This window comes from Vibrio rumoiensis, assembly GCF_002218045.2.
Taxonomy (GTDB): Bacteria; Pseudomonadota; Gammaproteobacteria; order Enterobacterales; family Vibrionaceae; genus Vibrio; species Vibrio rumoiensis.
Genome location: NZ_AP018688.1, coordinates 1 through 109,617, shown reverse-complemented (window position 1 = coordinate 109,617; position 109,617 = coordinate 1). Strand labels below are relative to the sequence as shown.

Annotated in this window: 79 protein-coding genes and 10 pseudogenes; 46 read left to right on the top strand and 43 right to left on the bottom strand. The window is 42.6% G+C overall.

All coding sequences use genetic code 11. The features are described 5' to 3' along the window. The 3 genes from VRUMOI_RS19190 (at position 1) to VRUMOI_RS19180 (ending at position 3,339) form a co-directional block, all read left to right on the top strand. Entirely contained in the window at positions 1-1,200 is a 1,200-nt protein-coding gene (locus VRUMOI_RS19190; protein ID WP_089138965.1) for a ParA family protein, read from the top strand. Beyond that, positions 1,200-2,279 carry a ParB family protein gene (locus VRUMOI_RS19185; RefSeq protein ID WP_089138964.1) on the top strand — a complete coding sequence of 360 codons (1,080 nt, stop codon included), beginning with the start codon at positions 1,200-1,202 and terminating at the stop codon, positions 2,277-2,279. Before VRUMOI_RS19190 ends, VRUMOI_RS19185 begins: the two co-directional genes overlap by 1 nt. Positions 2,280-2,391: 112 nt before the next feature. Further along, positions 2,392-3,339 carry an IS30 family transposase gene (locus VRUMOI_RS19180; RefSeq protein WP_041155238.1) on the top strand — a complete coding sequence of 316 codons (948 nt, stop codon included), beginning with the start codon at positions 2,392-2,394 and terminating at the stop codon, positions 3,337-3,339. Positions 3,340-3,453: 114 nt separating this feature from the next. Here VRUMOI_RS19180 and VRUMOI_RS19175 read toward each other — a convergent pair whose 3' ends face one another. The 4 genes from VRUMOI_RS19175 to tnpA form a co-directional block, all read right to left on the bottom strand. Next, positions 3,454-3,630: a hypothetical protein gene (locus VRUMOI_RS19175; RefSeq protein ID WP_162598470.1), complete on the bottom strand. Its 177-nt coding sequence runs from the start codon at positions 3,628-3,630 to the stop codon at positions 3,454-3,456. 88 nt (positions 3,631-3,718) lie between these two features. Continuing rightward, complete coding sequence (locus VRUMOI_RS19170) at positions 3,719-4,369, bottom strand: IS1595 family transposase (RefSeq protein WP_089138962.1); 651 nt, start codon at positions 4,367-4,369, stop codon at positions 3,719-3,721. Then, positions 4,341-4,652 (bottom strand): helix-turn-helix domain-containing protein, encoded by a 312-nt coding sequence (locus VRUMOI_RS19165; protein ID WP_089138961.1) that lies wholly within the window; start codon positions 4,650-4,652, stop codon positions 4,341-4,343. The genes VRUMOI_RS19170 and VRUMOI_RS19165 overlap by 29 nt, the downstream gene beginning before the upstream one ends. Positions 4,653-4,718: 66 nt before the next feature. Further along, positions 4,719-5,135: an IS200/IS605 family transposase gene (tnpA, locus tag VRUMOI_RS19160; protein ID WP_089138960.1), complete on the bottom strand. Its 417-nt coding sequence runs from the start codon at positions 5,133-5,135 to the stop codon at positions 4,719-4,721. A gap of 58 nt (positions 5,136-5,193) precedes the next feature. Between tnpA and VRUMOI_RS19155 the strand changes: the two genes are divergently transcribed. Continuing rightward, positions 5,194-6,372, top strand: a complete 1,179-nt coding sequence (locus VRUMOI_RS19155) for an RNA-guided endonuclease InsQ/TnpB family protein (protein ID WP_089138959.1) — start codon at positions 5,194-5,196, stop codon at positions 6,370-6,372. A 949-nt stretch (positions 6,373-7,321) separates the two neighbouring features. After that, complete coding sequence (locus VRUMOI_RS19145; RefSeq protein ID WP_089138958.1) at positions 7,322-8,389, top strand: replication initiation protein; 1,068 nt, start codon at positions 7,322-7,324, stop codon at positions 8,387-8,389. 589 nt (positions 8,390-8,978) lie between these two features. On the opposite strand, the gene VRUMOI_RS19140 is transcribed toward VRUMOI_RS19145, so the two are convergent. Next, positions 8,979-9,347, bottom strand: a complete 369-nt coding sequence (locus VRUMOI_RS19140) for a hypothetical protein (protein WP_089138957.1) — start codon at positions 9,345-9,347, stop codon at positions 8,979-8,981. A gap of 158 nt (positions 9,348-9,505) precedes the next feature. Between VRUMOI_RS19140 and VRUMOI_RS19135 the strand changes: the two genes are divergently transcribed. The 14 genes and pseudogenes from VRUMOI_RS19135 (at position 9,506) to VRUMOI_RS19075 (ending at position 28,136) form a co-directional block, all read left to right on the top strand. After that, the gene (locus VRUMOI_RS19135; RefSeq protein WP_027695145.1) at positions 9,506-9,904 is read left to right on the top strand and encodes a LexA family protein; all 399 of its coding nucleotides are present in this window, start codon (positions 9,506-9,508) and stop codon (positions 9,902-9,904) included. Then, the gene (locus VRUMOI_RS19130; RefSeq protein WP_089138956.1) at positions 9,905-11,161 is read left to right on the top strand and encodes a Y-family DNA polymerase; all 1,257 of its coding nucleotides are present in this window, start codon (positions 9,905-9,907) and stop codon (positions 11,159-11,161) included. Between the two features lie 66 nt (positions 11,162-11,227). Beyond that, positions 11,228-11,365: a hypothetical protein gene (locus VRUMOI_RS19350; protein ID WP_156888664.1), complete on the top strand. Its 138-nt coding sequence runs from the start codon at positions 11,228-11,230 to the stop codon at positions 11,363-11,365. 763 nt (positions 11,366-12,128) lie between these two features. Beyond that, entirely contained in the window at positions 12,129-13,199 is a 1,071-nt protein-coding gene (locus VRUMOI_RS19125; RefSeq protein WP_174208835.1) for a replication initiation protein, read from the top strand. 558 nt (positions 13,200-13,757) lie between these two features. Then, the gene (locus VRUMOI_RS19115) at positions 13,758-14,249 is read left to right on the top strand and encodes a hypothetical protein (protein WP_162598469.1); all 492 of its coding nucleotides are present in this window, start codon (positions 13,758-13,760) and stop codon (positions 14,247-14,249) included. A gap of 96 nt (positions 14,250-14,345) precedes the next feature. Further along, positions 14,346-14,588, top strand: a pseudogene (locus VRUMOI_RS19110) (type I restriction enzyme endonuclease domain-containing protein); the annotation flags it as partial. Between the two features lie 3,397 nt (positions 14,589-17,985). After that, positions 17,986-18,114, top strand: coding sequence for a hypothetical protein (locus tag VRUMOI_RS19660; RefSeq protein ID WP_264298504.1), 129 nt, complete (start codon positions 17,986-17,988; stop codon positions 18,112-18,114). 294 nt (positions 18,115-18,408) lie between these two features. Then, complete coding sequence (locus VRUMOI_RS19105) at positions 18,409-20,187, top strand: type I restriction-modification system subunit M (RefSeq protein WP_089138951.1); 1,779 nt, start codon at positions 18,409-18,411, stop codon at positions 20,185-20,187. After that, positions 20,180-21,430: a restriction endonuclease subunit S gene (locus VRUMOI_RS19100; RefSeq protein WP_089138950.1), complete on the top strand. Its 1,251-nt coding sequence runs from the start codon at positions 20,180-20,182 to the stop codon at positions 21,428-21,430. The genes VRUMOI_RS19105 and VRUMOI_RS19100 overlap by 8 nt, the downstream gene beginning before the upstream one ends. 1 nt (position 21,431) lies before the next feature. After that, positions 21,432-22,487 (top strand): Fic family protein, encoded by a 1,056-nt coding sequence (locus VRUMOI_RS19095; protein WP_089138949.1) that lies wholly within the window; start codon positions 21,432-21,434, stop codon positions 22,485-22,487. A 12-nt stretch (positions 22,488-22,499) separates the two neighbouring features. Next, complete coding sequence (locus tag VRUMOI_RS19090) at positions 22,500-23,366, top strand: hypothetical protein (protein ID WP_089138948.1); 867 nt, start codon at positions 22,500-22,502, stop codon at positions 23,364-23,366. After that, a complete protein-coding gene (locus VRUMOI_RS19085) occupies positions 23,353-24,012 on the top strand; it encodes a hypothetical protein (RefSeq protein WP_089138947.1) in 660 nt (219 codons plus the stop codon). The genes VRUMOI_RS19090 and VRUMOI_RS19085 overlap by 14 nt, the downstream gene beginning before the upstream one ends. A gap of 145 nt (positions 24,013-24,157) precedes the next feature. Further along, positions 24,158-27,370 carry a type I restriction endonuclease subunit R gene (locus tag VRUMOI_RS19080; RefSeq protein ID WP_089138946.1) on the top strand — a complete coding sequence of 1,071 codons (3,213 nt, stop codon included), beginning with the start codon at positions 24,158-24,160 and terminating at the stop codon, positions 27,368-27,370. A gap of 22 nt (positions 27,371-27,392) precedes the next feature. Beyond that, positions 27,393-28,136, top strand: coding sequence for a M48 family metallopeptidase (locus VRUMOI_RS19075; protein ID WP_089138945.1), 744 nt, complete (start codon positions 27,393-27,395; stop codon positions 28,134-28,136). Here the strand turns inward: VRUMOI_RS19075 and VRUMOI_RS19070 are convergent. Then, positions 28,133-28,708: a DUF2913 family protein gene (locus VRUMOI_RS19070; RefSeq protein ID WP_162598468.1), complete on the bottom strand. Its 576-nt coding sequence runs from the start codon at positions 28,706-28,708 to the stop codon at positions 28,133-28,135. The genes VRUMOI_RS19075 and VRUMOI_RS19070 overlap by 4 nt on opposite strands. Positions 28,709-28,944: 236 nt before the next feature. Between VRUMOI_RS19070 and VRUMOI_RS19065 the strand changes: the two genes are divergently transcribed. Continuing rightward, a complete protein-coding gene (locus tag VRUMOI_RS19065; protein ID WP_089138943.1) occupies positions 28,945-29,412 on the top strand; it encodes an Sbal_3080 family lipoprotein in 468 nt (155 codons plus the stop codon). A gap of 169 nt (positions 29,413-29,581) precedes the next feature. On the opposite strand, the gene VRUMOI_RS19060 is transcribed toward VRUMOI_RS19065, so the two are convergent. From VRUMOI_RS19060 to VRUMOI_RS19050, 3 genes are all read right to left on the bottom strand, one after another. Continuing rightward, entirely contained in the window at positions 29,582-30,211 is a 630-nt protein-coding gene (locus tag VRUMOI_RS19060) for a bifunctional 4-hydroxy-2-oxoglutarate aldolase/2-dehydro-3-deoxy-phosphogluconate aldolase (RefSeq protein WP_089138979.1), read from the bottom strand. 90 nt (positions 30,212-30,301) lie between these two features. Then, a complete protein-coding gene (edd, locus tag VRUMOI_RS19055; protein WP_162598471.1) occupies positions 30,302-32,092 on the bottom strand; it encodes a phosphogluconate dehydratase in 1,791 nt (596 codons plus the stop codon). A 13-nt stretch (positions 32,093-32,105) separates the two neighbouring features. Further along, positions 32,106-32,663 carry a gluconokinase gene (locus VRUMOI_RS19050; protein WP_038149440.1) on the bottom strand — a complete coding sequence of 186 codons (558 nt, stop codon included), beginning with the start codon at positions 32,661-32,663 and terminating at the stop codon, positions 32,106-32,108. Positions 32,664-32,802: 139 nt separating this feature from the next. Here VRUMOI_RS19050 and VRUMOI_RS19045 point away from each other — a divergent pair. From VRUMOI_RS19045 to VRUMOI_RS19035, 3 genes and pseudogenes are all read left to right on the top strand, one after another. After that, positions 32,803-33,390, top strand: a pseudogene (locus tag VRUMOI_RS19045) (GntT/GntP/DsdX family permease); the annotation flags it as partial. A gap of 92 nt (positions 33,391-33,482) precedes the next feature. Next, positions 33,483-34,892, top strand: coding sequence for an IS4-like element ISPrst1 family transposase (locus tag VRUMOI_RS19040; protein WP_110410729.1), 1,410 nt, complete (start codon positions 33,483-33,485; stop codon positions 34,890-34,892). A 10-nt stretch (positions 34,893-34,902) separates the two neighbouring features. Then, positions 34,903-35,667, top strand: a pseudogene (locus VRUMOI_RS19035) (GntT/GntP/DsdX family permease); the annotation flags it as partial. Between the two features lie 89 nt (positions 35,668-35,756). On the opposite strand, the gene VRUMOI_RS19030 reads toward VRUMOI_RS19035, so the two are convergent. Beyond that, the gene (locus VRUMOI_RS19030) at positions 35,757-36,752 is read right to left on the bottom strand and encodes a substrate-binding domain-containing protein (RefSeq protein WP_089139922.1); all 996 of its coding nucleotides are present in this window, start codon (positions 36,750-36,752) and stop codon (positions 35,757-35,759) included. A 356-nt stretch (positions 36,753-37,108) separates the two neighbouring features. Here VRUMOI_RS19030 and tnpC (VRUMOI_RS19025) point away from each other — a divergent pair, with 356 nt between their 5' ends. Together tnpC (VRUMOI_RS19025) and VRUMOI_RS19020 are read left to right on the top strand one after the other, a co-directional pair. Beyond that, complete coding sequence (tnpC, locus tag VRUMOI_RS19025) at positions 37,109-38,554, top strand: IS66 family transposase (protein ID WP_089139921.1); 1,446 nt, start codon at positions 37,109-37,111, stop codon at positions 38,552-38,554. Positions 38,555-39,159: 605 nt separating this feature from the next. Further along, a complete protein-coding gene (locus VRUMOI_RS19020; RefSeq protein WP_089139920.1) occupies positions 39,160-40,041 on the top strand; it encodes a MurR/RpiR family transcriptional regulator in 882 nt (293 codons plus the stop codon). Between the two features lie 87 nt (positions 40,042-40,128). On the opposite strand, the gene VRUMOI_RS19015 is transcribed toward VRUMOI_RS19020, so the two are convergent. From VRUMOI_RS19015 to VRUMOI_RS19000, 4 genes and pseudogenes are all read right to left on the bottom strand, one after another. Then, positions 40,129-41,814: an NAD-dependent malic enzyme gene (locus tag VRUMOI_RS19015; protein ID WP_089139919.1), complete on the bottom strand. Its 1,686-nt coding sequence runs from the start codon at positions 41,812-41,814 to the stop codon at positions 40,129-40,131. Next, entirely contained in the window at positions 41,814-43,172 is a 1,359-nt protein-coding gene (locus VRUMOI_RS19010; protein ID WP_089139918.1) for a class-II fumarase/aspartase family protein, read from the bottom strand. Before VRUMOI_RS19010 ends, VRUMOI_RS19015 begins: the two co-directional genes overlap by 1 nt. Positions 43,173-43,199: 27 nt before the next feature. Beyond that, entirely contained in the window at positions 43,200-44,561 is a 1,362-nt protein-coding gene (gene dcuC, locus VRUMOI_RS19005; RefSeq protein WP_027695125.1) for a C4-dicarboxylate transporter DcuC, read from the bottom strand. A 1,186-nt stretch (positions 44,562-45,747) separates the two neighbouring features. Further along, positions 45,748-46,899, bottom strand: a pseudogene (locus VRUMOI_RS19000) (IS3 family transposase). Between the two features lie 88 nt (positions 46,900-46,987). Here VRUMOI_RS19000 and VRUMOI_RS18995 point away from each other — a divergent pair. Further along, positions 46,988-47,932 (top strand): hypothetical protein, encoded by a 945-nt coding sequence (locus VRUMOI_RS18995; protein ID WP_089139194.1) that lies wholly within the window; start codon positions 46,988-46,990, stop codon positions 47,930-47,932. 153 nt (positions 47,933-48,085) lie between these two features. Here VRUMOI_RS18995 and VRUMOI_RS18990 read toward each other — a convergent pair whose 3' ends face one another. Then, entirely contained in the window at positions 48,086-48,349 is a 264-nt protein-coding gene (locus VRUMOI_RS18990) for a hypothetical protein (protein WP_089139193.1), read from the bottom strand. A 588-nt stretch (positions 48,350-48,937) separates the two neighbouring features. On the opposite strand from VRUMOI_RS18990, the gene VRUMOI_RS18985 reads away from it, so the two are divergent. The 3 genes and pseudogenes from VRUMOI_RS18985 to VRUMOI_RS18980 form a co-directional block, all read left to right on the top strand. After that, complete coding sequence (locus VRUMOI_RS18985) at positions 48,938-49,171, top strand: hypothetical protein (RefSeq protein WP_089139192.1); 234 nt, start codon at positions 48,938-48,940, stop codon at positions 49,169-49,171. A gap of 92 nt (positions 49,172-49,263) precedes the next feature. After that, a pseudogene (locus tag VRUMOI_RS19345) lies at positions 49,264-50,157 on the top strand (IS1634 family transposase); the annotation flags it as partial. Positions 50,158-50,170: 13 nt separating this feature from the next. Continuing rightward, positions 50,171-51,343 (top strand): annotated as a pseudogene (locus VRUMOI_RS18980) (heavy metal sensor histidine kinase); the annotation flags it as partial. Between the two features lie 50 nt (positions 51,344-51,393). On the opposite strand, the gene VRUMOI_RS18975 reads toward VRUMOI_RS18980, so the two are convergent. Then, positions 51,394-52,476, bottom strand: a complete 1,083-nt coding sequence (locus VRUMOI_RS18975) for a glycerol dehydrogenase (protein ID WP_006742744.1) — start codon at positions 52,474-52,476, stop codon at positions 51,394-51,396. Between the two features lie 353 nt (positions 52,477-52,829). On the opposite strand from VRUMOI_RS18975, the gene dhaK reads away from it, so the two are divergent. From dhaK to ptsP, 3 genes are read left to right on the top strand one after another with little or no spacing between them, the layout of a single operon-like run. Further along, positions 52,830-53,888, top strand: a complete 1,059-nt coding sequence (gene dhaK, locus VRUMOI_RS18970) for a dihydroxyacetone kinase subunit DhaK (protein WP_027695153.1) — start codon at positions 52,830-52,832, stop codon at positions 53,886-53,888. Positions 53,889-53,903: 15 nt separating this feature from the next. Beyond that, positions 53,904-54,539 carry a dihydroxyacetone kinase subunit DhaL gene (gene dhaL / locus VRUMOI_RS18965; protein ID WP_005379705.1) on the top strand — a complete coding sequence of 212 codons (636 nt, stop codon included), beginning with the start codon at positions 53,904-53,906 and terminating at the stop codon, positions 54,537-54,539. A 1-nt stretch (position 54,540) separates the two neighbouring features. Continuing rightward, the gene (ptsP, locus tag VRUMOI_RS18960; protein ID WP_089139191.1) at positions 54,541-56,940 is read left to right on the top strand and encodes a phosphoenolpyruvate--protein phosphotransferase; all 2,400 of its coding nucleotides are present in this window, start codon (positions 54,541-54,543) and stop codon (positions 56,938-56,940) included. Positions 56,941-57,018: 78 nt separating this feature from the next. Here the strand turns inward: ptsP and dhaR are convergent, their stop codons facing one another. Further along, a complete protein-coding gene (dhaR, locus tag VRUMOI_RS18955) occupies positions 57,019-58,944 on the bottom strand; it encodes a dihydroxyacetone kinase operon transcriptional regulator DhaR (RefSeq protein WP_089139190.1) in 1,926 nt (641 codons plus the stop codon). A gap of 214 nt (positions 58,945-59,158) precedes the next feature. Here dhaR and tnpC (VRUMOI_RS18950) point away from each other — a divergent pair, with 214 nt between their 5' ends. Next, a complete protein-coding gene (gene tnpC, locus VRUMOI_RS18950; protein WP_089139189.1) occupies positions 59,159-60,565 on the top strand; it encodes an IS66 family transposase in 1,407 nt (468 codons plus the stop codon). 185 nt (positions 60,566-60,750) lie between these two features. Then, positions 60,751-61,482 (top strand): annotated as a pseudogene (locus VRUMOI_RS18945) (IS1634 family transposase); the annotation flags it as partial. An 813-nt stretch (positions 61,483-62,295) separates the two neighbouring features. Here VRUMOI_RS18945 and VRUMOI_RS18935 read toward each other — a convergent pair. After that, on the bottom strand, positions 62,296-65,214 hold the full coding sequence (locus tag VRUMOI_RS18935) for a Tn3 family transposase (RefSeq protein WP_089139187.1): 2,919 nt from the start codon (positions 65,212-65,214) through the stop codon (positions 62,296-62,298). Positions 65,215-65,485: 271 nt separating this feature from the next. Next, positions 65,486-66,958, bottom strand: coding sequence for a group II intron reverse transcriptase/maturase (gene ltrA / locus VRUMOI_RS18930; protein ID WP_089139186.1), 1,473 nt, complete (start codon positions 66,956-66,958; stop codon positions 65,486-65,488). 311 nt (positions 66,959-67,269) lie between these two features. Here ltrA (VRUMOI_RS18930) and VRUMOI_RS18925 point away from each other — a divergent pair, with 311 nt between their 5' ends. From VRUMOI_RS18925 to VRUMOI_RS18900, 4 genes are all read left to right on the top strand, one after another. Next, entirely contained in the window at positions 67,270-68,310 is a 1,041-nt protein-coding gene (locus VRUMOI_RS18925) for an IS110 family RNA-guided transposase (RefSeq protein WP_089139185.1), read from the top strand. Positions 68,311-69,230: 920 nt separating this feature from the next. After that, positions 69,231-72,209, top strand: a complete 2,979-nt coding sequence (locus VRUMOI_RS18915) for a Tn3-like element ISShfr9 family transposase (protein WP_014979375.1) — start codon at positions 69,231-69,233, stop codon at positions 72,207-72,209. A 514-nt stretch (positions 72,210-72,723) separates the two neighbouring features. Then, a complete protein-coding gene (locus tag VRUMOI_RS18905) occupies positions 72,724-73,062 on the top strand; it encodes a hypothetical protein (protein ID WP_000040982.1) in 339 nt (112 codons plus the stop codon). A gap of 3 nt (positions 73,063-73,065) precedes the next feature. Continuing rightward, complete coding sequence (locus VRUMOI_RS18900; RefSeq protein WP_000733764.1) at positions 73,066-73,374, top strand: putative periplasmic lipoprotein; 309 nt, start codon at positions 73,066-73,068, stop codon at positions 73,372-73,374. Between the two features lie 367 nt (positions 73,375-73,741). On the opposite strand, the gene VRUMOI_RS18895 is transcribed toward VRUMOI_RS18900, so the two are convergent. From VRUMOI_RS18895 to VRUMOI_RS18860, 8 genes are all read right to left on the bottom strand, one after another. After that, positions 73,742-74,746 carry an IS110-like element IS5075 family transposase gene (locus VRUMOI_RS18895; RefSeq protein WP_032426534.1) on the bottom strand — a complete coding sequence of 335 codons (1,005 nt, stop codon included), beginning with the start codon at positions 74,744-74,746 and terminating at the stop codon, positions 73,742-73,744. A gap of 78 nt (positions 74,747-74,824) precedes the next feature. Continuing rightward, entirely contained in the window at positions 74,825-75,382 is a 558-nt protein-coding gene (locus tag VRUMOI_RS18890) for a recombinase family protein (RefSeq protein ID WP_003100847.1), read from the bottom strand. Further along, the gene (locus VRUMOI_RS18885) at positions 75,376-75,747 is read right to left on the bottom strand and encodes a hypothetical protein (RefSeq protein WP_003100853.1); all 372 of its coding nucleotides are present in this window, start codon (positions 75,745-75,747) and stop codon (positions 75,376-75,378) included. The genes VRUMOI_RS18890 and VRUMOI_RS18885 overlap by 7 nt, the downstream gene beginning before the upstream one ends. Beyond that, positions 75,744-76,244 carry a hypothetical protein gene (locus VRUMOI_RS18880; protein ID WP_003100856.1) on the bottom strand — a complete coding sequence of 167 codons (501 nt, stop codon included), beginning with the start codon at positions 76,242-76,244 and terminating at the stop codon, positions 75,744-75,746. The genes VRUMOI_RS18885 and VRUMOI_RS18880 overlap by 4 nt, the downstream gene beginning before the upstream one ends. Next, positions 76,241-76,567 carry a hypothetical protein gene (locus VRUMOI_RS18875; protein WP_003100858.1) on the bottom strand — a complete coding sequence of 109 codons (327 nt, stop codon included), beginning with the start codon at positions 76,565-76,567 and terminating at the stop codon, positions 76,241-76,243. The genes VRUMOI_RS18880 and VRUMOI_RS18875 overlap by 4 nt, the downstream gene beginning before the upstream one ends. A gap of 254 nt (positions 76,568-76,821) precedes the next feature. Continuing rightward, complete coding sequence (locus tag VRUMOI_RS18870) at positions 76,822-77,178, bottom strand: cupin domain-containing protein (protein ID WP_000215515.1); 357 nt, start codon at positions 77,176-77,178, stop codon at positions 76,822-76,824. After that, positions 77,168-77,569, bottom strand: coding sequence for a HepT-like ribonuclease domain-containing protein (locus tag VRUMOI_RS18865; protein WP_001293886.1), 402 nt, complete (start codon positions 77,567-77,569; stop codon positions 77,168-77,170). The genes VRUMOI_RS18870 and VRUMOI_RS18865 overlap by 11 nt, the downstream gene beginning before the upstream one ends. Further along, positions 77,566-77,856 carry a nucleotidyltransferase family protein gene (locus VRUMOI_RS18860; protein ID WP_001247892.1) on the bottom strand — a complete coding sequence of 97 codons (291 nt, stop codon included), beginning with the start codon at positions 77,854-77,856 and terminating at the stop codon, positions 77,566-77,568. The genes VRUMOI_RS18865 and VRUMOI_RS18860 overlap by 4 nt, the downstream gene beginning before the upstream one ends. Positions 77,857-78,014: 158 nt before the next feature. Here VRUMOI_RS18860 and VRUMOI_RS18855 point away from each other — a divergent pair. The 5 genes and pseudogenes from VRUMOI_RS18855 to VRUMOI_RS18835 form a co-directional block, all read left to right on the top strand. Next, positions 78,015-78,482 (top strand): annotated as a pseudogene (locus VRUMOI_RS18855) (DUF4158 domain-containing protein); the annotation flags it as partial. Positions 78,483-78,829: 347 nt separating this feature from the next. Further along, positions 78,830-79,390, top strand: a complete 561-nt coding sequence (locus tag VRUMOI_RS18850) for a chlorite dismutase family protein (protein WP_002718009.1) — start codon at positions 78,830-78,832, stop codon at positions 79,388-79,390. Between the two features lie 252 nt (positions 79,391-79,642). Beyond that, positions 79,643-81,151: pseudogene (locus VRUMOI_RS18845) on the top strand (Tn3-like element ISPa38 family transposase); the annotation flags it as partial. Positions 81,152-81,229: 78 nt separating this feature from the next. After that, positions 81,230-82,234, top strand: coding sequence for an IS110-like element IS5075 family transposase (locus tag VRUMOI_RS18840; RefSeq protein ID WP_000427614.1), 1,005 nt, complete (start codon positions 81,230-81,232; stop codon positions 82,232-82,234). A gap of 476 nt (positions 82,235-82,710) precedes the next feature. Beyond that, positions 82,711-82,896 carry a ribbon-helix-helix domain-containing protein gene (locus tag VRUMOI_RS18835; protein ID WP_024562121.1) on the top strand — a complete coding sequence of 62 codons (186 nt, stop codon included), beginning with the start codon at positions 82,711-82,713 and terminating at the stop codon, positions 82,894-82,896. On the opposite strand, the gene VRUMOI_RS18830 is transcribed toward VRUMOI_RS18835, so the two are convergent. Then, positions 82,893-83,501 carry a recombinase family protein gene (locus VRUMOI_RS18830; RefSeq protein WP_040223437.1) on the bottom strand — a complete coding sequence of 203 codons (609 nt, stop codon included), beginning with the start codon at positions 83,499-83,501 and terminating at the stop codon, positions 82,893-82,895. The two genes, VRUMOI_RS18835 and VRUMOI_RS18830, sit on opposite strands and share 4 nt — an antisense overlap. Positions 83,502-83,862: 361 nt before the next feature. Here VRUMOI_RS18830 and ltrA (VRUMOI_RS18825) point away from each other — a divergent pair, with 361 nt between their 5' ends. After that, a complete protein-coding gene (ltrA, locus tag VRUMOI_RS18825) occupies positions 83,863-85,032 on the top strand; it encodes a group II intron reverse transcriptase/maturase (protein ID WP_162598467.1) in 1,170 nt (389 codons plus the stop codon). A gap of 470 nt (positions 85,033-85,502) precedes the next feature. On the opposite strand, the gene VRUMOI_RS18820 is transcribed toward ltrA (VRUMOI_RS18825), so the two are convergent. The 3 genes from VRUMOI_RS18820 to VRUMOI_RS18810 all read right to left on the bottom strand — a co-directional run bounded on the left by VRUMOI_RS18820 (position 85,503) and on the right by VRUMOI_RS18810 (position 87,497). After that, positions 85,503-85,799 carry a type II toxin-antitoxin system RelE family toxin gene (locus VRUMOI_RS18820; protein ID WP_027695183.1) on the bottom strand — a complete coding sequence of 99 codons (297 nt, stop codon included), beginning with the start codon at positions 85,797-85,799 and terminating at the stop codon, positions 85,503-85,505. Next, positions 85,786-86,043 carry a type II toxin-antitoxin system Phd/YefM family antitoxin gene (locus VRUMOI_RS18815; RefSeq protein WP_027695182.1) on the bottom strand — a complete coding sequence of 86 codons (258 nt, stop codon included), beginning with the start codon at positions 86,041-86,043 and terminating at the stop codon, positions 85,786-85,788. Before VRUMOI_RS18815 ends, VRUMOI_RS18820 begins: the two co-directional genes overlap by 14 nt. Positions 86,044-86,435: 392 nt before the next feature. Continuing rightward, positions 86,436-87,497, bottom strand: a complete 1,062-nt coding sequence (locus VRUMOI_RS18810; RefSeq protein WP_089138977.1) for a tyrosine-type recombinase/integrase — start codon at positions 87,495-87,497, stop codon at positions 86,436-86,438. 1,274 nt (positions 87,498-88,771) lie between these two features. Between VRUMOI_RS18810 and VRUMOI_RS18805 the strand changes: the two genes are divergently transcribed. Next, the gene (locus VRUMOI_RS18805; protein WP_162598466.1) at positions 88,772-89,581 is read left to right on the top strand and encodes an RsiV family protein; all 810 of its coding nucleotides are present in this window, start codon (positions 88,772-88,774) and stop codon (positions 89,579-89,581) included. A gap of 40 nt (positions 89,582-89,621) precedes the next feature. Here VRUMOI_RS18805 and VRUMOI_RS19565 read toward each other — a convergent pair whose 3' ends face one another. The 7 genes from VRUMOI_RS19565 to VRUMOI_RS18770 form a co-directional block, all read right to left on the bottom strand. Beyond that, entirely contained in the window at positions 89,622-90,473 is an 852-nt protein-coding gene (locus VRUMOI_RS19565) for a peptidoglycan-binding domain-containing protein (protein WP_231897582.1), read from the bottom strand. A 10-nt stretch (positions 90,474-90,483) separates the two neighbouring features. Beyond that, on the bottom strand, positions 90,484-92,103 hold the full coding sequence (locus VRUMOI_RS18795; RefSeq protein ID WP_089138975.1) for a hypothetical protein: 1,620 nt from the start codon (positions 92,101-92,103) through the stop codon (positions 90,484-90,486). Position 92,104: 1 nt separating this feature from the next. Then, positions 92,105-93,457, bottom strand: a complete 1,353-nt coding sequence (locus VRUMOI_RS18790; RefSeq protein ID WP_089138974.1) for an ATP-binding protein — start codon at positions 93,455-93,457, stop codon at positions 92,105-92,107. Between the two features lie 3 nt (positions 93,458-93,460). Next, positions 93,461-95,959, bottom strand: coding sequence for an Hsp70 family protein (locus VRUMOI_RS18785; protein ID WP_089138973.1), 2,499 nt, complete (start codon positions 95,957-95,959; stop codon positions 93,461-93,463). A gap of 1 nt (position 95,960) precedes the next feature. Further along, positions 95,961-96,305 carry a hypothetical protein gene (locus VRUMOI_RS18780; protein ID WP_089138972.1) on the bottom strand — a complete coding sequence of 115 codons (345 nt, stop codon included), beginning with the start codon at positions 96,303-96,305 and terminating at the stop codon, positions 95,961-95,963. A gap of 651 nt (positions 96,306-96,956) precedes the next feature. After that, on the bottom strand, positions 96,957-97,118 hold the full coding sequence (locus VRUMOI_RS18775; RefSeq protein WP_331813027.1) for a hypothetical protein: 162 nt from the start codon (positions 97,116-97,118) through the stop codon (positions 96,957-96,959). 2 nt (positions 97,119-97,120) lie between these two features. Next, a complete protein-coding gene (locus VRUMOI_RS18770) occupies positions 97,121-99,964 on the bottom strand; it encodes a hypothetical protein (protein WP_089138971.1) in 2,844 nt (947 codons plus the stop codon). Between the two features lie 485 nt (positions 99,965-100,449). Here VRUMOI_RS18770 and VRUMOI_RS18760 point away from each other — a divergent pair. Next, a pseudogene (locus tag VRUMOI_RS18760) lies at positions 100,450-101,138 on the top strand (transposase); the annotation flags it as partial. A gap of 777 nt (positions 101,139-101,915) precedes the next feature. On the opposite strand, the gene VRUMOI_RS19340 reads toward VRUMOI_RS18760, so the two are convergent. The 5 genes from VRUMOI_RS19340 to VRUMOI_RS18740 all read right to left on the bottom strand — a co-directional run bounded on the left by VRUMOI_RS19340 (position 101,916) and on the right by VRUMOI_RS18740 (position 109,106). Continuing rightward, a complete protein-coding gene (locus VRUMOI_RS19340; RefSeq protein WP_162598465.1) occupies positions 101,916-102,065 on the bottom strand; it encodes a hypothetical protein in 150 nt (49 codons plus the stop codon). 212 nt (positions 102,066-102,277) lie between these two features. Beyond that, complete coding sequence (locus tag VRUMOI_RS18755) at positions 102,278-103,723, bottom strand: sigma-54-dependent transcriptional regulator (RefSeq protein ID WP_089138969.1); 1,446 nt, start codon at positions 103,721-103,723, stop codon at positions 102,278-102,280. Between the two features lie 2 nt (positions 103,724-103,725). Next, positions 103,726-105,258, bottom strand: a complete 1,533-nt coding sequence (locus VRUMOI_RS18750; RefSeq protein ID WP_089138968.1) for a phospholipase D-like domain-containing protein — start codon at positions 105,256-105,258, stop codon at positions 103,726-103,728. A gap of 12 nt (positions 105,259-105,270) precedes the next feature. After that, positions 105,271-106,380: a hypothetical protein gene (locus VRUMOI_RS18745; protein WP_089138967.1), complete on the bottom strand. Its 1,110-nt coding sequence runs from the start codon at positions 106,378-106,380 to the stop codon at positions 105,271-105,273. Then, positions 106,377-109,106, bottom strand: coding sequence for a DEAD/DEAH box helicase family protein (locus VRUMOI_RS18740; RefSeq protein WP_089138966.1), 2,730 nt, complete (start codon positions 109,104-109,106; stop codon positions 106,377-106,379). The genes VRUMOI_RS18745 and VRUMOI_RS18740 overlap by 4 nt, the downstream gene beginning before the upstream one ends. Between the last annotated feature and the right edge of the window lie 511 nt (positions 109,107-109,617).

Below are 109,617 nucleotides of genomic sequence, written 5' to 3'. Positions count from 1 at the left end.
ATGGATACCAATCACACCACACAAGATTTTCAGCAACTTAAAGAAGGTGCTGACCAATACATAAAGCGTCGTAATTTGCGCTTATTGGCCAACCACCGTAAAGAATTACGTAACTTCACTCGTGCTGAAGCATCAACCTACTTAGGCATCGATGCTAAAACACTCGATAAATACGTGGCCAGCGCTGAAATCGATCCACGTCGTCATGACGATTCACAATGGTCGATTGATATTGAAGAAATGTATCAAGTTCGCGCCCTGCTTCCTGAATCTTTACGTAAAGAAATTAAATTCGAACGTAGTAGTAAGCAAACGGCACAAGTGATTGTTATTCAGAACCAAAAAGGTGGTGTGGGTAAAACCGTATCTGCCGCAACTATTGCATCAGGTTTAGCGACGGAATTTCATCAAGAGTACCGTGTAGGTTTAATTGATATGGATGGACAAGCCACCCTATCGATGTATTACGCACCAGAAGCGGCCCAGGAAGGCTGTTTATCCGTTGGTGATTTAATGATGCGTAACTTTGATTTAGATGAAGGTGAAACCTACGAACAGGCTGTATCGGAGGCTTTTCTACCTACCACTATACCGAACCTACGAATTTTGCCGGCATCTCAAACGGATAGAGCTATCGAAGGCTGGTTCCATGAACAAGTATTCAGTCAACAACTACCCTCCCCTTACTCTATTTTAAGCACGATCATTGATACGGTTAAAGATGAGTTCGATATCATCATCATCGATACGCCACCATCACTTGGCTATGCTACTTACAATGCCTACTATGCCGCTACCAGTGTTGTCTTTCCGCTCTCCATTACAGAAAATGACATCGATGCAACCTGTTCATACTTTAGCTACATTCCACAGGTCTGGGCATTACTGAAAAATGCCGACCATGCCGGTTATGATTTTATGAAAATATTGCTAACCAATCATAAAGACAGCTCAACCACGACCGAGCTGATGAACAGCCTTTATGATCACTTTGCACCCTATTTGTACTCAAAAGAGTTCAAAAACAGTGAAGCGATCAGACAATCATCCTCACTACTCTCAACCGTGTTTGATATGTCAAAAAGTGAGTACCCGAAAAGTAAATCTACTTTTCAAACAGCACAACAAAATAGTTACGAGGTCACAAGTCAAATTCAGCGTGACATTCTCAGCGTATGGCGTGAACAGGAGCAAGCATAATGGCGAAGAAACGCGGAGCGATCAGCCCACTAGGAAACACAGTCGGCTCTCAAGAAGCACAGCAAGGTGCCACTCAAGTGAATATAGACTCACTATCTCGCCAGCTTTCTACTGAGATTGAAAAAAGTGGTCAATCGGTAGAAGCATTTCTCGCTAAGCAGTTTGGTATTGAAGCGGTTGGCAAAAGTGTTGACTGGGAATTAGCATCAGGCCAGAAAGCAACCTTCCATGAACTCACACTGAGTTATGAGCAAGTAAAGAACAATACCTTTGTCACCTTTGATGTAAATGGCCGTGATCAGTCATTACTCACCAAAGAATCTTTACAAGATCTCGATTCTATTCAGTTCCAACAGTTCTACCCTGCCGTAGGTTATGAAGTTGATGGAAAAATCGATGTACTGGATGGCTCTCGTCGTCGCGCACGTTTCCTACTTGAAGGTGGTAAGCTAAACCAGTTTAAAATCTTGGTTACAAAAGATGCCCTATCAACCAGTGACGCAAAAGCGTTGGCCAAACAGTTACAAACGGCCAAAGAACACAACTTGCGTGAAATTGGTATGCAGTGCCTTGCGCTAAAAAAAGCTAACGTTGATATTACTCAAGCTGAACTTGCCCAAGAACTAGGGTTAAGCCAAGCTGGCGTCAGTAAGGCAATGAAAGCTGCAAATATCGATTCAAAATTAGTGGCATTATTCCCTGTCACTAATGCCCTATCTCATCAGGATTATTCTATTCTTGATAAAGTCATAAAAGCCTTTAGTGATAAGGCTTCTTTAACATCATTTATCAAAACCATTGACAAAAAACTTGTCAATATTCAGGTTGAATATTCAGTAGAAGAGCAAAAAGACGCCCTACTTTCAGCGATCAAAGCTGAGCTAAAAATAGCCGAAGCTAAGCAAGAAAGAGACAAAGCTGAAGTCACCCCATTAGTAGAGTTCGAGACTAAAGGCGTGTTTGCACGTAAGCGCGTGAAAGGCCGTAACTTCTCGTATGAGTTTGGAAGATTGCCGAAGAAGGTTCAAGATGAGTTGGATCAGGCAATAACTAAAATAATAAGTAATCACAATAATTAAGTTTAGACCCGATTTCAGATAATAAGTGCGACATTCATGGAAAGGTGTAGAAGAGGAGGCCAACTGCTAAAAGTGGTACGCTCTTCTCGTCAAAGAAACAAGCAGTACTACCATGAATTATCAGCAGTTGACCGAGGGCAGAAGATATCAGATTTCGGCTCTTTTGGAACGGGGAATTTCGGTTTCTGAAATAGCTAAAACTGTTCAGTGCCATCGCTCTACGGTATATCGGGAGCTTAAACGCGGCCGCAAGGGCAGACATTATTGTCCTAACGAAGCCCAGATGTTATCAATCAAAAAACGCACATCAGCGCGTAAATACCGTATACCACAGGAGCGTGTTGATTTTATCCGCTTGCTTTTAGAAGCGGATTGGAGCCCAGAGCAAATTTCCAGTGTATTAACGAAAGTCGGTGCCGCTGTCAGCCATGAGTGGATCTACCGATTTGTTGCACAGGATAAACGCTTGGGTGGCAAGCTATATCGCCATTTGAGACAAGGACACAAGCGGTATCGTCGCGGTAAAAAAGAAAAAGCGCCCGCTATCAAGAATGCCGTTTCTATCGATGTTCGGCCAAGCATCGTTGACAGTAAGGAGCGATTTGGTGATTGGGAAATCGACACTGTCTTAGGCAAACACGGCACTGGGGCTATGGTGACTATTTTGGAGCGTAAAACACGATTTTACGTGGTAAAAAAAGTGCCATCTAAGTCAGCAGATGATGTCACCAAAGCAACCATAGAGCTACTCATGCCTTATAAGGAGCATGTGCATACCATCACGGCAGATAACGGGAGAGAGTTTGCAGGTCATGAAACCATCGCAAAGGAGTTGGAAGCTGATGTGTATTTTGCCCACCCTTATAGCTCTTGGGAGCGTGGAGCCAATGAGAATGCTAACGGCCTTTTAAGGCAATATGTGAAAAAAGGAACCGATCTAACAACAGTAACGGATAGCGATATTGAATTCGCTCTATCGCGAATAAATTATCGACCAAGAAAGTGTTTAGGCTTCAAGCAGCCAGCGATTGTATTTAAAGAAATGGCATTGGCTGCTTGATATTGGCGAGTGTCGCACTTCGCAGTTGAATTCGGGGATAATAAACTGAGACTTCATTAAAAAAGCCTCAGTTTTATTTCAATGCTCTCTCTATACTAATAATCATTACTTTTATTAAGACTTCCACAGCGCCCGACCACCTGATTGTTTTATTTCATCAGCCAATAACCTAATCATTTCATTTTGTTTTTCAGGACTTAGTTGCTGCATTTCCAAAAACATATGTTGATTAGTAATATCAACTAAATTTTTCGCCAAATCATAAGCTCGTTCTTCTATGGTTTGTTCCACTGTTTGTTTCGGTACAATGGCATAGAGCAACTCAGAATCTACGCCTGATGCTAACTGCTTTAATTGATTTAGGGGCTGTCCTAGATAACTAACCCATACTTACTTTAACCCATTGAGTTAATTCATTTAATTGGCTCTTTGGGTTACTGTTGTTAAATCGCCATTCGCATTCCTTTAAATACAGATAAAAATGCTCTTCTGGAACACCATTAAACTTCCTCATATGGCGCTTTGCTTGACTCCAAAAATTTTCAATTCCGTTGATATGATTTGTTTTATCTGCAAATAATTGACTGTGATTTATCCTGTAGTGCTTAAATTCTGACACATCGAGAGCGTTGTAACTACGCCATGTATCGGTATAAACAATGCTATCTGGCTTAACTTTTTCTCGTATTATGGGGATAAGAGTTTCAGCTTTGGCGTTGGGTATAATTACCGTAAAAACCTTACCATTGCGCTTTAAAAGCCCAAATACAGGCACTTTACCAGCAGCCCCTCGGCCTCGTTTACCTTTACGCTGACCACCAAAATAACTTTCATCGGCTTCTACTTCACCATCAAACATTTCCATATGTTCTTGATGTTCAAATATGATCATCCTAAGTCGATGAAAATAGAAGCTAGCAGTGGTTTTATTCACCCCCACGAGCGATGAAGCTGTTCTAGCTGTCGTTCCAGCAACAAACAGTTCGATCAATCTTTTTTGCTTATACCAACTTAATCGACTCTTTCTCATAAAACCATCCTAGATAATTTTCATTATCTAGGACAGCCCCTTGATTTATTGTTATGCTGCCGTCTGCTTCTTTTCGTTCAAGAATCGAAATTTTATTACGAGATATACCTAACCTAGCCCCTAGTTGAGCTCCTGACATATCTAGTGCTTCACGAATAGTGCGAACCCAACCTTGTTTGGGCATTGTCGGCAACCTTAAGCCAATTAAACTATTCACTTTTTCCTTTAACTGCTTAATTGCAATGGATTTTACGAAATACTGAGAATGTAGATGTTTAGCCATCCTAAATGGCTAGGGTACTCCCTGCGAAAGAGCAGGGAGGGGAATAGCCAAAGGTGCGATAGCACCTTAATGCGGTCTATCCTGTTGTTCGATGTACTGGCGAATAACTGTTAGTGGCGCACCTCCGCATGTTCCAGCAAAGTAAGAACGACTCCAAAGAACATTCTTACCAAACGCCCCTGCCACATCATTAAACTCTCTACGAATCCTGCGTGAACTGGTTGCTTTTAACGAGTTAACCAGTTTTGCAATGCTAGGTGTTTTCGGGGATGTTGATATTAATAAGTGAACATGATCAGGCTCTCCGTTAAATTCCTTTAACTCCGCATCAAAACCCAAGCAAAGCTCTCTAAAAGTTGCCTCAAGGCTTTGTAAGTGTAAATCTCCAAATACTTTTCTCCTGTATTTTGTTACGAAAACGAGGTGTAAATGTAGTGAATAACAACTGTGCCGACCTTTATTAAATTCTTCACTCACTGATATTGCCTTTTCGTTGCAAATACTTATAATAAATACATTATCATTCTACACACTGATTGTCATGTTGATACGTAAAGCATACAAGTTTCGACTAGAGCCTACTGCTGCTCAAGCGGCTAGGCTTGCTGTGCTTTGCGGTCATGCTCGATTTGTGTGGAACCAAGGCTTGCGTTACTGCGTAGATAAGCTGGAGTCTGGCGAGAAGATCCCAAGTGCTTTTGAGCTTAATAAACTGGTGACGCAGTGGAAAAAAGAAGAAGACCTTACTTGGCTCAAAGAGGCGTACACCGATAACCTACAGCAAAAACTTAAAGATTTGCATGGTGCTTGGATGCGATGCTTCGACAAGTCACTAGCGGCTGATAAGCCTAGATTTAAGAAAAAAGGCAAAAACCAAGACTCAATTCGCTTTGTTAACTTCAACAAATACTGCGAGCTAGACGGTAAGCGAGTGAAACTACCAAGCAAGCTCGGTTGGTTGAAGTTTCGCAAGTCTCAAGAAGTGCAAGGCAACATCAAGAACTGCACCGTGAGCTTTAAATCAGGTCACTGGTATATCTCGTTCCAAGTAGAGCAAGATATTGATGAGCCTAAGCATAACACTACATCTGCCGTTGGTATTGATATGGGCGTTGCCAAGTTCATCACGCTGTCTGACGGCTCGCACCTAAAACCGCTTAACGCATTTCGCAAGCATGAAAAACGCTTGGCTATCGAGCAGCGCAAGCTATCAAGAAAAGTTAAATTTTCCGCCAACTGGATGAAGCAGAAAGCCAAAATTCAAAAGCTACACACTCTCATTGCGAATTGCCGCAAGGACTACCTACACAAAGCCTCAAATCAAATCAGCAAGAATCACGCAATGATAGCGATTGAGGACTTACGTGTATCTAATATGTCTAAATCATCGAAAGGCAATGCAGAAGAACACGGCAAGAACGTGAAAGCCAAGTCAGGGCTGAACAAATCAATACTCGATCAAGGTTGGTATGAGTTCAGAAGACAACTTGAGTATAAGCAGTTATGGAATGGCGGCTTAGTTGTTGCTGTACCAGCTCAATACACAAGCCAAACCTGCCCTTGCTGTAGTCATGTATCGAGAGAAAACCGCAAGACACAAGCTCATTTTGAGTGTGTCGAGTGTGGTTACATCAACAATGCGGATATTGTTGGTGCATTAAATATTTTAGAGCGGGGACACCGCTTGTTAGCCTGTGGAGAGTCGGCGTTAGCCGCTTGATGAATCAGGAACTTGCACCTAAAGCAATTTAGCGTGCGCCCTAGTAATGGGAATCCCCCTGCGACTTAGCAGGGGGAGGATGTCAAAATTAATATCTAATCTAGAGGAACACAGTAATATCGTATCACTATACTGATACGCTTTCTTATTTAAGTATCGATTTTTGGATACTTTACGTTTAACTCTTGTCAATATTCAGCCTGAATAATGATAAATATTCACTCTCTTTTAGAATGAGAGATAAACATAGCTTTATGTGTCTAGCCCCCTACTTCAAGTAGAAGCTGAGCTTGTTCTCGGTGCTACGTGGAAAACCATGAGTATTGAGGAAGGAATATGTGGTGAAATAGGAAAACCAACCTGTTCCAACTATGTTAATCGACGAAGAAAAATTCTACTTTAATACCATGATTTCGCACGCATGAGTGTTGTAATACCTCAGGCTGAATTTGCCGCTTGTTAGTCCTTTATATTTGGACGTTGCTGTCTCGAATATTGAACGATAGTGATAACAAGATTGGACGCTTCACTAAGCAACTTATCAATACCTTTAATTATTTATCAATTAATAAAGCTACTGACTCAATTCTGTCAAAACCTAATTTGGTTCACTATGATTCTTTATACCTCTCAGGCAGTTGCTTCAAAGCTATTCAACGTTACTACTACCGGGTTCACAAATAATCATCGAATTAAAAATAGTATACAAATTTACTTAAGGAGTAGGGTAGGGACGATAGATTCCAATGAGTCTCCTTCTTCCTTTAAAACAGTAGCTAACCAAACACACACCACTTTAAAGGTTAACTCCTGTTTACATCGAATATTTTTTGTCAATATTCAGCCTGAATAATCCAGGTGATAGATATACCAACTAGATAACAAAATCTAGGTGTCACTACCTAAATTCTGTTATTATCACCTAAATTATGTCATTTGGATTATTAGAATGGAAGATCAGTCTTTATATTACCCAGTCGTAAGCGACAAGCTCCCAAAACACATAAAGAAAGGCCATCAACTTGTATTTAGCAGACAAGACCTGTCTGCACGAGAAGCCGACCTTTTTGCTCTTATGATTGCTAACATGAAAGTTACCGACTGGGATAAAAACACACCTCATTATGAGTTCACATCACACCAACTTTCTGAATGGCTCGGTATTAATTCTAAACACATAGGCAGTAACTTAAGCCCAGTGGCCAACCGACTTGCCAGCCATAAAGTTGGGATAAAAATAGAGACGAGTAGGGGAGAGGTAGAATTTGATTACCGCCCTTTATTCAAAAATATAAAATACAAAAACGGCGTGTTAACGATGGTGCCGAACGATATGCTTAAAGCCGAGTACATTGAGTATAATCAAGGGTTTGCGCTTATCAATACACATAACTTTCTTGATCTTAATAAAGAATACTCAAAGCGACTCTATGAATTATTAAGCCGCTTTAAAGACCAAGGTTTTGAAATGCACCCTCAAAAACTGAATGATTTGAAAGGTGTTTTTGGTTTACTTGATGAGGCTGGAAAACTTAAAAAAGATAAAAGCTCTTTTAAAAACAACAGTGTCTTCATGAAACGTTGTATTCGTAACAGTATTGAAGAACTTTCTAAGCACCCAACAATCAAAAAAGAACTCTTATTTTTAGAAAGTAGCAATGGCGATAAAGGCTTTGAACTTATCAAGAAGGGGAATCGTATCGTAGAGATAAAATTCTTATTCCGTTGGCTTAAACAAGGTAACGTTGAAGAGCTCAATCTACATGATGCTAAAAACACGATTCAAGTACTTGAACTAAAGCGCTTACAGCATAAAGAACGCCTATCTGATGAAGAACTTATCAAGCTGTCAATGGCATACCGATACTTAGGCAAAGATGAGTATGCAAATAAAGTGGACCAAAGCTTAGCAAAACGCCAAGCAATCATAGAGCCACAGCAAGAAGAAGTGGAAGTGGACTCCGTTTTAGAAAAAATTAATACTCTCATTGAGATAAACGACAACCCTGATTACTGAGATCTAGATAACACTTTTCAGGTGTATATACCTAAATTATGTTATCTACTCACTAAAAATGTTGCATTCATAACACTTTTTAGGTTGCCAAAACAGATCTTAGCTTTGGCAACTAAGATCCAAGCATGCAGATAACATAATTTAGGTAAAAGGTATCAAAAATGTGGTTTTGTCATTAGCAAAACCATTAATTACCTAAATTGTGTCATCAAAACACCTAATAAATGATCAAGAACACCTAAAAAGTGTTATCAAAACACCTAAATTAAGATCAAAGAAGCCTACAATGTGATCATTAATACCTAAAATATGTGATCAACCCACCTAAAAAGTGATCAAAAAATGCATTTAATTTAAATTAAAACAAAGACTTACAATGTCTATAGTTTTTATAGATCTCATAGATATTATAGTTTTAATAGTATTAAATAGATCTTATAGCTGATGTGGATAAGTGGACAATCTTCGATTGACACACTTCACCACATCATTTCAAATTTTCTTATCTTTCCTTTATTTAAGACAGGATGCTCGACTTTCTCTGAGGAGGGAACTATTCATAGATGAAGTTAACCACACTCCCACTCAATTAAGGAGAACGGTAATCATAGTTCTTGTTTTTCTCTCTCGGTATTTCTACCGATAGCAATTGATGTGATTTTTTATCTACTTTTAATAATAAACCTGTAGGGCAGCAATGCGGATCATCTGGAAAATAGGTCTGTCCTGGTAAGTAAATAAAATTATCATCTTCAGTAGCTTTCCAATGATAAAAATTAATTTGGCTTGTTACTGGGAAGAAGCGTTTAAAAAAGGAATCCTCATGGTAACTATTGAGTGTTTCTGCTGAAATCTCCATGATTGATTTTTTTGTGTCACTGATTCCAAATGTTATTGGCTCTGATGAGTAGGCAAAAAAGGTAACTAAGTATATTAGAGGAGTGACCGTACGTACCATATAGCTTCCTTACCCTGTTAATTTTATTAGTAAGTGTAGATCAAATAACAATCAAACTTCACTCCTTGTAATGAGAAATTAGTTTCTCCTTGCGTTTTCGAACAATATCCCTAAAAATAACACTGTGTATTTATACAGTATTATTTTTAGGTGTTTCCATGAAAGTCACTCCAATTTCTGTCAGTGCCGGTATAACCGGTTTTGAATCTCCAGCCTCGGAATACTCTCAACTAGGGTTAGATCTTGATGCGCTTTTGATTAAGCACCCCCATGCAACATTTTTTAGTCGCGTCTCTGGAGAATCTATGCGTGATGATGGCATTTTTGATGATGATATTTTAATCGTCGATAGGGCAGTGAATGTGGTTAATAACAGCATTATTGTAGCTAACTTTAATGGCGAGTTCGTGTGCAAGCGAATCAACACTCAACGAGGGTTACTGTTGTCATCCAATGATGATTATGCGCCTATTTCGATTCATGATTTAGATTCGTTTTCTGTTGAGGGGGTCGTTATTTGCTCTCTACGCTGTCACATACCTGTATCCTGGTGCTAAATGTTCGCTTTAGTCGATGCCAATGCGTTTTATTGCAGTGCAGAGCAAGTATTCCGGCCTGACTTGCGAGGCAAGCCTATCGTTGTGCTATCCAATAACGATGGTTGTATCGTTGCGGCTAACCGCCAGGCAAAAGATCTCGGCATCCCTAAGTTCAAACCCTTTTTTGAAGTGCAAAGATTATGTGAACGTAAGGGCGTCGTGGCTTTATCGTCCAATTATGAGTTATACGCCGACTTATCAGCCAAGATGATGACCGTGATTGGGCGCTTTGCACCTGAGCAGCATATCTACAGTATTGATGAATCATTCTTATCTTTGAGACACTGCCAACAAGCGATCCCAGATTTACGTGCGCATGGCGTATTGATCCGTAAATCCGTATGGAAAGAATGTCGTTTACCGGTGTGCGTAGGAATGGGACCAACGCTAACCTTAGCAAAACTTGCCAATCATGCGGCAAAGAAAATACAGGGCTACCAAGGCGTTTGTGTATTGGATTCAGACGCGGAACGTATCCATATTTTAAAGCATGTTCCTGTCTCTGAAGTGTGGGGGATTGGGCGACGATTAACGACAAAGCTCAATGTTATGGGCATTAAAAGCGCTTATGATTTAGCGTGCTTTGACCCCATGAAAGCACAGCGATTCTTTAATGTAGAGTTGGAACGCACAGTTCGAGAATTAAATGGCCAAGCTTGTAAACAGTGGGATGCCATACGTGCGGATAAGAAACAGATTTTTTCAACGCGCAGTGTCGGCACTCGTATCACGGATTTAGATACCTTACAGCAAGCCTTAAGTAAGCATGTTGGCATTGCCTCCGCTAAAGTCAGAAAGCAACAATCCTTATGTAAAGTAATTATGTGTTTTGCATCAAGTTCACCTTTTGATGCAATCCCAGTCAGCAGTAAGGCAGTACATCATTTTCCTTATCCTACCTCAGATACAACCGTCATTACCCAGGCGGTGAGACAGCTTGCAGAGCAGATGTTTAAGCCAGATGTGCGATATTACAAAGTCGGTGTTGGACTGGTTGATTTAATTGATGGCAAACATGCGCAAATCGATTGGCTGAATCCCAACCCTGACGACCCAAGATTGATGAAAGTATTAGATGGCTTGAACCAACGTTATGGTAGGGATTCGTTGTTTGTGGCAGCGCAAGGTACGGTTGAAAAGTGGGCAATGAGACGAGAAAGGTTAACGCCTCAGTACACGACAAAGTGGGGGGATATACCGGTGGTGAGGTGTTAGTGTTTTTCAAATTTGAAAGGTATAGTATCACTACTTATTGTGTCTTGATGGCGAAAGGTTATAACTATGAGCGTTATCTTTATTTTTTGGGGTATTTCATTGGTCATTGGCTTACTGACTTTATTCGCCTCTCCTTTAGAGAAGAAACTGGATAAGTTAGAAAAATGCTTGTTGGATTATGCAAATTCAAATAATGAAAAGTAATGAAATATCGTGTTAATAATCCGATGATGTAGCTATTCCTGCTTTATTTCGCGAACCTCTTCGCTCGTTCCTCCCTCAATCGGTGGCTCAACCAAGCCCCAATATTCACAAACAACGTTCATTCTGTCGTTTGATTATCTACATGAAGCGAAACTTGGAATCTAAAATAGGATCTATAGTAGTTAACAAAAAAGTTTGCTTTTATTGTTATAAGCAAACTTTTTTGTAAGTTTAGAGCCTGTTTTACATGTTTGTTTGCTTCTCTTGTTTTAAGCAAACAATTTTGTCGATTTAAACATTGTATGAAGGTTTGTTGGTTGAGGTTGCAGCATTTATTCACTTATCCACACACACTATAAAGATCTATTAATAACTAACAAATCTAAAGATCTAACTAGACTAAAAGACTAAGAGATCTATAGCAGTTTTATCTTGTTGATTTTAAATGCTTTTATCTGAATTGCTCGACAGGTTTGTTTGCTTTTAGATCAAAAAGGTTTGCAGTAAGATCATATCCGTTTGCTTTTGGATCAGATTTATTTGCTTTACCACCTAAATAGTTTGCTTTGATGACATGAAAGTTTGCTTATTGATCATTTACTTGTCTTAAAGTGTACAAAAAAGTTTGCTTTTTAATATTGAAGACAACTTTTAGGCTTTGATAGCCTTATTGAGCAAATAATTCTGTGATTTAACTTCATAATTTACACGTTTGTTTGCTTTACGTTTCATGTGTGAGTATATTTTGAGCATAAGTACAAGAATGTTTGCTTGTAGCAAACAAACGTGTGAGTTAACGATGAATTCTAAAAAACTACCAACCCATATAAAGAAAGGGCATCAGCTCGTATTCTCACAACAAGATTTGACGGCTAGGGAAGCAAACTTGTTTGGTTTAATGATAGCTAACATGCGCCCTGAAGACTGGGAAGGTAATACTCCCGAGTATACTTTCACTGCAGCGCAGCTTTCTGATTGGCTTGGTTTGAATAATCGAGCGATTGGTTCACAACTTAATGATGTGGTTAGCCGTCTCTCCTCTAGAAAGATTGGTATCATCCAAGAATCAAAGGGGGATACAGAATTTGAGTTCACCCCTCTATTTAAAAAAGCCAAATACAAAGATCGTGTTTTGACGTTAGTGCCTAACGATGCTCTAGCGAAGGAGTACGTGGAATACAACAAAGGCTTTTCACTGATTAATACCAAAAGCTACTTAGGATTGAAGCGAGAGTACACCAAACGCCTCTATGAGATACTTTCTCGCTTTAAAGGCGATAAGAAGCTCAACCTAATGGAAGTTGAAGCGCTAAAGGCTTATATGGGCATTCTGGACGAGAAAGGGGATATTAAAAAGAATAAGAGCTCATTCTCAAACAATGGCGTGTTTATTACTCGCTGCATTCGAGAAAGCATCATCGAGCTTAGTAACGATCCTAAAACTCAAAAAGAGATCATGTTTCATGAATCTCCTGATGGCCTGGGTATCAAGCTGCATAAACATGGCCGTAATGTACACTCTGTTGAGTTTCTTTATACGTGGATAAACGTTAAAGACCCTGTTGAAGTTCTGAATTTTGAAGATGCTAAAAAAATCATTACTAAGCTTGAAACAAAGCGTCTAACTGGGGATGAGCCTTTAACAATCAATGAGCTTAAATCATTAGCTGCTGCATATCGCGTTTTTGAAGAAGATGAACAAGCAGAGAAAGTTGAAAGAGCGATTATTAAGCGTCAATCAGCTGGGGAAGCAGATGAAAGTGAGGTGGCTGATAAGGCATTTTTAGACAAAATTAAAGAGCTCCAACAAATGAATAATGATGTTGAGTATTAATCAGTTGTTTGTACCTTCTTAACAAAGGAAGGCCATATTGTAAAAATTGAAATTGCAGAATCTCTTTTGCGTTCCTGGTTAATACATGTCCGTGGTTGTGAATTTGCAGAGTTAAATTGGAAACCATCTCCCGAATGGTTGCCTAAATGTGATGATATAGAGAACCTTTTTGATTCAGGGAATCCTTCGGTAAAAATAGCTATGGGACAATTGTCGAAGTTGATTTCGGGGTCGAACCAAAAGTATGTAGATACTAAAATGGCTGCGATCACAGTTGATACGCTGCCATTCCTAAATCGAAAATGTAGAGTAGACGACACCTGTTACCAAGTGTCGTCGCTTTAAGAACCCAGCGTGCAACTTTCACGGCACTAGGCTCAAGCCTTCACTAAGTCACCGATTGGCATCCAGTAACTTATAATGTTGATAACGCACGTAACTATGATGAGATTTATTTATGCAATTAGCTGTTGGCCAATTGTGAAACTACTTGTTTCGTGAATTATCTCAGCCACATTTAGTGGTGTAATATACTCATCATACTGCTCTGCACCACACATGAACATTGATACAAGGAGAAACCAAATTAAATTAATGAGTTACACAGATACTGATGCTGAAATGCTGTTGTCTGAGCTGGTATCGATCGGGCAGCGAGCTTCGGATATGTTTGATCAAATAAAAGAGATAAATAATGAGCCGTCTGCTCAAAGGGTCTACAAACAAATTGGTTTAGCACAGCACCCACTGTTAGACCTCTACACACATGCACGAACAGATACGTATGACCTTTATATCCGTGTTGCTGAGGCGCTTAATTACTGTACTCACATTGGCGAATTAGTAACCTTTCTAGAGGAGAAGCTAATAGATCCTGACGAAGAAGTATTTCATTCTGCTTTCGCTTACATTGAGCAGAGTGGTGATGGGGGGAGTTTTCGAGATATGCTACACCTTTTTGGTGATGTAATTAAAATGTATCGTACTACGCACAGGTTGTTGAAGGAATTACCAGCTACTGTGGCAGCAAAAATGGAGTTGATCCCTTAACTAAAATTAACTACAAATCCATCTGAATCAAAAATGCCTCGAAGTGTGTTACTCAATAACCCTACAAGTGCCACAATGATTATCTTTTTCCATATATTTTATCGTGCCTTGGTAGAAAACGAGTCATCCGTTCGTGAATTAGGTAATGAAAATTTGCGTCAACTCGTCATTGAATGGGCTCAACAATTACGTAAATCTGCGACGGTAGATTGGCAGAAACGGGAAAGCGTTTGAGCTCGTATGCGTAACCTTGAACGCTGATTATTACGCAAATGGAAATACCCACCAGATGCTGCTGAAGAAGCGATTAAGCTTGTGTTAGAGGAAGCAGAAGTGTTGGTTGGTATGCGGCTTAAATTATTTGTAGAAAAACACAAAGGCAAGGTGAATTCACCTTGCTTTTTTTGTTGGTACGTTGTGCTTAATCTCCCCCCTTCTTTGTCGCAAAATAAAACGGTGAATACAATTATTTTTAAGTCGATGAAAGTAACAATAGTTTCAAAATTTAGCTCTGTATGGCTGAAATTTAAGGGAGAGTGTAAACAGTTTTTTTAGTCTTCGGCCTCTTAACGTTTTCAACATTCTTGAGCGAAAGTTGATGTGTAAACTTTGGCTATTGTCACGAGGATTTATGTACTTGATAAGGGAGTATTTTCTAAAAAGTTGTTGAGAGCCTTCATGTTCTTGGTAGTAGTAGTTAATGCCTGCTTTTACGGTAAAGAATGCTCAGAAATATTTTGAAGGCATTAGATGGGTTCTATCGATGAAATGCTAGTTTGTCATCTTTGTTGGACGATGAGTTTGGAGTGTTTGTACGAAAAAATGACGTGATAGTGTTTAAAATAATATAGAAAAATATCTTCTTTTATGGCTTCTACTTTTGTAAATGGTGAGAGGATATTATGGTATTTCTTCCTACTATTCACATGCGAAAAAATTGTATGCTTCGAACGAATTAAGGCAAGCAACGACGTGCATTTCTGTATTTATTGTTTGTGATTCTATGAAAATATCATGACGAAAAATTATTCAAATTATGACTGTTTTCTTGTGATTATACGGTGATGTTTTTTGCAAAAAAAAACGGAATAAAGTTATCCAATATGATGTGTTCATTGGCTATGAAGTTGTGAAAAAATAATGGGTTTAAGTTATTTTTATCTATGGTGTAACTGCAAAATTTAGTCCTTGCCGATCTTGTTTTATCGTATGGTTAGTTCTGTTTTATAGACGAATATCGTACTTGGTTAATTTGGCTATATTTTTTTAGTACGTCGTAAGTGATGGTTTTTTTGAGCGTCGATTGGTTGTCAAAATGTTCAAATTAAAGTGTCAAAACACTCAAGTTAACTATCAAGAGGTTATCAAAATAGGGTGTCAAAATGCTCACATTGACTATCAATAGGTTATCAAAACACGAGTGTCAAAATGCTCAAATCGAAGTGTCAAATTGCTCAAATCAAAGTGTCAAAATGCTCAAATCGAAGTGTCAAAATGCTCAAATCAAAGTGTCAAATTGTTCAAATCGACCCTATTTAAATTTAATTATTTAAATAAAAGTTAAATAGGCATGCATCGATATGCTCTGTTTAGAAGGTTTTTTGCGATAAAAGGGCGTGAGAAAAAAAGAAAATTTTTAAGCATTATTCTACAAGAGAAAGTTGTAATCGAATTGATGTGATTTACAACATGTCCCATGCATCTATAAAATCATCAGAACAGTTCCCGTCAATCAGCAGTCAGATATAAAAACAGCAGTCAGATATAAAAAATGAACACGAAGCATATTAATATTTTGAACGTGTTTAGTAGTAACACTTCGGTGAAGTAATGTGGTTTGAGTTTTATTGCAAAATTAAGATAGCTTCCGTTTGATTTTCTCAATCTTGATGCTTCATTTTTTATGCATGGTTCAGTGCATTTAATTTTTGTGATGATGGATAGAGTTTATCAATTCCTATGTTCGATTTTATTGTTTGATGATTGCAAAATAGAATGTGCTCTTTAGGTGTTTGAAGTTACCCCAGAATTCAAATCTGGATAAGAACGAATGGCTAGGTGCAAACAAAGAAGTTAAAGTTAAGCATTTTTTTCTTCCATCCCATTTTGAAAAACGTTAGCTCAACAATCTGTAATTTAATTTGCAATGGTTCAAAGTAGATCCGTAACGCCAAAGGTTTTTTGATGCATGTGTATGCAGACTAAGTGAAGAAGATGTGAGTGAAATTGTTTTTGTTATAAGCAAATACATATCATGCAACCAAGGCATTAGTTTGCGTTTCAATAATCATTTTTCTTTTAAAAAATCAAAAGTAGATTCATTGCAAAGTTCCTTATCAAGTTATTGCGCGAATAAGTTAATGAAACATGTGCGGGGATTAGTGGTGATTCATAACTGCACCAGTTAATGGTTTTGGTTATGTGTTTGTCATTTTTAAGTTGATACTTTTAACCTAATTGTTCGTGTGACATGAGCATCGATGTTTTGGTTTTTTTTGATTGTGAAAATTTAACTTGAGAATGGAGATTGCCTCCTGGTTTTTTGTTCTAGTTTCGATACTTTTTATGCAGCTAAGAGAGATATTAGAGTGTTTTGGTATTGGATATGGATTGACTACGTCAAGATAAAACTCATTTGATCTAAACGGTGAATTTTAACTGGGCTTAAAGGGAGTGAATGTTTTGTCATTGGTAGAGTGGTGTGAATTGTGACTACAGTGATCTGAAATTTAAAATACTAGGATGTATTCAATAGTTAAATTTCTGTGGGTAGAGCAAGAATGCAATTTACATTGTTACGGACATTAGTTGATTTATCGAATTGCTTTCACCTGAATCTATTGAAATGTTTACTCCAGGACTATGAATGGTTATCACAAACAACGTTGTGCACATTTTTAAGCAAATCAAAAGTAGAGCCACGCAATGAACAAGAGTTAATTCGTTGCTTACGGAACGCATAGTACTTACTTGGTTAGCGTTGGTCATGGGAAGTCATGTTCAAGTTAAGTCATCGCAATTGAAAACTAAGACTCGAACATACAAGGACATGTAGCTGAGTTAAAACTGAAACCATCGGAAGTGATGGATTGCGATTGTAAGAAACAGAAAATCAAATACGACGTTGGAGGGGAAGTATAGTGTGCTGTTCGCTTGCTGTGTTGGTTTCCCGTTTTGAATTTCGCACTAGTGATGGATGGTCAGAAAAACGAGACTGAATTTCTTTTTGGGATGAGCAAAAATAGGGTTGCAGATTGATGCTTTGTATTCTCTCGTTATGGTGAGAAATCTCACAAAGTGATCGATGCTAGAAAAGCATTTCAGACCGAGTGTTTTTTAGGGAACGAAACAAAATTATTTAAATCACCCCGTATTAATGCCATTTTAACGCCCCAAAATGGCGATTTGAGAGCGTTTGGTTGAAATGTTGTGGCATCGCGACCGTAAAGGTAAATAGCGTGCTTACATGGCCATTTAGAGCGAAAATAAAAGCAAGTAAGTTGATGTTAAACGAACTCTGGAAACTGGGGGGAATTAAATGACTAAACTTGGTCGCTTATCCTAAACGTTGATCGCGTTTTATTTTTGTCGAACATTGTGAATAAATCCGCTATTTTCAAACGTAAACATGGAAACACAGTCATATCCTGATCAGACTTTAAGTGACAGTGTAGCTTTGGTTGCGTGGCTTTTCCTGAGGATACCACAGCAAAATGATTCTCTTTCGGAGGAATGTATGATTACGATAAACCTAGCCAATGGATTTGTACCACTTCTTATTGCTTTAGGTGGGCTCATGATAGGAGCCGCTTTGATGCTTTACTATGCTTACAAATGGGATCAGCGCCATTCTGATGATGATTAATAAACTATTGAAAATAAATTATTTACTTCAAATGGTTATTGGCTTTTCAATGGCCATGCTTAAAGCCAATCGAACACTTATCATTTCGATAAATTGATATAAATCCTTGTTTCATCATATCTCTATTGTCACCCTCCTGGCATCGCCGTAGAATCACCAACAATTAAAAGGTTTTACTGCGACGCCAACTGTCGCACTCCACCCTAATATCGATGTTATACCCAAACAAAAGGGTATAGATGTTTATTTTGGCTTTTTATCACCAAGCCTTTCAGCTTTGAAATGGACAACCACATGACCACCAGCGCGAAAATCACCCTGCAACAGCTTGAATCTTTCCTATGGCAAACCGCCGATATTCTTCGTGGCAATATGGATGCCTCTGAATATAAAGATTACATCTTTGGCATGTTATTCCTAAAACGCCTGTCGGATGCCTTTGAAGAATCTAAGCAAGGCGTGGTGCAATATTATCTAGACAAAGGTAAAACCCAAGAACAAGCAGAAGAACTGGCCAATGATGAAGATGAATACGACACCACCTTTTATGTGCCAGAAAATGCCCGTTGGTCAGCGTTGAAAGATTTAAAACACAATATCGGTGAAACCCTCAACAAAGCTACTGAATCGATTGAAGAATTTAACCCGTCATTAGAAGGCGTGTTAGTCACCATCGACTTCAACATCAAGAACAAGCTATCGGATGCCAAGTTACGCGATTTGTTATCCCACTTTAGCCAATATCGTCTACGCAATGAAGATTTCGAACGCCCAGATATGTTAGGTGCGGCTTATGAATACTTAATCAAAATGTTTGCTGACAGTGCTGGTAAAAAAGGTGGGGAATTTTATACGCCATCAGAAGTGGTAAAACTGCTGGTGACGTTATTAAAGCCTCGTGCTGGAATGCGTATTTACGATCCAACCATAGGTTCGGGCGGTATGTTAATCCAAACCCGTGGCTATCTTGAATCGCAAGGTGAAAATGCTGCCAACCTTTCTTTATACGGCCAGGAGATGAACCTAAACACTTGGGCGATTTGTAAGATGAACATGTTCTTGCATGGGGTGCAAAGTGCCGATATTCGTAAGGGCGATACCTTGCGCGAGCCTAAGCATACCCAAGGCGGCGAGTTAATGACCTTTGATCGTGTGATCGCCAATCCGCCGTTCTCACTGAAAAAGTGGGGCAAGGAAGAATGTGATAGCGATGGTTTTGCACGTTTCCCTTATGGTACACCGCCGAAAGATGCCGGTGATTTAGCTTTTGTGCAACACATGATCGCCAGCACCAATGCAGAAGGCATGGTTGGCGTGGTGATGCCACATGGGGTGTTGTTCCGTGGTTCAAGTGAAAAAGCCATTCGCCAGGGCATTTTACAAGATGATTTATTAGAAGCCGTGATTGGTTTGCCGTCGGGCTTGTTCTATGGCACTGGCATTCCGGCTTGTTTGCTTGTCATCAATAAGAACAAATCAGCCGAGCGTAAAGGTAAGGTATTGTTTATTAATGCTGAGCTGGATTATCAAGAAGGCAAAAACCAAAACGTTCTACGCCAACAAGATTTAGACAAAATTGTTGCCGCTTTTGATGCCTATCAAGACATTAAGCGTTACGCCAAAGTGGTGGAACTGGCGGAAATCGAAGCCAATGATTTTAACTTGAACATTCGTCGTTACGCCGATACCTCACCACCGGCAGAAATCTTTGATGTGCGCGCGATCCTTCACGGCGGCGTGCCAGTGCGTGAAGTGGAAGAAGATTACATCCGCGAAGAGATCTTAGGGGATTTTGATGTGTCTTTGGTCTTTGATATAAAAAGCGATATGAAAGGCATGACCAACACTGACGAGCGCTATTACGCCTTTAAACCGCAAATTGAATCAAAAGAAGCGCTTCGTGAGTCTATCTTACAACACGCCCCCGCCGATACGGAAGTGGACAGCAAGGTGATTGCCCAACTGGAACGCTGGTGGGATAAATACCAAGTGTCGCTGCATGAGTTAGACCAACAAGTACAAGATGCCGAGCAAGTGATGCAAGGTTACTTGAAGGAGTTGGGTTATGAGTAATGTAGTGCCTGAGGGATGGGCTATCAAAACAGTTGGTGAGTTATCATCAGTAAAAAGAGGAGCGTCACCTCGCCCTATTAAAGACGCTAGATGGTGGGGAGGAAATGTTGGTTGGGTTCGCATTTCTGATGTGACTTCATCTAATAAATACTTAAAAAAAACAACTCAATATTTATCTGCGGAAGGTGTAAGTAAAAGCGTTAAAATAAATAAAGGCGAAGTTGTTTTATCAATATGTGCAACTATTGGTAGGCCAATTATTGTAAGTGTTGATGCTTGTATTCACGATGGATTTGTTTGGTTTGATAAATTAAGCCAGTCTATTGATCGAGAGTTTTGGTATTACTTTTTAACAAATAAAGAAGAATACTTTTCTAGTCAACGACAATCAGGGACACAAGGGAATCTAAATACGGCTATTGTTTCAGACTTAAATTGTTTACTTCCACCACTCCCCGAACAAAAGAAAATCGCGGCGATCCTCACCTCCGTCGATGAAGTGATTGAAAAAACACAGGCGCAAATCGATAAGCTTAAAGATCTCAAAACCGCCATGATGCAAGAACTGTTGACTTGCGGTGTCGGCGTAGATGGCAAGCCTCATACCGAGTTTAAGGATTCCCCTGTGGGTAGGATTCCGAAAGGGTGGGAGGTTAAGAGCTTAGACACCGTAGTTAAGTGTGTTGTTGACTGCGAACATAAAACGGCACCATATGTTGAACAATCGGAATTTATGGTAGTGCGGACAAGCAACGTCAGAGATGGGGAGTTAGTATTTGATGATATGAAGTTTACTCACTCTGACGGATTTAATGAGTGGACGAAAAGGACTATTCCAACAAAGGGTGATGTGTTGTTTACTCGTGAAGCCCCAGCAGGTGAATCTTGTTTAGTACCAGATAACCTAAAAGTGTGTATGGGACAAAGGATGGTATTACTACGTCCTGATAATGATGTTGTTGAATCTGATTTTTTTTCAATGTTTTTGACTTCAGAAGCAGCTAAGAAAAGTATATTTGAAATGTCGATAGGAACAACGGTTAGTCGTATTAATATTGAGGATATAAAGAAAATACCGTGTGTGGTTCCTCCAAAGATAGAACAAATAAAAATTGCTAACACTATAAGTTGTGTCCAAAAGTTGTTATCTACAAAACAAGGTAAATTAGAGTCGTTAAATCTTACCAAAAAAGCCCTAATGCAAGATCTCCTCACCGGCAAAGTCCGAGTTAAGGTGGATTAACATGCACTACGCACCGCCTTTCACGCTTAATAACCAAATCCTGTCGCGGGTGGCCAACATCAGCGAACAACTTGGGCGATTGACCGCCACGCAAAATAGGGCGCAATCGTTATTGCTACGAAAGGTCAACCGAGTGCGTACCATCCAAGGCTCGCTGGCGATTGAAGGCAATCAACTCACCGAAGACCAAATCACTGCCATACTAGAAGGTAAGCGAGTGATTGCCCCGGCGCGTGAGGTACAAGAAGCCAGCAACGCCCTCACCGTATACGAGCAACTCGACAGCTTTGCATACCAAAAAGAATCAAGCTTATTGCAAGCGCATAAAACCTTAATGTTGGGTTTAATCGATAGCGCAGGACAATACCGTAATACTGGCGTGGGCGTAATCAAAAATCAGCAAGTCATTCACATGGCACCACCAGCCGATCGCGTACCCAAATTAATGGGAGAATTGTTTACCTGGCTCGCTAACAGTGATGATCATCCGCTGATCAAAAGCTGCGTATTTCACTATGAGTTTGAGTTCATTCATCCGTTCGCCGATGGTAATGGCCGCATGGGGCGCTTGTGGCAAACACTGATCTTAAAGCAATACCATGAAGTGTTTACCTACTTGCCGGTCGAGAGCTTAATCGCTGCCCATCAAACCGAGTATTATCAAGCCATTGCCGATAGCACCAAGGCCGCCGACAGCGCACCTTTTATCGCTTTTATGTTGTCGATGATAGAGCAGGCTCTACAGCAGTTGCATCATACTTCTGAGAGTGTCGAAACAGGTGTTAGCCCCCAAGTCGCCCCCCAAGTCACCCCCCAAGTCAAAACGCTAATCAAGGTGATGAAAGTGGCCGGCGAAACCGAGCAAGCACAAACCAGCTTTAACCGAACGGATTTACAGCGGTTGCTTGGCTTAAAAGACAAAAAATCCTTTAATCAACGTTATTTACAGCCTGCATTAAGCAATGGATTGATTGAAATGACGATTCCAGATAAACCCACCAGTCGCTTACAACAATACCGACTGACGGCGTTAGGCAAATCAATACAGGTTGGATAGGGAAGGTTAGTCATGTTAAAAGCTATTCTAAACGGCAAAGCAGGACGAATAGACAACCAACAAGGTGAATCCGTGAGTTGGTCGAGCGTATTCAAAGCCCGTGAAGACTTATTGACATCCACAGTATTTGAACGCTTTGCTTATCTGTCTGATGAGATTCAAGCCTATTTAATTGCGCAGTGGTTCGTTCATTGTAGTGGACATGCCCCCAGCAACATTGGTGAACTGATAGATATCAGCTATTGGCCTAGATTTAGCCATGAACACAATAACGGTAGCAACCAAGTTGAACCTGATTTAATTCTGCATTTTGAATATGCCAATATTCTAGTGGAAGTGAAACCTCCCGAGGGTGGTGATCAATACAAATGGCAATGGCAAAAGGAAATCGAATCCTTCTTGCAAAACTCAGAAGATGAATGTGATAAACCACTGTATTTTTTGGCCATCGGACGTATTGAGCAAGTTGATGCTATACGCTGGGCCCAATCACTACTCGAACAGAATGAACCACTGAAAGGCCTTGGCGCTTTGAAATGGCAAGTCGTGACCGATCAGTTGATTGAATTAGTGAGTGATAAAGGCGCGAATTTTTCAGTCTCCAAACAAGATAAGCGCATCATCGACGATATTTTAGAAGGGTTAAGTTTATACGGCCTGAAGATATCGCCGTTTCAGTGGAGCCAATTCTTTGATACTCGTCTTCCTACGTTATCACTTACCCATTCACAATTAAATAAAGGTATGCCAGCCTCTACTGGTAAATCACCAAAGCTTTTAGCGGATAGTGGTATCACGCAATTGAATCAGCATAATTTTCCTAGGCTGGATCTCGAAGTATTTTCTAATTTATTAAGGCCTCATCATGCAAACTCATGACACTGACCAATTGTTTTTACAGATACGCACTGCTCATCGACTGTTAGCCGCTTATTATCAACGTTTGTTGCCAACCATTGAGCAAATAGCTAAAGGGTTGGAGTTGGATTATTGTCTATGGCAACCAAAGGACTTTGCGAGACCAGGTCATCGTTCAACAAATCAATTTGACCGTTGGCATTGGGATTTGCTACCGGCTTTATCTACTTATTACGTTTTCGGTCACTTTGAGCATTCTAACAAGGTAATCGTTGGTGAATATCTGGTAGATTTTTTAGTGAACTCAGATACGGGTGTAACGAAAACAAATAGTCATGGAGAGCCCGATGCTTTGAGTTTAATGACCAGTGTCGAAAATGCTGAAAGTACTCTTACTATCAACGTGTATGCACCTTATCAAGCTATGACTGGGAATTGGGCTAATGGTGTCTGGGATGGTTGTGCAAAAGCCAATATAAGTGAATCTCCAAATCCACAATTAGACTCTAAGAAAGCAGTAGTATCGAATGGTTTTACTATTCCTCTGACAGATCTATTTAATGACAACGCGGTGGAGTGTCTGATTGAACGTACTCAAACCTTTATTGGAGCTGCGGTAGATAAAGCCAAATCTTTAGTTGAAGAAAATCAACAAGAGAATAGTTAGGGATTGGTATTGAATATAGAGTTGGTTTATTTTTTCATGCTTTTTAACACCTAGGGTATGAAAACCTCTTAAATTTTAAACCAAAGTGTCGATTAACCAGTAATCAAGCCAGCAATAATATGACGTATAGATAAGGCCGTTTAGGATGAACAACGAATTCGATAAGGTAGAAGCTCCCGCCATTGCACAGTTGGTATCACAAGGCTGGCAATATGTGAGAGGTCAAGATCTCGCGCCAGATCACCTGGATACCGATGGTAAGGCCGAACGTGCCTACTACCGTGATGTGGTGTTGGTGAAGCGTTTGGAGTCGGCCATTAAGCGCTTAAACCCTTGGATTAGCGACGAGAACTTGCGCAAAGTGAGCCGTGAAGTGACTCACCCACATCATGCAGGCTTGATGGAATATAACCACGCCTTTTATCAAACCATGGTGCAATATCTGTCTGTTGAGCAAGATCTAGGTAAAGGTCGCAAAGGGCAGACGGTCAAACTGATCGATTTCGATAATCCTGACAATAACGAATTTCTATGCTGTAACCAGTTTAAAGTCGAAGGGCTGAATCAAAACATCATTCCCGATATTGTGTGTTTTGTGAATGGTATTCCTTTGGCGGTGATTGAGTGTAAATCGCCATACATTGCCAGCCCGATGAGCGAAGGGATTAATCAACTAAGACGTTATGCCAATCTTCGTCAGCCAGAAGTCGATGAAGGGGCGGAAAAACTGTTTTGGTATAACCAATTGATGATCTCGACTTGTCGCGATAAAGCCAAAGTGGGTACCATCAGCTCAAGTAGCCAGCATTATGGTGATTGGAAAGATGCTTATCCTTATACCGCAGAGCATATCACTCAACAAACGCTCAGCAATAAACTGGATAATCTCCAAGCCAAGCTAGAAATCGAACTTCCGGAACACGCGTTATTAGAGGATACAACGCCTCAAACCGAATTATTGCAAGCGGCAGAAGCGCCAGCCTTATACGAAGTCAACGCACAGAACATTACTGAACCTAGCGATCATGATGTGACGGCTCAACAGCGTTTGCTTGCCGGTATGTTCAATAAAGCCAGCTTCTTAGATATTGTGCAGAACTTCGTTTTGTTTGAGACCGACGATGGCAAGATGATTAAGAAAGTCGCCCGTTATCAGCAATATCGTGCGGTGAATAAAGTTATTGAGCGATTGAAGGGAGGTAAAGACCGCAAAGCCCTCTCTCGTAAAGACAGAAGCGGAGTAGTTTGGCATACCCAGGGCAGTGGTAAATCCCTGACTATGGTGATGCTGGCGGTGAAGATGCGCCGTGATCCGATTTTAAAACAATACAAGCTGGTGTTTATTACCGACCGAACTCAGCTCGATGAACAGCTTTCTAATACCTTCCGTGATGCACAGGGCGAAACCGTTTATAACGCAGGCTCGGTGGCTCAGCTCAAAGAATTGCTGAAAAAAGACAGCTCAGATTTGGTGACGGCCATGGTGCAAAAGTTCTCCGATCTTGAGAAAGAGCAAGCCAATAGTGAATTCGTCGATTTAAACCCAAGCGATAAAATCATTGTACTTGCCGATGAAGCGCACAGGACTCAATTTGGCGGTCTGGCGTTAACCATTAATGCCGCGTTGCCGAATGCACCTAAGATTGGGTTTACGGGGACGCCTTTGCTTAAAACACAAAAAATGGGGCAAGCGTTTGGTGGCTATATCGATGAATACAAGATTAACCAAGCGGTGGAAGATGGTGCGACGGTTAAGCTGTTGTATGAAGGCCGTGAAGTGAAATCTGAAGTGGCAGGGGATTCCCTCGATGCCTTGTTTGAAGAATATTTTGGCGATTACAGCAAAGAAGAACAGCAAGAAATCAAACAAAAATACGGCGTGGAAAAAGCGGTACGTGAAGCGCCAGCTCGCATTCGTTGGGTGTGCCTAGACATTATTAAGCATTATAAAGAACATATTCGCCCAGATGGATTCAAAGCCATGATTGTGGTGGGTAGTCGACATGCTGCTGCCTTGTATAAGCAAACTTTGGATGAATTGGACGGGCCTTTATCGGAAGTGATTATTTCAGGCAAGCATAATGAAGAAGCTTATCTTGCTAAATACACAGATAAAGCGCATCAAAAGCAGGTGATTGCCAATTTCAAAAAGCCTTTTGGAACTGATGCGAAAGACACTAAAGAAGCGGATAAGAAGTTTGATAACACGTCATTTTTGATTGTGAAAGACATGCTTTTAACTGGCTTTGATGCTCCGATTGCGCAAGTGATGTATATCGACCGTTTATTACAAGATCATACCTTGATGCAGGCGATTGCTCGAGTGAATCGTAGCTATAAGGGCAAAGAATGCGGTTATGTGGTGGATTATTACGGTCTCGCTACTCAGCTAACGCAAGCTTTGGAATTGTTTAGCAGTGAAGATGTGGAAGGCACTTACCAAAGCCTGAAAGATGAAATACCTAAGCTAAAAGCCAAACACACTCGCGTTATGTCTTTCTTTAAAGGCATGACCAGCGACGATGTGGATGATTATGTGGTGTTACTAAAAGATGAAGCCAAACGCGCTCAGTTTGATATGGCGTTTAAGCAATTTGCCAAACAACTCAATGTGATTTTACCGGATACCGCCGCGGTGCCGTTTATGGCGGATGCACGCTTTTTAGGTAAGGTGCATCATGCCGCAAAAAATAAATACCGCGATGAAGGGTTAGATATGAATGAGATTGGCGCTAAGGTTCGGGCACTGGTGGATGAGCATATTTTAAGTACTGGCGTTGATCCAAAAATTCCGCCGATTGATTTATTGGCGGTGGATTTTAAAGACAGTATTCAAGCCACTAAATCCGATGAATCGAAAGCTTCTGAAATTGAAAGTGCGATTAAGCATCACATTAATATCAACCTGGACGAAGACCCGGAATATTACCGTTCGTTAAGCTTGCGATTGCGTGACATTATCGAAAAAACCGCTGGACGTTGGAGTGAGCAATTAGAATTGTTGCTTGAGTTTACTGGCGATATTGAACAAGGCCATCAACAAGCAGCGCAGGATTTAGGGCTAAGTGAAGTTGAGTTTGCTTTCTATGGCATCTTAATGACGGAAGTGACGAATGTCAGTGATGGTGATGTGGTGGATGCCAGTATTCACGAGTCAATCAAAGACACGACTCAAGAGTTAGTGAAAACCTTAGAAGAAGCCACTCAGATCGTTGATTTCTTTAATAAACAAGATGAAATCAAACGCATGAAAAAGATAATTAAGCGTATCGTGTTAGATCAGCCATTCGGTGACAAAGACTTGGTGAATATTTTGCAAGAGCGCTTTATGGAACTGGCAAAAACCAAATTTGGTTAATTTAAGGATTGATTAAGCTGACATGAATAAGCCTTTAATTAACGACAAAGCAGCCTATGCCGAACAAGCAGATTTGATTGAAGGGCAAGGTTATCAAGTTCATATCGTAAGAACGTCACGCCGTAAAACGGCTTCGATGAAAGTTGAAGACGGCGTAGTGAGCATTGTCGTGCCAAAATCTTTAGCCCGTGAACGGATTCAATCGCTGGTGGAAGCCAAGCATCAATGGATAATCGAAAAACTCGCGATTTATCAAGTCAGCCAACCGGCCAGTGAAAAGCATTATGTATCCGGTGAAGCCTTTCCTTATCTTGGGCGTAACTATCGTTTAAAGGTGCTACAAGGGGAGTTGAGAGGGGCAAAACTGTTGAATGGCCGCATGACAGTGACAGTGCCTGAACCTGAAACCCAACGTCATTATGTGCGTAAGTCATTAGAAAATTGGTACTTACGCCAAGCGCAAAAGAAAATCCGTGAGAAGGTGGAACGCTACCGTAGTGTCGTGGGTGTCGAAACCGGCGTGATCCGCATTAAGGAGTTTAAAAGCCGTTGGGGCAGTTGCACGCCTTATGGCGATTTAGAATTCAACTGGCTTATTGTGATGGCCCCAAACCGTATCGTGGATTATGTGGTGATCCACGAGCTATGCCACCTCATCCATCACGACCATTCCCCAAGCTTTTGGAAAGAAGTCGAGCGCGTGATGCCCGATTATCGTGAACATAAAGCGTGGCTGAAAGAGCACGGGCACAGGTTGGGTTTTTAAGTATTGAGTGGACTCAAAGTAAACTCATACATTGATGTTTTCTCAGGGGTCGTTGATGCTGATATTGAAAAGAAACCCAGGACACTTAATTCACGCTCTATAACATCTGGATGTTCCGTTTTTATAAAAAGCGTTAACGGCTTAAGCATAAGGCCATCCGCGTCGAATGATTCTGCAATTTTAGCTTCCGATACCATAAGGATATCTTGATCATCCATGTCATCACTTTCGGTCAGCATGCTATAGATACCACCTTTTTCCATATGGGTGAGAACGCGAAATAGCTTTTCTGAATCATTAGGATTAACAACGGATTGATAGCTATCGACGATCTGAAGAAGTCTCTTTTCAATCGATTCACCGGCAGGCTTCATTAAAGAGATGGTTTTCAGTCTTTTTTTTACTAGAGCGTAGCGGCGATCTTTAACTAATGGTTTGATATACCTAATAATGATCTGGTTTCGGGCTTGTGTTGTGAAGAACTTTTGTGATTTCGTTACTTCCAGATATAGGTGCAGTAGAGCGTTTGTGAGTACATCAGATAATTGCTTATGAAAGGTTGAATCTGTCATCTGTGTTAAGTTTCTTGTTAGTATGATGCTTGTCGATGAGCTTATCATAATGTAGAAATAACGGTAGTAAGGGAGTGTAAATTGACCTGTTGTTTCTAACGCCTAATATTCACTGAACGCTACTGGCCATCGATAGTCGATTCAAGGTGACTCGGTTAGCATAGAGGTTAAAGAACAGGTTGGGATCACAGTTTACTGAGGTGAACTAATAATGGAAATTAAAACAAGGAAAAGTAATGTTTAAAAAAGCCGTAGTATTAAGCGCTAGTCTCTTTTTAGCAGCATGTTCAGCGCCGAAGTACACAGTTAACCCAATCCAAGAAAACGAACAGAGAAAAGAAATAACCATCGTTAAAGACGATGCAACAAGGGCAATATTCCTAGATACCATGCAAGAGTGGTGTTTGGATAATGCTAAAAGGTGCACCCTGGTGCCAGATGGCTCTCATCCGAATCCATCCGAGTTGACTCTGATCTACGTCTCTAGATGGAGTTGGGATTTAAGCACATATATTTCCGATTCCCGAATTAATGCTTACAAAGATGAACGAAAGGTTGGGGAGGTTGAGTTTAAAGCGCCCGACACTATTAATACTGATAAATGGGGCGATGACCGAAAACGCATCTTGATGATGCTAGACCTCTTATTTGGTAAGCAAACTGCTACAGAAGCACATTCTAAAATTGAGTCTGGTGAGATTTAATGTGAGAGAGTAATTTCGGTCTATACAAGCGATTAAAGCTCTTCAATTTAGATAAGATCTAAAGGGCAAAGATGGACTTTGAGGCTGGAATGAAATCATGCCCAAATCATTCTGAAAGAGAGTTCTCGACAAACGCTCAGATTAGTATTCGGGCATTTAGTTTATTACGCTATATTGCGAGTGCTTCTTTTACTAGTTCAGTGATGCCTTGCCAATCCTTTGCCTTGATCTTATCTGCAGGTAGCATCCACGATCCCCCTACAGTCATGACGTTTGATATTGCACGATAATCACGAACATTTTTCGGGTTGATGCCGCCAGTTGGACAGAACTTTACTTGAGTGAGAGGGGCACAAATCGCTTTAAGAGCAGGTGCACCACCGTTGGCTTCGGCAGGAAAAAACTTCAAATGGTCATAACCATGCTCTAAAGCCGTCATCACTTCACTTGGTGTAGCAACTCCTGGAATAAGTGCTACTTTGTGCTGTTTGGCATGTTTTAATAGCGACTCACTGTATCCTGGAGAAATAGTAAATTGTGCGCCCGCATTTACGGCTGCGTCGTATTGCTCTGAATTCAGTACAGTGCCAGCACCCACAAGTGCATCTGGCATTGCAGTGCTAATGAGGTTAATGGCTTCTAATGCGACAGGGGTTCGTAAGGTGATTTCAAAGATAGAAATACCGCCATCTGCTAGAGCTTTCGCCATAGGCAGTGCATCGTCTAAGTCATCTATAACCATGACAGGGACAATAGGAGAGCTTTGAAATACGCTTGCAGGTGAAATAGTCCAATTCATTTTTGTATTCTCTGATTGTTGAAAGGTATCAATATCAGGTTGGGGCAATGCGTGTGATTTTCCAACCTGATAAAATCGATCTGATAGATATTAGAGGATGCTCGCTCCAGCTTCTGCACTAGAGACATGTTGTCTAAAGATAGTAAATAACTCTCGACCGGCACCAAGATGCTCATTGATATTGACGGTGACGTTGCTCTCACGATCCTCTAAATTCGACTCACACATGATCGTTCCTTGCTGCGCATCAAGCACGATAATGTCACCATCTTGTAAACGAGATAATGGTCCCCCTTTAGCCGATTCAGGTGTCATGTGTATTGCCGCTGGAACTTTACCGGAAGCACCGGATAAACGTCCATCGGTCACCAGTGCAGTTTTAAAGCCAGCTTTCATCACATTGCCCAGAATGGGCATCAACTTATGTAATTCAGGCATACCGTTTGCTGCTGGCCCATTATGGCGAACCACAATAATAATATCTTGGTTAAGTTCTCCGGCTTGGTAAGCTTTCTCGACATCATGTTGAGATTCAAACACTCGCGCAGGCGCTTTGATATAACGATCTCGTTCCGATACGGCACTGATTTTGATCATGCCTCGTCCTAGGTTACCGTCGAGTAACTTTAAGCCGCCTTGCTGACTAAACACGTGACCGTTGACGGCGATAACATCGGGGTCAGTGCTGTCTTGTGCTGGTTGATACACAACTTTACCGTCAATTAATCGAGGAGAAGTTAAATAATCACTCATTTGGCCGTAAATTGGGGTGGCATCCATATGAATTAAATCTAGCTCTGCCAGGCGTTTCATTAAGGTTGGAACGCCGCCAGCAGCTTGGAATGCATTAATATCAGCTGGGCCATTCGGGTACATTTTCGTTAACTGTGGGACGACATCAGATAGGTGATCAAAGTCATCCCAAGTAAGAATAAGCCCTGCCGCTTTCGCAATCGCTATCATATGAATGGTATGGTTTGTACTACCACCAGAAGCAAGCAATGCGACTAGTCCATTAACTAGAGCCTTTTCATCAACCACTTGACCTATTGGGCGGAAATCGGCGGAACCATGCGCCACTTTGACCATTTGTAGTGATGCCATTTTGGTCAGTTCATCGCGTAGGGGATCGGTTGGTGAAACAAATGCAGAGCCTGGAAGCATGAGCCCCATAGCTTCAAATACCAGTTGGTTCGTATTGGCGGTGCCGTAGAAAGTACAAGTGCCTGGTGAGTGGTAAGCATTACATTCCATATTTTGTAAGGCTGCTACGCCGACATTCCCAGCGGCATACTCTTGCCTTACTTGTACTTTTTCACTATTAGAAATACCCGTTGCCATGGGACCTGAAGGGACGAATGCAGCTGGAACATGACCAAAGGAAAGGGCGCCAATAATTTGTCCTGGTGCAATCTTATCGCATACGCCGAGTAGTAAGGTGGCGTCAAATGCATTGTGACTAAGGCCAATAGCAGTTGCTTGTGCAATTAAATCACGAGAGAACAAAGATAAATCCATACCTGGTTGACCTTGAGTCACACCATCACACATCGCCGGAACACCACCTGCTACTTGAGCACTGTGGCCAGCATTAGCAAGCGCCTCTTTGATTTTATCTGGATAAGTGAGGTAGGGCTGGTGAGCACTTAGCATATCGTTGTAAGCGGTAATAATACCGACGTTCAACGTTGTAAAATCTAAAATGGAGCTTTTTGAGCCACCACAAGCCGCAACCGTATGAGCCAAGTTACCACATGATAAGCTTTTCCGAGATTTACCTTGATTTGCTAGTTCTGCAATATGTTTAAGGTAAGCCTCACGAGTTGCTTTGCTTCGTTCAGCAATATTGTTAGTGACTCTTAAAATTGTGTTATTCATTATTTATCACCTCTTATTAGGCTGTAGTAGCAGTAGCGAGAGCATCTTTCTGCTTAATTTGGTCAATTTGTTGAAGGCAGCGCGTGATGACAGTATTAAAGTCACCCTCTATATCCACTTGGAAGACGTTGTGCTCGTCGCTAGCTGGCATTTCGAGGGTATCAAACTGGCTTTGCAATAGTTCAATTGGCATGAAGTGCCCCTTTCGTGCCAGCATACGTTGTTTGACTAATTCGAAGTCACCATGTAAATGCAGGAAGTTAACGCTTTTATTACCCTCACATATTTGGTCACGATACTGACGCTTTAGTGCAGAGCACACAATGACACCCAATTCATTTTTCGTTTCGATACTAAATGCAGCATCACGAATACGCTCTAACCAAGGTTTTCGGTCGTCATCATTGAGTGGATGACCAGAAACCATTTTCAAAATATTCGATTTTGGATGTAAATCATCCCCATCAATAAACTTTGCACCTAGCTGTTTGGCGAGTGATTCACCAATGCTCGATTTACCTGTACTAGAGACACCCATGATCAGAAATACTTTACCAAGACCTTTGTTACTCATTTTTTTGACCTCTATCTAACTTTTCAATATTCCCATAAATTTATGGTGTCTACTCTAACAAGTTACGGGTAACATGTTACCCGTAACTATGAATAATGTGAAGTTAACCAAAAAAAATAATTAATGGAGTAACACGAGAATGTCCGATTTATCTTTAATCATTACAGCATTAGGCTCGATAGTCCTTCTGCTATTTTTAGTAATGAAAGTACGCCTGCATGCTGTGGTTGCGTTGATACTCGTTTCAATGATTGCTGGTTTATTTTCTGGAATGAATCCTGCTGATATTGCAGCCACCATTCAAAAGGGAATGGGCGGAACACTTGGCTTTGTTGCCGTTGTTGTTGCATTGGGTGCTATGTTCGGAAAAGTCATGGAAGAGACGGGGGCACTCGATCAAATCGCTCATACATTGTTGCATCGCTTTGGTGAAAAAAATGCCAATTGGGCTATGACCTTTACTGGCTTTATCTGTGCTTTACCTTTGTTCTTTGATGTGGCGGTCGTTCTACTTATTGGTATTGCTTTTGCTGTCGTGCGTAAAGGGGGCGGTAGTGTAATTAAAATTGGTATTGCACTTTTAGCGGGTATCGCGACCTGTCAAGCCTTCTTAATCCCAGCTCCTGGACCTATATTAGTTGCATCACAGCTAAATGCTGATTTTGGTTATATGATCCTATTTGGTTTGCTTGCTTCTATACCAGCCATGATTTTAGGCGGGCCTATTTCTGTCTCTTATACACAAATCATTATTTCTGGAACTTTAACGACATTCATAGATCAGATCTTCCATTGATGAGTCTGAATTAAGGAATAAACATGATTGTCAAAGCTGCTGAGTGGGCACAGAATAATTTTGGTAATGCTGAGCTAGGTGATAAAAGACGGACAAAACGACTCGTTACTTTAGTTACTGACTTAGTCAGTAACATTGGTATGTCGGTAGTAAAATCATCACAAACATCGGACAAAATTGAGGCTGCTTATCGCTTTATTCGAAATGAAAAAATTAAGGCTCAAGATATTGAAACGTCAGCATTTAACACTACAGCAGAGCTCGTTAACAATTATGATTTATTGCTTGCTTTAGAAGATACAACATCCCTTAATTTCAGTTATAAATCCGTCAACCCTGAACTTGGCCCTTTAGGGAATAGTACAAAAGCTAGGGGGATGATGGCTCATTCTGTATTGTTATTTGCACCAAATGAACAAAATGTTGTGGGCCTTATCGAACAACAGCGTTGGTGCCGAAGCCTCTCCTCTCATGGTAGAGGAAGTAAACATTTAGAATATAAATATGAAGATAAAGAAAGCTTTAAATGGCAAAGAGCTTCAACTCATGTTGCCAAGAGACTTAAATCGAATATGAGTAAAGTTATATCTGTCTGCGATCGTGAAGCAGATATTTATGAATATCTTCGATATAAAACTCAAAATAACCATCGTTTTGTTGTTCGTTCGATGCAAAGTCGGAGACTCACAGAGGAAAACAATAAACTCTATTCTTTTTCAGAAAATTTAGTCAGTGTTGCTCAAAGAACCATTTGCATATCTCAAAGAGGCGCAACAAAAACCTCAGCAGCTAGGAAAAAGAGATTAGTAAACTGCGATATCAAATACTCACCTGTTACATTAAAAGTTCCGGGGAATAAGCGCGGTAATCTTGAAGATATAAGTCTTTATTATGTTGGCTGCCATGAGAACTCAACTGGCTCTAAAGAGCCATTGAGATGGCATTTATTGACTTCTGAAAAAATCAATAATGCTGATGACGCAAAGCGAATCATAGAGTTCTATGAGAAAAGGTGGCTAATTGAGGACTACCATAAAGCTTGGAAGTCTGGGGGGACAAAAGTCGAATCATTACGCATGCAGACAAAAAATAGCCTTGAAAAAATGACTGTCATATTGTCATTTATTGCTATTAGGATTCAGCAACTTAGGTATGTAGGGTTAAATAAAGATAAAGCTAAAAATACCAGTTGTGAAACACTATTGACGCCTTTGGAGTGGAAGTTACTTTGGATAAAAGTTGAAGGTGTACAACCTCCTAAATTAACGCCCAATATTCATTGGGCTTACATTAGCCTAGGTAAATTAGCAGGTTGGAACAATAGTAAACTAACAGGGAGAATAAGTTGGATCACCCTATGGGAAGGATGGTTTAAGTTGCAGACTTTGGTTGAAGGATATCGAATAACCCAAGACTTCATTTTTGATTTGTGATCAAGAGACAGGGCCTATTTGGGGTAGCTTTATTGCTAAACATGTACATGTTGAACTGCCTGAGCATGCACAGTTTGATGGTACCGATCGTGAAGGGCAAGGTATTCCGAGCTTTAAAATTGCGATTGCCCTTATTGGCTTACCTTTATTTATGATTGGACTTAAGACTATCGCAGCGCGATTTGTTGGCGAAGAAACCGCTTTGCATGATTGGTTAGAATTTATAGGGCATCCTTTTACGGCCATTATGGTGGCTTGCTTAGTGTCATTTTATGTATTAGGTGTGCGTCGTGGAGTATCAAATGAAAAAATCATGGCCATTTGTAGCAGTGCATTACAACCCGCCGGTATCATCATTTTAGTAACGGGTGCAGGTGGTGTATTTAAGCAAGTACTTATTGATTCTGGAGTGGGTGAAGCATTAGGTAATTATCTAGCAGGCTCTGGGTTACCAGTAGTAGTGCTGGCCTTTATTTTGGCAGCAGCGGTGCGTGTTATCCAAGGATCAGCAACCGTTGCTATGTTAACTGCCTGTGGCTTGATTATTCCTATGCTCGATCCATTAGGTTTATCTGGAGCTCAACTGGCTGCCGTTACGATTGCAATCGGTGGTGGTTCTATTGTGCTGTCTCATGTAAATGATTCAGGATTTTGGCTTGCTAACCGTTTCTTTGGTTTGACAGAAATTCAAACATTAAAAACATGGACTGTGATGGAAACCATTATCGGTACTACAGGTGCGGTAGTTGCAATGATAATTTCTATCTTTTTATAAGTTAATCAAAAGTTTCATATCTATAAAATTAAAGGTGGCCTTCAATTGGATTATTGAGGGCTACTTTTTTGTGCTTTAGTTTTTAACGTTTAAATAGTTTGTCCCTTGACCACTTCAAAGCCGAGATCAAAACACGATTGTTGGCTTTCTATACCATTTAGCCTGTCAATTAATTGTTGGGCAGCAAGCTCACCAATAGCTAACCTAGGGGTTTTTACACTGGCTAGTTGAGGTTGCATAGCTTGTCCAACATCATGTCCGTGAAAACCAGCAACGGCGAGTTGCTCAGGAATGGAAATGTCCAAACGTTGGCACTCAAAAACAATACCTACGGCTAAATCATCGTTAGTACAAAAAACGCCATCTACATCAGGATATTGTTTTAGCGTTTCATGTAATAGTTTTGAGCCTAAGGAATAAGATGAGGCTTCATCAGTTAGAATTTTACGTGGTTCTAGTTTTGACTCACGCATTGCTTGTGTGTAACCAGCTAATTTTTGCTGGGTTCGAATATCTAATCGTGCACCTATATAAACGATATTCAAATGGCCTTGTTGAATCATCAAACGGGTTATTTCATAGCCTGCTTTATGATTATCAAAACCAACACATTGATGAATGGGTGAAGGTTGTAAATCCATTATTTCAACAACTGGAATACCCGCGGTTTGAAGCATTCGATAGGTTCGTTCACTGTGTTGGCTCTCTGATAGCACAAGCCCATCCACATGATAGGAGAGTAGATGTGAGATTCTATCTTCTTCAATTTCTTGGCTGTAACCGTAGTGAGCTAGCATAGTTTGGTAGCCTGCAGGCTCTGTTATGGATTCAATGCCACGGATAACATCAGCAAATACTTGGTTGGTTAAAGAGGGCACTAACACTCCAATTGCATGACTTTTTGCGTGAGAGAGTAAATCAGGTGCTTTATTTGGGATGTAACCTAACTTATCAATAGCCGCCATTATTTTCTGGTAAGTAACGGGAGAAACTTTGGATGAATCACGTAAGCAGCGACTCACGGTCATTTTTGTAATACCGACTTCGTCTGCAATATCTTGTAAGCTAGGGCGTTTATTTTTCATATTGCTTAAATTATTAATTGTATGTTACTTGTAACATACAATTAAATATTAAAAATGACTACTTTTTATTGGTTATTGACACTGCTGCCTTGGGCTGTAGTCGTTAGTGGTTATCGGTTTTTTTACCCGAGCTAGTATTGTGATGTGTTGTCTGAATCTGCTCATAGGGCAAACCAACATATTGCTGGGCATATTAAGTGTTGTTTGGTTTACTCAAACTGTACGCGTTAAGTTTTCCGTGAACTTAAATCAAAGTAACCGTTCACCAGCAGCGTATTGACACAAAAAACGTGACCATTCGCACTGGATCCCACTTTGCCTATTGAGTGATCATTCCTAGCGTTCATGCTGACTGCATGACTAAGAAAAAATCCAAATTCTCATCAACACCACCCATTGCATCGGACATCAACGAAGCTAATGCGTTAATATCCGAGCTATGGGAGCAATTACGCCACTATGAAGATAGGCTAAAAGCCAGCAGCGCTAATTCTTCGAAATCCCCATCTTCCGATGGGCCAAAAACGAAAAAAGCTCAAAGCCCTAGTGGTCGCAATCCGAGAGGAGCTAAACAGGGTCACGAAGGGCATAAACGACAACTCTCAGAACTAAAAGAATCCGATACAGTTGTTGATTGTTACCCTGAAAGCACATGCTCTTGCTGTGGTGACACCGACCTCGAAATGAGTGACAAGCCGTTTTATCGCCATCAAGTTCATGAAATCCCACCGCCACGCATAGATATTACCGAATATCGGCTCTACTCGGGCAAATGCTCGCAGTGTGGAGAGGCAGTAAAAGCACAAAAGCCAAGCGACACTCCTCAAGGGGTTATGGGACCCAACCTAATGAGTCATATCGCTATACTGGCTGGTCAATATCACCTTAGTGTTCGAAAAATACGCTCATTACTGCAAGATCAGTTTGGTACGACCTTCTCAGTGGGTGCCATAAGTGAAGCGCAAAGCCGTATTGCTTCCATGCTGACGCCACTTCATCAAGCTATCAAAACCAACATACAATCTGCGCCTCTAGTGCATGTTGATGAAACGTCACACTCGAGAAATGACGAAGAGCGCCTACGTTGGTGCTGGTTAGTGTCGAGTGATGACTTAGTGTATGAGAAAATCCTCTACTCTCGTTCAACGCACTCAGCAAAAACGGTTCTCGACTCAGACTACAGTGGAATCGTGGTTAGTGATCAATATAGCGGTTACAACTGGCTTTCATCAGACCGACATCAGCTGTGCTGGTCGCATGTTATTCGAAATCTACAACAAATTGCCGATTATGCAGGTAGAGGTCATACTGCAAATATTGGTCAACGACTGTTACTTCTAAGCAAATTAGTTTTTCGCACTCGTCACCGTTGGGAGTCTGACCATATTGATGAAGCACTCTACCTCGACCGACTGAATCGCATACGATGTCGCTTTAATCATTGGCTTGATAAGGGCGCAAGCCAAATCCCAATTCAGCGTTATCAAGGGCGATGTCGAAAACTCAAAGAGCACAGCGAAAGCTTATGGCTGTTCTTAACCACCCCCAAAATACCTCTTACTAATAACGAAGCAGAACGACGATTACGCGGGTTCGTTATTCAAAGAAAAATCAGCTACGGTACAACCTCAGATGCAGGCGATAAGTTCCGAGATAGGTTGCACGCGCTCATAGAAACCTGCAAGAAGAGGCAGATATCTTCGCTCGAGACTCTAACTCGTATTGTAACTGCTGTGATCTCACAGCAACCGTACCCCAATGTCTTCGGCCTCAGCGAAACCAGTTTTTACGCAAACGCTTAGTCAATAACTTGCTGGTGAACGCTTACAAATCAAAAGCATGAAGGAAAGCCGAGGTATTTTTGCAAACACGGTGGTGACTTTATACAAAACGTTATAATCAAGAATAAATTAAATCATTTAAATCAATAGCATAAATCCGATTTAGAATCGGCATGCCTTCATTTTTCCAGAAAATTAGAGGCGAGGTATTTTTGCAATCACATCAAATATCATATAAATAACAATTGGTTAGTTTAGTGTATGTTTCTGTCAATACACTCTTGATTTAGAGCAACACGACCAAATTAAACTATAAAGCAGATCCAGTGGTCCACTAGGTGAGAAACTGGGGTTAATGGCCTGCATTATCAATGTTCTAGATCGAGTGGTTGCGACAAAATTTGAATGTATCAGTTTTACGTTCTACTGCCTAAATAGTATCCCCCGGAGTCTGGTTATGACTAATATCTTTTTTAATATACAGCCGTATAAGGGTTTATGAATACAATTTAACCCTGATGAACATTCTGATTAATTTTTAACGCGCAATATGATGTCTCACAAAGTATGAAAGCCTTATATGAGCTAAAATGTGATCCCTTTTAGTTTGTACTTGAACTGCGATTATGACTTCTAATATTCAGTTAACCTATCACGGTTATTGCCAATTGGTTTCACGTATTGAGCAATTGACCGATTCTGAAAAATCTTTACACACATATATTGCAGAGCATTTTGGTGAGTTACCCTATCACGGTATTGTGGACCTTGCGACGAATGCAGACGTGAGTAAAGCAACAATAGGGCGCTTTTTAAATAAATTGGGCTTTACTGGGTATGCGGCATTTAAATCTGCCTTGAAAGATGGATTAAAAGATAATCAGATGTCTGCTCCGATTGATATTTATCATGAAGAGCGAGAGAGGAAACCTCAAGACACGCCACCTTTAGTTCATGAATTCTCTAGTCAGATTCAACAACTCATTAATAAATTTACCAATAGCATCAATATTGATTGCCTTGATAAGGCTATTGATTTGTTTATGGATACAGAGCGGAAAATTTATGTGGTTGGGCCATCATCTTCTGCAGCTATGGCGATGCACTTTTCAACGCTAATCAAATATATGCGCGGTGATGTGGCATTGCTGAATTTAGATATTGGTGAATTACCCAAAAGGCTTATCGATGTTAAAAAAGACGATGTATTAGTGGTTTTCTCTTATTATCGATTTAATAGTGTGGCTTATGATATTGCTCGGTGGTTTAAGAAAAAACATGCATCGGTTGTACTTATTACCAATGCTAGTTCAAACCCTTATGGTAAATATAGTGATTTACAGTTTGTATTACCGAGTGAAACACAAACGATATTCCAAAGTCGAATGGCTGGGTTTATGTTTGTGGAGTTAATTTTGCATCTGTCTTATGAGAAAAGTGCAGGGGAGGGCAATTTTGCCATTCTGGAAGAGCTTTTTCAGTTTTTTGGTACCTTCTCCGCTGATTAATCTTTTTGATTAAGTTTATATTTTCGATAAACCAGAGTATTCAACTTGAATTCTCTGGTTTATTTTTATCCAACTATGTTGGGGATATCAAGATGCAATACGTCGATATTCTGCATACTTAGCCTGCCAAAATAACTCATCGAGTTTACTGCTAAGTCGTGCTTCTGAACGAGGTGCTGCTACTTTTTGTTCAATAGCTTTTTTGGCAACCGCTAAAGCTATATGTTTTGATACTTCTTGGATGTCTTGTAATGGTGGCAACAACCTGTTGCTACCGTTTGCCATAGGAGATAGTTCGGCTAATGCTTCACTGGCAACTTGTAACATGTCATTGGTAATACGAGTTGCTTCGCTAACTAAGACGCCCAAACCGACTCCAGGGAAAATATAACTGTTGTTACATTGATCGATTGGATAGGTTTGACCTTGGTAATGTACATCTGGAAATGGGCTACCTGTTGCTACGATCGCTTTTCCTTGAGACCAGGTAATAATGTCTTGCGGTGTTGCCTCTACTCGATTAGTTGGGTTAGAGAGTGGTAGCACCATAGGGTGTTCACAGCCTGCGCATAATGCACTGATAATTTGCTGATTAAATAAACCAGCGACACCAGTCACTCCAATTAGCACATCTGGTTTAGCATGAGTAATAACATCTAATAAACTGATATCCTGATTGGCTTTTATTTTCCATTGTTTACGAATGGACTGTGGTTGAGTAAGTTTTTGTTGGAATGACAGTAAGTTACTCATTCCTTGTTCTAGCATACCCCAGCGATCGATCATGAAAACTTGTTGTCTAGCCTGTTGTTCACTAATGCCTTCTTTTACCATTTGAGCGATGATAGCTTCTGCAATGCCACACCCTGCAGATCCTGCTCCAGCGAAAGCAATCTTTTGTTGACTTAGAGGTTTACCGCTAGCATTGGCAGCGGAAAGCAAAGTTCCGACAGTGACAGAAGCAGTACCTTGAATATCATCATTAAAGCAGCACAGTTTGTCTTTGTATCGCTGCAAAATAGGCATAGCATTTGCCTGAGCAAAATCTTCAAATTGAATCAATGCTTTGGGCCAGCGTTTATGTAATGCTTTTAGACAATCATCAATAAAGTGATCATATTGAGCGGTAGATAATCGCGGGTGACGCCAGCCCATGTAAAGCGGGTCAGATAATAATTTAGAGTTATTGGTGCCGACATCAATCACTATCGGTAAGGTATATTCAGGATTGATTCCGCCACATGCGGTATAAAGGGCGAGTTTCCCTATGGGAATGCCCATGCCACCAATTCCCTGATCTCCTAGGCCAAGGATACGCTCACCATCGGTGATAACAATCACACGTACATCGGAGTTTGGAGCGTTGTTAATCATTTCTTCAAGTTGATCTTTATCTTCATAACATAAAAATAACCCGCGATTTCGACGATAAATTTGTGAGAAGTTCTGACACGCTTCACCAACTGTCGGGGTGTAGATAATCGGCATCATCTCTTCAATGTGATTATTAAGCAGTTTGTAATATAAGGTTTCGTTAGTATCTTGAATATTACGAAGGTAGATATGTTGATCCATACCACTGGCCATTGATGAAAATTGTTCATAAGCACGATCGGCTTGTTCTTCAATACTCTCAATATTGTGTGGCAATAAACCTGTTAAGTTAAAATTTCTACGTTCAGTTAGCGTAAAGGCGCTGCCCTTATTGAGCAGTGGAGTGTTAAGCAAAGTATTACCTGCTTGACGGATAAATAGTCGGTTTTGAGTACTCATTATGGTGCCACTTGTTCAAATTGTTGAATCGCTTCTTGGATTAATTCTTGATTGCAGCCAAGATAGTTCTGTGGATTACACGCTTCTGCGATTTCTTGGTCGGTCAAGATATCCGAGATAGAAGACGTAGCTCTTAGGGCTTGTTCGAGTGAGTCGGTTGTTGCAGCTTGAGCCACCGCATCTTTTAGTGCTAAATAGCTGTTATTACGACCGACTTTTTTCGCTAATGTCATCATGACCGCTTCAGACATGATGAAGTTGCGGGAGGCAGCAAAATTATCTTTCATCGTTTGTTCGTTGACGATTAAGTGCTTGATAAGACGTATTGCTCGTTCGAGACTGGTAGAAACGGTTAATGCAGATTCAGGTACTAAGCTCCAATTGAGCATGCGCATTGAGGCGGCACGTAAATCCTGTTGATCCATCATATTGGGAGCACTGCTGGCATACATCCATCCCATACGAGAAAGCGTTTGGATTATATTGCTTGCTCTTGGGTTTGCTTTATGAGGCATGGTGCTTGAGCCACCACCACCTTCACCTTCGCGCAGCTCTGCAATCGAAGCACGACCCATAGTTTCAACATCATTTGCTATACGGCAAAGCGAACCATGGATTAAAGCAAAAAATTGCACGACTTCCACAATGTTATCTAGACTTCCATTATTAAGGCCTTGCGGTTGAGTTAATTCCAACTCTATAAACAAAGCTTTTCGAACCGATAACCCTTGAGAACCAATAGAAGAAAGGTTACCAACCGCACCACCATACATGCCAGTGGTTGCGCGACTATGCAAGGCATCAAGACGAACAATATGACGGCTGATTTCTTGCAGATAGGAGCTAACTTGTAGCCCCCAAGTCGTTGGTAATGCATCCATCGAGTTAGTGCGAGCGACACAAACAGTGTCTTTATGCTCTATAGCCATAGACTTTAATTGTTCACCTAACTCATGTAACTGCCTACGAATAATGGTTAAGCTTTGCTTTAATCGCATGGCTAAACTGGTATCAAGTAAATCTTGAGTAGTGCATCCCCAGTGCAAATATTGTTTAACCTGGTCATCGCCATGCTCACACACTTGGTCGATCAGGGGCTTGATTGCCATTCCTACCGATTCGGTGTCGGCAGACAAGCGTTGCCAGTCAATCTCGATAGTTTCACAAGCCTGCTTAATTGCTTCGGCTGCCTCAGATGGGATGATGCCTAACTGAGCTTGCACCTTGGCAATAGCGGTTTCAAAGCGTAGCCAGCAATGGATGAGATTGGTATCCGACCAAACTTGCTTCATTTCTTTTTGAGTAAATAAAGGAGAATAAAGGTCGGAATCAAAAACCGATGTATTTTGTCCTAGCATAGTATTTTCTCTTTTCATCATAACGGCTTAAGCACCAAGGAACGTCACTAGAATAACGGTTAACAACCCACCAACCATAGGGATAAAAGTACGTTTTACTAGCTCTGTTGGCGGAATGTTTGCAACCCCTGCACAGGCAATGACAACTCCTGAAACCGGTGAGAATGAGCGGAAGATACCCGCAGATAATTGCATTGGTAGGGCAAGTGCGGCAGTTGATACGCCAACTTGTGCTGCAACATCAGGAGCTAAGTTAGAAAAACTATAAAATGCTGCGTTACCAGAGCCTGATAAGAAAGAAGTAATACCAATAATGGCAATCATCAGTAATACCATCATCATATAACCAAAACCAAGGTGCGATGATAAGTGTAATAATCCATCGATAAAGCCAATTGCTGTTAAGCCAACCACGAAGGTTTGTGCTGCAATAATTAAAGAGACAACACTAGAAAAAACATCACCCATTCCTTTTAAATACACTTTAAGTGAATCCGCAACTTTGCGGCCATCACGAGAGTATATAAAGTCACATAACATCGCGATGGCCAATGAAATAAACATAGCGGTTACGACATCAATTTTGACTGAGGTAATAGCGAATTTACTGAAAGCCAAAAGCATGAATAGAGGCAAAATAGGTAAGAAAGCAAACCATGTAGGAGCATCGCGCACCTCAATTTCTTTGGCTTGCAGTTCATATTCAACGCCTTTTTCTGCATCTTTCTTATCGAAATATTTTTGTGATACGAAGTGTAGTGCAGCGATCACTAGTGCGGTAATTACGCCAATAAATAGTTGATGTTCAATAAAGTAACTTGCAGCATCAATACCAATGACTTCTGCCGCTTTGTTGGCGGTGCCAGATGCAGGACCTAAATCAAGACAAGCTGTTGTTGCTAGCACAGCAGCAACCGAGGCGGGAGTACAACCTATGCCTACTAAAACTGGGTAAAGCGCAACCAATAGCAACATGGCAAGGCCAACAGCACTTGGTATAAATACGTTTAAACTTTGGCCTAATAAATAGCTTAATGCCAAAATGATGTAAGGATTTTTAATCATGGATAGTGGCTTGGTGGCAATCGATACCAAAGCATTAGCCGCGCCAATATGGCCCATGTATTTTGAAAAACCCCCGACAGCCATAATGATAAGGCCAAGTTTCGCTAATGTGCCGGAACTTATGGCTTTAATTGCTAAGAAGAAATCGACAAACACAGAGCCAGAGCTAGCTGTCCCTTTAGGCACAAAATCAACGTGGCCTGAAAAAGCACCAATTAACATCATTAATAGCCCAGTACCAAATAGCACCGCTTGAGTATTATATTTTTTTGTGATCAGGAGACCCGCACCAAATACAATAGGTAACGCAAGTAAAGCAACCATAAATTATCTCTCTATTGTTTTGTCACTTTATGCCCCATTCTTATGCCGCGTCTGTTCAGGGACAAACCAGCAGAAACAAAATATAGAGCACATTAGATAGAGAGAGTGTTAACAATGCTGAACGATAAAACTATGAGAATTTTTGTTTCCCACCCAACCTGACATTAGCATTTATATTTATGTGAACTAGATCAGATTAGTAGTTTGCTTAAGGCTCTAGTGGTGCTTATAGCCCTGCATAAATCTACTCCGTGAGTCACGTTTCATAAATCGTGTTAATTGATAAAACTGCAATTCATGAATGAAACAATTTATACAGAAATGAGAATTTTCTCATAACGTGAGTATTTGCCTTACATTGTATTGATAATAATTCCAATTAATTAATTGCGGGGGGAAATTGTATCTTAAGGTAGGCCATTAGCTTACTAATGATCTGATGTTAGAAATACATCGATGAGGTATCCATTATCTGTAATATACTGAAGTGCGAGTTACGACTCACACAAGTGGCGTGATCACTCAAAGGGCGTGTTACTACTCAACAAAAAAGGTGAGGTCACTCCTGAAGTGCGCGTTACGTCTCCCGAATGTGGTGTGATCACTCAAAGGGCGTGTTACGACTCAACAAAAAAGGTGGAGTCACACCAAGTGCGCGTTACGACTCAAGGAAGAGGCCATATACAAGATTCAAACGAGGACATAGTGCTAAGTGGTTGTAAACTAACCCTAAAATTTAAGGTGCAGATCTAACATTTACGAAATATGCCACTGAACTAGCACTAGATATGCACAAAGTGCGCGTTACGACACACCAAAGTAGACTGATCACTCAAAGGGCGCGTTACGATTCAAGGAAGAGGTCATATACAAGATTCAAACGAGGGTATAGTGCTAAGTAGTTGTAAACTGGACCTAAAATGCAAGATACAGATCTAACATTTAAGGAATATGCCACTGAACCCGTACTAGATATGCGCAAAGTGCGCGTTACGACTCACGAAAGTGGTGTGATCACTCAAAGGGCGTGTTACGACTCATGAGAAAGTGGTTCGCTCATTCTGAAGTTTGAAATTTAGACTTTTTTATATCGTACACATGGATTCAAGTTTCTGTGAGAAATAATGGAATGAAGATGAGATATAAAAATAAGAAATGATCTGCTCCAGCCAGACTGGACACTTCATTAAGCGACATTTTGATTTTCAAAGTTAACTGGGCTTAGATACCCAAGAGCACTGTGCCTTCTTGTCCGATTATAATCAACCTCTATGTATTCAAAGATCGTTTGGCGCATCTCGTCTCGCGTCATGATCGGCTCATACTGGATCGCTTCAACTTTCAATGAATGGAAGAAGCTCTCAACACAAGCATTATCCCAGCAGTTTCCTTTCCTACTCATACTTTGCTTTAGATTATAAGCAGTTATGATGTCTCGATAATCTTTTGAGCAGTACTGACTACCTCGGTCACTATGAACGATAACCTGCTCAGGGAACCCTCGACGGAACAAGGCCATTGATAACGCATCGCAAACCAGAGTTGCCGTCATTCTGGTATCCATAGACCAACCGACTACTTGCCTGGAATAAAGGTCAATGATTACCGCCAAATACAGCCAGCCTTCGCTTGTCGCAACATAGGTGATGTCTCCCGCCCACTGTTGATGCGGAGCCTCTGCCTTAAAATCCTGAGCCAGCAGGTTCGGAGCAACTGGCATTTTATGTTTGCTGTCCGTCGTACACTTAAACTTACGTGCCGCTTTCGGCGTTAAATCCTGCCGCTTCATACTGGCGGCAATGGTTTTAACATTACGGCTATCACCGTTCTCAGCCAGCTCTTTTCTGGATGCGCCTTGAGCCATCACGACCTTTGCTATTATCAAAAGCCTCTTTGACCTTCGTATCAAGCTCTTGGCGAGTTACCTCGCGCTGGATGGCCTTGTGGCGATGCTTAATCCAGTAATAAAACCCACTTCGTGAAACACCGAACACCTTAGCCATGCGGGCAACTCTGAAGCAAAGCAGGTGTTCGAGCATAAATTCGTAGCAATCTACTTTAGGTTTTTCGCGAAGTAGGTGGCGGCCTTTTTTACTATATCTAGCTCTTCAGCTTGCTCAGCCAATTGTCGTTTGAGTTTGGCAACTTCAGCGGCTAGATCTTTTTCCCGCTGACTGGTGCTGGTGTCGCTCTTAGCTGACTTACGCCAACCATAGATCTGGGATTCGTGTAACGACAGTTGTCTCGCTGCCGCAGCTACTCCCACTTTCTCTGCTAGCTTCAGGGCTTCTGCTTTAAATTCAGGGGAATGGATAATACGTTTTTTCTTGCTTGTCATGGTTCACCTCGTTAGTGATTGTACTCACTTAACTCGGTGTCCAAAACTGCTGGTGCGGATCACAATCACTTGATACCTAGGAGTTAACATGAACACACACTTACTTCGTACCTATACCGATGAGTCTTTAGTCGAAAAATATAAAAACAAGTATCACGTCACGGTCGCTTGGACTATTGATTTCAAAGACGAACTGCTTCCAAGTTTAGATGTTCTTCATAAAAATTATGCAGTTGATCCAAACAAGCTGAAAAGAGGCGTTGGGTCTTTAATTGTGGAAATTTCGTCTGATGCTATTCAATCAGAAAAGATTGCAGCGTTTGTTGGTGAGGTACTTGCTGTAACTCAAATCCTTGATGAAAACGGAGTAAATGCGTTTGGTTTTGAGATCGAAACCTCTGTTATTCGTCACCAGATGGCCGTTGAAGTTTCACAGGATTTATCTTTGAAGCTACTGACCGGTATTGATTTAGATATAGATTCATTACCAAGTGAAGAGCACACTTCATTCGGGTTGGCTCTTTCCAGTGCGGCATATTTATTTGGCTGCAATTTTACCACTGGTACAGATCATTCATGGGCACAGCCTTACATTAATGAATCAAATAAGTTTGATTATAATAATGCTATAAGCGCATTTTCATTAGAGAAGCGATTACGTGTCCAGTTAGGATTTGGAGAGATCCTTATCACTCCAAAAACAATACGTGAATATTTAGCATTGCCGTTTTGCCGATTTCAACGTGAAGAAAGAGGGTATGTCGAGGGAAGGCCATTTGATAAGGTTATGAAAATTATCGCTAAATCAGACGCTATACTTGGCGATAATCATGATCACACAATTTCTGCTAGACGTAGTTTGGGTGAAAATGCTTTGGCCATCTTCAATCAATCAGCTCACGTAACAACGCGCTTAAGTCCAGCTTCAGTTTCGAGCAAGAAATACTATGCAGCTGGATTTAGAATGATGCACAGCGAAAAAATGAGAAAACAATTAATTGATTTGGGGTATTTGAAAGCTGGCGAACAGTAATTCATTCCTTTCAAAGACTAAAATGACACAGAGCCTAAAAGGTTCTGTGTCATTTTTTTATCGTGGCGTCATATTGCAATGTCAATTTACATAAAAAATGGCCAATTTTTGAAAGTGACCATTGCGGAGTGTATTAATGATGAAATTGACGTTCTAATGGGATTTAGATTTAGTCACCAGACTATCAAGTTGAAGTTGTGCCTGGTCTACTAAGTAGGTGATAAAAATGATCGCTAGATTAATCGGTAAAAGAACCACTTTAGTGATAATAAATGCCGCTTTCGAGATTAACTTGCGACCAAATAACAGAGTTAGAAACATCACTGGGATAGTGATCGGGTAGTCAGTAGTAAGATTAGACGCAATAGTTACTACGTTCGATAGAGCTGGTGTTAGATGTTGAAGAAAATCAAACATATCAATTATTCCTTTTTAGATTTAATGCGTAGTCTCAATGAGATAAAAAAGGTCTAAAACATGACTACAAGACAATAATATCATCAAATTCAAACTAGCAAATTCTATGAGTGAAATTTTATGGCATAAAATCAAGGGCTTATGAAATGCAGTTTTTCAGGGGGAAATTATTTTCTGACCTATGACATGAATCAATACCTTGCAATTTTAAGTAGCCCCTATTAATATTTGTTTATTAGTTTTCTTGCGCCATGCACTTAGAATCCACACCTCTTGAGAGTGGAATTGCACTACGCAATATAGAGACACCTACCGACACGCAAATCATTTTGCATCGCTCATTTGAGCAATTACTTATTGGTCTTGTACCAATCCAGCACCAACTTCTGATATCTCACATGACACTTACTTTTTGTTTGTTGCTTTTTTGCATCTATTCAATGTGTTTGAACGTTACGTTTGATTCAGCTCTTACAAATTGATAATCACGTTTTTGGTGAATATGAATCTGTAATTACTATAGTCACTCAAGATAATTCATATCAAGAGTGACAACACAACAGCCAATAGGCATTTAGGAGAGAAACAATGGATATTATGACTATTTCAGTAATTTTAGGGGCAGCATTTGCTTTTACTTTCCTTCTTGAAGGATTTATAAGAGCGATTCGGGCCACCTTTGGTCACTTGATTCACCTGGCAAGTAAGTTACTTCAGCTATGTTGGACAATGACCAAAGCGGTTGCTTTTGATTTTCCTTTCTATTTTTATGGTGCATTTAACCTTCATTCCGCAGCCAATTTCAGAATTAAAACAATGTGATCCAGTGATCGTTTACAAATGTTAGTGCGACAGACCTCTTGATCGCGATCCCCAATTTTGATCTATTACTGTTATTTAACGGTCACTTTATTATGTCTGCTGCTCAACCTGTCATTAAACGCCTAGATCACTTAGGGCTGATCGCTGCTTTCTGCCATGAAATCGGTTTACCTGGTATTATTGATCGCGTCATTCCCAAGTACTCGGATCATAACGTTTCACATGGCGATGCGGTCTTGGCGATGATTCTCAATGGTCTTGGCTTTCACAGCAGAACGCTGCATATGTTTTCTGACTTCTTCGAGACGAAGCCTGTTGCCAAGTTGCTTGCTAAAGATATTGAAGCTCACCATTTAACGGACGATGTACTCGGACGCACGTTAGATGCTTTATATGAAGCAGATGTCTCCGCACTTTATCAAGCGATTGCAGAGCATGTCATTGATAAGCTAGGACTTAAAACAGACTCTGTACACCTTGATATCACTAGCTTCCATGTCGATGGTGAATATGCCCAGGACGAAGATCTTAATGCCATCAAGCTGGTAAAAGGCTACAGCCGAGACCACCGTCCAGAGCTAAATCAAGTGGTCCTTGAGTTGATTTGCGAAAATCAAGCTGGCCTGCCTGTTTACATGCAAGCGCTTAGTGGTAACACCAATGATGCTAAGGCATTCTCAGAAGTCACTAAACGGCATATTCATTGCCTGAAGGCAGCTCAAAACAGTCGCTACTTCATCGCCGATGCCGCTTTATACACCGAAGAGAGCATTCGTTCACTGGATGAGCAACAATAGAAGTTTATTACGCGTGTTCCAATGACCATTAAATCAGCCAAAGAGGCCTTAATGAACCTTGAGCCAGAGCAGCTGAGCCATATCGGCAATGGCTACTCGGGTTGTTGGATTGACGCTGATTATGGCTCGGTATCTCAGAAGTGGCTTTTGATTCATAGTGAACAAGCAACCAAGCGAGAACAGGTAACGGGGTCTGAAGCCCAATAACAGCACGCTCTACATGTGGGTGTTTGAAGGCAAGCAGAACGTGTATCAGAATTCGAGCCTGACGATTCCTCAGAACCGAGCCTATAGCATTAGCTCACCTCAGGTTTTAAATCACGAGTGCGCCATCGAATGGAGTGAGGTCTCGCTGAATATCCGCGCGTTTGCGTTTCAAGCTGGGGAGTATCAGGTGGTGCTCGGCATGAGTATCAACCACCATATTTTGTTTTTGGATAAACTCGACTGGATTTTGTTTTGGGCGCTCGGTTTGGCGTTTGTGATTTCTTCCGCGTTGAGCGGTTGGATTGTAAAACGTGGGTTGAAGCCGATTGTGGGGTTGAATCAGCACATTCAACAGATATCCCCAGAGCAAATGGGCATTCGTCTCGACCCAGATTCGTTGCCAATAGAACTGCGCGAGTTAGCCAACAAACACAACGCGATGCTCGATAGGTTGCAAACTGGTTTTCGCCGCTTGAGCGAGTTTTCTTCTGATATAGCACATGAGTTAAAAACGCCACTCACCAACATTACTACGCAAAATCAGGTCATTTTAGGTGCATGTCGAACGCCTGAGGAATATCAGGATGCGATTGCCTCAACGTTAGAAGAACTCAACCGCATCACGAAAACCATCAACGATTTGCTCTACATTGCCAAGGCTGAAAACAAGCTCATTCATCGCCATGACGAAGTGTTTGCGGTGCGGGAGGAAATCGACCGCTTGGTCGCGTATTTTGAAATATTGGCCGAAGATGCCGAGGTTCGAATCGTGAACTCAGGCGACGGTCAGCTCTATATGGACAAAAACATGTTTGAGCGTGCGGTGGGCAACTTGCTCTCCAACGCGATTCGCCATGCGTATGCTGATTCAACCATTGTGATTGACGTTCAAGAGGTTGATGAATGGGTTACGATATCGGTCAGCAACCAAGGTGACTCCATTGCCGAGCAAAACTTACCGTACCTTTTCGACCGATTTTATCGCGCAGATAAATCTCGCCAACATGTAGGTAGCGTCGGTGCAGGGCTAGGTTTGTCGATTACCCAATCTATCGTGCAAGCGTATGAAGGACAGATAAAAGTAACATCAGATAAAGACAGGACGCGGTTTGTTTTGATGTTGCCATCGGCAGGTGTCAATGGAAGTGATAAGTCCGTTGAAGCATAAAAGGCAAACCTTGGCTTGCCTTTTGAGACTCAAACTCGTTTTTATTTGGGTTATTGGCCCAGTTGATGAGCGGTTAGAATTGCAGAGTAGACATTTTCTGCCGTCACTGGGAATGGCATATTGTGGATGGTTTCTCCCTCGGCCGTTGAAGCTTCGGCGACCTCGCGCAATTTATCGTGATTAAGCTCTTTAACGCCCATATCAAATAAGTTGGTTGGTAGACCTACCGATCGGCAGAAGGCGAGAACCGTATTAATCTCTTCCATCGCTGCGTTTTCTAGCACCAGTTGAACAAGTGTGCCGAACGCGACTTTCTCACCATGATAGAGATGGTGACACTCTTCGAGCTTGGTTAGGCCGTTATGAATAGCGTGAGCGCCTGCTAGGCCACTGCTTTCAAAACCTATACCGCTTAGGTATGTATTGGCTTCAATAATATTTTCTACCGCTTTGGTGCTCACACCATTTTCTACCGCAGCTTTTGCTTTTACACCATCTTCAAGCAAGGTTTCATAACAGAGCTTCGCAAGAGCTTGCGCTGAACGCGTCGCTAAACCACCTGCCATTGTTGCCTTACCAGAGGTCATGTTGGCACGAGCTTCAAAGTAGGTGGAGAGCGCATCGCCCATCCCCGATACCAGTAGGCGAACAGGGGCTTTGGCGATGACTGATGTATCCATGATGACCATGTCTGGATTTTTAGGGATCATCAAATATTCTGCAAACTCACCTTCAGGTGTGTATATCACCGCAAGAGCAGAGGTTGGCGCATCAGTCGAGGCAATCGTAGGAACCACCACGACAGGAATTTTGGTGTAAAACGCAACGGCCTTAGCTGTATCTAAGGTTTTACCGCCACCAATACCGACAATGACATCGTGTTTTTGAGTGGCACAAATGTCCGTGATGCGTTCAATCTCAACGCGTGAACATTCGCCACCAAAAATGTTCATAGTGAGTGGAAGCTTTTCGTCAGCAAAGCTTTGTTTGACGTCATCACCAACCAGGTTAGTCACGAACTCATCGGCAATGACTAACGGACGTTCACCTAATGTTTTCACATAGTGAGCGATAGATGTAAGTACTTGTTCACCTTGGACGTATTTGCTTGGGCTGATAATAATTTTGTCCATAATTCAAACCTTTAACCTTTTTTATGTGTGTTTTGGACTGCAATGAAAATCCATTGTAGCGATAAGGTTTATATTAGGTTTGGTGAGGTAAGTGGTGAAGGATATCTCTGGTTTTGTTCCATGCTTTTATGACCTCGGTGTCAAACCGACTGTCAGAAGTAATAAGCATTAGTATGCTTTATGGCGCCGATCACTATTCAAGCGAATTCGTCGTTTTTCGTTTCATATTGAAACAAAAATACCGAAGTCGTTGTTTCAATATGAAACGGATTGATTTTTGTTGAGCACGTTTTTTCTCTGTTTAAGATGAATTCATACCCTACATAAAAATATAAATGGAATGAGATAGAACGATGAAAAAGTTAATTAACCAAGTCGATGATGTTGTATTGCAGCAAATGGAAGGCCTGGCATTGTCCCGCCCTGAGCTAAAAGCCAACTACGAGCCTCGTTACATGTGGCATGAGGAAACGCCGGGGCAAGTGGCATTGGTTTCTGGTGGTGGCTGTGGTCATGAACCTTTGCACGCAGGTTTTATTGGTAAAGGCATGCTGACAGGCGCCTGCCCTGGTGAGGTATTTACTTCACCTACGCCTGATCAAATGTACGAATGTGGCAACCAAGTGAATACTGGAGAAGGCGTGCTATTTATCATTAAAAACTACACCGGCGACGTATTGAATTTTGAAACGGCCGTGGAGCTGCTTCATACCGATGGCATCAAAGTTGGGTCGGTGTTGGTGGATGACGATGTTGCGGTCAAAGACAGCTTGTATACCGCTGGTCGCCGTGGCGTTGCTGGAACGGTATTGGTTGAGAAGTTAGTTGGGGCTGCCGCGAACAAAGGTTATTCGTTGGAGCAATGTGAAGCTCTGGCTCGTCGCGTTAATAATCACTGTCGCTCATTTGGCGTGGCGCTTAATGCTTGTGTTGTGCCAGCGGCGGGTAAACCATCTTTTGTTCTGGAAGATGATGAAGTGGAGTTTGGTGTTGGTATCCATGGTGAACCAGGTATCAAGCGAGTGAAATACACCGATGTCGATACGTTAGTGGATGAAATGTTTACTGAAGTTGCTGAAAACACACCTTATCAGCGCACTTTGCGTATTTGGAATCGTGACGAAGGTGAATGGGGTGAAGTGGAATCCAGCATTGAGCCTTTTGCTGCTGAACACGACTACATTGTGATGGTGAATGGTATGGGTGGTACGCCAACTTCAGAGCTTTACGGGGTGTACCGCCGTCTTGCTCATAACTGCGAGCAAGCGGGGTTCCGTATCGTGCGTAATATGGTTGGTAACTTCTGTACGTCACTCGATATGGAAGGCGTTTCAATTACGTTGCTGAAAGCAGATAAAGAGATGTTGGAGCTGTTTGATGCTCCTGTCGATACGGCCGCGATCAAGTGGTAACAGGGGGGAGCAAACATGCAAATTGAAAAACAACATATCGTTCACTGGTTAGAGCTATGTGCAAAAACGTATCAAGAGAATCAAGATTTTCTGACCGACCTTGATCGTGATATTGGTGACGCAGACCATGGTCTCAATATGAACCGAGGCTTTAAAAAAGTCGCGGAAAAACTGCCGCAATTTGCGGACCAAAATATCGGCAGCATTCTCAAGAATACGGGCATGACCTTGCTTTCTAGTGTCGGTGGGGCAAGTGGCCCGCTGTATGGCACGCTGTTTATTCGCACGGCTGCCGCTGTCGGAACTCGAGAGCAACTAACGTTTGAAGAGTTGGTTGATGCACTAAAAAGCGGTGTGGATGGCGTGGTGTCTCGTGGTAAAGCGGAACTGGGTGATAAAACCATGTGTGATGTTTGGTTACCCGTTTTAGTTAGCGTGAAGGCGTCGTTAGAAAATGGCATGAGCGCTGACCATTTATTGAATGAAATGGTTGAGCTAGCAGAAACGAACGCGGTTGCCACGATTGAAATGTTGGCGAAAAAAGGGCGAGCAAGCTATTTAGGTGAACGTAGTATTGGTCACCAAGACCCCGGCGCAACCTCTTCTTTGTTAATGATTAAAGCACTACAGCAGGCAATAGCAGGTAATTAAGATGGTGGGAATTGTAGTTGTATCTCATAGTCGTCGCCTTGCAGAAGGGGTGGCCGAACTTGCCACCCAAATGACGCAAGGCAAAGCCAAGCTTGCGATTGCGGCTGGGATTGATGATCCAGAGAACCCGATCGGAACCGATGCCATAGCCGTGATGGAAGCGATTGAGCAGGTACATGATCAACAAGGGGTTGTTGTGTTGATGGATCTTGGCAGCGCGTTGCTTAGCACGGAAATGGCTCTGGATCTGATTGATGATCATGTGAGGGAAAATGTCACCCTTATCTCGGCCCCCATTGTTGAAGGGACCATGGCGGCGTCGGTGGCTGCTGCTGCCGGGCTACCTTTATCGACGGTAGTCGAAGAGGCACAGAATGCGTTAAGCGTAAAACGGGAGCACCTTGGTGATCAGCTACTAACATCCGCTGAGATAGCGCCAGTATCAGAGAACTTTGAGCAAGAACGGACATTTGATTGGGTAGTGCAAAATCCGAATGGATTACATGCTCGTCCCGCTGCGGCCATTGTTGGTGCACTCGCGCCTTTTGACTGCCAATTATGGTTGAAAAAAGGCGAGCGCCGTGTAAACGCGAAAAGCTTAAACAGCATTGCGAAACTTGGCGTTCGTAGCCAAGAGACGATCACGCTGTGCGCACTCGGCTCTCAATCCAGTGAAGCAATCAAGGAATTTGAAGCCTTAGCTAGTGAGCACTTCGGAGAAAAAGAGGCGGTTGAGCAAGGCATTATCGAATCTGAAGAGAGCACGGATACTTTGCTCGATGACATGGTCCCTAATCAGATTGAAGGTGCTGTTGTTGGTCTTCGAGTCAATGACGGTATCGCTACTGCTCCAGTTGTCCTTTTTACTCATGAAATGCCAGTTGTGCCTGAACGTGATTTCCAAAGTGAACAAGATGAAATTGAACGGGTTAAGCATGCGATAGGCGTGGTTGTTCAACATTTGCAGGAGCAAGCGAAGCAGCCGAAAGGGGAAATATTTTCTGCTCATAGCATGATGCTCAGTGACCCAGAATTATGGGCATCGGTTGAGTCGCGAATTCAAACGGGCATGATAGCCGAGCAAGCTTGGATAGAATCACTGCAAACGTTAGCCGACGAGTTTCGCCAGGCTGAAAGCCAGTACATGCGGGAACGCGAAGCTGATGTGCATGATATCGCACGCCAGGTTATGGTTGAAATGACAGGTGTAACGCCTAATGCCATCGACATTAAGGAACCGAGTATTTTGTTGGCCCGCGATCTGATGCCTTCTGATGTGGCCGGGCTTGATAAATCGAAAGTGCTTGGTATCTGTTTGAGTGAGGGAGGGAAAACCTCTCACAGTGCGATTCTTGCTCGTGCGATGGGGATTCCTGCCATCGTTAAAGCTCAGGGCTGCCTTGATGCTGTGCGTGCTGGTCAAGTGGTGACTATTGATGGCTTTCGAGGGCATTTATGGTTCTCTCCTTCAGATGCCGTACAGCAGGAATTAGAAGCTCAGCAAATTGAGTGGCAAAACTCACGACAAAGTGCACTAGCGAGTGCTCAGCAAGCCGCAGTCACCTGTGATGGTGTCCATATTCCAGTATTCGCCAATATTGGTGGACCGAAAGATATTGATGATGCACTAACATCAGGAGCTGAGGGCGTTGGTCTATTCCGGACTGAGTTTCTATTTCAAAACAGTGATGAGTTGCCGACTGAGGAAGCGCAATACCAAGTGTATCGTGATATTGCCGCCGCACTTGGTGATAAGCCACTTACGATTCGTAGTCTAGATGTTGGCGGTGATAAGCCTTTAGTCGCTTACCCTATGCCAGCGGAAGATAATCCATTTTTAGGTCTGAGAGGGGTGCGGTTGTGCCTTCAACATGAGTCATTGTTTACCGCCCAACTTCGAGCCATTCTGAGAGCCTTTCACGAGCAACCGAATATTCAATTGATGATACCGATGGTGGCTCAGGTTGAAGAAGTGAGAAAAGTAAAAGCGCTGTTGGCACATCAAGCAAACCAACTCGGCTTGGATGCGACTCATTTGCCTGTCGGTATTATGATTGAGGTACCCGCCGCGGTATTAAATGCAGATGCGTTAGCACAAGAAGTCGACTTTTTCTCTATTGGCACCAATGATTTGACTCAATATGTTATGGCAGCCGATCGAGGCAACGCTGCCGTTGCTGAATTGGTGAACTACTTTGAACCATCGGTACTAAAAGCCATTGAACTCACTTGTGCAGCAGGCGATCGCGCGGGCATACCGGTCAGTATGTGCGGTGAGATGGCTGGTGATCCAAATGCCACAGAAACATTACTTCGTGTTGGGTTACGAAAATTCAGCGCCAGTTCGAGTATGCTACCGGGACTAAAAGCGCAGATTCGTCAGTTGTCTGTCGATGTTTAATCGATACCTTTATCGTTAGTACATGTATACCGGCGTGCTTACGCCGGTTTTACTTTTGTAGGAACGCCACTTCTTGGCTTAATACAGCTTCATTTGCTCCTGCAGCCCAAACTTATTAATTTTTCTCCATAAGGTCGTGCGGCCAATTTGCAATGCTTTCGCCATATCATGCATTTTGCCATCACACTGATTCCAAGCCTGAACGATAGCTCTTCTCTCGGCTTCTTCTAACGTGATTACTGGCGTATTTTCTGCGGTATGGCGAGAATTCAGTTTAATGTCTTCAGGAATATCGTTCAGCTTGATTAAGTTGGAACTGCGGTTCAGCAAAATTCGCTCAGTTCGGTTTCTTAATTCAGAGTTGTTGCCTGACCAACGAAAATTCATCAACGCTTCCAGTGCGACTGGCTCTATCGAGATCGTCACATTGTGGCGGCGTTCATAATGGCTGATAAGCTGCTGGACGAGAAATTCAATGTCTTCTTTACGCTTTCGTAGTGGCGGAATATGCAGTTCGTTCGAGGAGATTTCATAATAAAGTTGCCGACCAAATGAGCGCTGAGTGACATACTCGCTGATCTCTGAAGCGGTGCTCGTAATAAGTTGAAAGTCTACGGGGATCAATCGCAAACTGTCGCTGCGGCTGACGAGCCCAGTTTTTAACAACTTAAGTAGCACGGCTTGTAAATCGGGTGACAGATATTCCACCTTTTCCAAAAAGAGCGTGCCGCCATGGGCGAGTTCAAACTTAGAGGGCATGCCTTGCCCCTCGTCGTATCCCAGGGTTTCTTTGACCAGTTGCTCTGTATTGATGGAGCGGCAGTTGAGCGTAATGATCGGCCCTTCTTTGTAGGTGCTTTCGTTATGAATCGCCATGGCGAGAGTGGCTTTTCCTACACCTTCTTCACCTGTAATTAGAATCGGTGATTTGGACTTTATGGCCCGTTTTGCCACGGTAATGACGTGCTTCATTTTTCGTGAAATAACAGGCAAAGTGCTGAATGTATAGCGCGCACTGCCACCTATTTGTTGTTGAGCAAGTTCGCGAATTTTATCGATGGGGTGCAAAAACAATAAGTGCGTGCCGTCGTTGAGTGGACGCAAGGTAATGATCGCTTCAACAAACTCGCCACGAACCTCTACCGTTGTGAGCTTGCGGTTGATGCTTGCACCCGACTCAAGACTATTGAGGACATTCGGCGGGAAACGTAAAACAGAAAAGACTTCTTTATCCAAAATCTGACTGGCTTCAATGTTTAACAAACGCTCTGATTGATGATTTACCATGGTAATACGGCTTTCTTCATCCCAGGCCAGAAGGCCATCATCCATGCATTCTAACGTTGCGTTGTGCGCACAAGTGAGGCGGTTAATGTTTTCTTGTTCCGACTGAATATGGATTTGCAAACTGACTTCTTTCGCGCTCGACGCGATGATGACTAAGTTTTCTTTCTTATAGCTCTCTGCTTTTTTGAGAAGGCATGTTGTGCCGCGTAACTTGCCAAATTGGTCGAAAACAGGTGCTGCTACAGAGGCATAAGAATGTAAGTGGCGATTGAAATGTTCTGCTGCGAAAACTTCACTCGGGATATGAGTACTAATACAGAGATTGACCGCATTTGTGCCAATTTTTCCTTCAGATAGAAAACAGCCTTGTTTAATGCCGAGCGCCTGCATCTCTTGCTGCATAGAGTGATGTCCCACAACGGAAAGAACGCAGCCGTTGCCGTCAGTTACCATCAATAGCAGGTCTTCGTCTCCTAGCATGTCGTAAGTGTCTTCAAGTACGGTCGTGGCGCATTCGATGAGGTGCTCGTTGCGTTTCATCAGAGATGAGAAGGTAAATCCAGAGGCAATATGTGGCTTTGACCAGGTGTAAGGACTGCATTGCTTTATGCAACGCTCCCACGACTCAAGTACGGGAGTGCGGGAAAATTCTGGAGATACCCAATGGTGTTTCTGGAAAAACGCCCATTTGGTTTTAGTGTCTTCGATTAAAAGCATGCCATACCGTTTCAATACTAGCGATAGATTGGTCTGATATTACAGGGACATACGAATATGGACTGTGATGGCTTTCACGCACGTCATACAGAAAGGACACGTAAAGAAAAGGTAACTATTCACCCAGGAGCTATTGACAGCAAATTTATGTGACTGAGTTAACTTGATCCCACATCCAACTTGAGTGATCTTTTTGTGGTGGCAATCTGGAGGTATGAATAAGAAAACATTACCTCCACCGCCAGATTTCGATTCGCCTGAAGAGGCGAAAGACATCATCCACTTTTTATGGAATAAGCTGGCAGAGCTTGAAGACCGACTAAATCAAAATAGTCGAAACTCTTCTGTGCCATCATCTCAACAACCCCTGCATAATAAAGCTAAGAATACTTCGCCAAATCGGAAGAAATCTGGAAAAAAGCAAGGAGCTCAACCAGGTCATAAAGGCCATCGCCGACTGCTTCACCCTGTTGAAGACAGTGCCTCGGTTGAGCAATACTTACCGAATAAGATATGCCACTGCGGTGGGTGTGTTATTCCAAATCGAAAACCTTATAAACGACACCAAATCTTTGACTTGCCAGATATCTCATACACGCTTGTTGAACATCAAATCTTTAAAGGCGAGTGCGCATGGTGTGGTGATAAACACCAAGCGGAGCTTCCAGAGTCTGTGCCCGATGTTCAAATGGGGCCAAATCTACATAGTTTTATCGCAATCCAGGCGACGCAGCACCACCAAAGCATAGGTAAAATACAATCTATGTTGAAAGACGTCTTCCAGCTTAACTTCTCAACAGGTGCAATATCAGCGGCGCAAGGACGAGTCACTGAATACTTAGCCGATACTCATACTCAAATTCATGAAACAGTCAAAGCATCTAAACTGATTATGGCTGATGAGACTTCGCATCAGCGCAATAATGATAAACGCTGGATGTGGGCCGCACTCAGCAATGACGTAGCCTTTTTCCAAATTAACAGTGGAAGAAACCAACATGCTGCCAAACGACTACTTGGTGAAGCGGTTTCACACCTTTTAATGACTGACCAATATTCTGCCTACAAATATATCGACGAATCTAAGCGCCAATTATGCTGGGCTCACATATTAAGGAACGTCATCGCTATCGAGGAGAGCGTTTGTCCTGAAAACCAAAAAATCGGAGAAAAACTCGCTTTAATCGCTCATAGCGTATTCAGGTGTCATCACCGATATATCGAAGAAAAAATTACCGAAAGCCAATATTACCGCCGACTCAGGCGATTACGAAAGAGCTGGCTTCATTGGCTCAAATTGGGTAGTTATCAATGCTCAAAACGATATCGAGGTAGATGTCGAAACCTCATCGCTGATGATGCCATGGTCTGGCGGTTTATGGACGACTCCGAGTGCCCGTTAACAAACAACGCAGCGGAGCGAGTTCTCCGTAATTACATACTGATGAGGAAGTGTTGTTACGTGACTCGCTCATATCGAGGCGACCCGTTCCGCGAACGAATGTTCTCGCTGATAGAAACAGCCAAACTTCAGCAGGTCTCTGCTTATAAATGGCTGCGTGAAATCGTCGAACATCACATGTTGAAAGTTGATTATCAGGCGCCAGTATTTTTAGCGTAAACCGTCGTCAATAGCTCGTGGGTGAATAGTTACCTTGCGAGCGTCTTTCATTTTGGTCCGGAACAGAATATTCCAGTATGACCGCTTATAGTACTGCATCTTAATCTTCATTGTGATTGCGTTCAGAGCACCCATTGACATCGGGAGGAAGTCCTTATAGTACGTTTTCGTTCCATTGGGCTTCAGACCCCGTAACGTTTTATAAGAACTTAGACAAAAATATCACCAAAGAGCTGAAAGCGCTGGGACAACTAAAGAAAAAGCAGTTTGCTTGCGCAGTGGATGCCGAGCAAGCAATGAGCGACTTCGCCAACCAGTGTCATTTGCTTGGCTTCGCTCAATCAACCATCGTTAAAGAGCCAATTTATTCAGGTCGTGGTCGGCCGAAGAAAGATGAAAAGCCGACGGGATACCACTATTTGATAGATGCTACGCCTTATACCGATCTAGAAAAGGTGAAACTGGCCAAGCTTAAAGTAGGTATGTTTATTCTCGCCACCAACGATACTGACAACACCGACCTAACAATGGTTGCATTGCTTGAACATTACAAGTCTCAGCAAAAGGTCGAGCGCGGCTTTCGCTTTTTGAAAAGCCCTGAGTTCTTAACATCATCAATTTTCCTGAAGAAACCTCAGCGAATCGAGGCACTACTGATGATCATGACGCTGAGCCTACTCGTCTACGCAAGCTTAGAGCACAAAATCCGAGAGAGTCTCACTAAGACCGAGGAATTCTTTCCTAGCATGGTAAAGAACAAGACGACAACTAAACCGACGGCACGTTGGGTATTCTTAAAATTCGAAGGTATCGATACACTCGAATTTGGCGGCCAAAGCTTCATAACGGGTGTTCAAGAGCATCAGACTCGGCTGCTTAAGCTTCTTGGTGTTCTGTATGAAGCAGTTTATTCCTAAATTGGCTGCGGAATCTCGGGAGCGCCACGAGGTGCTCAACACTGCTCTGGGCAAGAGACGCAGCCAAGCGATTAAATGGCATAATAAGCCCAGAACGTTAACCTAAACAATGGGTTAAGTCCAGTAGGGTGCAAAGTCCCTACCTAGGAAATTGCTAGTTCACCTAGAAGTCTGACTGGCATACATGATGGCAACAGCATGATATGAAGCCCAGTGACAAAGACGAGAAATCGTTGAGACGCAATGTAGGCCGTAGCATTAAGCGAACTTGGTTAAGCATCGTCACGCAAGTGGAAATGGGGAGTCGCTCTGAGTATACGAACCCTGCCACATACATTGAAGCAACTAGCGAAGGCAACTGTGTGGTTTCCCGGTGTAATACAAGATGGCATGCATTGAGGGATGTTGAGTAAACGTGGGAGAGCCTATTGCTGTGGGAGTCGCGCCCCAGCGCAGAGATATAAGAGGGGACCTCGAAATTCTCAGTGTATACACAATAGGCAGTCGGATGAGCCCATAGTACCAAAGATGATGAGGACAACATAACCTCATCTAGGGAAGGGGCCCAAACATAAATGACGTTTTTAAAGAAATTTCAGCAGGAGATTGCCGAATGGCTAGCACTTCAAATAAAGTTCGAGAATTTCAGCGAAAACTTTACCTGCGCTCAAAGCAGGAGCCAGACCAAGCATTTTATAGTCTGTATGACAAAATTTGTCGTTTCGACATCCTGTGGGATGCCTTCTATTTGGGGTCACACGACGATTCGGAAAATATTGTACGCTAAGAGCATAACATAATGACTTTAAACGATTAATTATCCAGTTCTGGCCATATGTAATCTCCCGTTAAATTTATATGTTCCCACCCTAAAGGAGATAAGTGGCTAAGCAATGCATCATCGATGATTTCCCCACGGCTGCGGAGTGTTTCTAATGCCTGACTGATGTACTCTGTATTCCATAAAATAATTGCAGCAACAACCAGATTAAGCCCACTGGCGCGGTAACGTTGGTTTTCAAAGCTCCGGTCTCTTAATTCCCCCAATCGGTTAAAGAAAACTGCCCGAGAAAGAGCATTTTTCGCTTCACCTTTATTAAGGCCAGCCTGAACTCGACGTCTAAGATTAATATCTTGCATCCACTCCAGAGTAAATAAAGTGCGTTCTATACGCCCTAACTCCCGCAATGCCAGTGCCAATCCGTTTTGACGGGGATAGCTACCGAGCTTTCTCAGCATCAGAGAAGCTGTGACCACTCCCTTTCCGATTGATGCAGATAATCTGAGGATATCGTCCCAATGCAAGGCGATATAATCAAAGTTCACATCCCCACCAATTAGCCCTCCTAATGTCGGATAATCCGATTTGTTACCGGCTATATACAGACGCTTATCTGAAAGATCACGTATTCGTGGAGCAAATTTGAATCCCAATATTGGCATGAGTGCAAATACATGATCAGTGAATCCAGCGGTATCCGTATAATGTTCTTCAATGTTGAGTTCAGATTCATGGTTAAGAAGGCCATCCAGTACATAGGTGGCATCTCTCGCAGGGGAGTTGATGATCCGGGTATGAAACGGCGCATAGTGGTCTGAAATGTGAGTATAAAAAATACTTCCCGGCTCTGAGCCATATTTAGCATTAAAGTGTCCCTTGGATTCTCCCCGACCTCCCGCATTAAATCGCTGCCCATCCGAAGAGGATGTCGTACCATCACCCCACCATTGAGAAAAATGATGTTGATGCTGTGCATTTGTCAGCTCAGCCAATGCTTTACTGTAAGTATCGTCTCGAACATGCCAGGCCTGTAACCAAGAGAGTTTAGCGTAAGAAGTACCAGGGCAGGATGAGGCCATTTTTGTCAGACCTAAGTTGATTCCGTCTGCAAGAACAGCAGTCATTAACATTACTCGGTCAGATGCGGGTTGTCCCCCTTTCAAATGAGTAAAATGGCGTGAGAAATCTGTCCATCTGTCTACCTCCAGAAGAAGTTCAGTTATTTTCACTTTAGGCATAAGTGCTGATACCTTCCTAATCAACTTCTCAGCCTCATCTGGAACAGAGTTCGTCAACGGTGTAATGCGCATTCCGCTGGCAGTCACTATCGTACCGGGAAGGTTGTTGTCAGCAGCATGGAGTTCGACTCGTTTCAATGCGGTGACTAGCTGGTTCTTTTTCTGTTCAAGGAATAACTCACCGTCAGTTTCAATATCCAGCCCTAACTCTTGTTGGCTAAACAGTGCGCGATATTTGTCGAGAGGAAGCAGGTAATCTTCAAAGTCCATAAACTGTCGGGAATGACGAACCCATATGTCACCCGAACGAAGCGCATTTTTCAGTTCTGAAAGGACACAAAGTTCATAATACTTTTTATTGATTTCTTCCTCAGTAAAGACAAGGGAGGCCCATCGTTTTCGAATAAAGTCAGTCGGTACGTCTTCGGGTAACTTACGCGCTTTGGTCAGGTTCAGTTTACGAAGGACATTAACCGCATCAAGCAGAGACTGGCTGACTGGAGCCGCCTTTAATTCCAGTGCATCAAGAAACGCCGGAGTGTAACGGCGTAACTGAGGATACGCATCAATAATGAGCGTAAGATGATCAAACTCTGGTTGGCTAAGTTGCTCTGCGCTTTTGATACTATCAAGAAAGACCTGCCAGCCAATGGAGGTTTCAATAGCATCAAATGGATCACTTTTTGATTCTCTGGCTTTCTGAATAAGGCGTCCGGCCTGTGACAGTACCTTTAGTTGCTCATTAATTTGCTTGCCTGAGCTTTGAAACTGTTCAGCATGTTTTCGTCTGGCAACATTCTCTTTACTAGCCATGATTCGGTCATGCATATCTATGAGTTCATCAATCAAAGTGGCTCTTGTATCAAGTACCACAGCCGCCAGTGTTGCGTGTCGTCTTAACGGTTCGAAATCCCTGAGATGTTGTGGTGTCATTTGACCACCTTCACGGGCTATTTTTCTGAGCCTATTTTGATGAACCATTTTTTCCAGACCATCAGGCAGAGATAGTGCCTGAATATATTCAATTCTCTCTATATGTTTTAGAACGTGCTTTGCATTGGGAAAACCATGTGGCTGCCGTAACCAGTTAATAAACGTCTGGCTTTGCTGGTTCCGCATCAGTAGAAGTCGATCCAACTGCTCTTTTTGACCTTCAGACAATTCCGATGTCAGTGCACGATATACTCTCTTCGTTCCGAGAGTGATCGCTTCCGCGCATATCCTTTCCAATACCTCCATGCCAGGAATAACTACCTTTTGGGTGCGTAGATAATCCAACAACGTTTTGGCAAGCACCATACCTGATTCGGTTTGGACCGAAGTCTTTAGTAAATATTGTACGGACAAACGAAAATGGGACAGAGTAAAAGAGGCCATCCCTAACCAGTTCATCAGCTCAGTGAGATGTTCCCTGCGGGTCGTCTTTCTTATCGCATACCTCTTCCAATGTGTTATTGGTACACCGAGTTGTTCACTTACGAAAGACAGCAGGTGGGCTGGAGGTTCTTCATCTGGAGGAATGGGTTTTCCGGGATATCGCAAGTAGCAAAGCTGAATAGCAAACCCAAGTCTATTGTGTTTCCCTCTCCTTTGGTTAATAAGGGCAAGGTCGGCATCGTTAAATAGGTAGTGTCGGACAAGATCATGATGCTCTTGAGGAAATGCCGTTAATGTTTCACGTTCAGATAACGTGAAGAGGGTTTTGCGTGGCAATCTTATTTCCTCCGGTAGCTATGTCAAAAGGACACACACTTAGCTAACCAGATAAATGCCTCAATTAAAACCCGATGCTGACAATCCGGTTTCATAGGTGTGAGGTACGACAGAATCGCTTGGTGATCACACACTGAAAATCAGTATCGTAACTCGGAAATGTCGGATAGGCGACACCTGTTACCAGATGCCGCCCTCCTGAGAACCGTACGTGCAACTTTCACTGCATACGGCTCAAGCCTCCACTAAGGCGTTAGTGTTACCCAGCAATTCACAAAGCTGTTGCAACAGGTTCAAACCATGAGTTACGACCTGTATTTTTCACCTTACGTTCATTGAGAAAACCTTCCCAAAAAGGATCGAACGGGTTCGCTTGACTCATGATTTTTACATGTCGCTTGATTGGCACTTGACCGATTTGAAACAGTCGGATCACGCCATACAGCCCATCCTTTTTAAACCAGCCATGGAAAATCCATTGCCCTTGATAGTTTAGAAAGTACTTGTGTGCGATCCATTTACGCCCCTTGTTTGGGTGACGCCTGACTGACCATCGCCATAACGCTAGAAACACCTGATGGCCAACATAGCCGAAGGTTTGTTTAGCAACACAATGGCGATAGTAATTCGCCCATCCTCGTAGTTTTGGATTCATCATCTTGATGAGATCGGCTACTGGGATTGTTGCGTGTTTTCTGATGACGTCACGCATGTTTCGTAAGAATGATAATACGTTGGACTTGCTCGGTTTAATGAGCAGTTTTCCTTTGTACTTTCTGGCGTTAAAGCCAAGAAAGTCAAAGCCATCATTAATATGAGTCACATGCGTTTTCTCTTCAGAAAGCGTTAAACCTCTTTCTTGTAAGAAAGTCATCAGTTGCGGCTTAATGTCATTCACAAAAACTTCCTTTGAAGACCCAGTGATAACAAAGTCGTCAGCATAACCTATAAAGTTGACTCTGCTGCCTGTTTTGCGAGCGATAGACTTAGTTAACTTTTCTAGTCCGACAAGAGTAAGTAACATCAGGGTGGGTGAAATTATCCCGCCTTGTGGTGTTCCCTCTGCCGTTTTGTAGAACAGCCCCTTGTCTATATAGCCACATCCCAGCCATTGCTTGAGCATCCTTTTGTCTGTCGGGATATTATCAAGTAGCCACTGGTGACCTATCTTGTCAAAACAAGCTTTGATATCCCCCTCAAGAACCCATTGTGCTGCTCCCTTTTTGCATAGGCATTTGAAGCACTGCTGTATTGCATCGGCTGCGCTTCGATTGGGTCTAAACCCATAGCTGTTAGGGTCGGCAATTGTTTCAGATATAGGTTCTAGTGCGAGAAGGTGTAACGCTTGTTGCGCTCGGTCTATCATACACGGGATACCTAATGGTCTAAGCTTGCCGTTTTTCTTTGGGATATAGATTCTTCTGAGCGGTTTGGCTCGATAGCCTTTTCTGCTCAGTAAGCTGACTGCCGCCATTCGACGTGCATCGGTGTTCCAGATGTCGCCGTCAATTCCTGGCGTTTTACTGCCTTTGTTTTGTGATACTCGACGAACAGCGAGAAGTTTTGCTGCTTTCGAGTGAGTCAGTATCCACTGTAGTGCTTTTGCCTTACCGTGTTTACCTTCTCGGATTGCTTTTGCAATGCGCATCTGGAGCCTTAACACATGACGCTCAACCGCTTTCCAGTCGATGGATTGCCATTGGGCGCTGCCAGAAGGGGCACTCACTTCATGAGAAGAGATCATCTGCGTTCCTTCTTAAATAAAGTTTTCCAAATCATCTTGCAATGGGAGACCAGTTGGAAGTGGGCACACTTTCGTGTCAGACATTCGTCTGTATCTGCATCATTACAATGCAGCATTCGCTTTTTCCAACCTCCTTTACCAGCACCGCTATCGGCTCTCTTCACAGACAGCTTTCCCGAAGGAACGATACTGGCTTACCGTGTTCCGCATGTCGCGCAATATCAGGGTAGATGCCCACTATAGATGTATGGACTCCTCTCCCCCCAGGGAGTACGGTACAGATACATCTGATAAAACTGTGGAGAGCAGATATGGAAGACAATCTTTTACTTGCAATCGACTTAGCGAAAAACTCATTTCAAGTTTGCTATATGAGAAACAACGGTGAAGTTCTTTTAAACAAAGCTATTAGTCGTAACAGTTTGATTAAACTGCTAACTGGAAAGAAGAGGTTTTCCTTGGTAGCCATGGAAGCTTGTGGTGGTGCTCACTATTGGGCCCGCTTAGCCAAAGGAAACGGCCATGAGGTAAAAATCATCCAACCTCGATCAGTTAAAGGGCTACAACTTAAGCAAAAGACGGATAAGAACGATGCTTATGCAGTAGGTGTTGCTGCTCTTCTCCCTCATATATTCAGTTGTAATTTGATGTCTGAAGATGAGCAAGGGTTGCAGTGCTTAGATCGAGCTCGAGCATTACAATTAGCACAGCGAACAGCTCTCAGTAATCAGATGCGTGGGTTCCTAAACGAATATGGCATCGTGTTGCCTAAAGGAATAGCCCCTTTAGTAAAACGGATCCCAGAAATATTAGAAGATGCCGAAAATGGCTTGCCTGATAGTTTACGCCAGGTACTAGCTTCACAAGCTGATATCCTAGCGATGCAAACAGAACAAATAGAATACTACGACTGTTTGATTGCAGAACACATCAAACAAAACAAAATTTGCCAAAAGCTGAGTAAACTGGAGGGTGTCGGCCCAATTGTAGCGTTAGGTCTAATGATACGTTTAGGTGACGGTAAAGAATTTACACACAGTAGGGATGCATCTGCTTGTATTGGATTAACACCGAAACAACACTCTACAGGTGGTAAAGAACGGATTGGGCATATTTCTAAAAGTTGTGCAGATAAGCGCTTGAGAAGTCTCTTGTATCAAGGAGCAATGTCCATAGTGTACAAAGTAACACTTCGTGCTCCAACAACAGAGAAAGAACGATGGCTAAAATCTATCGTAGAGCGGCGTGGTAAGAAAATAGCCGCAATAGCTATGGCAAATAAAACTGTTAGAACAGCCGTTGCACTCATAAAAAGTGATAGTGACTACCAACCATTGCCGATTCAAGCGTAATTATCGTTAAATAAAATTTTAATTCAATGGCTTGCATAAAATAAAGCGATAAGAAAACCAATGGAATTCAGCTCCGCACTAAAGTATTCGGATACTGCACTATAGACTTGAACCATTGGGGCGAACACATCAAAGGGCAGGAATAGCTATCCAAAAAGAGCCCGTATATAAGTGCGCAACTATCGTCATATTTTAAAGGCATTGATTAAAACGAGGAGTCCATATAAGTGCGGAGAGTGCAGTGACCACGAAAAAGTACTGTCCAACCTCTTTCCAACTCTCATTGCCTTTTGGCTACAGCGTAATAACCACTTCCGCTGCTTCATCATATAACGCACCTTGAATGGATTCACATATGTTCATCATACTGACTACCTAGCACTTACCCGAATTGTGGTTTTCAGGAGGAACGTCCTCTCACGATTCTTTTCCCACTCAGCCCAACTGCCAAGTTTCGTTACATTGTCCGAGCCGCTGCTTTATTCAGGCTCGTAGGTTCATCTGGTGATACAGACGGTTCACTCATAAAGCGGTGAACAACGCTTCATACGACTTCAGGTCGCACGGACAGAAATGGTTTAGAGTATTTACTTAAATTAGCAAAGGACGAATAACTTCTGGTATGGAAACTCAGTGTCCAATCTAACAGGAGCAATTTAGTTAATAGAAATGCAGCTTCATCGCGACGCTCTATATGTATTGGCTTAACAAAGGTGCTGCCAGCTTCAATGCAATACCACACATGATGCATGAAATCGCAGAATCTAAAATTCGCCATGTTGGGGTTCTAGGGATTTTCCCCTCTAAAAAGACATAATTCTCTGTAGACCACACCAATAAATGGCTGCGGAGGTGGGTTACTACTTATAAGTGTGGCAAATTAGGTAAATATCGTACATTTAATACGGAACAGCCCTGATATGGCCATCAAAAACGAAATTACTATTCTCACGAGAGCAGAACAGGCAAATCTTTATTCCCCACCCATTTTTTCAATCGAAGAACAACGTCTGTACTTTTCTCTGAACGATGCGGAATTGGCAGTTTTTCGGTCAATTCGTCTCAGAGCTCATAGATGTTACTTTGTCGCGATTTTGGGATACTTCAAATCAAAGCCCGTCATCCTAGATATCGCTTACTCGCAGGTTTCTAAGGATTTAATGTTCATCAGTAAAGAGCTGCTTGGCGGCAAGGGGCTCAGACCATTCACTCCCTCACAAAAACAAAAAGATCGACTCTACGCAAAAGTATTAGACCTTGCTGGTTATCACAAATGGGACGAAAGTCAGCACTTCAATTCTCTTTTCGACCACCTTGTTCAGGTGGGCAATGCCTGGCTGGAGCCGCGTTACCTCTTTGATACTGCTATTGAATTCCTAACCAGTCACAGCATTGCTATCCCTAGGTACACCGTACTCCAGAGACTGATAAGCAGAGCGATGCAGCAGGTCAGAAAAGACCTGGCGCACCAACTTAATCAACTCACCAGTCCTGAACTTCACGTCTTTCTGGACAGCATAACAGCCATTGATGACGGACTAAGCCTGAACCAGCTCAGAGGCGGTGCAAAAAGTCTGACCGTACCTGAACTTAAAAAAGAGCTTGCCCTTTATCATCAGTTAGCGCCATGGCGCACGCAAATCAATGGCGTTATCGATGGGCTTAATCTGTCTCTTAAAAATCGACAACACTTCGGTGAGCTCATCAACTATTACGGTAGTAAACTCAAACGATTCAAACGCGCACAGCAGCATCTATGGTTGCTATGTCACCTGACAGAGCGGATACAACTGGCACTGGAACGGTTAACTGATGGGTTCATTTACCATATCCGCAAGCAACAAGAAGCTGCCAACACCTTTGCACAACAAGCAGTGTTCCTGTCCTGGCAGTCAGCCGCGGACAATGTCACGAAAGCGGCAGAGTTACTGCATCTGTTTGTGGATGAGAACATTGATGATAATCAACCCTTCTCAGTAGTCAGACAACAGGCATTGAAGGTCATGAATGACAGGGATATCCAGACCCTCTGCCTTTACCTGAAAAAACAGAAACGGACCGTGGAAGAGTACCAGTGGCAACATTACGATGAACAATGCAATCTCCTGGAGCAACTGTTAAGGCAGGTGTTCTTGTGCCTTGAATGTGAGGCCGGTAAAGGCTCAGAAGCCGTCGTCGCCCAACTTCAACAGATGCAGACGGAAATCGCATTCGGTGGACCACTGAAGACGATGGATACGTCGCTCATCCCGAAAAAGCACCTCCCATGGTTGGTTAAACAGGATAACGTTAACCCGCAACGTTACGAATGGCTGCTCTACCGGCAGTTAACCTCACGACTGAATGGACGCATTTATTTGCCAAATGTTACCAAATACCGCGCACTGGAAGACGACCTGATCCCCCAGACATCGCAGGATACCTTGCTGGCCTCATCAACACTGGACAGACTAAAACAGCCCGCAGAGTTATTGTTACAGGAGAAACAACACCGGCTGGAAAGTGCACTCAAAGACGTTGCTCTCCATATTGATGAGGGAGACAATCGAAATGTGATCATGAAAAATCGTACCGGTACCCGCTGGCGTCTGCCGACCAAAAGCGCTACATCTCTGGTCAACAATCCCTTTTTTAAGCGAATGCAACCGGTCGGTATCGCGGATGTACTGCGGTATGTAGAGCGCGAAACCGGGTTCATGAAATGTCTGACTCATGTACTTCCGATACAAAAACAAGGGTTCACTCATCAGGATGATTTACTGGCCATTCTGATTGCCAACGCCACTCACCGTGGTGTGTATGGCATGGCGCAGATCTCCGATCGAAGCTATGAACACCTGAGTACGGTGCAGGCCAACTATATCCGGCCTGAAACGCTGCATGACGCCAGCGACGTGATCAATAATGCGGTTGCAGCGCTACCCATCTTCCGCCACTACCATATTCAGGAGGACCAGCTGCATGCCAGTGCGGATGGTCAGAAATTCGAAACCCATCTGGAAACCTTTAAAACCCGGTACTCCTCTAAGTATTTCGGCACCAACAAAGGGATCACGGCCATGACACTGGTGGCCAACCACAGCGCCCTCAATGCTCGGATCATCGGTTCCAACGAGCACGAATCACACTATATTTATGACCTGTTACAATCCAACAGCAGTGAAATCAAACCTGACGTACTCTCGACAGATACACACGGTGTCAATCATGTTAACTTCGCCTTACTGGATCTATGCGGTTACAGTTTTGCACCGCGATACGCGCAGTTCAGTAGTGTCATCAATGATCTGTTTGACGTAACTGAAAATGAACACGGCGGCACCAACCTTGCCCTGAAAAAGCCCATCAGGACGAATGTCATCGAAACGGGATGGCAGGATATTAGGCGCATTGTTCTGTCACTTCAGACAAAGCGAACGACACAGGCAATGCTGGTAAGAAAGTTGTCTGGTTATCCTTCGGGGCACCCGACATTACAGGCGCTGACGGAGTATAATCGACTGGTCAAAGCGCAATATTTACTGGATTACATAGACAATGCCAGTTTGCGGCAGTACGTTCAGCGTGCCCTTAACCGGGGAGAAGCGTGGCACTTCCTGAGACGGGCTATTGCGTCGGTGAATGGCGATCAGTTCCGAGGCAAAAACGAGAGTGAAATCGCTATCTGGAATGAATGTGCAAGATTGCTTGCCAACGCGATCATCTACTTCAACTCCGCGATACTGAGTCATCTGCTGGGACACTTTGAAGCGAGAGGAGATGAAGAGAAAGCGGGTATCACTCGTGCTGTTTCGCCCGTTGCGTGGCAAAATATCAACTTAAGCGGAACGTATAACTTCACTAATACTGGGAAATTGCCCAATATTGGCGAAATAACAAGGCCGATAGTGGATGATTAGGCTCCAAGCTGAAAGTAAACCACCTCCGCAGCCATTTATTGGTGTGGTCTACAGAGGATTATGTCTTTTTAGAGGGGAAAATCCCTAGAACCCCTAAATGGTTAGTTGAGCTGCTGGAAAAAGGTGTGGATTTGGACGATCTGAAGATTCGAGAAAGGGAGTGAACGATGGGCAATGTGATTGAGTTTAAGAGGCCGAAAGGCGAAAGAAACCAAAAAGACAAAATGCCTAAAAGGGGGGTACTACTGTGGTTCAAAAAGACTGCCCTGTCCCTCAAAAACAACCTCTTTACCTACTCTAAGTCATGTTGCTGTATTTGTTTATTTTTCGTAAGCGCTGCGTCAAGAAAGCTATTGAAGTTGATCGCCACACTATCAATCGTGCTGTTTCTTGTCGAGTGGTTTATGGGCCGTTTGGGAGCGCCAGAGTTTTATAACCTGTTGTTCCTAATGGGATTGCTGTTGGTTATCAATGTGATTTCAACAAGCTGTATCAAATGGATAAGAGGGAACGTATGAGTAAGCTAAGAACCGTTGCAAAAATATTATTGATGTACTGCATCTTCAGTAGCGCCAGCGCCTTTGCGGAGGGAAATACTAAGGGTGATCCGTGTCTCGCGTTCACCTGTATGGCCGGAAAGTTACAAGGTAACGAGGCAACATCAGGGCCTGACTGTGTAATGGGCCGCCAGAGCTTCTTTGAGATACGAATTTACACCCCCTACTACAACCCCGGCGCGACAGCTGCTGCTCGTAAAGTATTTCTAAGCACTTGCCCTATGACCACTATTTCAGAAAACAAAAACACACTGGAGCTGATTATTCAGCGATACGGACGTTCATTTCAGGAGTAACACATGAAGAAACTAATCCCAGCTATCATTGCCGCCGCCCTGCTCTCCGGGTGCGCCACTCAGAACGACGCGGTAGCACTCTCAAATCGAATCAGCGATCAGCAGAAGCAAATCAACGCGCTTTCCGTTCGCCTCCAGTCTGCCGAGCATCGCTTGAGTCAGCAGGAGTCAGCTTTTCGCTCAGAACAAACGCAGAACAGCAGCTACTGCTACCTGAACGGCGTCAAATACTCTCAGGGATCGGTGTTCGCTGGCCGTATCTGTGATGGCAGTTCCGGCAGTGTAGCCTGGCGTCTTTACTCCCACCGCTAATAAGCAAGGCTTCCGGGCTTGCCCCGGAAGCGCTTCCTCCAGACATGGATATTGAGCTGCACAATCCATGTTTATCACAATAATCATATTGGGGTCGTCTCAGAAAACGGAATCTATGGTCACTCCCGTTTTTGCAACACCGATTTTGACGACAAGTTGGCTTGCTTGAATCTATCCGGCGTCTGAATGGGATTTTATTCCCGCGCCTTGATGAGTTCCGCGCCTGATGAACCTCCAGAAAATATACGGCTTCAATGAGCCTTTCCGTTTTACAGGTTCCTCAACAGGCCGGTGGGCCGTTAGTATCATCAATATCAGTATTCGCAAAACCAGATCAGTAATTCTTTAAACCGGTGTATTTCTGCCGTTATGCTACATAAGTTTGCTGTCGTGCCGTTAGGGCCCAGGCTATTCTGGCCAGCTTGTTTGCCAGAGCACAAGTGACGACAAAGTTGCTTTTCCGGCACAGTAAATCCCTGACCCAATCGGCCAATTTGCCAGACTGGTGTTCCAGTTTTTGTATGAATACCCTGGCACATTGAACCAACAAAGTTCGGATCTTTTTATTACCTCGCTTACTAATTCCCAGCAATGTCGTCCGACCTCCCGTGCTGTACTGTCGGGGTACCAGCCCTGTTGCCGCCGCAAAGTCACGGCTGCTGGCGTACTGCTTCCCGTCGCCAATCTCAGTTGAAATAGTACTGGCAGTCAGCGTTCCAACGCAGGGAATACTCAGCAAGCGCTGTCCAACCTCATCTTCGTCCAACTTTCGTTTCAACTGAGATTCCAGATCTTTAATCTGCTCAACAAGATAGTGATAATGCTGTTGTAATTTCAGCAGTAACTGGCTGAGATAAAGAGGCAAACTACTGTCCTCAAGAAGGGTACTCAGTCGACTAATAACGGCAGCACCTCGCGGAACGCTGATACCAAATTCCAGCAGAAAAGCATGCATCTGATTAGTTGTTTTCACCTTATCCTGAACCAGGGATTCACGGACACGATGCAGAGCTCGCATTGCCTGCTGAGATTCGGTTCTGGGCTGCACGAAACGCATAGATGGACGTGATGCTGCTTCACAGATAGCTTCAGCATCAACGAAGTCATTTTTGTTGCTTTTAACGAATGGGCGGACAAATTGCGGTGATATCAGCTTTGGAAAATGCCCTAACTCTGCCAGCTTGCGTGCCATAAAGTGAGAACCGCCACAGGCTTCCATCGCGATGGTTGTTGCCGGGCATGTCGCCAGAAATTCGATTAGCTTTGGTCGGGTGAATTTTTTACGGTAAACGGCCTTCCCACGATGATCCTGACAATGAATATGGAAAGAGTTCTTACCCAGATCGATACCAATAAGCGCAATGTTTTCCATGATGGTTCTCCGAATGAAAGCCTGTCCTCAGCATAGTACTGGGAAGGAGGGAGTGACCATCTCATTAAATAAAGCACGCTAAGCGTGCGTGGAGGCTGGCACCCAGCGGTACAGCGTCGGAATGGACACGCCGAGGTTCTTGGCCACGTCCTTGGGCGGCACCCCGCTGGCCAGCAGCTTCTTGGCCGACTCGATCTTGCTGTCGGTCATCTTCGGCTTGCGGCCGCCTTTGCGGCCGAGCTGCTTGGCGACTTCCAGCCCGGCGCGGGTGCGCTCGACGGTCAGCTCGCGCTCCATTTCGGCAAGGCTCGCCATGACGTGGAAGAAGAACCGCCCGGATGGTGTGCCGGTGTCGATGGAGTCGGTGAGGCTCCTGAACTGGACACCGTGCTTGTGCAGATCGCCGACCAGATCGACCAGTTGCTTGACCGACCGGCCCAGCCGGTCGAGCTTCCAGACGACCAAAGTATCGCCTTCGCGCAGCATTTCGAGCGTCTTGGCCAAGCCAGGCCGGTCTGCCCGCGTGCCACTCACCTTGTCCTCGAAGACCTTTTTACATCCGGCCTTGCTCAAGGCTTCGCGTTGCAGCTCCAGGTTCTGATCCTGCGTCGAGACGCGCGCATAGCCAATCAACATGGCTTGTCTCGCGCCCGGTCGATGCGTTCCTGCATCGCCTGCATCACTTCTTCGTGGGTGTACGATCTGGCGTTGGCGTCGGTGGCTTGCCGCAGGGCTTCCTCAACCTCGCGCGTCATCCGCTCGTAATCCTCCGGCCACAGCGCTTGCTCCATGCGCAGCGACGCCTGACCCAGCAGGTGCAGCAGGCTGAACAGCCGCATGTCGTTGGTGGCGACGATGCGCTCCCGAATCTGCTCCTGAATAGCTTCGCTAGCCCGATGCGCTTGTGGTGTGGCAGTCCCCTCGTAGTCAGCGGGGAATTCCGCTTCCTCGGCAATCCTTGCCCAGGCGCTGGCCAGCGCCTCGATGGTTGACGTGCTCATTTCCGCCGCTCCTGTGCTCTTTGGCGAATCAACCGGCCAAGGGGCCTCGACGCGAAAACCAGCAGCATCACGCCTATCGGATACCAGGTCGAGAAGACCACCAAGGCATCGAAGGCTGGCCGTCCGGTGTTGGTAGGCAGTACGGCGGTCACAGCCATCAACCCGCCGACCGTCCAGATGATGCGCCACACGTAGGGCATCACGCGGGGCACGTAGCCGTCATCGAAAGCGGTCTGGTAGTAGCGGCGCAGGCCGCGCTCGGCAAGCGCCTGGCGCTGCCGCTCCGACAGCGCATCCGTCCGGCCATACCAGCGCCGGAATGGTGGACAGCGCAGCAGTAAAGGGGTGAAGAGGATCATCACCGCCACGATCGCGACACCCCACGCCATGACGGCGCCGGCATCGGGCCGCTTGGCGTTCTCGATCACGGGCGCGAAGACGCCCGGAGCACCGATCATCCAGAACAGCGCAATGTGCTGATGGAAGGAGAGCTTCATTTGCTCATCCACTTGCGCAGCAGGCGCTTTTTCAGGGAGGCGCGTTCTTGCGGGTTGCGTCCCTTGTGATTGGCGATGCGATCCGCCGTGGCGGCCTGGCGCTTGACGGGCCAGTAGGAGCGGCCATCCTTGCCCATCGACCAGACGCTGCTGGCCTGGTTTTCCAGCAGGGGCAGATGGGCGCTCAGGGCTTCGGGCGACGCGCTGGTCAGCGCCGTGCGCTCACGGGTGCGCCAGCGCTGATGCCAGAGCTTCTTGTCCTCGCGCTCGCTGCCGCAGGTCGTGTGCCCGACGATGGGTGTTTTGCGGCGGCTGCGGCTCATAACGTAGTGGTCTCCAAGAACATTCAGGACTGATCCCAGGCGTCGATGGTCAAGACCTGATCGGCAGGACAGGCGGCTACGCGGTCGGGAACTGGATGGTGTTCAGTCTCATGCCGACCCCATTCGATTGATCGCGTCGCTTGCGGCACGCTGCGACGCAAGGAGGTTTGCGACCTGGTTTAGCAGCCGTGTCCGCTGCATGTCTGTTACCTATCTCCCCGACCGCTCATTGGACCAACTCCAGAGATTGGGCTCTATCGCTCAGCCAATACGAAACCGGCATTGGCTGATGCCACAACCGAGACTAACACAAATGGCTCGGTACCTGTATTTCGCGCCCCGTGCACTTGGCCCGGTCTTGCCACGGCTATCTCACCTTCCCTGAGGGCACGAACAATCCCATTGCCCTGAAAGTAATCAGCCATTCCCGACAAAACAGTCCACGTGTCTTGGCCGTGAGGATGAATGTGAGCCGCAATTTCCTGCCCGGGATGGACATGCCAAACCACGATAATTGAGTCTCGGGTTTCAAGCACAACGGAACGAATAGGCTCGCCTTCGGACGGCTGAACATACTCGGCTACAGAAAATATTCTCGATTCAACAGTCATCGGAGATCCCTCTTTCACAGTTGTCGTTACGGTCTTCATCGTCGGCATCCTGACGCACGGCGGGCAATTGCTGGAGCAACGCCGGCAGCCATTCCTGTACCGTCTCCCACACCACATCGAGGTTGATGTCGAAATAGCCGTGAGCCATGCGATTACGCATATTGCGCATGCTGCGCCACGGCACGTCGGCATGCGCCTGGGTGAACTCGACGTAGCCATCCATCACCTTTGTGGCCGCCTCGCCGATGACGATCAGGCTCATGATGACGGCCTGCTGGGTGCGCTTGTCGGCCAAGAAGTCGTCCTTGGCCATCCCTTCCACGAAGCTGCGCGCATCGGTTGCGGCCTGCTGAATGTGGTCGAGGTAATCGGGCAGGCGGTTCTCGCTCATATCGGTTGCGCCTCCGCGAGCACCTTGGCCCGGAACTTCGGCGGCAGGTCGCCGGGAGTCAGCAGATCGACGTCAACGCCGAGCAGCGATTTCAGTTCTTCTTCCAAATCGCCCAAGTCCAACAACGTGGCACCGGGCAGCGCATCGACCAACAGGTCGAGGTCGCTGCCATCCCGGTCGGTGCCATGCAGCACCGAGCCGAAGACGCGCGGGTTCGCGGCGCGAAAGCGGCCTACCGCTTCACGCACTGCGCTTCGCTTCATGTCAAGCACAACAGACGGTCGCATGCGCATCCTTTCTTATCGAAACTCGTTGAGATGATATGCAATCAAGAATAGAATTTCAAGAACTATTTTCGAGAATCGCAATGCCTTGATTCCCGTGCCGCGCCGGTTGCCTTGGCGGGCTTGTCACAAACCTACGTTTTCAAGAAGAAGGAAACCGCATGCCCCGCCGTTCGATCCTCTCCGCCGCCGAGCGCGAAAGCCTGCTGGCGTTGCCGGACACCAAGGATGAGTTGATCCGTCACTACACGTTCAGCGAAAGCGACCTCTCCATCATCCGGCAGCGGCGCGGCCCGGCCAATCGGCTGGGCTTCGCGGTGCAGCTCTGCTACCTGCGCTTTCCCGGCGTCATCCTTGGCGCTGATGAGCCACCGTTCCCGCCATTGCTGAGACTGGTCGCCAACCAGCTCAAGGTCGGCATCGAAAGCTGGGACGAGTACGGGCAGCGTGAGCAGACCCGACGCGAGCACCTGGTCGAGCTGCAAACGGTGTTCGGCTTCCAGCCGTTCACGATTGGCCACTACCGGCAGGCTGTCCAGTTGCTGACCGAGCTGGCCATGCAAACCGACAAGGGCATCGTGCTGGCCAGAGCCTTGATGGGGACGATAGAGAAAACGGAAAAAATCGTACGTTAAGCGTACGGCCTGTCAGGTTGAGGCCCTAGAGGTTGCCGGCGAGGCGTCAGAAAATGCTGGAATCGGCCCTATCCTGACGCGGCCCAAGGTTCCGGCCTGACGCCTAGTTAGGGCGTACCGATACGGTACAATTAATTTTTGAAATGGCGACAAACGGCTATTTTCTGGCGGTTGTATCACAGACCAATTCGATGCTATATTTACAATTTAACTGGGGGCGCTGGTAAGCGTAATGCAATACTACGCTAAGCGAGGCGAGACGATGATGCACAAGCATGGGATGGGCAGATAGGTTTTTTGAGGCTGTAAAAAAGTTAACACACTCACATGAAGGGGATGAAATGGATACACGATTATTTGCATTCGTCGGCGGAGACAGCGGTCTTTGGCGGATCGTTGGAACCGAAACCATAGTTGGCAAGTCACTGCCTGAAGCCAAAAGGCTCAACGTAATATCTGCCTCAGAGTTGCAGCCCGAAACCAATGCACCCTGGGTACTTCGCGGAATAACAAGCAATGAACGGTATGTCATGCGCGAAGAGAAGAACGAAATTGTGGTGAAGCAGCAAGGGCTAGCGCGCCCAGAAGCAACTTGCGCTGCGTTGATACCGATCCGAAAAAACGCAGCTTGGTGGGAATTCACGCAAGACGAGCGCCGGAGCGTTTTCGAAAAGTCAAAGCACATCCAAATCGGGCTCAACTACTTGCCTGCAGTAGCGCGCAAGCTCCACCACTGCCGCGACCTCTCTGAAAATGAACCGTTCGATTTTCTCAATTGGTTCGAGTTCGCGCCAACCCATGAGGCTGAGTTCAACGCATTGCTTTCCGAACTGCGTGCAACAGAGGAATGGAAGTACGTTGACAGAGAAGTCGATATCCGTCTCGTGCGAGAGGCGGCGTAGGTCAATCCCCGTCTGACCGCTCAGAGGCGTTAGCGGGCAGCCGGCACTGCATCTATTGATTTTGGATAGCTTGGAACCCGGCATTTCACTTGCAATTAATTCGAGCACGCCGCCATGAAATGCGAGCCGCCGCCGTCGATTGCAAGCTCGTTTGCAGATAGCGTGAGCATCAGCGCGCCGTCAGTTGCAGTTAATTCGAGCCGAAAGCGGCGTCGAATGCGAGCACGCCCGTTTTCAAACGCGAGCCGCTACAACTACCTGGTGCCGCCCGCGAAATTCGCCAGCCTCAAGCAGGCCAGCGAATTGCCGCTGGCCGTGGCCACCGATTGCGACCAGTACCTGCATGACCGGCTGACGCTGCTGGAAACGCAGCTCGCCACCGTCAACCGCATGGCGCTGGCCAACGAGCTGCCGGACGCCATCATCACGGAGTCGGGCCTGAAGATCACGCCGCTCGATGCGGCGGTGCCCGATACCGCACAGGCCCTGATCGACCAGACGGCGATGATCCTACCGCACGTCAAGATCACCGAATTGCTGCTGGAGGTAGACGAATGGACGGGCTTCACCCGGCACTTCGCCCACCTGAAGTCAGGCGACCTGGCCAAGGACAAAAACCTGTTGCTGACCACGATCCTCGCCGACGCGATCAACCTGGGCCTGACCAAGATGGCGGAATCGTGCCCCGGCACGACCTACGCCAAGCTGGCCTGGCTGCAAGCCTGGCACATCCGCGACGAAACCTACGGGGCGGCACTGGCCGAGCTGGTCAACGCGCAGTTCCGACATCCCTTCGCCGAGCATTGGGGCGACGGCACCACGTCATCGTCGGACGGCCAGAACTTCCGCACCGGCAGCAAGGCCGAGAGCACCGGCCACATCAATCCGAAATACGGCAGCAGCCCAGGGCGGACGTTCTACACCCATATCTCCGACCAGTACGCGCCGTTCCACACCAAGGTCGTGAACGTCGGCGTGCGCGACTCGACCTACGTGCTCGACGGCCTGCTGTATCACGAATCCGACCTGCGGATCGAGGAGCACTACACCGACACGGCAGGGTTCACGGACCACGTCTTCGCGTTGATGCACCTGCTGGGCTTCCGCTTCGCCCCGCGCATTCGTGACCTGGGCGACACCAAGCTCTACATCCCGAAGGGCGATGCCACCTACGAGGCGTTGAAACCGATGATCGGCGGCACGCTCAACATCAAGCACGTCCGCGCCCATTGGGATGAAATCCTGCGGATGGCCACCTCGATCAAGCAGGGCACGGCGACGGCCTCGCTGATGCTCAGGAAGCTTGGCAGCTACCCGCGCCAGAACGGCCTGGCCGTCGCCCTGCGTGAGCTGGGACGCATCGAGCGCACACTGTTCATCCTGGACTGGCTGCAAAGCGTCGAGCTGCGCCGCCGCGTGCATGCCGGGCTGAACAAAGGCGAGGCGCGCAACGCGCTGGCCCGCGCCGTGTTCTTCAACCGCCTGGGGGAAATCCGCGACCGCAGCTTCGAGCAGCAGCGCTACCGGGCCAGCGGCCTCAACCTGGTGACGGCGGCCATCGTGCTATGGAACACGGTCTATCTGGAGCGGGCCGCGAACGCCTTGCGTGGCCACGGTCAAGCCGTCGATGACGGCCTGTTGCAGTACCTGTCGCCGCTCGGCTGGGAGCACATCAACCTGACCGGCGATTACCTCTGGCGCAGCAGCGCCAAGATCGGCGCGGGCAAGTTCAGGCCGCTACGGCCGCTGCAACCGGCTTAGCGTGCTTTATTTAATGAGATGGTCACTCCCTCCTTCCCAGTACTATGCTGAGGACAGGCTTTCATTCGGAGAACCATCATGGAAAACATTGCGCTTATTGGTATCGATCTGGGTAAGAACTCTTTCCATATTCATTGTCAGGATCATCGTGGGAAGGCCGTTTACCGTAAAAAATTCACCCGACCAAAGCTAATCGAATTTCTGGCGACATGCCCGGCAACAACCATCGCGATGGAAGCCTGTGGCGGTTCTCACTTTATGGCACGCAAGCTGGCAGAGTTAGGGCATTTTCCAAAGCTGATATCACCGCAATTTGTCCGCCCATTCGTTAAAAGCAACAAAAATGACTTCGTTGATGCTGAAGCTATCTGTGAAGCAGCATCACGTCCATCTATGCGTTTCGTGCAGCCCAGAACCGAATCTCAGCAGGCAATGCGAGCTCTGCATCGTGTCCGTGAATCCCTGGTTCAGGATAAGGTGAAAACAACTAATCAGATGCATGCTTTTCTGCTGGAATTTGGTATCAGCGTTCCGCGAGGTGCTGCCGTTATTAGTCGACTGAGTACCCTTCTTGAGGACAGTAGTTTGCCTCTTTATCTCAGCCAGTTACTGCTGAAATTACAACAGCATTATCACTATCTTGTTGAGCAGATTAAAGATCTGGAATCTCAGTTGAAACGAAAGTTGGACGAAGATGAGGTTGGACAGCGCTTGCTGAGTATTCCCTGCGTTGGAACGCTGACTGCCAGTACTATTTCAACTGAGATTGGCGACGGGAAGCAGTACGCCAGCAGCCGTGACTTTGCGGCGGCAACAGGGCTGGTACCCCGACAGTACAGCACGGGAGGTCGGACGACATTGTTAGGGATTAGCAAGCGGGGCAACAAAAAGATCCGAACTTTGTTGGTTCAGTGTGCCAGGGTATTCATACAAAAACTGGAACACCAGTCTGGCAAGTTGGCCGACTGGGTCAGGGAGTTGTTGTGTCGGAAAAGCAACTTTGTCGTCACCTGTGCTCTGGCAAACAAGCTGGCCAGAATAGCCTGGGCACTGACGGCGCGACAGCAAACTTACGAAGCATAAAGGCAGAAATACACCAGTTTAAACAATCATTCATCTGGTTTTGCGAATACTGATATTGATGATACTAACGGCCCACCGGCCTGTTGAGGAACCTGTAAAACGGAAAGGCTCATTGAAGCCGTATATTTTCTGGAGGTTCATCAGGCGCGGAACTCATCGAGGCGCGGGAATAAAATCCCATTCAGACGCCGGATAGATTCAAGCAAGCCAACTTGTCGTCAAAATCGGTGTTGCAAAAACGGGAGTGACCATAGATTCCGTTTTCTGAGACGACCCCATATTGTTAAAGAGCATAAAAAAGTCGCCATGAAGGCGACTTAAATGAGCTTGAATCGTGCATATTTTATTTTTGTAAGTGCCCTGGTGCTGTATTCAGGGTGAATTTTTGCACTATATAGACACTATCTGCAACCACTTTAATCTATCTGACAGCCACATACACTGCTTGCACCTGTAACTGTGTGGAAACGGATGTAATGGCCGAACCCTATTTAAAAAATCGCCGACGCTTCACCTCGTCCCTTGATAATCAACTTGTCCCATTGTTTGACGCGCTAGCGGCCAAAACGCGGATACCTAAAAGCCGCCTGCTCGATGAAGCTATAGAGGATTTGTTGGTCAAACACGGCGTTCCTGGTAAAAAGGTCGATAGCCAGAATTAACTTTTGCTCACCCGCGTAACCGTCCGTTCCGATACGCCAGCGAGTCTGGCCGTCTCGCTGATAGATTTCCCCTGGTGCCGCAAAGAACGGATCAGGTCGTGCTTATTCTGGTCGGGTATCCGGCCACGATAAACCCCCTTCTCTTTGGCTTTCTTTACGCCTTCCTGCTGGCGACGGCGGCGATCTGTATAGTCTTTTCGGGCGATGGCCGCGAGCATATCAAGCATCATGCTATTGATGGCCGTCAGCATACTCCGTGTAAATTCATCGCTACCGTGGGGCATTAACGCCGCGTAGCTGGTTGGCAGGTCCAGACTGATAATCGCCAGGTTCTTTTCCTGCATCATTCGCTTCAGCTGCTGCCAGCCTTCATCATCCAGGCGTGAAAGGCGGTCTACCTGCTCAATCAGGATAAGATCGCCCTTCTCAGCATCATTTAGCAGGCGCATAAGCTCAGGACGTTGCAGGGACGCGCCAGAAGCGTTCTCAACGTACCATCCGGCGACCCGGTGATTATGCTCAAGTGCAAAGGCTTTAAGCCGCTGCTGGGCGCGTGACGCATCCTGATCGTGCGCAGAAGCCCGGAGGTATCCAAATATGTACATGACCGCCTCTTATGTCATTAGGGTTATGTCACTATAACCTATGTCATTAGAGTTATGCCATTAAGGCGCGAGGGGAAGGATTCAGAGGGTGACAGAAGGGTATACCTAAGCGTCATACCGTTCTAACTGTTTGATTTAATGCTTAACGTACGAAACCGTACCGTTGGGCTTCACACCCCGTCTCAGATTCAACACCTTTTGGGCTGTAGCCGATCAACTATTGCAAAGGTCAAAAAGCAGGGTAACTCTGACAAAGACTTCACTTTGTAACAAGGAATTAATCGAAGCAAATTTTTCCTTTAGGAATATAAGGTTATGCTCTTAGCGTACAATATTTTCCGAATCGTCGTGTGACCCCTATTTGTGTAAAGCAAACAAAGGGGCGGCGGGAGTCGATGGTGTCAGATTTGAGGACTTAAATAGCATTGAAACGTCTGGTAAATTGATCAAAACATTAAGAGCGGAGCTGGTAGAAGGCAGGTACAGACCTCTGCCGGTCAAGAGAGTGCAAATACCAAAAGACAATGGTAAGACTCGAAATTTGGGCATACCAAGTATCAGAGATCGCATTGTACAAATGGCATGCACGCTTGTGCTAAGTCCAGTCTTCGAGCCTCACTTCCACTGTAATAGCTACGGTTACAGACCTAAGCGCAGTGCACAAGACGCAGTGATATGCATTAATGGCTATCTGAAACAAGGGTATCAGCAAGTCTATGATGCTGACCTATCAAAGTTTTTCGACACTATACCACATTCACGATTACTGGATAAGGTAAGGTCTAAAGTGACGGATAGGGCAGTACTAAGACTGATTAAGCTATTCCTCAAAGCGCCGATAAGTGAGCCAACAGCAAAAGGAAAGAGCCGAATAGTGGGAAACCCTATCGGCACGCCTCAAGGCGGGGTGATTTCGCCACTATTGGCAAACATTTACCTAAATGACTTTTGTCGGAAGATTGCGACAAAGACACCATGCAAGATAATTTCTTATGCAGATGACTTTGTTATCCTGTCGAAAACGCCATTCAATTCAGCCCAACAGGACTGGATAAAGAATGAGCTGGAGCAGGAAGGACTAAAGCTCAATGAAGATAAAACTCACATCGTAGATATGACCCAAGTAGGAAATGAATTTGACTTCTTAGGGTTCACTTTCAAGTACATAGTGGGTTTCATCCAGCACACCAACTACGTAAAGATCTATCCATCGAAGAAGAGCCAAAAGAAGTATAAGGATAAGTTGCGAAGCATAGTGAAGCATAGAACGTCTCTGACCCTAGATCAGCTCGTTGAGCGGGTTAATAGAGTAGTAATAGGCTGGAAGAATTACTTTGGCAAAGTAGGTTATCCTCGACAGGTCTTCTTCAAGATGGATTGGTTTTTGGTGGCACGCTTTTATCGATGGTCAAGAAGCCGAAGTCAACGTCGGAGCCTGTATCTTGCGCAAGATGCATGGGATAAGTTACACAAGGCAGGTCTTGTGTATCTACAACCGACGAAGATGAAAACTGCGAAGGTGAGCAGGTGAACATTTATGTGAAAGCCGTGTGAGGGAAAACCTCATGCACGGAATTGAAGAGGGGTTGCTGGATAAGGGTTGTGCCGAAGCCAGTGACCTACTCTACTTATATCAGAAAGTGGAACTTGTTTTCACATACCAGAGTACCAAAGACCGTATTCGTGGAATGAAGATAACGGCATAACGACCTTCATTTGCTTGCACATAAGCCCAAGTTTTATCACTTTCCGCAAAACGTTCACGACGTTGTCTTTCTATTTTTTCACGAGGGGATTCTTTAGGTGATACGAAAAAATCATCCAAGTTTTTAGGGCGTGGTGCAGGCGGTCTCGATAGATTGGCAATTTCAGCCGCTTTGACGGCTTCACGGGAAGCCCTTAGTCTTCTCTCTATAGCGCAGCTTGCACAATTACAACTTGTCGGGTTTCCATATATAGGGCAGCGGTAAGGTGAATTATTCATTTTAGTTTTTGTTCTTCTTATTTATTTAACAGTCTTTGAGCCATTAAATAGGCTTCTTTTTTTTCTCGTTTTCCGACGGCTAAGATAAGCACGATTAATTCATCATCAACAACTTTATAAACCAGTCGATAACCAGATTGCTTGAGTTTGATTTTGTAACATCCCGATAATCCACCATGTAATTTGTTTGCCTCTATGTGCGGATTAACTTGAATCTTTTTGAGTTTTTCTTTGAACTGAGATTTAACCGGCTCTCCTAATTTAGAGAAAAGTTTTTGGGCTTTTCGTTCAAATTTCAACTTATAAACTGTCAAGGTCTACCTCAACAAACTCACCCGTTTCATAAGCTTCTTGAGCCATTTTCATTAGCTCAATATTTTCAAGCTCATCAACCATTTTTTCATATAAAGCGGCTGGGACAGCGTAAAATGCAGGTTTGTTGCGATTTAAAATAGCAACAGGCGCACCATGGCCTTCTTCTAATACGCCCATTGGATTATTTTTGAGCTGAGTAAGTCCAGCACTCACATCCGTCAAAATGTTGTTTGTTAAGTTCATAATGTAAACCTCTCTTAAAGTGCATTTAATAAGGTGATTATAAATCTTTTAAAAGGGCTTGTCATGTTTTGTGAAAAATCATAATGACAAGATAGAGGTGTGAGATGGGTATACCTTTCGATTCTCTGAATATGTTAAACCGTACATAAGTAACCTTACTAATACATATTCTAAGAACGAGTTAAAGCATCTAACGGAGTTAAAAATTGCTTTCAATCCAGCTCTTATTAAGGAATAATGGATTACCATTGCTGTACCATCACCGCTGCGCTTATATAGTTTCTTACGTTGAAATATGACAGTAATATATCTATTTTTCTGATATCGTGTGCAACAGTTTTCCTCGGTATCAGTAATCACTAAACTTATTATTCAAGCTGAATATTGACAAACTATCTACGTTTTCTAGCCATGGCACTATCTGCTGCAAGGATTCCTTTCCCATAATGTAAAACCATACGTTCCGTCGACCATCTACCAGATTGTTGTACTTGAAGAGTTGTATACCCATCTCGTAATAAATCTTGAGCTGCACCAACTCTTGCACTATGGCCGGTGAATTTACGAAGTCCCATATCTTCTAAGCCTAAAATTGCAGCCGTTTTTGCAAAAATACGTTCAATGGTTTTGGGGGTGACAGCTTTAGGGGAAAGTTGTTGTTTTATATTACCACTCTTTGTAAATCCTTGAATTAAAAAAGAATCATCTTGTTTTTCTAAATCATTAATTGCTAAATATTTACGTATAAAGCCAGTCACCTGCTTTGATACATAGACCACTTCATCCGAACCTAGTTGGTTTGTTTTTGTATATGGAATAGTTATTAAAGCCGAACCATCTTGACTCCAGTTTATATGTTTAAATTTGATACGCACGATTTCAGATTCACGTAGAAGCGACTCATATGCAAGACCGAGAACCATTAAATCTCGTTTTTGCATAGGTGATGAACTCGTACCCCACAGGTCAATAACTTGGTTTAAATGAAACTCGTTAAATGCAGTCGCTTGATTTGGACTTTCACCCGAGTACTTTTTATTTCTGATTATTTGTTTTAATTGCCCTTCAACATAAATGTCTTTTGTTGGGTCAGGACAACCAGAAATTTTATGAGTCTTAGATATCGCCCAAAGATTAACTTTTAAAGTGTTACCACGTAACGATTTATTTGTGGATTTTAAGTAATCTTCTACAGTATCTGGTGAAGATGGCAGAGATTGACGTCCATTTTCATTGCACCATGTAACAAACATAGCCCAGGCTGACTTTAAGCGCCTTAATGTAGAGTCAGAATACTGACCTTGCCTAGAGTAGAATTGATTTTGGAAATGTAAAATCAGCTGTTGAACTTTCTCGTGATCGATAGCTTTAGAAGAATTAGAGCTTAGGTACTGGACTAGTTGCTGAGGTCTAATAGAGTCAAGATCGCTCGGTAGTGTCATGAGGTCTTTCATAGTCTTCCCTAAGATATAATGTCTGAGAACTGTAATTCTAAGACATTATAACATTAATATAATTAAACGTCGCAATATATTATTAAATATATGTAATCATCCAAAACTTCAGGTACAAATGGTCAACTATAATTGAAGTATTTATCCAAATATATTCTATGAAATAGCACTAGAGGAAGAAAGATAGGCAAGGTGTCATACTTTGCCTATTTGACAAACAAGATGACACCTACCAACACTGTAACGTATTTTGTTATGCTCCTGTTGGTTAATCAAGTTCCAAAATTTCTTGATAGTGAACACTGGAAGCCAATTCCTCTTTTTCAGCCCTTTTACGCTCGTTGTGATTGGCTAGTTTCATTTTGTAATCATCCATGGCTGCATTATATTCTGCAGAGCATTTTTTATGCCTCAACTAGTCCTCTGTAATTATTACCTTCAAATGGTATCCTTGGGGTTGGAGGATTTTCAAAGTATAACCCATACCAGAAATGGTGACTCTCATCATTGAGTTTCAAGGGCTCAAATGCAACCCCGAAGGATAATAATGCCATTGTTAAATGGTAATGATATTTTATTTTTTCATTCCATTATATGAGCCATAAACATTTTAAACTCTACCAACTAATACTTAATAAGTCAGAAAACAGCTTAGAAATGTATGAAAAGAAACGACAAAAAATCACGTATTCATCTGAAGTTGTTTTTTTGTTTACAAGAGCTTTTTCTTGAAGGTTGTAGATTCCTAGATCGTGAGTCACGTACCTTTCACCGCAATATTGATATTATTGTGGAAAAAATTTAACTCACTCTCTGTTGATATCTTTTGTTACAATTTTAAGGTCACGTTATAAAACATATTTAATTCTTCGCAAGACTTTTTTAAAATAAGATAAGATAAGGGACATTAAGATACAGTGATATCTAAGGTAGGGTTAAACTATTTACCACAGCTAGTTCATATATAAAATATTGAATTTATTTAGGAAGTTTTTATTTTTTGTGTGCGGATGATAAATATTGATTTTGAAGTATCAATATACTTAAAAGAAATCGGACTTTTACCCCCAAGTACCTTTTGAAGGTATGACTGAGTGAAGCATTTATGGCTATCGAACCAAATAAAAAGAGTGATATTGTTATTCATGCTAACACCTGAAGTTAGTTCTTTTAGTAAACTACTCATGACTTCTACTTCATTAACCTACGAAACTAGAAGTACTTTCATGAGAGTTATTATGTCCATAATAAAGTTATCGAGTATGAGAGGTTGTATGGAGCATCTGCTGAAAAGTATTGGTTTTACATTTTTAGTGCTACTGAGTGGAAGTGCATTATCTGATGAGAAAGTGTCAAATGTCGAAACTGATTTTGCACTTGATAAAACTGTGATAGTTTCGAAAAGTGAGATAAATGAGCCTCATACCATACATAAAATCAAACTGAAGTATTACGACATGGACTATTATGGAAATAATTCTAGGTTTTCAGGGGCTTACTTAAAAAGAGATGATATAAACGCTTTTCTTGGTAAAGATATAAATTCTATCAAAGGAGATTTTTTCAAAAATTACCCGTCAGGTAAGAAATTTATAAATGAATTTCAACTATATGAAGGATTTATACAGGACTATGATGAAAGTATTGAGGCGGCAACTAAAAATTACATTTCATTTTCAATAAGCCAATATGAATCGACAGGTGGAGCTCACGGTGTAACCTATACCAATTACATTAATTATGATTTTAACAATAATGAAATTATAACTTGGGAGGACATGTTCGACAATAATTATGAAGTAAATAATTACATACATAATTTGGTCTTTTCATTTTTTAATGAAAATGACTTGGATAATAAAAGTGAAGGAATAAATTTATTTATGCAGGTTGGCAGGTTTAATATTACACCTAAAGGATTAAGCATACATTACCCTTCTTACAGTATTGCACCTTATGCATATGGTCAGCCGCACTTCTTTATTTCAAAAGAAAAACTTAAAAAATTCATGGCAAAAAGTAAATACCAATATTATTTCTCAAAAAACCCCAAATTGAATGTTACCATAACTTATATTTTATAAACATCATTATTGAGGCATCTCCCCTTTTTTACCATACGTATTAACGTATCTGTAGATACTCTAATAGCTTAGGCGATATTTCTCCATCGACTTTTAGGTAATAATCGCGTTGAAATTGTTTAATTGCATTTCTTGTCCTATTACCCATTATTCCATCTACAGTACCAACATCATAACCACGCATTTTTAATGCACTTTGCACGTCAAGAACATCATATTTAGTTAAATCAACATTATAATTGTTCATATTTAGGGGGTTTATTTTGTTCAATGTACTCTGTTGTATATCATCTTTTATTGCTAATATTTCAATTTTTGCCTTAGTTAATTGTCCTTCATAATACCTATAGCTTCCACATCGAGTATTATAACGATTAACCAATTGATTATACTTTTCAATGATAACTTCACTAGCCTGATTAAAATTCACTTCAGAATCATAAGTATTTAATATTATTTGTTCTCGTAAACACCATCTTAACTCTGAAACAACAAGAACGTTATTTGTGCCAGGGCTAGGCATTGAGAAAACCATAAGTTTACTGTTGGTATTATTTTCTTTTTTTGTTGTTGGTGTAATTTTAGTTTCTGGGACTCTATTTTCATTCTTAGAATAGTCGTTTGTATTATCATATTCCTCAGCGAGAAACATTGCACCGAGTATTAATAATAAAACAAAAAACCAAAACCATGGGTTTATACCATTGTTTTCTTTTGATTTATTTTCTGTCGTTCCCTTTTTTACATTTGATGTTGTAGAGTTTGTATATGAAGTATCATTGGAAGATGAAGTTCCATTTAAACTTTCTTTTTTGAGATCAATGCTAGTTAGATCTAGTTTAGATACTAGACTAGATATCCCATTAAATCCCATAGGTTTGTTATTATTCATATTTACCATCTCAATTTGAAATTAATGCATCACTTAATCTTACACCAGGCTTTTTGAATTTCATTCTAATAATAGCCTCAAGAATATGGACATTATTTACATTTAAATATGGTAGAGCACAATTCATTTTTCTATTGCCAATCTTATTTATAACGAAATTACCATTTCTACTGAATACCTCTACATTATGCCATGCTACAAATTCACTCTCATCTTTAGAAAACATCTTTGATTTACGAAGTTGAACTCCGTAATCATTAACAATTACGCCACCTATAGAAATGTTTTCATCATTTTTAAATGCTTCCATATATTTCGCTAGTATATGAATTCCTGCTGTTTTCATTAATCGATCAATAATTTCTGAAAATATGGTTTTTTTTCGTAATTTAATTTCTTGTGTGAGATCTTTGTGTCCAAATGCTATAAAATACTCTGTACCACTATTGCTTGAAAGTGCTCCCCACCTTATGTACTGAATGTCCGTGATCTTTGTGATGGTATTTTTCCATTCAATTATGTCAGGGGTGATTGTAAATCTATTTTTAAAAGCCATACCAATTTCAACTTCATATGTTATTGCCTTCGAAAATTTTTCACGGTCCTCTTCGGATAATTCCCTATCATGCAATATATCATTAATATCTGATAAGTCTTGGTCAGCTTTTTCTTTAAACTCAAAATCTTCTTCAAAAACCTGTTGTAAGGTATAACCTAATCTTTGTGTTAATTTTACATAATCATATTCATTAAACAGTTTTAAGCTCAAATTTCGGATTTTATAAGCAAGATTATTGCTCATTTCATGTTTTAGCCCTTTACTCATATATAGGATTTGTATGGGCTGAGCAATTAGATCCCAGTTTTTTAGTACATTGATCAACTCTTCAATATAGATAGACATAACACTTTCGGATAGCCCATCTTTTAAATTATCGTCTATGGTCGACAATAGAATATCTATATTCCCTTCTTCTTCCTTTAAAAATTGTTGTGCTTTTAATTCATAATATCCAATTACTTCTTGTATTAATTCACCACAGTATTTAGAACCATTATTTGTTTCCGTTACAATAATTTTGGTAATAATTTCAACTATTTCGCTTGAAGAAAAACAGTCAAGTAAGTTTATTGAAGCTTTCTTATAATATTTTTTCCTATTTTCTAATTCCGACTCTATATCTTCTAATGACTCTACCATTAGAAGGCTTGAATATTTTCTCTCTTGATTTATTAACACTTTAATTTCATCAGAGAAAATAGACTCTGACATTTTGCTTAATTCAGTTATTAGCTTTATAGATAATTCTTTATCGATTTTTGATAATCTTTCTATAGAGGAAGCTAATAGATTTGCCCTGGATAATGCATTAAATCCATTTGAGCTTATAATAAACTCAACATCGTCAATATTATTTATTAAGTTTTTAATAACATTTTCTGAGATACCAAGTAACCAAGATATCTCTATCGATAATCGTCTTCTTGGGGATGTAAGGTCATTAACATACTTCCCCCCCAAATCATCATCATTTACAAGTGAGTAATCTTCTGCCAAATCTATTAAAGTTGATTTATCATCCCTTACTGATGCATTTAGTAAATTAAAAGGGTTTTCTGTTATATTCATATTAAATAAAGCCTATTTTATTATTGTTCTTGCCGTTTAATTCAGGTAGCTTATCTATTGCCATAATAAAACAATCAGTAGTTAATAAGCTACACCTTCGCCTAGCTGCAATTCTTTTAGCTTCCTTAACAACAAAATCAACATCTGATGGCTGTCGACCATAAAGCCCATCATATATATCACCTTTACCTTGCTCTAGATCACAGGGTAAACTAAATACTAAATGATCAAATAGTTCTTCAATCTCTCTTTTAGTTGGAGTATTTACTTCTATACAAAAATCAAAGCGACCTTTTCTTATTATTGCTGAGTCAATTATATTTAATTGATTAGTCATTCCAATAATTAAAACTTTATTATCAATTGCTTTAGGTATAAGTCTTAAGAATTCATTGACCTCTTCGACGTGATATTGACCCGCATCTACATTACTTCTGCAACTTACAAAACTTTCCATTTCATCTATAACAATAACTGAGGGGGATTGCTTTATCGCATCGCCAAATACCTCAGCAATCCTCCGACTAGTTTCATGAATATAAGGACTGCCGACAGTACTTGATTCAATATAGAAGCAAGGTAAACTTAAATAATTAATCAACTGCTCAATCGCATACGTTTTTCCACAGCCAGGTGGCCCATAAAGTATAAATGGCGTAGGAAAGTCAATATCCAACTTATCGTAAAAGATAGGGTTTTCTATGATATCTATTACATGATCAATCAGAAACTGTTGTAATTGACTCCTTCCTATTAGGTGGAAATTATTATCTCTTTCAGCAAGAGAAATAGATTCTTTTACAACACCACTTTTCAGCAATATTTCATTCAAAAGACCAATATCACCAATTCCACTTAGGCTTTTAATTCTTTCTATATTTTTTGCACTTAAACTGACTCCACCACTTAACCATCTTCCTAAGACCAAGTCATCGGTTATCGTTACTTTAGTAAACTCCCCAATAACGAGTAACCTAGATAGCTTTTCTATATAAATAGAATTAGATAAATCAATTTCAGATATTATTTTTCTAGTCGCATCAAAAGCATAAGCGAATGATATCGCTTCTGAAAAATCTTTAGGCACGTTACTATATTTTATATGACTTAGCTCATATCTAGGTTCTGATTCATAAAGATAAAGGAGCTCTTTGCCGATATAACAGCTAGTAAACGATTTTTCTGACAAAATATCATTATTAAAATTATTACGCACTAACTGTCCGGTTATTACTAGCAGTCGAGATTTGTTGCTAGTCACAAAAATTTGCCAACCTACTCCAGATTGAAGTTTTTTTGTCACTTTATGACCACTAGGTAAATTATAGCCACTCGGCAAATAAAGCTCGTTCATTTATCATCCCATAACAATATTTGCATTTGCTAGAATTTCGTTGTCTGATATCATGCCTATTTGGATTTGACTTAGTTGTAATACAATCTCTCTAACACCATTGATATCATCATGCTCTAATCTATCTACACCTTCGCTTACAAGACGGTCAAACATATTTTTGTCAGAGAAAAGGTGAGCTGAAGTAGCCATAGACTTAAATTTCTCAACAACGAACCAATCTTGATTCCAAAGAATTTTGAAGTTTTTTCCTCGAATCTCTTCTATTATATTCTCAAAGTCACCATTACGACTTGATAAAGAATTTCGTGCAGTACTAAATAAACGGCTAATTAAAGACCGATCTGACTCTGAAGCTAGCGCGTATAAATGATCATTGTAAAAGCCTTCTAACCCATTGATTTCAACTTGCCTAATCTGAGGTAAGTTTGCATCACGAGCCTTAGACAATAGTTTTTTAGCTTCGTAAATCTGCTCCATCGCTTCTTGCGTATCTTCTGCTTGTTGAGTGTTTGCATCAAGATTTTTTGCTACTTCAGCTTTGCTTTTTGCAGTTTGGAGTACATCACTATCAATAACCGTCTCTAGTTCTTCAATCCTTGAAATTAATAATTCACCTTCACTTTTAACAAGTTCAAGTGAAGATGTATAATCTACTTGGCCTTCTTGTCGAGAGTAAAAGTTTTTCCCCGAATCAAACACACTTCCAATACTCGGGACTGACACTTCCAACTTTATTGCTCCTGAGTCCAATATTTCATATTCACATTCAATATCCGCACCTGCAGGAATAACTCCTTGCTCAAAGTCTGTACCTGAAATTTTCAATACACCAATAGGACGATTGTCACTAATTGGTTCCTTGATATCTCCTTCCCATAACTTAATGTTAATACTCGCTATTGTCCCAGCTCTTAAAGATTCAGCTGCTTTAAAGTTAGCGCTACCTTTAACTGGTAATGTATCACCTGCTTTTACCAAGTGAACTAAGCCAGAACTACCACCAAGCTGATTAAGTGCTTCAATAGAAATTGTATGAGATGCAGGGATTGCCTCAACACTTGCGGCTGTCTTAGTTATAGTTATAACATCCTGCCCTATATCCACTGACTTCCCTTGGTTATCAAAGACAAAAACTTTGAATAAATTATCACCCATCTGATTTAATGGTAAATTTACTGCTGCACCATGTGTCAACTTGAGTAAACCAGAGGTCCAACCCGTATGTATACAGTCAACTTGAAATTCTAATTCATCTTGAGCTTGAGAATCTGAAAGTTGTACAAGCACCCGTGCCATATTCTTAGGTGTTCTTGCGTGAAAATTAAATGAAAGATTTACCCCTCCTTCTAAAGACAGCTTACCACGCGAACTTTTTCTTGATCTATCCTGTGATGACCAATCTATTGACTCTGCAAATATGCTCGCTCCCTCAGCAACAGCAGTCATTGGATTAATATCATTGTCTCCCTCGATACCTAACTCGAAGCATACTTTATCTCTAAGTGGTTTATAGTTAGTTGGCCCACCGACAAATGCTACTTTATTTATGTAGTCTGGTGTTAAGTGAGCTTTACTTAGTGCCTCTCTTGCGGCTTCGATCGATGCATTAACTCTTTTCTCAATAAGCGTGTTAAACATATCTCTTGTAAGCTCAATATCAATATAAATCTCTTCACCAGACAAATCCTTAGTTCGCGCTTCTGTTTCTGTAAGAGATATTATCGATTCCTCTCGCGAAGAGAGCTCAATTTTAGCTCGTTCTACGGCATGGTTTGCCATACGAATTAGCGTTTTATAGTTAGGATTTGCAACGAAATCATCAGGTAATTCGAATGTGTCATGCAGCCAAGGACGAACAATGTTATCTAAAATTTCCCTATCGAAATCTCTTCCGCCGCACATAGCAATACCACCATGTGATAAAAGATTCACTTTACCCGAATGACTTTCCGCTATTGCTATATCTAATGTACCACCACCTAAATCGTAGATAAGAAACACACCATCTGATGAGTTATTTTTCATTACACTCATTACTGCGGCAACTGGTTCTTGCATCAATGCAACATTATCAAAGCCTGCGAGAGAAGCTGACTCCATCGTCGCATCTTTCTGCATTTGATTGAATGCTGCTGGAACTGTAATTACTACACCAGTATCTTTATTTTCACGGATTTCTTCAGTCAAATAGCCGAATAGTGTTTTTAAAACTTCTGCTGAACATTCAACGGGTGTTTTTGACTCACCCATAGCTTTAAATTGAAGGTTATTACTAGTTCCCATCAAACGCTTGAATAGAACAGCTGCGTTATCTGGACTTCGAGCTGCCTGTTCATAAGCTGTTTGTCCAACTAGTTTCCTACCTCGTCTATCAATATATATTGCCGATGGAGTCACATCTGTTTGTATTGGGCTTTTCCAGATTCTAGTATTGACACCATCAAAAGAAGCTATTGCACTGTTAGTCGTACCTAAATCAATTCCAATAAAATGTTTCATCTCATGCTTTCCTTAAAATAACAGTACCAGGTTTAACTATCCCATCCTCATTCATAATCAAAGGCTCTATCATTTGCTCAATGATTAGTTCATCTTCTACATCAAAATCTTCTATATTGATTGCTGTTACAGCCATACCTATGTCATAAACTTGCCCTTCAAGATTTACCAATCTCAAGTTAGCTTGGTTCAAGCTTTCGTTAAGTTTTTTTTGAAACCACTTGTATTGGTTCGAATACCGACCCTTTTCATGTGGTTCAATCTTTTCAAGCATTCGCTCAAACACCTTACTGAAACGCCATGACTCTATAGCTATAGACGTTAATGATTCTTTTAATCCTGACATTTATGTATCACCTATAAAATCCGTATAACGAGGGTTAATTTTTAAAGTATCTATACGTATTGTCATTAACGCTGAACTTCACTAATCTTGAAAAACACAAGCGCACTAAAGAAACTTCCGGCAGCCAACTAACAATCAGGCTAATTAGTACTCTATGACCATAAACATGGGCTATCTTAAGAAGAACAAGGTTGTTCTTATCTAAATACTACCGAAATTTTTTATAGCTAACATTGATTACATTCACATCGTCAGACGTAAATTTAAATCAACTGATTGACTTTCAAATATCCCGATTACTGTTATAGCCCTGGTTTATAGTTATAACTTTAAGTGTGATTTTTCTTACTATAACGGTCGATAGTGACAAGGAGATTTTCAGACATAGGAAAATTTCATTAACCTTAGAGGCAGATGAGTACTTTACTCCACCTTATTGTTATTGGAAACATGAAGTTAATGACAATTAGCACCCTGATTTTTGTTTAAGGTTTAAGAACCACGCGGATTCGTTCGACAAATGTCTCTTTGGTTTAATGAGTGCACTCAACGCAGCAAGCTAAATTTTTGCTACCTTTATGCTCGGTGATCGCCTCTGCACTACAAATACAATTTTTCGCAACTTTACCCTAAAGCTTGATGATATTTTACTTACTTAACCAATTGATATTCTTTAACACGGCTACGTTGGTCAACGAACGGTACAAGGTCTTTATCTTCTAAGTCTTGCTGCTCCATACTAAACGTAAGCGCTTCGATTGGATCAGGCAGAACGATTGAATAATGAGCTTCTTCAAACGCCTCAACTAACATTGCTAGTATGGAGCTATACCCTCTCTCCCCTCATGAGTGCAGTAGTATGAAAGTCGAGAACAGAACGACTCCCACGTTTTTGGCTCTTGACTTACGCCATCAAATTTTAGTTTAGCTTTCACTTCTTTCATGCACTTAGGACAATATCCCAATCGTTTCGGATTGAAGAAGTTACCTGCTCCGGTGAACACCGGTTTGTGTTCTGGATTGTGGCACTGGAAATAAATCTTCTCTCCACTTTTTATTTTCACAGTTGGTGGCACATCGGTACTCGCATAGGCTCGCGCTGAATCAATAGAGGAATAGCCTAAGAAATCGGCTACCCAAGCAGCGCGTAATTTAAGTCGAGCATCCAAGCTGGCTAGATTTTTTTCGGTATCAGGTAGTTTTCCTCCCTGTGCTGCAGCACATATTAAACATCGACATCGACCATGCTTGGCGTATTGCTCCAAGTAATTGTTGATCTTGGTTTCATAAACCAAAAAATCTGGGTGTGGAATTTGGAAACGCCCAATTTGACTTGTTTGCCCGCAGTTCACTGTCAGCTCATTGTTAGAGGCAAAAATTATCTTGAATTGAGGGTGGATAGTACGAAACCGTTCTATTCTACTATCTCGTGAAATCTGAGCTTTATATTCAGCGCTTGTTTGTGTTTCCGGACTGCAAACACGACAAGCACTTCTATGATGGCCGATTGCTATTGCTTTGGCACGCCGGCGCCAACCTTCAAAACTGTCTATCTGCACATGACCGTGTTCACACGTTAACTCTAGAAGCAAGTTTGAGCTTTTGGTATTTTCCCTATCGTGCCTTACAAACTGATACCAGTGGTCTGGCTCACCCCACCCCACTAAGGTAATGATTTCCCTAATTGTCCGCTGCCATTGACGTGCGCTGGTCAAGACGTTTTGTTCTGAAATAAAGTTACCGGGTAATATTCGTGGCGTGTTAGGCTCAATCCTAGTCAGACAATAACCACAAATAAAGCCACTCTCTGCCTCAAGCCGCTCAATCACACGAGTGAACGTCGACGGTGTTTCGCTTATATTGTCACAGCGAGGACAGAATATATTTTCTTTGATTGCCCCCTGTAATAACTGCTTCAAAATATCTGGGTGTATTTTTGCACGCAGTTCAGGTGACAAAAACTGTTGATATTTTTCTTCTCGTACTGTTGCCGCACGCACTTGAGTTGTAATCCCACGACACTTTTCGCACCCTTCAGTTTTCCGAAACTCAAGCGATAACATGTTTTTAACTGAAGTTTCACTTTCCTTCTCGCAACGATGGCAAGTGAATTTGATCGTGCCAGATTGCAAAAATAGTCGGCCCTCTTGCCCGCTGACTAAGGAACGTCCATTATCCGTCATAACCTTATGCAATCGATGGGTTAGTTCTTGTGTCTGTATGCGATCTGCATTACAAAAATAATCCCCAACATCGGCAATCTTTGGAGTTCTGTAAAGCAGCCTTAATTGGTCGGCAAGATCAGGATGATTTGCTCCCCAATCCTCAAGCGCTTTTTTACACACATGAATAGCCTGCTTTGCGCTTAGTGCCTTCATTTTTGAAACTACTAGCAATGGTTGCCCGGCGTCAAAACAAGCTTCTCTTTTTAGCCGATCTATCTTTTTTGTTTCTTCACAATCATTATGACTTTGAAAGCCTTGATATTCAGCCCAAATTTGTTTGTATTGGCCATTTGGTAATAAAATTGGTTCACTGACAATGTCGATTTCTCGGCCGTTGAGTCCTTGGTCAAACGCATCCATCAAACCACGCACATCTTGACGCCATTCAAATGCCTCACCCGAAGCATCAGCTGGAAACATATGCTTGAGCACGACTAAAGTTAATAGTTGGCTTCGCTTCTGTGTGGTTAATGTATAGTTTGTTTTTTTTAGGCGATGGTAAGCTTGCCAGTTAGACAGATGCCCGGTAGCTTTTATATAACAAAAGTAGAGCCCGCTCTTCGCTGGTAATCCATCAAAATCTCCGCTTCCCTTGTATCGTTGACTTTCGCGCCCCTGATAGGCAACGTACTTCAAAAGTGCACCAAAGTTAGATGCGTCCTCCGCAACTTCAGCAACGAGTTCCTTCATACGTAAATCGTCCTTGATAAGAGATCTTAGCTGAGCCTCACTCATCAAGTCATTGAGTGGCCCTTTTAACCTTCCCATGGGCACAACGACATTGGTATAAGCAATGCGATCAAGACGCTCCCCCTCAATTGCATTCACCGTGATATGGAATTGCCCTTGCTCACTGGATGGGCGCACAGATGCTCTTTGCCCCCAAATCTCGCGTGAAAGCGCCTCCAGTTCAGCTGCAATTCGACCAGACTCGAGTTTCAGTGGCTCTGCCTTGCACTCTGCAGCTTTAGCCGCGCAAAATTCGCAATCGAGTAAACTAGTGCCATTAACGGATTGCGATGGTGCCAGAAGAGCTTTTATTGAACTGTGTTTTATGCGTTTGCTTTCACCACAAGCTAAATGCCGCAAAAGATAAATCGGTGCGCGACCCTTAGCATCCGGTTCGTTAGTTTCATCCTCCTTATGACTCAATATCTCCCAATTAGCCGCATGCTGAGTTTGAACGAAGCGCGCACAGAGCCGTTGAGCAATACGACAAATTGGGCATCGCTCAGGGGGCGAATCTGGGTTAGGAATATTGGTTAAATTATCAAAGCTGCAATTAAAAGGGCTATTGCAACATTGACACACCCAAATTATTTTTGCTTTGTTCTTTTGAGTGATTGGATATCCGTCCCTAGGAACATACTTGTCGATATATGCCTGAGGCATATCTGATACCAATTTAGCCTTGAATTGATTACTTGCAGCCATTCACTACCTCTTCATTGAACACATATTGTTCTACCAGGAACACAAAATGAAGTGTTAACCAGTTATATAGACGTTCATAACTGCTTGTAGTGAACGGTTCAAAATACTGGATTATTGACATCAATAGTCTTTTTCTAACTATCTAAACTTGCTGGAGTTATACTCTTTTACTACCAATCAATAAGTTAGTTGGGATCTTTCCTCATTTACCCAAGGAAATTTCATCTATCAATACAAATGAAAATAAACTTAGCACAAAGCCCATTTAAAACAGATGGTTATAAAATACTTCTTTTTACGAAGGTGATAAACGTCGTACATTTATTTTTATTATGCCCTCTTGTCCTACCTGATAACTTTGCCTTAGAAAAAATACGGTATTTTCAGACTAATTTGAGAGAGCTTATTAGTGTAAACCTCCCCTAAAATAGGTGCATTTCCATTTAGAGTTCTCGCTTTTAAACTAAGTTAAACGGAGAGCGATTATGAAAAAATCACGTTATACAGAATCACAAATCGTTAAGATTTTAAAAGAAGTGGAATAGGGTCGGAAAGTATCGGATGTTTGCCGCGAATACGGCATTGCTGACGCCACTTATTATAATTGGAAGTCAAAATACGGTGGCATGGAAAGTTCAGATATTAAACGCCTAAAAGAGCTTGAAGAAGAGAACCGTAGGTTAAAACAAATATATGCTGATTTGAGTTTAGATCACTCTATTCTCAAAGACGTTATTGAAAAAAAGCTGTAAAGCCATCGGTTCGCCGTGAGCTCGTTGATTATGTGCGAAAAGCACATAATGTTAGCTTACGCAGGGCTTGCCGAGTTGTTGGCTTTAACGACTCAGTTTATCGATATCAACCAGACCCTCATCGTGACGATGAGGTTATTAGAGTGCTTCAAAAGGCTGTAGAGCGATATCCTGCTTATGGTTTCAGCAAATTATTAAAAACGTTAAGACGTTGGCAGTATAAATGGAATCATAAACGTGTGCATCGAGTGTATCGTTTATTAAACCTAAATATGCGTCGCCGAGGTAAGAAGCGATTACCAAACAGAAACCCTGCACCACTCTGCGTACCAGAAAAAGCTAATGTGTGCTGGTCTATGGATTTTATGAGTGATTCATTAATGTGCGGTCGACGTTTTCGTACTTTTAATCTATTGGATGATTTAACTCCATGGGAATACTTGGTCAAATCACAACAATGAGAAAACTCTAATTTTGAGTGTCACTAAAAAAGGAATGTTTACAACAGAACAGCAAGTTCATTCCAAATAAATGCCCTGTCTTAAATTATTTGCATATTTTGGAGCATCCCTCCCTGATAAATTGTCAGTACTTGGTAGATCAACGCTTATACTCTCGCCTGTTCACACCTATACTTATTTTTATTAACAAACCCTTACCAGATAACAAACCTTTAGTTCTATTAACGGAAGCCCGATCTGATCAATTGTCAGTGGCAATGAGATTTTGCCTGATAAATTGTCAGTAGTTACCTGTTTGTAACTGTTAAATTCTCAGCTTTAAATTCACAACTAACCTTTGAATTTGAAAATTTCAAACTCATTAGAATTAACTGATATCCCTAAGAAAGAATCTTTACGGTAAAGAACAATAAAAACGTATTTAACAGAGAAAGATGATGATGTGATTGAGGCTTAACATCTCAGGGGCAAGGTATCTTTATGGACTAGAGCTTATACCAAAGTAAACGTACTGATTGTAAGCTCTATTGATTTAACTTCGGTGAGCAAGAAATCACTCGTATATACAGTTCGTGGTTAACTGAAGCCGACTTACAGAATGTACTATTCGTATTACCGGGCAGTTATCTGGCTTCACGGGTTAAGTGGCATTTGAAGATTTTCATTATGATAATATCAAAAGCACTTTTCAATGTAAGTAATCGCCATATTTAAAAGTTAGTAACAAGCATTGAGTTGTCAGTCGCGACTTAATACACAACAAGTTTTATTTCTTAGTCTCTTTTTTATTCCAAGGTGTTTTTCACCCCATTCTTCAATCCTATCAACATTGTAATAAGCCGCTAAACCAATCAGAGCAAAAGCAGCTATAAAATACATAAAAGTCATATTATCAGCCTTATTGTTGTTTACTTGTCTTTATTATTGCATATATCGGAGTATTCAGATCCGTTATTTCGGTTCAAGCCATTTGCTTTTTAGCCTACCCCCTAAATCGGTGATCGCAATAGCGAACACTGATTTAATAACATATTATATATCAAAACTTTAATGCCACATCCTTCTTGAACAAGAACATAGGAAGGCAACAGTAACCAAAATTAAGACTCCCTCATATACTTTTGTAGGGTTTTTTGATCCACCTTTAATACTTCTCCTGCTTTAACCCATGTTCCGAATTGCTTTTTGGCGGCTGTGGCAAATTCCTTATGAAACGCTTTCGTTAACTCATCCTTAGTTGTCTTGGATAAGTCACCAAATGCAAACCTTGTGTCAGGACTATCCCCCTGGAGAACAGGCTCGTCCAACGAAGCTAATGAGCTAGAGATTGCCGACTCTATAGTTTGGGAGCTCAAAAACGCACAAGACATGTACGCTAGCTTTTTTAGGTCACGTAAGTTACCTGGTAAATATGCCGAGTTAAAAAACTGGATTAATTGATTTGACACTGGAGCTTCCGCAGGCAGATTGGGGTTAACATTAACTTCCTGCCAGATTCTTTGCCAATCCGACAAAATATCTTCTCTGCATGCACGAAGTGGAGGTATTGTTATTGTGAGCATGGATACACGATCAAAGAAATCAGCATCGAGTATCGTTGCCAATTGCTCAAGTGATTTATTGCTCGCACAAACTAGCTCGAAGTCAGATACTTCCTCAATGTCACTTCCAACAGGGCGAAAACTGTGATGGTTATCTTGAAGCACTCGAACCAACTTTCGTTGAACCGAAGTTGGTAAATCTTGTATCTCATCCAAGAACAATACTTTTCCATTTGCTTCTTTCAAAAGCCCATTGCGATCCTTTTCCGCCCCAGTGAACGCACCTTTTACGTGGCCAAACAACATACTATCAACAACTTGAGAATCTAACCCTCCACATGCAAGCGTAACTACCTGCTTTTGCTTCACCTTACCGACAACGGTTTCAATTAACCTCGTTTTTCCTGTACCTCGTTCACCCAATACAAGTAACGGAGCTGTGGGGACGCAAGAGAACTGCTTTAACGTTTGTAATGCATCTTGCCTTGGTTTTGATTTAGGGTCTAAATCGTAAAGGGCGTAACCGCCCTCTGAGCTTGAAATAGCAGAGATCTCTGCCAGATACGTGTTTATACTGAAGTCAACTTTGGCAATGCTGGTTCTTTTGGTATCGGGGTTATATTGTGATGACCAGAGGATTGTTTCGCGTGGGAAATGCCCCCGAGCATGAAGAATCAACCAAACCGCATGCATCGCCGGAGTTCCCGGCGATACATTGATATGAAGATGCTGTTCAAGCTTTAGCTCTGGAATAATCTCAGATTCTATTATGTGATAAATTTCGTTGTGATCAGCTGGGTTCTCAAGACCGACAGTTCGAAAGCTAATCTGTAAATCGCCAAATTCGTGATCTTTGTACAGACTACTATCTCCTGCTGACTGAGTAAGCACGATTACTTTATCAATATGCACTTTACGATTCTTAAACCGCTTTAACGCCTCATCTAATACCTCAACACCAGCTCTTTTTGAATGCCAACAAAGCAGCGTGTTTTTAAAATCCACGGTTACGCCTCCAATACAATTCTGGCGTTTGGCAATTCACTTTGCTTCAGCCTTGTTGCCATGGCAAGTTCGGATTCTTGACTAACCGTAATAGCTAACTGTTTTTTTGTCAGTCGAACAACCTTTGGCTCATAACTTTCTCTAGGCGATCCTGACTCCTGCTTCTTAGAAGTTTCATCCTTAGCCGATAAAGGTTTGAAATACTCTGGACTGGCGTTAGTGATAACTGGCGGCTCTATACGCCATTTATACTCAATCTTGTGCGAGGTTTTTTCCCGCCAGTTTGCATTGGGTATTTTTGGGTGCTTATCCATATCAGACAAACAATCTGCTTTTATGGGAGATAACTCAACAATGTCTACTTCGCTGACTGAGTACCTCTTAAATATATTATTTTCCCAAGCTTCAAAACCACCAGAAGTCATCCCTAGACTCATATCCATGTGCAATTCATTGTGGCTATTAGTTAAAAACACTTCTAAGCAGTTCATCAGCTCTATTACCTGAGTACCGTTAAGTTTCACACCTAATTCAAAGCCTTGATCCATACCATGCGTTTGAAAATTTGCCGACATCACCATGCCATGCGTTCCATCCACAACAATCGCTTTGGCATGCAGCCATTTAAAACACATCACAGATACACCAGCCTGCTTCATAGCCAATAGCGCTGGCATGGCTGCGGGTCTTTGGCGGGATAGAACGGTGACTTTTACTCCCAATTTCGCACGCTCACATATTGCTTTTACAAGCTGATGGTCTTCTTGCCACCCAAAACTCGATATGATGAGTTCTTTATCCGCTTTATTGATCAACGCTAATGCATGTTCCCTAATTAAAGCGTCCTCACTAGATGTGACCAGTATTTCAGTTAATCCTCTTGGATATCCAACATTACCCGGAGACTTGTATGCTGAGAATTCACCACGACTTGTCATATGGTGCTGCGCACTCTCGAAGATTGCCCAACGGAACACTTTCACGATATCAGCTATTTGATCGCGTGAAAGCGAGACCCCCAGCTCTTCATTTCGTAAAAGTGCTTCTTCTGTAAGGTTTGCCGTTAAAAGCAACCCTTTAGCATTACCAGTTTCATGTAATGCGTCTATAACAACGGCTTTTGCGTGGAAATGCGGCGCCGATGCAAAGTGAACATGTCCAGACAATTTGTTTAACATTTCCTTATGCTGCACAAGACACTTCTTACCAAAGTCATCGTCAGGCACATCGCCATCAAGACGAGTCTCACATGCCAATAATATGTACACACGAACTTTGCGCTTTGCAGCTTTTAAGACAGCAGATTCGACACTCTCATCAGCAAGCAAAAACGTACTAAGAATAACCGAGTGCTCAGCATTATCGATTAATTCGACAACTCTTGATTGAAGCTCATTGCAGAACAAAGAGCTATTAATAGGTTGCGGATCAGATACCTGTTTAGGTAAAACAGGCAAAAGCACAGGGGGCAACTTGGTATTTGATTGATCAACAATCTTAGTTTCAGTCTTAGTAAACTTTTCAATTAGATTCATCACTATTATTCCTTATAGGTTCCAATCATGGGCTGCAATGACATGCCAGGTATGCTGATTTTGCTGGTATTCTTCAATCCAAAACTGATTTGCCAGTTCAGCCCTATCAGGTAGTGTAAAATTCCAATCTCTAAAAGGTTCGAGTGCTTTCTCTCTCCAAATTTGGTATTTGCTATTAGTGGCATATATATTGATATTTTTCTCTAATCTCCATTCAGCCCACTTTCTAGCATCCAATTCAGTCAATGCTGATATAGAAATATTGTATAACTTCATCGCATCAAACGAGCCCAACTTGTGAACAGATGGCCTTTTTACACTTACCGAGCGCTTCATATTGATTCGCTCAGATTCAGTAGTATTTTCGAAAACCACTGACAAGATTTCCGTTTGCTCATCCCATTGTTCAAGCAAGCCCTCACTATGCAGAAGTACTTTCAAAACTTGCTGACGACTGATTGGTTCAACCCGACGTGAAAATATAAGATCCTTTCCGCGCTTCACATCAACATTGCCATCAGTCACATTCCACTCGATGTAATACGGTTTTCCTTGAGGTGAGATGCGCTCACCTTTGAGTTCAATTTTGTCAACGCGAACTTCCGAATCTCCGCCTATTGGTTCAACCTTCAGGCCACGAATGTCTTTGACTCGTTGAGGAACCTCAACGAGTCGCTTTGCTCTTTCATTTAGCTCGTTTCTGTTTTTTCCAAGTCCGATCGACGCTGCACTAGGCTCTGTGTGCGCTTCAATAGTAAAAAGTGGATGAGGCAATAAAGGCTCATGACAAACGCAAAGGCTCCAACACCCATCTTCTGGCACTAGGATTTGATCTTTCTCAAGAGCAAACAGTCCTGATTCAGTGAGCCTGTATTGGTCTCGATTAGACTCAGCAAGCCCATATAACCGACATATGTTTAGTAACCTATCAGCAACGACACGACGTCCGATTTTGTCCCCAAATAAATGCTCGGAGCACTCAGCTGAACTCGCATTCGGATAGTCATGAAGGAATTGCAGCACGCAGTTAATTTCTGGACGGCTATCAGCCAGTGCGATTTCACCCTGAATGAGCCAAGTTTCAGTCTTAATTTCTCGTTTTAGTATGATGTCCTGGCTCATAGTGCCTCCTGTGATTCAGTCTTAATGGTTGTAGACCAGTATGAATTGCTAGCAAAAGTACCTAACACACCCGATGCCTTTTGCATTGCAGAACGGTTTCCGTACACAATGAGCTGATGCTTTGCCCTCGTAATTGCCACATTCAAGCGATTTGGGCTTTCGAGAAAACTCGTGGGATGATTATTTGCGAAACTAAGCATGACAAAGTCAGCCTCATGCCCCTGAAATCGATCCACGGTACATATCTGAATATCAATATACGGTGAGGTTTTTTCACCTCGATAGAAATGCCTTACTCCGTGATGAATCTCCGTCCACTTTCGTAAAGCTTGACGTATAGCTCGCTCTTGCGCCCGATAGAAAGCTAAAACAGCAACTTCCCATGGCTTTTGATGGTTTTTCTCAACATTAGGGTTCGATTTTGCCCAAGAATCAAAGCGCTTTAATTCTTTTAATATTTCTTCTACTTCAGCGGTAATTTCACCTTGTTTGCCTTTTCGACCTTTAACATCGTGCCATATACAACGATGTGAGCCCTTTCGGTAACCCCAGTCTCGTTTTTCAGCCTGGCCATCAGGGCTTTGCAGTGCTTTTTCATGGTATATGTGTACTCGGGAAAACTCAGCGATATCTGGATGCATTCTATGCTGGAAACTAAGCCGTATTTGTCGTTGATTCAAAACACTGTAAGGGAGTCCATCAGATAGAGCGGTGCCTTGTTTCTGATACTCTGTTCGTTCAAATCCAACTTGCAGCGATTCAAGAATTGAAGGCAATGCGATCCTACGTACCCTGTCTATTGCAGTGAACGTATCTTTTTCTGAGTCAAATGGTAATAGCGCTTTGATATCGTCCTCTAACTTGTTAGCAGTTTTGGAACTTCCGTTAGATTCTGTATTTAGGCGCTGTTCGTACATACGAGCCAGTCGCCACGCTAACTGAGATTCCCAGCTATCGGACCCGGTCTTGATTTTTGTACGAGTTAATCTCGAATGCGCTGCAAGTCGCATTTCTAACTTTTTCGGTAACGCAGGTAGCCCCCTTATGGTCGTCAAATCTAGAGGAAGGTGATCAGCATTTTGAGCGATGAATGCTGACGAACCAAGGACTACTGATGCGTAAGGTAGATCTGTCTTCGTCCCTTTAGATGATGCAACCAATACATTTTTGGCCTTTGCTTGCTGATGGTAAAATTCAATTGTCTTTTCATCGTCAGTGCAAACCAAGGATACTTCTCGTTTCTGAATATTAATTTGTCGAGCAGAGAAAATATCTGCGCATGCTTCTCGCTGATAACTATCCTGTAAACATGGCTGTAAATTTACTTCGGTAGCTCCATCATCAACATAAGGCGAAAGCTGTTTTGGGTCTCCCACCATGATCCAACGCTTGGCAAGTACCGCTGGCACCAAAAACTCTTGAAAAGTTGTTTTTGATGCTTCATCAATAATCATCACATCGAAGATTGGCGATGTTGATTGTTTATTTTTGATATCAGGATGCTGAAGCAAACCAATAGTTGTCCCGCAAACTAAATTCGCCGCTTCAAGAACAAGACGTTCAACAATATATTTACCTTCACCGACCTTACTTTTAAGTAACTTCTGACTAACTGAAATGTGAGGTTGTTGCTGAAGATGTTTTAGCAATCTTGTGCGTTCAGTTTTAACAAACTCTTCCAATTGCCATGGCTTTGCCTTTTGAGAGACGCTTGATTTATCTCCAATCCTTACAGGTAACACCATGTCGCGATAAATATTTTCCTCAGACATCATTCGTTCAAGAACATTGTCAACAGCAACGTGTGTTGATGCACAAAGTAAGATCCGCTTACCTCGCTTTATGAATTGAAGAATCAGTTCGCAAATAGCTGTAGTTTTGCCAGATCCTGGGGGACCTTCAAGGAAGGCAAAGTCTGGTGTATTGAGTGCAATATTTACAAACTCACGCTGCTGAGATGTTCCCTCTCTTTCACCATCGGTAAGAACGTAGTAGTCATCGTTAAATAAGTGCTCATCATAAGGAACATTCGGCCACTTAGCATAATCCTTACCTTCAAACAGCCTCAATAGCGGAAGATGGTGAATAGAAGGGGTGTCTTGTAAGCTTTGTAATGCATTAATCTGACACTTTAACTGGTATGTGTTTGGACGAATAACCAAATAGTCGTGGTCAGGTAAACGATCCAATAACAAGCTGTCATTCTCTACATTTCTGTCCAGGACTGAAATTGCGTTGGATTTATTGAATCCAACATTGCTTTGTGATTTCCCAGTCAAATGCCAACCATAACCGTCTGGACACTCATACGACGACAGCCCATTGCCTAATTCACTCGCAATTTCGTCCGCGTGCTCCTCAGTTGTATAAGCCATTTTAGGTTTACCGTGACTTCTACAATTTGGGCATTCTCTAGCGGCACTACCCACGGCTTTCCATCTAGCGGGGCTTGCTTCGTATACCGTGCCGGTACTTTCATCTAAAAAGAGCTTTAAGTTCTTTTCGAAATCACCGCAGTTATCGGCAGGCTCAACTAATTGTACCCACACTCCACTTTGAGCATCGTCTAGCTTTTCCCAACCTATCGCTTTAACAGCCTTCGTACTTTCTAGGTATTTTCGAGTGGTGTCTAGGTACTTATAAAAGTCACCAAGACCACTCACTGCTTTACTAAGCAGGATGCCTGGCTTGTTAATTCCTAAGTTTGCGTATCTCAATAACGCCATGTTTCGTCCTTTGATCTAATAAGTTGTTCTTCCTAAATATCAATCTTCGTGCCAGAAACCTTCATAATAAAAATCCTAAATAATAATGGAGAATAAAAAATAAAGGTTTATACATAAGGTGTTTTTTTGACACCGTAAGGGTGAATTTATAACCCACAAGCATTAACTTGTACATTTTATAGTCTATTATTGCGAAGGTGGAAGTGAAGTTAATCTTTATGGAGTTTCAATTGGCTGATGAATCATTATTCTTATTAATGGACTACAGCCTATACAACAAAACCTGAAAATTTTGCCATAAACACAAAGCTAAAATCGCGATTGAACTCATTAAGCATTGGTAATGTTTAGAAATATCCAAATACGCTATTTCCTATAAGAGTTATGCATTATTAGCACCACTCTTCATTTTGTCTAAGCACCACAAAAAAACCAATCAATACCTCAATAATCACTGGAGGCATAAAAAAACAAGGTATATACTGTTTCTAATTCCACTATGGAGGCGGAA

Excerpts from the sequence above, each read along its gene's own strand:
- VRUMOI_RS19190 (WP_089138965.1), top strand. The coding sequence starts at position 1 with ATGGATACCAATCACACCACACAAGATTTTCAGCAACTTAAAGAAGGT.
- VRUMOI_RS19185 (WP_089138964.1), top strand. The coding sequence starts at position 1,200 with ATGGCGAAGAAACGCGGAGCGATCAGCCCACTAGGAAACACAGTCGGC.
- VRUMOI_RS19180 (WP_041155238.1), top strand. The coding sequence starts at position 2,392 with ATGAATTATCAGCAGTTGACCGAGGGCAGAAGATATCAGATTTCGGCT.
- VRUMOI_RS19170 (WP_089138962.1), bottom strand. The coding sequence starts at position 4,369 with ATGAGAAAGAGTCGATTAAGTTGGTATAAGCAAAAAAGATTGATCGAA.
- VRUMOI_RS19165 (WP_089138961.1), bottom strand. The coding sequence starts at position 4,652 with ATGGCTAAACATCTACATTCTCAGTATTTCGTAAAATCCATTGCAATT.
- VRUMOI_RS19155 (WP_089138959.1), top strand. The coding sequence starts at position 5,194 with ATGTTGATACGTAAAGCATACAAGTTTCGACTAGAGCCTACTGCTGCT.
- VRUMOI_RS19145 (WP_089138958.1), top strand. The coding sequence starts at position 7,322 with ATGGAAGATCAGTCTTTATATTACCCAGTCGTAAGCGACAAGCTCCCA.
- VRUMOI_RS19140 (WP_089138957.1), bottom strand. The coding sequence starts at position 9,347 with ATGGTACGTACGGTCACTCCTCTAATATACTTAGTTACCTTTTTTGCC.
- VRUMOI_RS19135 (WP_027695145.1), top strand. The coding sequence starts at position 9,506 with ATGAAAGTCACTCCAATTTCTGTCAGTGCCGGTATAACCGGTTTTGAA.
- VRUMOI_RS19130 (WP_089138956.1), top strand. The coding sequence starts at position 9,905 with ATGTTCGCTTTAGTCGATGCCAATGCGTTTTATTGCAGTGCAGAGCAA.
- VRUMOI_RS19350 (WP_156888664.1), top strand. The coding sequence starts at position 11,228 with ATGAGCGTTATCTTTATTTTTTGGGGTATTTCATTGGTCATTGGCTTA.
- VRUMOI_RS19125 (WP_174208835.1), top strand. The coding sequence starts at position 12,129 with ATGTTTGCTTGTAGCAAACAAACGTGTGAGTTAACGATGAATTCTAAA.
- VRUMOI_RS19115 (WP_162598469.1), top strand. The coding sequence starts at position 13,758 with ATGAACATTGATACAAGGAGAAACCAAATTAAATTAATGAGTTACACA.
- VRUMOI_RS19660 (WP_264298504.1), top strand. The coding sequence starts at position 17,986 with ATGATTACGATAAACCTAGCCAATGGATTTGTACCACTTCTTATTGCT.
- VRUMOI_RS19105 (WP_089138951.1), top strand. The coding sequence starts at position 18,409 with ATGACCACCAGCGCGAAAATCACCCTGCAACAGCTTGAATCTTTCCTA.
- VRUMOI_RS19100 (WP_089138950.1), top strand. The coding sequence starts at position 20,180 with ATGAGTAATGTAGTGCCTGAGGGATGGGCTATCAAAACAGTTGGTGAG.
- VRUMOI_RS19095 (WP_089138949.1), top strand. The coding sequence starts at position 21,432 with ATGCACTACGCACCGCCTTTCACGCTTAATAACCAAATCCTGTCGCGG.
- VRUMOI_RS19090 (WP_089138948.1), top strand. The coding sequence starts at position 22,500 with ATGTTAAAAGCTATTCTAAACGGCAAAGCAGGACGAATAGACAACCAA.
- VRUMOI_RS19085 (WP_089138947.1), top strand. The coding sequence starts at position 23,353 with ATGCAAACTCATGACACTGACCAATTGTTTTTACAGATACGCACTGCT.
- VRUMOI_RS19080 (WP_089138946.1), top strand. The coding sequence starts at position 24,158 with ATGAACAACGAATTCGATAAGGTAGAAGCTCCCGCCATTGCACAGTTG.
- VRUMOI_RS19075 (WP_089138945.1), top strand. The coding sequence starts at position 27,393 with ATGAATAAGCCTTTAATTAACGACAAAGCAGCCTATGCCGAACAAGCA.
- VRUMOI_RS19070 (WP_162598468.1), bottom strand. The coding sequence starts at position 28,708 with ATGACAGATTCAACCTTTCATAAGCAATTATCTGATGTACTCACAAAC.
- VRUMOI_RS19065 (WP_089138943.1), top strand. The coding sequence starts at position 28,945 with ATGTTTAAAAAAGCCGTAGTATTAAGCGCTAGTCTCTTTTTAGCAGCA.
- VRUMOI_RS19060 (WP_089138979.1), bottom strand. The coding sequence starts at position 30,211 with ATGAATTGGACTATTTCACCTGCAAGCGTATTTCAAAGCTCTCCTATT.
- VRUMOI_RS19050 (WP_038149440.1), bottom strand. The coding sequence starts at position 32,663 with ATGAGTAACAAAGGTCTTGGTAAAGTATTTCTGATCATGGGTGTCTCT.
- VRUMOI_RS19040 (WP_110410729.1), top strand. The coding sequence starts at position 33,483 with ATGATTGTCAAAGCTGCTGAGTGGGCACAGAATAATTTTGGTAATGCT.
- VRUMOI_RS19030 (WP_089139922.1), bottom strand. The coding sequence starts at position 36,752 with ATGAAAAATAAACGCCCTAGCTTACAAGATATTGCAGACGAAGTCGGT.
- tnpC (WP_089139921.1), top strand. The coding sequence starts at position 37,109 with ATGACTAAGAAAAAATCCAAATTCTCATCAACACCACCCATTGCATCG.
- VRUMOI_RS19020 (WP_089139920.1), top strand. The coding sequence starts at position 39,160 with ATGACTTCTAATATTCAGTTAACCTATCACGGTTATTGCCAATTGGTT.
- VRUMOI_RS19015 (WP_089139919.1), bottom strand. The coding sequence starts at position 41,814 with ATGAGTACTCAAAACCGACTATTTATCCGTCAAGCAGGTAATACTTTG.
- VRUMOI_RS19010 (WP_089139918.1), bottom strand. The coding sequence starts at position 43,172 with ATGCTAGGACAAAATACATCGGTTTTTGATTCCGACCTTTATTCTCCT.
- dcuC (WP_027695125.1), bottom strand. The coding sequence starts at position 44,561 with ATGGTTGCTTTACTTGCGTTACCTATTGTATTTGGTGCGGGTCTCCTG.
- VRUMOI_RS18995 (WP_089139194.1), top strand. The coding sequence starts at position 46,988 with ATGAACACACACTTACTTCGTACCTATACCGATGAGTCTTTAGTCGAA.
- VRUMOI_RS18990 (WP_089139193.1), bottom strand. The coding sequence starts at position 48,349 with ATGTTTGATTTTCTTCAACATCTAACACCAGCTCTATCGAACGTAGTA.
- VRUMOI_RS18985 (WP_089139192.1), top strand. The coding sequence starts at position 48,938 with ATGGATATTATGACTATTTCAGTAATTTTAGGGGCAGCATTTGCTTTT.
- VRUMOI_RS18975 (WP_006742744.1), bottom strand. The coding sequence starts at position 52,476 with ATGGACAAAATTATTATCAGCCCAAGCAAATACGTCCAAGGTGAACAA.
- dhaK (WP_027695153.1), top strand. The coding sequence starts at position 52,830 with ATGAAAAAGTTAATTAACCAAGTCGATGATGTTGTATTGCAGCAAATG.
- dhaL (WP_005379705.1), top strand. The coding sequence starts at position 53,904 with ATGCAAATTGAAAAACAACATATCGTTCACTGGTTAGAGCTATGTGCA.
- ptsP (WP_089139191.1), top strand. The coding sequence starts at position 54,541 with ATGGTGGGAATTGTAGTTGTATCTCATAGTCGTCGCCTTGCAGAAGGG.
- dhaR (WP_089139190.1), bottom strand. The coding sequence starts at position 58,944 with ATGCTTTTAATCGAAGACACTAAAACCAAATGGGCGTTTTTCCAGAAA.
- tnpC (WP_089139189.1), top strand. The coding sequence starts at position 59,159 with ATGAATAAGAAAACATTACCTCCACCGCCAGATTTCGATTCGCCTGAA.
- ltrA (WP_089139186.1), bottom strand. The coding sequence starts at position 66,958 with ATGATCTCTTCTCATGAAGTGAGTGCCCCTTCTGGCAGCGCCCAATGG.
- VRUMOI_RS18925 (WP_089139185.1), top strand. The coding sequence starts at position 67,270 with ATGGAAGACAATCTTTTACTTGCAATCGACTTAGCGAAAAACTCATTT.
- VRUMOI_RS18915 (WP_014979375.1), top strand. The coding sequence starts at position 69,231 with ATGGCCATCAAAAACGAAATTACTATTCTCACGAGAGCAGAACAGGCA.
- VRUMOI_RS18905 (WP_000040982.1), top strand. The coding sequence starts at position 72,724 with ATGAGTAAGCTAAGAACCGTTGCAAAAATATTATTGATGTACTGCATC.
- VRUMOI_RS18900 (WP_000733764.1), top strand. The coding sequence starts at position 73,066 with ATGAAGAAACTAATCCCAGCTATCATTGCCGCCGCCCTGCTCTCCGGG.
- VRUMOI_RS18895 (WP_032426534.1), bottom strand. The coding sequence starts at position 74,746 with ATGGAAAACATTGCGCTTATTGGTATCGATCTGGGTAAGAACTCTTTC.
- VRUMOI_RS18890 (WP_003100847.1), bottom strand. The coding sequence starts at position 75,382 with ATGTTGATTGGCTATGCGCGCGTCTCGACGCAGGATCAGAACCTGGAG.
- VRUMOI_RS18885 (WP_003100853.1), bottom strand. The coding sequence starts at position 75,747 with ATGAGCACGTCAACCATCGAGGCGCTGGCCAGCGCCTGGGCAAGGATT.
- VRUMOI_RS18880 (WP_003100856.1), bottom strand. The coding sequence starts at position 76,244 with ATGAAGCTCTCCTTCCATCAGCACATTGCGCTGTTCTGGATGATCGGT.
- VRUMOI_RS18875 (WP_003100858.1), bottom strand. The coding sequence starts at position 76,567 with ATGAGCCGCAGCCGCCGCAAAACACCCATCGTCGGGCACACGACCTGC.
- VRUMOI_RS18870 (WP_000215515.1), bottom strand. The coding sequence starts at position 77,178 with ATGACTGTTGAATCGAGAATATTTTCTGTAGCCGAGTATGTTCAGCCG.
- VRUMOI_RS18865 (WP_001293886.1), bottom strand. The coding sequence starts at position 77,569 with ATGAGCGAGAACCGCCTGCCCGATTACCTCGACCACATTCAGCAGGCC.
- VRUMOI_RS18860 (WP_001247892.1), bottom strand. The coding sequence starts at position 77,856 with ATGCGACCGTCTGTTGTGCTTGACATGAAGCGAAGCGCAGTGCGTGAA.
- VRUMOI_RS18850 (WP_002718009.1), top strand. The coding sequence starts at position 78,830 with ATGGATACACGATTATTTGCATTCGTCGGCGGAGACAGCGGTCTTTGG.
- VRUMOI_RS18840 (WP_000427614.1), top strand. The coding sequence starts at position 81,230 with ATGGAAAACATTGCGCTTATTGGTATCGATCTGGGTAAGAACTCTTTC.
- VRUMOI_RS18835 (WP_024562121.1), top strand. The coding sequence starts at position 82,711 with ATGGCCGAACCCTATTTAAAAAATCGCCGACGCTTCACCTCGTCCCTT.
- VRUMOI_RS18830 (WP_040223437.1), bottom strand. The coding sequence starts at position 83,501 with ATGTACATATTTGGATACCTCCGGGCTTCTGCGCACGATCAGGATGCG.
- VRUMOI_RS18815 (WP_027695182.1), bottom strand. The coding sequence starts at position 86,043 with ATGAACTTAACAAACAACATTTTGACGGATGTGAGTGCTGGACTTACT.
- VRUMOI_RS18810 (WP_089138977.1), bottom strand. The coding sequence starts at position 87,497 with ATGAAAGACCTCATGACACTACCGAGCGATCTTGACTCTATTAGACCT.
- VRUMOI_RS18805 (WP_162598466.1), top strand. The coding sequence starts at position 88,772 with ATGGAGCATCTGCTGAAAAGTATTGGTTTTACATTTTTAGTGCTACTG.
- VRUMOI_RS19565 (WP_231897582.1), bottom strand. The coding sequence starts at position 90,473 with ATGAATAATAACAAACCTATGGGATTTAATGGGATATCTAGTCTAGTA.
- VRUMOI_RS18795 (WP_089138975.1), bottom strand. The coding sequence starts at position 92,103 with ATGAATATAACAGAAAACCCTTTTAATTTACTAAATGCATCAGTAAGG.
- VRUMOI_RS18790 (WP_089138974.1), bottom strand. The coding sequence starts at position 93,457 with ATGAACGAGCTTTATTTGCCGAGTGGCTATAATTTACCTAGTGGTCAT.
- VRUMOI_RS18785 (WP_089138973.1), bottom strand. The coding sequence starts at position 95,959 with ATGAAACATTTTATTGGAATTGATTTAGGTACGACTAACAGTGCAATA.
- VRUMOI_RS18780 (WP_089138972.1), bottom strand. The coding sequence starts at position 96,305 with ATGTCAGGATTAAAAGAATCATTAACGTCTATAGCTATAGAGTCATGG.
- VRUMOI_RS18775 (WP_331813027.1), bottom strand. The coding sequence starts at position 97,118 with ATGTTAGTTGAGGCGTTTGAAGAAGCTCATTATTCAATCGTTCTGCCT.
- VRUMOI_RS18770 (WP_089138971.1), bottom strand. The coding sequence starts at position 99,964 with ATGGCTGCAAGTAATCAATTCAAGGCTAAATTGGTATCAGATATGCCT.
- VRUMOI_RS19340 (WP_162598465.1), bottom strand. The coding sequence starts at position 102,065 with ATGACTTTTATGTATTTTATAGCTGCTTTTGCTCTGATTGGTTTAGCG.
- VRUMOI_RS18750 (WP_089138968.1), bottom strand. The coding sequence starts at position 105,258 with ATGAATCTAATTGAAAAGTTTACTAAGACTGAAACTAAGATTGTTGAT.
- VRUMOI_RS18745 (WP_089138967.1), bottom strand. The coding sequence starts at position 106,380 with ATGAGCCAGGACATCATACTAAAACGAGAAATTAAGACTGAAACTTGG.
- VRUMOI_RS18740 (WP_089138966.1), bottom strand. The coding sequence starts at position 109,106 with ATGGCGTTATTGAGATACGCAAACTTAGGAATTAACAAGCCAGGCATC.